At 39.9% G+C, this 115,343-nt stretch carries 117 protein-coding genes and 1 tRNA gene (2 of these 118 cut by a window edge); 35 read left to right on the forward strand and 83 right to left on the reverse strand.

Translation table 11 applies throughout. From position 1 onward, the window contains the following. The 18 genes from flhA to ABZP26_RS11960 all read right to left on the reverse strand — a co-directional run. On the reverse strand, positions 1–1,224 hold the 5' portion of the coding sequence (gene flhA / locus ABZP26_RS11875) for a flagellar biosynthesis protein FlhA (protein ID WP_008112204.1). Its footprint begins 885 nt before the window's first position; 1,224 of the gene's 2,109 nt are visible here — the first part of the coding sequence; the start codon lies at positions 1,222–1,224; its stop codon lies off the left edge, out of view. A gap of 71 nt (positions 1,225–1,295) precedes the next feature. Beyond that, positions 1,296–2,426, reverse strand: coding sequence for a flagellar biosynthesis protein FlhB (gene flhB, locus ABZP26_RS11880; protein WP_013465550.1), 1,131 nt, complete (start codon positions 2,424–2,426; stop codon positions 1,296–1,298). Between the two features lie 9 nt (positions 2,427–2,435). Next, complete coding sequence (gene fliR, locus ABZP26_RS11885) at positions 2,436–3,215, reverse strand: flagellar biosynthetic protein FliR (protein ID WP_013465551.1); 780 nt, start codon at positions 3,213–3,215, stop codon at positions 2,436–2,438. A gap of 2 nt (positions 3,216–3,217) precedes the next feature. After that, complete coding sequence (locus tag ABZP26_RS11890) at positions 3,218–3,487, reverse strand: flagellar biosynthetic protein FliQ (protein ID WP_010387922.1); 270 nt, start codon at positions 3,485–3,487, stop codon at positions 3,218–3,220. 41 nt (positions 3,488–3,528) lie between these two features. After that, the gene (fliP, locus tag ABZP26_RS11895) at positions 3,529–4,269 is read right to left on the reverse strand and encodes a flagellar type III secretion system pore protein FliP (protein WP_013465552.1); all 741 of its coding nucleotides are present in this window, start codon (positions 4,267–4,269) and stop codon (positions 3,529–3,531) included. 4 nt (positions 4,270–4,273) lie between these two features. Continuing rightward, a complete protein-coding gene (gene fliO, locus ABZP26_RS11900) occupies positions 4,274–4,657 on the reverse strand; it encodes a flagellar biosynthetic protein FliO (protein WP_024602027.1) in 384 nt (127 codons plus the stop codon). After that, on the reverse strand, positions 4,654–5,052 hold the full coding sequence (gene fliN, locus ABZP26_RS11905) for a flagellar motor switch protein FliN (protein ID WP_013465554.1): 399 nt from the start codon (positions 5,050–5,052) through the stop codon (positions 4,654–4,656). The genes fliO and fliN overlap by 4 nt, the downstream gene beginning before the upstream one ends. Positions 5,053–5,072: 20 nt before the next feature. Beyond that, positions 5,073–6,164 carry a flagellar motor switch protein FliM gene (gene fliM / locus ABZP26_RS11910; protein ID WP_010387912.1) on the reverse strand — a complete coding sequence of 364 codons (1,092 nt, stop codon included), beginning with the start codon at positions 6,162–6,164 and terminating at the stop codon, positions 5,073–5,075. Between the two features lie 9 nt (positions 6,165–6,173). Beyond that, entirely contained in the window at positions 6,174–6,701 is a 528-nt protein-coding gene (gene fliL, locus ABZP26_RS11915; RefSeq protein WP_013465555.1) for a flagellar basal body-associated protein FliL, read from the reverse strand. Between the two features lie 57 nt (positions 6,702–6,758). Continuing rightward, positions 6,759–8,567 (reverse strand): flagellar hook-length control protein FliK, encoded by a 1,809-nt coding sequence (locus ABZP26_RS11920; protein WP_368484977.1) that lies wholly within the window; start codon positions 8,565–8,567, stop codon positions 6,759–6,761. Between the two features lie 87 nt (positions 8,568–8,654). Continuing rightward, positions 8,655–9,101: a flagellar export protein FliJ gene (gene fliJ / locus ABZP26_RS11925; protein ID WP_368484978.1), complete on the reverse strand. Its 447-nt coding sequence runs from the start codon at positions 9,099–9,101 to the stop codon at positions 8,655–8,657. Further along, on the reverse strand, positions 9,101–10,435 hold the full coding sequence (gene fliI, locus ABZP26_RS11930) for a flagellar protein export ATPase FliI (RefSeq protein ID WP_008112184.1): 1,335 nt from the start codon (positions 10,433–10,435) through the stop codon (positions 9,101–9,103). The genes fliJ and fliI overlap by 1 nt, the downstream gene beginning before the upstream one ends. An 18-nt stretch (positions 10,436–10,453) precedes the next feature. Then, positions 10,454–11,257, reverse strand: a complete 804-nt coding sequence (fliH, locus tag ABZP26_RS11935; RefSeq protein WP_013465558.1) for a flagellar assembly protein FliH — start codon at positions 11,255–11,257, stop codon at positions 10,454–10,456. Positions 11,258–11,260: 3 nt separating this feature from the next. Continuing rightward, the gene (gene fliG / locus ABZP26_RS11940; protein WP_013465559.1) at positions 11,261–12,301 is read right to left on the reverse strand and encodes a flagellar motor switch protein FliG; all 1,041 of its coding nucleotides are present in this window, start codon (positions 12,299–12,301) and stop codon (positions 11,261–11,263) included. Further along, positions 12,294–14,009 carry a flagellar basal-body MS-ring/collar protein FliF gene (gene fliF, locus ABZP26_RS11945; RefSeq protein WP_008112179.1) on the reverse strand — a complete coding sequence of 572 codons (1,716 nt, stop codon included), beginning with the start codon at positions 14,007–14,009 and terminating at the stop codon, positions 12,294–12,296. Before fliF ends, fliG begins: the two co-directional genes overlap by 8 nt. Positions 14,010–14,029: 20 nt before the next feature. Beyond that, on the reverse strand, positions 14,030–14,362 hold the full coding sequence (fliE, locus tag ABZP26_RS11950; RefSeq protein WP_016899229.1) for a flagellar hook-basal body complex protein FliE: 333 nt from the start codon (positions 14,360–14,362) through the stop codon (positions 14,030–14,032). Positions 14,363–14,519: 157 nt separating this feature from the next. Next, the gene (locus ABZP26_RS11955) at positions 14,520–15,944 is read right to left on the reverse strand and encodes a sigma-54 dependent transcriptional regulator (protein ID WP_008112175.1); all 1,425 of its coding nucleotides are present in this window, start codon (positions 15,942–15,944) and stop codon (positions 14,520–14,522) included. Further along, complete coding sequence (locus ABZP26_RS11960) at positions 15,941–17,053, reverse strand: PAS domain-containing sensor histidine kinase (protein ID WP_128583041.1); 1,113 nt, start codon at positions 17,051–17,053, stop codon at positions 15,941–15,943. Before ABZP26_RS11960 ends, ABZP26_RS11955 begins: the two co-directional genes overlap by 4 nt. Before the next feature lie 129 nt (positions 17,054–17,182). On the opposite strand from ABZP26_RS11960, the gene ABZP26_RS11965 reads away from it, so the two are divergent. After that, positions 17,183–17,770 (forward strand): DNA-3-methyladenine glycosylase I, encoded by a 588-nt coding sequence (locus ABZP26_RS11965; RefSeq protein WP_290172479.1) that lies wholly within the window; start codon positions 17,183–17,185, stop codon positions 17,768–17,770. 116 nt (positions 17,771–17,886) lie between these two features. Here ABZP26_RS11965 and ABZP26_RS11970 read toward each other — a convergent pair whose 3' ends face one another. Then, on the reverse strand, positions 17,887–19,323 hold the full coding sequence (locus tag ABZP26_RS11970) for a sigma-54-dependent Fis family transcriptional regulator (protein WP_008112169.1): 1,437 nt from the start codon (positions 19,321–19,323) through the stop codon (positions 17,887–17,889). Positions 19,324–19,691: 368 nt separating this feature from the next. Between ABZP26_RS11970 and fliS the strand changes: the two genes are divergently transcribed. From fliS to ABZP26_RS12045, 15 genes are read left to right on the forward strand one after another with little or no spacing between them, the layout of a single operon-like run. Then, positions 19,692–20,087 carry a flagellar export chaperone FliS gene (gene fliS / locus ABZP26_RS11975; RefSeq protein ID WP_013465564.1) on the forward strand — a complete coding sequence of 132 codons (396 nt, stop codon included), beginning with the start codon at positions 19,692–19,694 and terminating at the stop codon, positions 20,085–20,087. Continuing rightward, entirely contained in the window at positions 20,087–20,410 is a 324-nt protein-coding gene (locus tag ABZP26_RS11980) for a hypothetical protein (RefSeq protein ID WP_013465565.1), read from the forward strand. The genes fliS and ABZP26_RS11980 overlap by 1 nt, the downstream gene beginning before the upstream one ends. A gap of 45 nt (positions 20,411–20,455) precedes the next feature. Then, positions 20,456–21,457, forward strand: coding sequence for a UDP-N-acetylglucosamine 4,6-dehydratase (inverting) (pseB, locus tag ABZP26_RS11985; RefSeq protein WP_013465566.1), 1,002 nt, complete (start codon positions 20,456–20,458; stop codon positions 21,455–21,457). A gap of 13 nt (positions 21,458–21,470) precedes the next feature. Beyond that, positions 21,471–22,622, forward strand: coding sequence for a UDP-4-amino-4,6-dideoxy-N-acetyl-beta-L-altrosamine transaminase (gene pseC / locus ABZP26_RS11990; RefSeq protein WP_368484979.1), 1,152 nt, complete (start codon positions 21,471–21,473; stop codon positions 22,620–22,622). Next, positions 22,619–23,479, forward strand: coding sequence for an aldo/keto reductase (locus ABZP26_RS11995; RefSeq protein WP_013465568.1), 861 nt, complete (start codon positions 22,619–22,621; stop codon positions 23,477–23,479). Before pseC ends, ABZP26_RS11995 begins: the two co-directional genes overlap by 4 nt. Before the next feature lie 21 nt (positions 23,480–23,500). Next, on the forward strand, positions 23,501–24,265 hold the full coding sequence (locus ABZP26_RS12000) for a glycosyltransferase family protein (RefSeq protein WP_058155101.1): 765 nt from the start codon (positions 23,501–23,503) through the stop codon (positions 24,263–24,265). Then, positions 24,258–25,544 carry an aminotransferase class III-fold pyridoxal phosphate-dependent enzyme gene (locus ABZP26_RS12005; protein WP_215521759.1) on the forward strand — a complete coding sequence of 429 codons (1,287 nt, stop codon included), beginning with the start codon at positions 24,258–24,260 and terminating at the stop codon, positions 25,542–25,544. The genes ABZP26_RS12000 and ABZP26_RS12005 overlap by 8 nt, the downstream gene beginning before the upstream one ends. Further along, positions 25,544–26,527, forward strand: a complete 984-nt coding sequence (gene pseG, locus ABZP26_RS12010) for a UDP-2,4-diacetamido-2,4,6-trideoxy-beta-L-altropyranose hydrolase (RefSeq protein WP_058155104.1) — start codon at positions 25,544–25,546, stop codon at positions 26,525–26,527. Before ABZP26_RS12005 ends, pseG begins: the two co-directional genes overlap by 1 nt. A 43-nt stretch (positions 26,528–26,570) precedes the next feature. Then, positions 26,571–27,029 carry a GNAT family N-acetyltransferase gene (locus tag ABZP26_RS12015; protein ID WP_058155105.1) on the forward strand — a complete coding sequence of 153 codons (459 nt, stop codon included), beginning with the start codon at positions 26,571–26,573 and terminating at the stop codon, positions 27,027–27,029. A 36-nt stretch (positions 27,030–27,065) separates the two neighbouring features. Continuing rightward, positions 27,066–27,971 carry an ATP-grasp domain-containing protein gene (locus ABZP26_RS12020; RefSeq protein ID WP_368484980.1) on the forward strand — a complete coding sequence of 302 codons (906 nt, stop codon included), beginning with the start codon at positions 27,066–27,068 and terminating at the stop codon, positions 27,969–27,971. After that, the gene (locus tag ABZP26_RS12025; protein WP_058155107.1) at positions 27,965–28,603 is read left to right on the forward strand and encodes an HAD family hydrolase; all 639 of its coding nucleotides are present in this window, start codon (positions 27,965–27,967) and stop codon (positions 28,601–28,603) included. The genes ABZP26_RS12020 and ABZP26_RS12025 overlap by 7 nt, the downstream gene beginning before the upstream one ends. Further along, positions 28,587–29,633: a pseudaminic acid synthase gene (pseI, locus tag ABZP26_RS12030; RefSeq protein WP_058155108.1), complete on the forward strand. Its 1,047-nt coding sequence runs from the start codon at positions 28,587–28,589 to the stop codon at positions 29,631–29,633. The genes ABZP26_RS12025 and pseI overlap by 17 nt, the downstream gene beginning before the upstream one ends. Continuing rightward, positions 29,630–30,301 carry a PIG-L deacetylase family protein gene (locus tag ABZP26_RS12035; RefSeq protein ID WP_013465577.1) on the forward strand — a complete coding sequence of 224 codons (672 nt, stop codon included), beginning with the start codon at positions 29,630–29,632 and terminating at the stop codon, positions 30,299–30,301. The genes pseI and ABZP26_RS12035 overlap by 4 nt, the downstream gene beginning before the upstream one ends. Positions 30,302–30,313: 12 nt before the next feature. Continuing rightward, positions 30,314–31,471 carry a class I SAM-dependent methyltransferase gene (locus ABZP26_RS12040; protein ID WP_013465578.1) on the forward strand — a complete coding sequence of 386 codons (1,158 nt, stop codon included), beginning with the start codon at positions 30,314–30,316 and terminating at the stop codon, positions 31,469–31,471. 44 nt (positions 31,472–31,515) lie between these two features. Continuing rightward, a complete protein-coding gene (locus ABZP26_RS12045; RefSeq protein WP_013465579.1) occupies positions 31,516–32,091 on the forward strand; it encodes a GNAT family N-acetyltransferase in 576 nt (191 codons plus the stop codon). A 13-nt stretch (positions 32,092–32,104) separates the two neighbouring features. Here the strand turns inward: ABZP26_RS12045 and ABZP26_RS12050 are convergent, their stop codons facing one another. From ABZP26_RS12050 to ABZP26_RS12135, 18 genes are all read right to left on the reverse strand, one after another. Next, positions 32,105–34,120: a motility associated factor glycosyltransferase family protein gene (locus ABZP26_RS12050; RefSeq protein WP_058155110.1), complete on the reverse strand. Its 2,016-nt coding sequence runs from the start codon at positions 34,118–34,120 to the stop codon at positions 32,105–32,107. A gap of 12 nt (positions 34,121–34,132) precedes the next feature. Further along, complete coding sequence (gene fliD / locus ABZP26_RS12055; protein WP_013465581.1) at positions 34,133–35,557, reverse strand: flagellar filament capping protein FliD; 1,425 nt, start codon at positions 35,555–35,557, stop codon at positions 34,133–34,135. A gap of 29 nt (positions 35,558–35,586) precedes the next feature. Continuing rightward, a complete protein-coding gene (locus ABZP26_RS12060) occupies positions 35,587–35,973 on the reverse strand; it encodes a flagellar protein FlaG (protein ID WP_368484981.1) in 387 nt (128 codons plus the stop codon). Between the two features lie 100 nt (positions 35,974–36,073). Continuing rightward, positions 36,074–37,516 carry a flagellin gene (locus ABZP26_RS12065; protein ID WP_016899221.1) on the reverse strand — a complete coding sequence of 481 codons (1,443 nt, stop codon included), beginning with the start codon at positions 37,514–37,516 and terminating at the stop codon, positions 36,074–36,076. A 216-nt stretch (positions 37,517–37,732) separates the two neighbouring features. After that, on the reverse strand, positions 37,733–39,181 hold the full coding sequence (locus ABZP26_RS12070) for a flagellin (protein ID WP_016899220.1): 1,449 nt from the start codon (positions 39,179–39,181) through the stop codon (positions 37,733–37,735). A 275-nt stretch (positions 39,182–39,456) separates the two neighbouring features. Further along, positions 39,457–40,716 (reverse strand): flagellar hook-associated protein FlgL, encoded by a 1,260-nt coding sequence (gene flgL / locus ABZP26_RS12075; protein WP_013465585.1) that lies wholly within the window; start codon positions 40,714–40,716, stop codon positions 39,457–39,459. Between the two features lie 2 nt (positions 40,717–40,718). Next, on the reverse strand, positions 40,719–42,725 hold the full coding sequence (gene flgK, locus ABZP26_RS12080) for a flagellar hook-associated protein FlgK (protein WP_058155111.1): 2,007 nt from the start codon (positions 42,723–42,725) through the stop codon (positions 40,719–40,721). Between the two features lies 1 nt (position 42,726). After that, positions 42,727–43,722, reverse strand: coding sequence for a flagellar assembly peptidoglycan hydrolase FlgJ (gene flgJ, locus ABZP26_RS12085; protein ID WP_008113076.1), 996 nt, complete (start codon positions 43,720–43,722; stop codon positions 42,727–42,729). 150 nt (positions 43,723–43,872) lie between these two features. Next, on the reverse strand, positions 43,873–44,967 hold the full coding sequence (locus ABZP26_RS12090) for a flagellar basal body P-ring protein FlgI (protein ID WP_036953616.1): 1,095 nt from the start codon (positions 44,965–44,967) through the stop codon (positions 43,873–43,875). 12 nt (positions 44,968–44,979) lie between these two features. After that, entirely contained in the window at positions 44,980–45,663 is a 684-nt protein-coding gene (gene flgH / locus ABZP26_RS12095) for a flagellar basal body L-ring protein FlgH (protein ID WP_013465588.1), read from the reverse strand. 14 nt (positions 45,664–45,677) lie between these two features. After that, a complete protein-coding gene (flgG, locus tag ABZP26_RS12100; protein WP_013465589.1) occupies positions 45,678–46,466 on the reverse strand; it encodes a flagellar basal-body rod protein FlgG in 789 nt (262 codons plus the stop codon). Between the two features lie 21 nt (positions 46,467–46,487). Further along, positions 46,488–47,231, reverse strand: coding sequence for a flagellar basal body rod protein FlgF (locus ABZP26_RS12105; protein WP_013465590.1), 744 nt, complete (start codon positions 47,229–47,231; stop codon positions 46,488–46,490). Between the two features lie 133 nt (positions 47,232–47,364). Continuing rightward, positions 47,365–48,687 carry a flagellar hook protein FlgE gene (gene flgE, locus ABZP26_RS12110; protein ID WP_013465591.1) on the reverse strand — a complete coding sequence of 441 codons (1,323 nt, stop codon included), beginning with the start codon at positions 48,685–48,687 and terminating at the stop codon, positions 47,365–47,367. A gap of 58 nt (positions 48,688–48,745) precedes the next feature. After that, the gene (locus tag ABZP26_RS12115) at positions 48,746–49,423 is read right to left on the reverse strand and encodes a flagellar hook assembly protein FlgD (RefSeq protein ID WP_013465592.1); all 678 of its coding nucleotides are present in this window, start codon (positions 49,421–49,423) and stop codon (positions 48,746–48,748) included. Positions 49,424–49,436: 13 nt separating this feature from the next. Continuing rightward, a complete protein-coding gene (gene flgC, locus ABZP26_RS12120; protein ID WP_013465593.1) occupies positions 49,437–49,868 on the reverse strand; it encodes a flagellar basal body rod protein FlgC in 432 nt (143 codons plus the stop codon). A gap of 2 nt (positions 49,869–49,870) precedes the next feature. Further along, positions 49,871–50,281 (reverse strand): flagellar basal body rod protein FlgB, encoded by a 411-nt coding sequence (gene flgB / locus ABZP26_RS12125; RefSeq protein ID WP_013465594.1) that lies wholly within the window; start codon positions 50,279–50,281, stop codon positions 49,871–49,873. A gap of 129 nt (positions 50,282–50,410) precedes the next feature. After that, positions 50,411–51,241 (reverse strand): protein-glutamate O-methyltransferase CheR, encoded by an 831-nt coding sequence (locus ABZP26_RS12130; protein WP_013465595.1) that lies wholly within the window; start codon positions 51,239–51,241, stop codon positions 50,411–50,413. A 20-nt stretch (positions 51,242–51,261) separates the two neighbouring features. Beyond that, entirely contained in the window at positions 51,262–52,194 is a 933-nt protein-coding gene (locus ABZP26_RS12135) for a chemotaxis protein (RefSeq protein ID WP_013465596.1), read from the reverse strand. 138 nt (positions 52,195–52,332) lie between these two features. Between ABZP26_RS12135 and flgA the strand changes: the two genes are divergently transcribed. From flgA to flgN, 3 genes are all read left to right on the forward strand, one after another. Further along, positions 52,333–53,040 carry a flagellar basal body P-ring formation chaperone FlgA gene (gene flgA / locus ABZP26_RS12140; protein WP_016899218.1) on the forward strand — a complete coding sequence of 236 codons (708 nt, stop codon included), beginning with the start codon at positions 52,333–52,335 and terminating at the stop codon, positions 53,038–53,040. A gap of 75 nt (positions 53,041–53,115) precedes the next feature. Beyond that, the gene (gene flgM / locus ABZP26_RS12145) at positions 53,116–53,436 is read left to right on the forward strand and encodes a flagellar biosynthesis anti-sigma factor FlgM (RefSeq protein WP_013465598.1); all 321 of its coding nucleotides are present in this window, start codon (positions 53,116–53,118) and stop codon (positions 53,434–53,436) included. Next, positions 53,429–53,860 (forward strand): flagellar export chaperone FlgN, encoded by a 432-nt coding sequence (gene flgN / locus ABZP26_RS12150; protein ID WP_128583555.1) that lies wholly within the window; start codon positions 53,429–53,431, stop codon positions 53,858–53,860. Before flgM ends, flgN begins: the two co-directional genes overlap by 8 nt. A gap of 68 nt (positions 53,861–53,928) precedes the next feature. Here the strand turns inward: flgN and ABZP26_RS12155 are convergent, their stop codons facing one another. Beyond that, complete coding sequence (locus tag ABZP26_RS12155; RefSeq protein ID WP_010387855.1) at positions 53,929–54,387, reverse strand: LPP20 family lipoprotein; 459 nt, start codon at positions 54,385–54,387, stop codon at positions 53,929–53,931. Between the two features lie 139 nt (positions 54,388–54,526). On the opposite strand from ABZP26_RS12155, the gene ABZP26_RS12160 reads away from it, so the two are divergent. Next, entirely contained in the window at positions 54,527–55,714 is a 1,188-nt protein-coding gene (locus tag ABZP26_RS12160; RefSeq protein WP_013465600.1) for a flagellar assembly protein T N-terminal domain-containing protein, read from the forward strand. Positions 55,715–55,728: 14 nt separating this feature from the next. Here the strand turns inward: ABZP26_RS12160 and ABZP26_RS12165 are convergent, their stop codons facing one another. Further along, entirely contained in the window at positions 55,729–56,628 is a 900-nt protein-coding gene (locus ABZP26_RS12165; RefSeq protein WP_368484982.1) for a LysR substrate-binding domain-containing protein, read from the reverse strand. A 114-nt stretch (positions 56,629–56,742) separates the two neighbouring features. On the opposite strand from ABZP26_RS12165, the gene ABZP26_RS12170 reads away from it, so the two are divergent. From ABZP26_RS12170 to ABZP26_RS12190, 5 genes are all read left to right on the forward strand, one after another. Further along, on the forward strand, positions 56,743–57,471 hold the full coding sequence (locus ABZP26_RS12170; RefSeq protein ID WP_008466566.1) for a glutathione peroxidase: 729 nt from the start codon (positions 56,743–56,745) through the stop codon (positions 57,469–57,471). 54 nt (positions 57,472–57,525) lie between these two features. Continuing rightward, on the forward strand, positions 57,526–58,974 hold the full coding sequence (locus tag ABZP26_RS12175) for a dihydrolipoyl dehydrogenase (protein WP_013465602.1): 1,449 nt from the start codon (positions 57,526–57,528) through the stop codon (positions 58,972–58,974). A 133-nt stretch (positions 58,975–59,107) separates the two neighbouring features. Then, entirely contained in the window at positions 59,108–60,040 is a 933-nt protein-coding gene (locus ABZP26_RS12180) for an exopolyphosphatase (RefSeq protein WP_013465603.1), read from the forward strand. Positions 60,041–60,336: 296 nt separating this feature from the next. Continuing rightward, positions 60,337–60,741, forward strand: a complete 405-nt coding sequence (locus ABZP26_RS12185; protein WP_016899216.1) for a DUF1801 domain-containing protein — start codon at positions 60,337–60,339, stop codon at positions 60,739–60,741. A 559-nt stretch (positions 60,742–61,300) separates the two neighbouring features. Then, a complete protein-coding gene (locus tag ABZP26_RS12190) occupies positions 61,301–61,564 on the forward strand; it encodes a hypothetical protein (RefSeq protein ID WP_368484983.1) in 264 nt (87 codons plus the stop codon). 77 nt (positions 61,565–61,641) lie between these two features. Here the strand turns inward: ABZP26_RS12190 and ABZP26_RS12195 are convergent, their stop codons facing one another. The 23 genes from ABZP26_RS12195 to rppH all read right to left on the reverse strand — a co-directional run bounded on the left by ABZP26_RS12195 (position 61,642) and on the right by rppH (position 82,056). Continuing rightward, positions 61,642–62,226 (reverse strand): inovirus-type Gp2 protein, encoded by a 585-nt coding sequence (locus ABZP26_RS12195; protein ID WP_368484984.1) that lies wholly within the window; start codon positions 62,224–62,226, stop codon positions 61,642–61,644. A gap of 312 nt (positions 62,227–62,538) precedes the next feature. Next, positions 62,539–62,961: a hypothetical protein gene (locus ABZP26_RS12200; RefSeq protein WP_368484985.1), complete on the reverse strand. Its 423-nt coding sequence runs from the start codon at positions 62,959–62,961 to the stop codon at positions 62,539–62,541. A gap of 63 nt (positions 62,962–63,024) precedes the next feature. Further along, the gene (locus tag ABZP26_RS12205; protein WP_368484986.1) at positions 63,025–63,429 is read right to left on the reverse strand and encodes a hypothetical protein; all 405 of its coding nucleotides are present in this window, start codon (positions 63,427–63,429) and stop codon (positions 63,025–63,027) included. Further along, the gene (locus tag ABZP26_RS12210) at positions 63,429–63,629 is read right to left on the reverse strand and encodes a helix-turn-helix transcriptional regulator (protein WP_368484987.1); all 201 of its coding nucleotides are present in this window, start codon (positions 63,627–63,629) and stop codon (positions 63,429–63,431) included. Before ABZP26_RS12210 ends, ABZP26_RS12205 begins: the two co-directional genes overlap by 1 nt. Before the next feature lie 153 nt (positions 63,630–63,782). Continuing rightward, positions 63,783–64,556 carry a hypothetical protein gene (locus ABZP26_RS12215; protein WP_368484988.1) on the reverse strand — a complete coding sequence of 258 codons (774 nt, stop codon included), beginning with the start codon at positions 64,554–64,556 and terminating at the stop codon, positions 63,783–63,785. Positions 64,557–64,566: 10 nt separating this feature from the next. After that, entirely contained in the window at positions 64,567–65,805 is a 1,239-nt protein-coding gene (locus tag ABZP26_RS12220; RefSeq protein WP_368484989.1) for an integrase domain-containing protein, read from the reverse strand. 280 nt (positions 65,806–66,085) lie between these two features. After that, positions 66,086–66,160, reverse strand: a tRNA-Arg gene (locus tag ABZP26_RS12225). A 67-nt stretch (positions 66,161–66,227) separates the two neighbouring features. Further along, positions 66,228–66,905 (reverse strand): FlgO family outer membrane protein, encoded by a 678-nt coding sequence (locus tag ABZP26_RS12230; protein WP_368484990.1) that lies wholly within the window; start codon positions 66,903–66,905, stop codon positions 66,228–66,230. An 8-nt stretch (positions 66,906–66,913) separates the two neighbouring features. Beyond that, positions 66,914–67,591: a FlgO family outer membrane protein gene (locus ABZP26_RS12235; protein WP_368484991.1), complete on the reverse strand. Its 678-nt coding sequence runs from the start codon at positions 67,589–67,591 to the stop codon at positions 66,914–66,916. A 12-nt stretch (positions 67,592–67,603) separates the two neighbouring features. Further along, positions 67,604–68,197, reverse strand: coding sequence for a FlgO family outer membrane protein (locus ABZP26_RS12240; RefSeq protein ID WP_368484992.1), 594 nt, complete (start codon positions 68,195–68,197; stop codon positions 67,604–67,606). Between the two features lie 67 nt (positions 68,198–68,264). Continuing rightward, positions 68,265–68,927 carry an SPOR domain-containing protein gene (locus ABZP26_RS12245; protein ID WP_368484993.1) on the reverse strand — a complete coding sequence of 221 codons (663 nt, stop codon included), beginning with the start codon at positions 68,925–68,927 and terminating at the stop codon, positions 68,265–68,267. An 18-nt stretch (positions 68,928–68,945) separates the two neighbouring features. After that, on the reverse strand, positions 68,946–71,906 hold the full coding sequence (locus ABZP26_RS12250; RefSeq protein WP_368484994.1) for a hypothetical protein: 2,961 nt from the start codon (positions 71,904–71,906) through the stop codon (positions 68,946–68,948). 33 nt (positions 71,907–71,939) lie between these two features. Beyond that, positions 71,940–72,764, reverse strand: a complete 825-nt coding sequence (locus tag ABZP26_RS12255) for a molecular chaperone (protein ID WP_215521762.1) — start codon at positions 72,762–72,764, stop codon at positions 71,940–71,942. Positions 72,765–72,785: 21 nt separating this feature from the next. Then, positions 72,786–73,235, reverse strand: coding sequence for a DUF4402 domain-containing protein (locus tag ABZP26_RS12260; RefSeq protein WP_128583137.1), 450 nt, complete (start codon positions 73,233–73,235; stop codon positions 72,786–72,788). Positions 73,236–73,274: 39 nt separating this feature from the next. After that, entirely contained in the window at positions 73,275–73,865 is a 591-nt protein-coding gene (locus tag ABZP26_RS12265; RefSeq protein WP_215521763.1) for a DUF4402 domain-containing protein, read from the reverse strand. 137 nt (positions 73,866–74,002) lie between these two features. Beyond that, entirely contained in the window at positions 74,003–74,599 is a 597-nt protein-coding gene (locus ABZP26_RS12270; protein WP_128583136.1) for an SPOR domain-containing protein, read from the reverse strand. 70 nt (positions 74,600–74,669) lie between these two features. Then, positions 74,670–75,572 carry an SPOR domain-containing protein gene (locus ABZP26_RS12275; protein ID WP_368484995.1) on the reverse strand — a complete coding sequence of 301 codons (903 nt, stop codon included), beginning with the start codon at positions 75,570–75,572 and terminating at the stop codon, positions 74,670–74,672. A gap of 225 nt (positions 75,573–75,797) precedes the next feature. Further along, positions 75,798–76,676, reverse strand: coding sequence for a UTP--glucose-1-phosphate uridylyltransferase GalU (galU, locus tag ABZP26_RS12280; protein WP_013465615.1), 879 nt, complete (start codon positions 76,674–76,676; stop codon positions 75,798–75,800). A 17-nt stretch (positions 76,677–76,693) separates the two neighbouring features. Further along, on the reverse strand, positions 76,694–77,545 hold the full coding sequence (locus ABZP26_RS12285) for a thymidylate synthase (RefSeq protein WP_010387816.1): 852 nt from the start codon (positions 77,543–77,545) through the stop codon (positions 76,694–76,696). 13 nt (positions 77,546–77,558) lie between these two features. Then, positions 77,559–78,362: a prolipoprotein diacylglyceryl transferase gene (gene lgt / locus ABZP26_RS12290; protein WP_033102792.1), complete on the reverse strand. Its 804-nt coding sequence runs from the start codon at positions 78,360–78,362 to the stop codon at positions 77,559–77,561. 12 nt (positions 78,363–78,374) lie between these two features. Beyond that, positions 78,375–79,184 (reverse strand): sulfite exporter TauE/SafE family protein, encoded by an 810-nt coding sequence (locus ABZP26_RS12295; RefSeq protein WP_013465618.1) that lies wholly within the window; start codon positions 79,182–79,184, stop codon positions 78,375–78,377. 65 nt (positions 79,185–79,249) lie between these two features. Beyond that, positions 79,250–81,514, reverse strand: coding sequence for a phosphoenolpyruvate--protein phosphotransferase (ptsP, locus tag ABZP26_RS12300; protein ID WP_368484996.1), 2,265 nt, complete (start codon positions 81,512–81,514; stop codon positions 79,250–79,252). A gap of 23 nt (positions 81,515–81,537) precedes the next feature. Next, positions 81,538–82,056, reverse strand: coding sequence for an RNA pyrophosphohydrolase (gene rppH / locus ABZP26_RS12305; protein WP_013465620.1), 519 nt, complete (start codon positions 82,054–82,056; stop codon positions 81,538–81,540). Between the two features lie 529 nt (positions 82,057–82,585). Between rppH and mutH the strand changes: the two genes are divergently transcribed. Continuing rightward, positions 82,586–83,257, forward strand: a complete 672-nt coding sequence (gene mutH, locus ABZP26_RS12310) for a DNA mismatch repair endonuclease MutH (RefSeq protein WP_013465622.1) — start codon at positions 82,586–82,588, stop codon at positions 83,255–83,257. Between the two features lie 13 nt (positions 83,258–83,270). Here mutH and ABZP26_RS12315 read toward each other — a convergent pair whose 3' ends face one another. The 6 genes from ABZP26_RS12315 to rlmD form a co-directional block, all read right to left on the reverse strand. After that, the gene (locus ABZP26_RS12315) at positions 83,271–84,245 is read right to left on the reverse strand and encodes a prolyl hydroxylase family protein (RefSeq protein WP_368484997.1); all 975 of its coding nucleotides are present in this window, start codon (positions 84,243–84,245) and stop codon (positions 83,271–83,273) included. A 144-nt stretch (positions 84,246–84,389) separates the two neighbouring features. Then, positions 84,390–85,688, reverse strand: a complete 1,299-nt coding sequence (gene eno, locus ABZP26_RS12320) for a phosphopyruvate hydratase (RefSeq protein ID WP_013465624.1) — start codon at positions 85,686–85,688, stop codon at positions 84,390–84,392. Positions 85,689–85,784: 96 nt separating this feature from the next. Continuing rightward, entirely contained in the window at positions 85,785–87,419 is a 1,635-nt protein-coding gene (locus ABZP26_RS12325; protein WP_013465625.1) for a CTP synthase, read from the reverse strand. A 157-nt stretch (positions 87,420–87,576) separates the two neighbouring features. After that, complete coding sequence (gene mazG, locus ABZP26_RS12330) at positions 87,577–88,401, reverse strand: nucleoside triphosphate pyrophosphohydrolase (protein ID WP_024602670.1); 825 nt, start codon at positions 88,399–88,401, stop codon at positions 87,577–87,579. After that, positions 88,382–90,538 carry a GTP diphosphokinase gene (gene relA / locus ABZP26_RS12335; RefSeq protein ID WP_013465627.1) on the reverse strand — a complete coding sequence of 719 codons (2,157 nt, stop codon included), beginning with the start codon at positions 90,536–90,538 and terminating at the stop codon, positions 88,382–88,384. The genes mazG and relA overlap by 20 nt, the downstream gene beginning before the upstream one ends. A gap of 8 nt (positions 90,539–90,546) precedes the next feature. Beyond that, a complete protein-coding gene (gene rlmD / locus ABZP26_RS12340) occupies positions 90,547–91,872 on the reverse strand; it encodes a 23S rRNA (uracil(1939)-C(5))-methyltransferase RlmD (RefSeq protein ID WP_368484998.1) in 1,326 nt (441 codons plus the stop codon). A 111-nt stretch (positions 91,873–91,983) separates the two neighbouring features. Between rlmD and barA the strand changes: the two genes are divergently transcribed. Further along, on the forward strand, positions 91,984–94,758 hold the full coding sequence (barA, locus tag ABZP26_RS12345) for a two-component sensor histidine kinase BarA (protein ID WP_013465629.1): 2,775 nt from the start codon (positions 91,984–91,986) through the stop codon (positions 94,756–94,758). A gap of 29 nt (positions 94,759–94,787) precedes the next feature. Here the strand turns inward: barA and pdxJ are convergent, their stop codons facing one another. The 10 genes from pdxJ to rpoE all read right to left on the reverse strand — a co-directional run bounded on the left by pdxJ (position 94,788) and on the right by rpoE (position 103,336). After that, complete coding sequence (gene pdxJ, locus ABZP26_RS12350) at positions 94,788–95,519, reverse strand: pyridoxine 5'-phosphate synthase (RefSeq protein WP_013465630.1); 732 nt, start codon at positions 95,517–95,519, stop codon at positions 94,788–94,790. Between the two features lie 21 nt (positions 95,520–95,540). After that, positions 95,541–96,233, reverse strand: a complete 693-nt coding sequence (recO, locus tag ABZP26_RS12355; RefSeq protein ID WP_128583130.1) for a DNA repair protein RecO — start codon at positions 96,231–96,233, stop codon at positions 95,541–95,543. Positions 96,234–96,255: 22 nt separating this feature from the next. Continuing rightward, positions 96,256–97,188, reverse strand: a complete 933-nt coding sequence (gene era / locus ABZP26_RS12360; RefSeq protein ID WP_013465632.1) for a GTPase Era — start codon at positions 97,186–97,188, stop codon at positions 96,256–96,258. Further along, on the reverse strand, positions 97,178–97,855 hold the full coding sequence (rnc, locus tag ABZP26_RS12365; RefSeq protein WP_008466504.1) for a ribonuclease III: 678 nt from the start codon (positions 97,853–97,855) through the stop codon (positions 97,178–97,180). The genes era and rnc overlap by 11 nt, the downstream gene beginning before the upstream one ends. A gap of 2 nt (positions 97,856–97,857) precedes the next feature. Next, positions 97,858–98,793, reverse strand: coding sequence for a signal peptidase I (gene lepB / locus ABZP26_RS12370; RefSeq protein ID WP_138686845.1), 936 nt, complete (start codon positions 98,791–98,793; stop codon positions 97,858–97,860). Positions 98,794–98,809: 16 nt separating this feature from the next. Then, positions 98,810–100,597: a translation elongation factor 4 gene (gene lepA, locus ABZP26_RS12375; protein ID WP_013465634.1), complete on the reverse strand. Its 1,788-nt coding sequence runs from the start codon at positions 100,595–100,597 to the stop codon at positions 98,810–98,812. A 122-nt stretch (positions 100,598–100,719) separates the two neighbouring features. Further along, complete coding sequence (locus tag ABZP26_RS12380; RefSeq protein WP_013465635.1) at positions 100,720–101,169, reverse strand: SoxR reducing system RseC family protein; 450 nt, start codon at positions 101,167–101,169, stop codon at positions 100,720–100,722. An 11-nt stretch (positions 101,170–101,180) separates the two neighbouring features. Then, positions 101,181–102,134 (reverse strand): MucB/RseB C-terminal domain-containing protein, encoded by a 954-nt coding sequence (locus ABZP26_RS12385; protein ID WP_016899682.1) that lies wholly within the window; start codon positions 102,132–102,134, stop codon positions 101,181–101,183. Between the two features lie 4 nt (positions 102,135–102,138). Next, entirely contained in the window at positions 102,139–102,753 is a 615-nt protein-coding gene (locus ABZP26_RS12390; protein WP_024602341.1) for a sigma-E factor negative regulatory protein, read from the reverse strand. Between the two features lies 1 nt (position 102,754). Beyond that, positions 102,755–103,336 (reverse strand): RNA polymerase sigma factor RpoE, encoded by a 582-nt coding sequence (rpoE, locus tag ABZP26_RS12395; RefSeq protein WP_010387792.1) that lies wholly within the window; start codon positions 103,334–103,336, stop codon positions 102,755–102,757. 245 nt (positions 103,337–103,581) lie between these two features. Between rpoE and nadB the strand changes: the two genes are divergently transcribed. Then, positions 103,582–105,192 carry an L-aspartate oxidase gene (gene nadB / locus ABZP26_RS12400; RefSeq protein ID WP_013465638.1) on the forward strand — a complete coding sequence of 537 codons (1,611 nt, stop codon included), beginning with the start codon at positions 103,582–103,584 and terminating at the stop codon, positions 105,190–105,192. Here the strand turns inward: nadB and ABZP26_RS12405 are convergent. Both ABZP26_RS12405 and ABZP26_RS12410 read right to left on the reverse strand, forming a co-directional pair. Continuing rightward, a complete protein-coding gene (locus ABZP26_RS12405) occupies positions 105,167–105,523 on the reverse strand; it encodes a hypothetical protein (protein ID WP_016899679.1) in 357 nt (118 codons plus the stop codon). The two genes, nadB and ABZP26_RS12405, sit on opposite strands and share 26 nt — an antisense overlap. Positions 105,524–105,578: 55 nt before the next feature. After that, positions 105,579–105,830 carry a succinate dehydrogenase assembly factor 2 gene (locus ABZP26_RS12410; RefSeq protein WP_013465640.1) on the reverse strand — a complete coding sequence of 84 codons (252 nt, stop codon included), beginning with the start codon at positions 105,828–105,830 and terminating at the stop codon, positions 105,579–105,581. Positions 105,831–105,982: 152 nt separating this feature from the next. Between ABZP26_RS12410 and ABZP26_RS12415 the strand changes: the two genes are divergently transcribed. Both ABZP26_RS12415 and ABZP26_RS12420 read left to right on the forward strand, forming a co-directional pair. Further along, positions 105,983–106,894: a folate-binding protein YgfZ gene (locus ABZP26_RS12415; protein ID WP_016899678.1), complete on the forward strand. Its 912-nt coding sequence runs from the start codon at positions 105,983–105,985 to the stop codon at positions 106,892–106,894. A gap of 11 nt (positions 106,895–106,905) precedes the next feature. After that, complete coding sequence (locus ABZP26_RS12420; RefSeq protein WP_013465643.1) at positions 106,906–107,391, forward strand: peptidylprolyl isomerase; 486 nt, start codon at positions 106,906–106,908, stop codon at positions 107,389–107,391. A gap of 41 nt (positions 107,392–107,432) precedes the next feature. Here the strand turns inward: ABZP26_RS12420 and ABZP26_RS12425 are convergent, their stop codons facing one another. Genes ABZP26_RS12425 through ABZP26_RS12435 form a run of 3 tightly spaced genes read right to left on the reverse strand, consistent with a single transcriptional unit; the run spans position 107,433 to position 109,125 of the window. Next, entirely contained in the window at positions 107,433–107,918 is a 486-nt protein-coding gene (locus tag ABZP26_RS12425; protein WP_368484999.1) for a hypothetical protein, read from the reverse strand. Between the two features lie 27 nt (positions 107,919–107,945). Further along, the gene (locus ABZP26_RS12430; RefSeq protein WP_013465645.1) at positions 107,946–108,758 is read right to left on the reverse strand and encodes a DUF481 domain-containing protein; all 813 of its coding nucleotides are present in this window, start codon (positions 108,756–108,758) and stop codon (positions 107,946–107,948) included. Positions 108,759–108,804: 46 nt separating this feature from the next. Continuing rightward, on the reverse strand, positions 108,805–109,125 hold the full coding sequence (locus ABZP26_RS12435; RefSeq protein ID WP_016899676.1) for an HI1450 family dsDNA-mimic protein: 321 nt from the start codon (positions 109,123–109,125) through the stop codon (positions 108,805–108,807). A gap of 290 nt (positions 109,126–109,415) precedes the next feature. Here ABZP26_RS12435 and ABZP26_RS12440 point away from each other — a divergent pair, with 290 nt between their 5' ends. The 5 genes from ABZP26_RS12440 to ABZP26_RS12460 all read left to right on the forward strand — a co-directional run. Next, the gene (locus ABZP26_RS12440; protein ID WP_368485000.1) at positions 109,416–110,207 is read left to right on the forward strand and encodes a crotonase/enoyl-CoA hydratase family protein; all 792 of its coding nucleotides are present in this window, start codon (positions 109,416–109,418) and stop codon (positions 110,205–110,207) included. Positions 110,208–110,290: 83 nt separating this feature from the next. Next, on the forward strand, positions 110,291–110,644 hold the full coding sequence (locus ABZP26_RS12445; RefSeq protein ID WP_368485001.1) for a CidA/LrgA family protein: 354 nt from the start codon (positions 110,291–110,293) through the stop codon (positions 110,642–110,644). Beyond that, the gene (locus ABZP26_RS12450) at positions 110,637–111,368 is read left to right on the forward strand and encodes an LrgB family protein (protein WP_016899674.1); all 732 of its coding nucleotides are present in this window, start codon (positions 110,637–110,639) and stop codon (positions 111,366–111,368) included. The genes ABZP26_RS12445 and ABZP26_RS12450 overlap by 8 nt, the downstream gene beginning before the upstream one ends. 37 nt (positions 111,369–111,405) lie before the next feature. Then, a complete protein-coding gene (locus ABZP26_RS12455; RefSeq protein WP_368485002.1) occupies positions 111,406–112,239 on the forward strand; it encodes a mechanosensitive ion channel family protein in 834 nt (277 codons plus the stop codon). A 76-nt stretch (positions 112,240–112,315) separates the two neighbouring features. Further along, positions 112,316–115,343, forward strand: the 5' portion of a protein-coding gene (locus tag ABZP26_RS12460) for a winged helix-turn-helix domain-containing protein (RefSeq protein ID WP_016899672.1). 227 nt of this gene lie beyond the right edge of the window; only the first 3,028 of its 3,255 coding nucleotides appear in the window; the start codon lies at positions 112,316–112,318; the stop codon falls past the right edge of the window.

The raw sequence follows: 115,343 nt of genomic DNA on the forward strand, positions 1-115,343 counted from the left end.
CACTAAAAAGCCTAGCTCTTGAGATAGTTTTTTACGCACTCCTTTAATACGGTTTAACAGCTCGCCACCTTGTGATTGGTCAACGAGAGGAATGAGTCGGTAACCGACTTCTAAACCAATAACATCAACTTGTTGAACATCATCCCAACCCAGTTCTTTTTGCTCTTGTTTAGCCGCAATTCCGGTACCTGAGGCCGCATTTTCGGCTTCTTCTGCTTCTGCAGCGGCTAATTTCAGTTTATTTTGTTGAGTATAGTATGCAAGGTAACCTAAAAGCGCCCCTAAGCTTAAAAATGCAAGGTGTGGCATACCTGGGACTAAGCCCATAGTAATAAGGATACCTGAGGCAATAAATAACGACTTTTCGTTACCTAATTGCTTCTTAAACTGATCGCCCATGTTGTGCGATTCATTTTGACGGGTTACAACAATTGCAGTACCAATTGAAAGTAGTAATGAAGGTAATTGCGCGACTAAGCCATCACCAATGGTCAATAGTGTGTACACTTCCATAGCGCGTGAAAAACTTAAATCATGTTGGATCATGCCAACAAATAAGCCACCCACAATATTGATCACTAAAATGACTATGCCAGCAATAGCATCACCTTTTACAAATTTACTAGCTCCATCCATAGAACCATAAAAGTCAGCTTCACGGGTTACTTCCTCACGACGTTCTCTGGCTTGCTCGGCACTGATAAAACCGGCATTCATATCTGCATCTATGGCCATTTGCTTACCTGGCATAGCATCTAGAGTAAAACGCGCTGATACCTCTGAAATACGACCAGCACCTTTGGTGATTACCACAAAGTTAATGATGATCAGAATTAAAAACACCACCAAGCCCACGGCGTAGTTACCACCGATTACCACTGAACCAAATGCTTCAATGACTTTACCAGCAGCATCCCCACCGTTATGACCCTCAAGCAGTACCACCCGGGTACTGGCCACATTGAGTGCTAAGCGCATTATGGTTGCAATTAACAGCACCGCTGGGAACATACCAAACTCAAGCGGCTTCATGGTGTATACAGTGACCAGTAATACAACTAACGCAAGCGCGATATTAAACGAAAATAATATATCAAGCAGGAATGGAGGCAGCGGTAAAATAACCATGCCCAGCGCAGCCAACACCAAAAGCGGTGTACCAACGCCCTTCGCATATTCTTTTTTATCTTTATTAAGTTGTTGTAATACCGCTTTAAATTCCATAACTCTACAATTTCAAAAAATTGACACTACGCTGAAATTGCAATAACTATTCCAAGTTAGTTGGTTAGCAGTTAATACTTAAATTCATCGGGGATAGGCAGCTTTTTATTAAGGGCAACAGGGCGTTTTCCACGGCCTTTTTTAAACCGTTTAAGCTGAAACACATAAGCAAGCACTTGAGCAACCGCAGTAAAGAGCTGATCGGGGATTTGCTCACCCACTTCTGCAGTATGATAAAGCGCTCGGGTTAAAGTTGGAGACTCAACAATAGGCACTTCATTACCCAATGCAATTTTACGAATTTGCATGGCGAGCTCATCCACACCTTTGGCTAATACAATAGGCGCGCCTGCTCGCTCTGTATCGTATTTTAAAGCTACAGAATAGTGAGTAGGGTTGGTAACAATAACATCGGCGTCTGGCACATCCTGCATCATTCTCTTTTGCGACATTTGACGTTGGGTTTGCCTTATGCGCGCTTTAATCTGCGGATCACCTTCTGAGTTTTTATATTCGTCTTTTACCTCTTGCATAGTCATTTTAAGCTGTTTGTTATGACTATAGCTTTGAAATGGGGCGTCAATAGCAGCAATAATAATTAAGGTGCAAGACATGCCTAAAAACATCCACGCTAAAATTTCCAAAGCATGAACAATATTGCCAGGCGCACTTTCTATACTTAAATGTAAGATTTCATCAAAAAACGTATTAATTAAAAAAATAGCAAATGCGGCTACTAAGCCAAACTTTAATAATGACTTAAGCAATTCTATAGCCGCTTGTGGACCAAACATGCGGGTAAAGCCTTTCATTGGCGACATTTTACTGGCCTTGGGCGCAGCTGCTTGCCAACTAAAATTAAAGCCGCCAAGCATGGTATTACCGATAAATGCAGCCAATACAATAATGAGTACAAACATCGACATAGGAAATAACAGTACGTCGGCCACCTCTCCCCATACGGCAAACATTTTGGTGGTGTCGTAGGTTTCATTGCGGTTAAGACTCAGCATTCTTCCCATAATGCGGTACAAGCCTTTGCCAATTTCAGGCCCATACATTAATAAGGAAATAGCAGAAAAAATAAGCACAAACATGGTACCTAACTCTTTAGAACGCGCTATTTGGCCTTTCTTTTTAGCATCATCAACTTTTTTGGGGGTGGGTTCTTCGGTTTTTTCTTGTCCGGAATCTTCAGCCATTACGCTCTCCTAAGGGGAACAACCAACTAGAGTACACATCAGCTCAACCATTTTTAGCCATTGGAACTCAAACTGAGTGACAAAGTTACCGAGCGTTGCCCAAATAATAACGAGCCCTGCCACTAAGGTAAACGGGAAGCCTATCGAGAAAATATTTAACTGCGGTGCAGCACGGGTCATAATACCAAATGCCATATTAATAACCAGCATGGCGGTTAATGGTGCTAATGACAGTACTAATGCAGTGGTAAACATCCAACCACCCCATGTCACTATGTCCCAGTAATGATCAACCGCCCACCAATTGCCATCAATCGGGAGTACTTCAAAACTGTGCACTACCATTTGAATCATCATTAAATGACCATTAAACACAAAAAATAATAAGGTAGCTAATATTAGATAAAATTGCCCCACTGCAGGCACACTCATCCCATTAGAGGGGTCAACAACAGATGCAAAACCTAAACCGGTTTGCATAGCAAGAATTTGACCGGCTAACACAAACGTATTGAGTAATAGTGTGGACGCAAAACCAATTGCGACACCAATCAACATTTGTTGGAGTACCACTAAAATCATTTCAAAAGAAAATAGATTAGTAAATGTAGCAGCAGGAAGAACAGGAACAACTAAGAAGGTGACCACAACAGCCAAGCCCATTTTTATTCGAGCAGGTACGTTTTTTGCGCCAATACCCGCCATGATCATGATCATAGAGCTGATGCGCACTAAGGGCAGTAAAAAATCACTTAACCATTGAATGACAACGGAAAATGGAAATTCCATTGTTAACCTGCAATTTCGGGGATAAGCAGCACTAAGCGATTAAAAAAGTCCATTAGCTCTTGAGTAAACCAATGTCCTCCCACAATCAGGGCACTGATGGTGATTAATAAACGCGGTAAAAAACTCAGTGTTTGTTCGTTAATTGAGGTTGCTGCCTGAAACACAGCCACAACCAACCCAATAATTAAGCCAGGTACCACAATGGCAGACACCAGCTTAATCACTAAAAATAGGGCTCCACTTAAAATATCAACAAATACTTCAGGTTCCATGGACGACTCCTAGTGTGGTTGGTTCAATGAAGAGTGCACAACTACGTGCCCAAGCCAAAGCTTTTAGCGAGTGTACCCATCACCAAGCTCCACCCATCAACCAATACAAACAACATAATTTTAAACGGTAGCGACACAATCATGGGCGATAACATCATCATACCCATGGCCATCAATACCGATGCAACCACCAAATCGACAATCAAAAAGGGAATAAAAAACATAAAACCAATAATAAAAGCGGTTTGTAACTCACTGGTCACAAACGCAGGAATAAGCACAACCATTGGCGTTGCTTCAGGCGAGTCAAGCTGATCGTAACCTGCTATTTTAGCAAAGGTTTCTAAATCTTTTATACGTACCTGTGAGAGCATAAACGCTTTCATTGGCTCTTTGGCTAAATCAAGTGCTTCAAGTGACGTTACTTGTTCACTTAAATACGGTTCGATAGCGCGCTCATTTATTTGCTCATAAATTGGCGCCATAATAAAAATACTTAAAAACAGCGACATACCTAGTAATACTTGGTTCGAAGGCGTTTGCTGCAAACCAATGGCTTGGCGCAAAATAGCTAAAACAACAATAATTCGAGTGAAAGAGGTCATCATGATAATGGCGGCTGGAATAAAGCTCATAGCCGTCATGATCGCCAACACTTGTAGCGTCACTGAGTAGTCTTGGGTGCCATCGGCATTAGTGGTGATCGTCAGCGCGTCAATCCCCTCGGCATTGACCCCTGGGACGAACACCATGGCAAATAGGAAAAGCAGCCATTTAGTCATAATATTAGTTCTTTTTATTTTGATTAAGTTGCGGATTCAACATTTTGCCAAACCGCTTCGCTAATTCTGGTAACTCTTTTTCTGTTAGGGGGGTTTCTAACTTGTGTAGATAATTAATACTGTGTGGAGTAACCCCTAATAGGTGCTGTGCATTATCTATTTCAACAACCATTAAGCGCTCACGTGATCCCAACGGAAGACTGCGGATCACTTTAAACTCATCGTTATTGGTTAAATTTGGATTGAGCTTTTTTACAAAAAAAGCCAACACTAAAATTAACACCACAACCATACCCAAAGATAACACCATGGATACGATATCTGTGGTCGGTGTTGCAGCATCGGTTGCTGCAAACACCGAATTGCTTAAACTGGCTAGTGCTATCATCGTAACTTTTTGATCCGTTCAACCTGGCTAATTACATCCGTTAAACGAATACCGAACTTATCGTTCACCACAACCACTTCGCCATGCGCAATCAAAGTACCATTAACTAATACATCAAGCGGTTCGCCGGCAACCCTGTCAAGCTCAACGACCGAACCTTGGTTAAGTTGTAATAAATTACGAATATTAATTTTAGAACGCCCTACTTCCATAGAAATAGTAACGGGAATGTCTAAAATAGTATCGAGTTTACGTTTTTCTTCACCGCTGAGTTCATGCTTTGAATCATCAAGCTCATCAAGCTCGGTTACTTTGACCTCAGGACTATCGTCAGTGCCTTCAGCTTCAGCAAGTGCTGCTGCCCATTCGTCCATTGTATCTTGATCATCGCTCATACTTTTAACCTTTTAATCAATTACCAGTCTAAGTCTACACCGTTTGAAAGGTGTAAATCATCTTCTAGTTCTGCTAATTCTGCATCTGAATCAATTTTTTTGCCGCCTTTGGTAAAGACATGCAGCTCAGATTTAACTGAATCAGGGCGTTTAATTTTTTCACTAATTTGTAGCGCAACGTTATCGCGTGAACGACCCATTTTAGCTCTAAATGTAGGGAGCTCTTCCACAAATACGGTAATATGCTCAGGCATTTCAACTGGAATTATATCCCCAGCTTTGAGCTCCATTATTTGTTTTAAGCTTAAATCAACTTCAAGTAGCTGGGTCGATAAATCGACTTCTACGTCCATTATTTCGTCACGAAGCGCCTTACTCCAACGTAAATCGGTATCCTCAGTATCAGACTGAACACCCGCATCCAATAGCTCTCTGATAGGTTCGAGCATTGAATAAGGTAGCGCAATATGGAAGTCTCCCCCGCCACCATCCAGCTCAATATGAAAAGAGCTGATAACCACTACTTCGGTTGGGCTAACAATATTAGCCATCGCAGGGTTTACCTCAGAATCGAGGTACTCGAACGACACATCCATCACCGGTGCCCATGCTTCTTTGTAATCTTCAAAGATTATTTTCAGCAGCATTTGCACGATTCGGCGTTCTGTTGGGGTAAATTCACGTCCTTCAATTTTGGCATGATAACGGCCATCGCCACCAAAGAAGTTGTCTACCAGTATAAATACTAAGCGTGCTTCCATGGTAATAAGGCCGGTGCCTTTTAGTGGACGAAAACGCACCATATTCAAACTCGTTGGTACAAACAAGGTATGTATGTACTCACCAAACTTGATCATTTGCACGCCGTTAATTGACACCTCAGCAGTGCGGCGCATCATGTTAAATAAGCTAATTCGCATGTGACGGGCAAATCGCTCGTTAACAATTTCAAGTGTCGGCATGCGACCACGCACGATGCGATCTTGCGAAGAAAAGTCGTACTGTAGTGTACTTCCCTCACCATCTTCACCGTCGTGTATATCTTCCTCTTCGACTTCATCGACACCATGTAATAGTGCATCAATTTCGTCTTGGGATAATAAATCGCTCACACTGGCCCCTTATTGCATCACAAAGCCGGTAAATAGTACCCGCTCAATTACTTTATTCCCTTCAACATCCATCATAGCGGCCTGTACTTTATCAAGTGCAGTAAAACGCAGTGTTTCTTTGCCTACACTGGTGCTAAGTTCATCAGCCGTTGTCATGGAAAATACACTCAGGAGTGTGCCTTCAATCAGTGGAATGTGTTTTTTAGCCGTTTCTTCATTACCATCGCCGCGCACTAATAATTGCACTTTAATCTGTACAATTCTATCGCGACTAGCCCCTGGCACATTAAAAATAAACGGTCTAGGCATCGCAACATATAAAGCACTGCCAACCGTTGCCGAAGAACTTGTTGGCGCAGCAGCTACCTCACCATTGGCAGCATCATCTGCAAGGGTTTCTACTGGCTCATCACCACCTGATAATAAAAAGTACCCTGCCACAGCGCCAACAATAAGTAATACAGCGGCAATAATTATTATGAGTTTGCTTTTACTTTTACTTACTTCTTCTATTTCTAAATTAGTATCTTCAGCCATTGTATTTCCTTTATTTGCAAAGGTATTTGCTTGTTTTAACTATTATAATAGCAGGACTTAGGCATAGTAATCTATTGATGATGACGTTTGTTGTCCAGAACCCTGTATTTGCTTATCTGGTTGCTCACTATTTGTCTCATCTGTAGAGCGATTATTGGCCATTTGCCCTTGTGCATCACCTTCTTGTTGCTGTGCTTGCTCACCTGAGGAATCACCATAAGAAATACTGCTTTCACCTAGTTCTAAACCTTGCTGCATCAGCATCTCTCTAAGCCTAGGTAACGACTGCTCCAGCGCTTCTTTGGCTTGCTGGTTTTGCACTACAAAGTTGATTTGTGCTTGCTCAGCATCACTTCTAATACGAATTTGCATGCTGCCCATTTCTGGCGGATCTAGGCGAATTTCAGCTTCTTTATTATTAATACTTAACATTGAGCTAACCCGCTCTTGTAGCATTTTTGCCGCATCACTTTTAATAATGTTTAAAGCCTGTAACGTGGCAGGATCAATGCTTACTTGTTTCGCTTGTGCTGTACTTTGTAACTGTCCTGCTTGCAAGCTTTGCGCTTCAATAATAGCTTGTTCGTACCCTAAAGTATCGTATTTAGCGAGACTATTAAGCGACTGTTTGTCAAATATATTAATGATCTGAGAGAAAATTTGTGCTGCACGCGGTGGCATTTGCTCAGCATTAGTGCTGCGCATGCTCTCTTTTTGTAATGCGTCTAACTGTTTGGCAAGCTCTTCAGGGTTATCAGCTACCGATTTTGAACTCTCTAATTTTAGCTCAGGTTTTACATTGGCTGATTCAGTACCAGCCTGTGCTTTTGGCGCTATTGCTCCCGCCAAAGCATTATTTGAAAATAGTGGCTTATCTTTGACGCTAAACAAGCTGTCCGCGTTAATCGCGGTCTCTAAATCACTGATTACTCCTTTTAGCGAGGTAAGTTCTTTCGTTGATAAAGATTCATTTTTAACGTAACCCTGCAACTGATTGAGTAAGGCCTGTTTTTCTGAGGTAGTTAACGTACTTATTTGTGCATTAATGGTCTGCTGAGGTGTTTGCGGCTTCTCACTTTCACTCACATACTTACTGAGTAATTGCTTTAAATCCGCTAGGTTATCTTTATTAATTGGCTTGCTCATCGCATTAAGCTCAGTGGCTAATTCACCTTGCTGAGCAGGTGTTAAATTTGCCAATAATTTATCTGCTTTAATGGCATTATCATCTTTTGATAACAGCGCCAAAACGGAAGCATCTAGCGATGCTTTAATGTTCATAGTCTCGGTCGGCTTATCCGATGGTTTAGCAGCCGCGAGTTCATTTGTAACAGCCTCATACTGTCCGGTTGGGGCAGCTGTAGCTAAAGGTTTCGTGTCAAGCTGTGAAGACTCAGCTGCAGTTTTGCTTGCTGATTCAGAACCTACAGTCTTTTGTGACTGTACAATGGCCGTATCATCAACAATTTCATCACTTGGCATAGTAATAATAGGTGCCAGCTTATCTTCAGGCTTAGCGTTTATTTTAACAGCGTCTTTGTCTATTAACTGCGCACCACCATGGGGGTTATTTTTTACTGAGGTATCGATGACTTGTGCCGCATTAATTTGCGCCAGCATATCTTCACCGCTCAAAGGCTTTTCTTCGCTACTTTGCTCTTTTAGATCGGATTGTTCATCTGCTGATTGTTTGTTTGGCGCTTTAGCTTGCGTACTGTGTGTTTCAGAAGCTTGGTTAGCAAGGGCTAATTGATCAAAAAAGCCCGCATCATTACTGCTGTCTAGCTTTGTTTTATCACTGTCTTTTTTAACTAAGTATGAGTCTTGCTCAGATACCGCTAACATTGAAATATCATTTATCGCCATAAATCACCTAATAAAAGCGGCAACAGCCCACCGCACAATCCTAAAAATCATTGCTCTTGTAGAATCTAAGCAATTAGCATGCCTACCTTATAGTGCTTTATGCCTTTGATAAAACTGATTAGAGGAAAATTCATCGAGCATTTTTCGCTCACTTTTAGCGGCCAACATATCCGCTTTTATCTGTTGTTTTTCAATTAACTTAGCAACCGCTTTCGCTTTTACTTGTTGCTTTAACCACAAGGTTTTACGCTGGCTAACCACCTGCTTTGCAGTGTTAACAGTGCTTGCTTGTTGACGTATCGCTTCTTCAATCTTAGCAATAAATGCATGATACTGACTAAATCCGGCACTTGATAAACCCGACTGCCCCTTAATATGAAGTTGCTGCGTGTATTCAAGTCGAAAGTCATTTAAGCCCTGCAGCTTTTGCTGATTTACTTGCAAATTTTGATTAGCTTGCAAGTAGCTCATGCGTAACGTTTCTTCTTTTTCGTTTTCAAGCCTGAGCAACAAATGCAGTTTATTTTTTGCCATTATGCTTGTCCTAATAATTGCGCTAGCCCTTGAAGGCCATCATCATAGCTAATCACATCACGCATCCCTTGTTGTAAAAATGCGTTCACTCTTGGCATCATGTTTATCGCCTGATCGAGCATTTGATCACTGCCTTTTTGATAAGCGCCCAAGGTGATCATATCTTTGTTCTGTTGATACATTGAATACACTTGCTTAAGCACCCGAGCTTGTTGCATGTGCGACTCAGACACCACTTGAGGCATAACTCGAGAAATCGATTTTTCTATGTCAATGGCAGGATAATGGCCGCTGTCGGCTAAATCACGCGATAAAACAATATGTCCGTCAAGTATGGCACGTGCAGCATCAGCAATCGGGTCTTGCATGTCATCGCCTTCACTCAGTACGGTAAAAAAGGCAGTAATAGAGCCTTGCCCTTCCCCGCCGTTACCCGCTCTTTCCACCAGCGCAGGTAATTTAGCAAATACTGAAGGTGGGTAGCCTTTTGTTGCAGGGGGCTCACCCACAGCCAGCGCGATTTCACGCTGTGCCATAGCATAACGCGTCACCGAGTCGAGTAATAACAATACGTTTAAGCCTTGATCTCGAAAATACTCTGCAATGGTTACCGCACTTTCGCAGCCTTTTAATCGCATTAATGGTGAGGCATCAGCGGGGGCTGCAACAACAACTGAACGTTTACGCCCTTCAACACCCAGTATTTCTTCAATAAATTCTTTTACTTCTCGACCACGCTCACCGACTAAACCCACTACAATCACATCGGCTTCACTGCCTCGGGTCATCATGCCTAATAATACTGATTTACCCACACCAGAGCCTGCAAATAAGCCCATGCGCTGGCCTTGGCCGACAGTAATCACCGAGTTAATAGCACGTACCCCCACATCCATAGGCTTACTAATGGGGCGTCTTGCAAGAGGGTTTATTGCATTTTGAGCAAATTTGAGTGTATGTTCTGCATTAATTTTACCTAAGCCATCTAAAGGTCTGCCTAAGCCGTCTACCACTCGACCAAGTAAGCTCATGCCAACAGGCAAACCTGTGTCATTAACTTGGGGGATAACTCGCGCACCAGGCAGTACGCCTGAAATGTGGTCGTTAGGCATTAAATACAAAGTTTGATCGTTAAATCCAACAATTTCAGCGTCAACAAAGCCGTTCATTGTTTCAATTTTACATTGGCTGCCTACCGGAGCGCGCAAACCTTTGGCTTCCAGTGTTAAACCAACCACACGCGTTAAAACTCCCGCGACTGCAGGCGCTGGAATTTTAATATGCCGTTGGTATTGAGATAAGCGTTCGCTTAATGAAGTATCGCTCACAGACATAACACGCCAATAAAAAAGTTAGATACCACTGTTATGCAAAAAGCTATCCAACGTTTCTTTGACACGGGTTTTCAAGGTCATATCTAAAGATGATAACGTTGTTTTAACTTCACAACCGCCCCGCTCTAGAGTGGGTTCTGCAATTAATTGCCAATGATTATCTTCAATAGCTTGTTCGCCATAACTGGTTTTTATCAGCGATAAGTCATCTGGATGAAGATGAATTCGAACTTTTTCTTGTTCTGCATTAAGTGCATCAATGCTTTTTTTCAAAGTATGTAAAATAATATCAGGTGATGTTTTTACTTCTTGATAAATAATCGCTTCACTGAGCATAGTGGCTAGCTGTACCAGCTGTTTTTCTGCTTGCTCGTCCACTTTTTTAAGCGGGTCGCTTAAACTATCTAGTAAGCCACGCAGGCTGGTCAACTGCTCATCAATTAAGGGTTTAACGTCTTCTTGGCCTTGTGTTTTACCCAGCTCTACACCTTCTTTGTAACCCGCCTCTTTACCCTCGGTTACGCCTTTGTCAAAGCCATCTATATAGCCTTGTTCGTGCCCTTGTTTAAGGCCTTCTTCGTAGGCATCTTGGCGAATACGCTCCAGCTCTACCATAGTTAATGAAGGCAGCTCTGGTTCTTCCGGTTCTTCTACTTGCTCTTTTGCTATTTCTTTACGGTATAGCTCGGCTAAGGGTGTGCCATAAGCCGTAGAGCGATTGCGAAAGCTTCGCTCATCGGGAGCAACATCAGGAATTGGCCAATTTTTTAATAACTCATCAGCTTCATCTGCATGTAACGGGCGACCTTTAGAGTGACTCATAGGTTATAAGAACTCCTCACCACCGCCACCACCAAGCATAATTTCACCTGAATCAGAAAGGCGACGTGCTGTTGATAAAATTTCTTTTTGCGCCGCTTCTACTTCACTAATGCGCACAGGAGCCATAGCCTCTAAATCATCAGCGAGCATTTCAGCAGCACGTTTTGACATGTTACCCAAAATTTTCTCTTTAAGGGCATCGTCGGTCCCTTTAATGGCTTTCATTAATACATCTTGCGGCACTTCACGCAGGATTGCTTGAATGCCTCTGTCGTCTACATCCATTAAGTTTTCGAAGACAAACATTAAGTCTTGAATTTGTTGCGACATTTCTTCGTCATGCTCACGGATTGAATCCATTAACTGCCCTTCAACATTGGTATCGAGGTAGTTCATGATATCTGCCGCAGCTTTTAAGCCACCCATTTTCGCAGCTTGTGCACCCGCTTGACCGGCAAATTGTTTTTCCATAATTTCATTCAATTCTTGCAATGCTGCCGGTTGTACTTCTTCTAAATTAGCAATACGCATGGTTAAATCGAGGCGCACTTTTTCAGGAAATTGCGCTAAAATTTCAGCCGACTGTTCAGGCTCTAGGTAAGAGAGAACAATTGTTTGAATTTGCGGATGCTCATTACGAATAATGTTAGCCACCTGTTTAGAATCCATCCATTTTAATGAATCAAGGCCTTTAGCGCCTGAGCCCATCACTATTTGGTCTATCAAGCTGGCGGCTTTATCTTCACCTAATGCGGCTGTAAGTGCTTTTTTGATGAAGTCTTCAGATTGAAAACCAATCGTACTAAAGCTTTGAATTTGTTCAATAAACAAATTATGAACCGCGCTAATTTTAGCTTGCGACAAATCATCGATTGCCGCCATAGCCATACCGACCTTTTGCACTTGTTTTGGCTCTAAGTGCTTGAGGATTTGCGCTGCATCTTCTTCAGTTAAGCTCAGCAATAATATTGCGGCTTTATCTACACCATCAAGTTTATCAACATCAAACGCTTGAGGTAGTTGTTTTTGTTCTTGATCAGTCATCTTCTGTTAACCACGCTTTCACTACTTGTGATGATAGTTCTGGTTCATTGGCTACAAGGGCACGAACCGCTTTGAGTAAGTCTTCGTCGCCGTGTAGGTCTGGTAAGCGTAGTGTACCATCGCTTGAGAAGCCAACAGAAGCAGAATCAAAGTCATTATTTAGCATATCTAATGTGCTGTCACCAAGATCAACACCTGAACTAAGAGAATCTTCATCGTATTCTTCAAGTGTATTATCTGGGTAAATTAAGCGCTTAAGCATAGGTTTAACGACAGCTAAAATCAGTACAATAATAACCAGTGCACCTAATACTAAGCGCATCATTTTCATAAACCAATCTTGTTCCCATAAAGGCAACTCAAAATCAAGCGCTGAGTCTTCACGAACAAATGGTACGGTCACTACTTCAAGTGCATCGCCACGTTGCATATCAAAGCCTACGCCACCTTGTAACAAGCGACGAATATTTGACAGGGCTTCAACCGAGCGTGGCGTCATAGTTGTTTCACCATTTTCACCCACCGTAGGCAGGTAATCAACCGCAACAGAGACGCTTATTCTGCGGATCACTCCAGTTTGCTGACGCTTATGTGAAATAGTGGTATCGAGTTCATAGTTACGAGTGGCTTCTTTGTGAGTTCTACTCGGTGAGGTTGCAGTGCCTGCACCGCCCGCCATCGCATCTTCAGGAATAGTTGAGTTAACTGGTGGCTGATTAGTAAGCGCGCCTGGAATACCAACCGCTAGGCCACCAATATTATTTTCTTCAAAGGTCGTTTCACTTCTTACCGCAGGTAAATCTGGGTTGTAACGTTTTTGTGTTTCTTCTACCGCACTAAAGTCCATACTTAAATCTACTTGTGCGGTGTAATTACCTAATCCAACCACGGGAATCAAAATACTGTCGATTTTTTCTAGGTATTCTTGCTCACGTTTACGTTCTATATCGTATTCTTTACGCGAGCGTGCAGCTAAAGAGGTTTGCGAGCCTGAATTTAATAAACGACCATTTTGATCGGTCACAGTAACGCGCGAAGGCTCAAGCCCTTGTACCGCTGAAGCTATCATATCAACAACCGAGTCAACTTCTTCGCCATCTAGAGAGCGACCGCGTTTAAGAGTAAGTACAACAGTTGCAGAGGGTTTTTTCTCTCTACGGGCAAACACATTTTCTTTGGGAATCGCTAACAATACTTTGGCGCGAGTAACATTATTTAGCTCTTCTATAGTACGGGCAAGTTGTTGCTCACGACCATGTTTAAGGCGCTCACGCTCTAAACGTTGGCTTACCCCAAACCCCATGTCTTGCATAATAATGTCGCTACCTGATGTAGGCCCTTGATCTAAACCTTCACGGGTCATCAATAACTTGATATTTTGATATTCAGTTTCATCCACCGAGACCACATTGCCATCAAGTTGGTAGTCAATTTTTTGTGCATCTAAAAAGTCGAGTGTTTCTATTAACTCTTCAGTTTGCATTTTACCTAAAGGGCGCATATCTGGCTGACGAGCCCAAATAATAACGAAAATAGCAATGGCTAAACAAATAGCTAATGCAACAATCAGGGTAATTTGACGTAAAACATCAACACCGCCAAGGGCACTGAAATAGCCTGATTTTTGCTCTTGTTGATCTTCGTTTTCACTTTGCTCCATCATGCCATCAGCAAGTGCCAGATCTGTAGATTGATTAGATTGCGCCACAATAATTCTCCACTACCTAGTTAAACAGGCATGTTCATAATTTCTTTATAAGACTCAACAAGCTTATTACGAACCTGTACCGTAGCTTCAAATGCCACAGAAGACTTTTGCGAAGCAATCATAGCCTCGGCAAGTGATACGCTTCTGTCGCCATTCTCTACCGCTTTTACTTTTTGCCCTGTGTCTTGCTGAAGTTCATGCACTGTATTAAGGGCATTACTCAACATGTCACCAAACTGTGCTGTAGAGGTTGATTGCACTTGCGTTGGCAAGTTATTAACTTGATTACTACGTGTGGCCTCCGCAGCCATTGATTGCATTTCTTGAAATAAAGCACTGTTTTGAATTTTCATAATTGTCTCTGATAATGCAGTAAACTCTTAAAGAGAATAAAGCACAAAACATGCCAAAAATTAAAACCAATTAAAACAACGCTTTAAGTAAAATAATTAAGCAGTCAGAGTTTTGACAGCCCTAAATTCAAGTGATTGAACTTAGGGCTTATGGGGGTTATGCTGGGAGGGAAATACCTAAATCACGCATTTGTGCTAATTTGTAGCGTAAAGTACGCGGGCTAATACCTAAGGTTTCGGCGACCTCTTTACGTTTTCCTTGGCAGCGTGCCAAGGTTTCTAAAATAATACGATGTTCTTTATCTTTAAGCTCATCTTTGTAACTACCAGTATCGACGGCTAACAAATCATTTTTTTGCTCATCTGCAGGCGCTGCTTTTTCATCATAATAAGCGTTACTGAGACTACTTTTTACAGGCTCAATGTCAGCTTTAGTTTCTGCCACAAAATGCGTTGGGGCTAGATTTTCGATAAAAATAGCATGCTCATCAATACTATTTCCACTGCGTAAAATTAATGCTCGCTGGATAACGTTATCTAGTTCGCGTACGTTACCGGGCCAGCTATGGCTAAGCAGTTTTTGCTCTGCACTGCTATCTAAATACGCCATTGGCTCTTTGCTTTTACTTAAGTGACGTTCAATCAAATGTTTAGCCAACACAATAATGTCCCCTGGGCGCTCACACAGTGGTCGCCATAGCAGTGGGAAAACATTGAGTCGATAGTATAAATCTTCGCGGAACTGGTTTTCAGCAACCGCTTCTTTTAACTCTCGGTTACTTGTGGCAAGCACACGTACATCCAGTGCAATGGTTTTACGACCACCTAAACGCTCAACTTCACGCTCTTGTAGTACACGTAACAGCTTGGCTTGCAGGCCTAAATCCATTTCGGTGATTTCATCAAGTAAAATAGTACCCCCCTGCGCTTGTTCAAACTTACCAGGACAAGCCTGTATCGCACCGGTAAACGCACCTTTTTCATAACCAAATAAAGTGGCTTCGAGCATATTTTCTGGAATAGCAGCGCAATTAATCGCTACAAACGGTTCATTACAGCGTTTTGATTTGTCATGAATATAACGCGCCAGTACTTCTTTACCAGAGCCACTTGGCCCAAGCACCATCACACTGGCATCTGAACGAGCAACTTTATTAGCAAGTTCGAGTAATTGAATACTACTAGGGTCGGCGACAATGGGCCCGTCTGTTTCTTTTTCTTTTTCTGGTAAGTAACGACTCACCATATTCAATAGCACTTCTGGTGCAAATGGCTTGGCCATATAATCAATCGCGCCTAAACGCATAGCCTCTACAGCATCATCAATAGTGGCGTAGGCCGTCATCATTAGTACGGGTAAATCAGGGTAATTTAATTTAATACTACGTAATAAATCCAAGCCGCTCATTGCGCCCATTTGTACATCACTGACCACCAATGAAAATGCTTCTTTTTTTAGTAGCACCATGGCTTGCTCGGCACTATTGGCGGCCATACAGGCTATACCTGACATTTCAAGCGTATCAATTAATGCTTCACGAAGTCCGGCGTCATCTTCTACAACTAAAATAGTGTTACTCATTGTGACTCCCCTAATTTAGATGTGACACTAATAGGTAGCAACATACTAAAAATTGCTCCCCCTTGTGGGTTGTTGTTTGCTTCAACACGTCCCTGATGTGCACTGGCCACTGAACTTACAACGGCAAGTCCTAAACCAGTACCTTGGCTTTTAGTGGTATAAAAGGGTTCAAATATTTTTTCAGTTTGTGCTAAATCAAGCCCAGGGCCATTATCACTAACACTAATGCGAACATAATCAGAGTCTTGTATATCACGCAAAGCACTAAGATGTACTTGTGCACCACTGCCAATGACTTGAATACTATTATGAATTAGGTTTTGAATTGCGCTTGCCAATGCTGTTTTGTTACCCATAATTTCAATATCGGGTTCAGGTAAGCTCACATTTAATTCGCTATCATTGAGCGCTACCATAGCATCGGCACCGGCTTTAACTTCACTTAGTAGCTGTTGCATCGACACTTGCTCAACAACTTGCTGATCACCACTTTTAGCAAATAACAGCATGTCGTTTACTTGGGTTTCTAAATCTTTTAAACGTGACATTAATTTAGTATGAAAACTGCCGCGAGACGCTTCGGGTAAGCGTTTTGAGCCTAAATTTGCGGCATACAACATAGCCGCTGATAACGGTGTGCGTACTTGATGAGCTAAAGACGCAACCATTTTACCTAAGGCACTTAAACGCTGCATATGCGCGACTCGCTTTTGTAAGCGTCGGGTTTCGGTTAAATCGGTCATTAGTATAAGTTGCCCAGGCTCAGGCGCGAGTGCAGTAATATCGAGCTTTATTAAGCGTCCATCTTTTAACGACACTTCATGACCATCATCTTGATGAGGACGAAATGAGCGCTGAATAACGCTAAACCACTTCTCTCCTTCTAATGGCTCGCCGAGCATATCGATAGCTATTTGGTTTGCCTTAGCGATCATTCCTTTACCATCAAGTACAATAACGCCCGCAGGCATGGTATCAACCAGATGAGAGAGCCAACTTGCTTGTTGACGCAAATCACTCAACTCACCAACATACTCCTCTTGCAGTAAACATGGGTTATACTGATTAGCAGAAATAAACTGGGGTTTTAGCACACTTGCAAGGGCCATAATCAACTCTCTAAAATAATGTAGATACTGTAGCTAATGCACAATATGTACCAAAATTATTTCATAATAATATCAACAATTTAAATAGTTAAAATACGTGCCGTAAAAATGACGCGCTAAGGAATAAGCATGAAAGAAGAAGCTCAGTGTCGCTGTCCATGGTTAGATACTTCAAAACCCGACTACGTGGATTACCATGACCATGAATGGGGCGTACCTGTGTATGACGATCACCTACTTTTTGAGTTTTTAACGTTAGAATCGGCACAAGCAGGGTTAAGTTGGTACACCATATTAAAAAAGCGCGCTAATTATAAAAACGCCTTTGCAAACTTTGATGTAAATAAAGTAGCGGCCTTTACTGAGCAGGACCTAGAAACATTAATGCAAAATGAGGGAATTGTTCGCAACCGCTTAAAAATAGCCGCAACAATTAATAATGCAAAGTGCTTCATTGCTATTCAAAAAGAGTTTGGCAGCTTTAGTGATTACCAGTGGCGGTTTGTTGGCAATAAACCTCAGGTAAACGATTTAGAGACGCTTGCGGATTACCCTGCAGTTACTGAAGCATCAACGTTATTTGCAAAAGATTTAAAAAAGCGCGGTTTTAAGTTTTTAGGCCCAACCACAGTGTATGCCTACATGCAGGCGTGTGGAATGGTTAACGATCATAGTAATAATTGCTTTAGAAAAGAAGAAGTTAAAAAGCTAGGCTAGGTGGGGTTACGGGTTACGAGACGCGGGGTTAACCCGCTGACAAGTATAGCGCCGAGTTTGCATTAAACGCGGTGTTTAGTTTTTCTAACCTAATACCTGAAACCTGCCCTTAGCTCTCAATCTCTCGATAGGTTATATTTTTTCATTTTTTCGACCAGAGTGGTTCGCCTTACGCCAAGCACCTCGGCAGCACGGGCGACAACGTAATCAAAGCGCTCTAATGCCTGTGTGATTAAGTTAATTTCAAGCTCAGCTAAGTACTCTTTAAGCTCAATACCTTCATCGGGCAATAAACCAGGTGCGGCCTGAGCAAAGTCATCTTCTAGATCTATTTCATCTTCACTAAATCCGCCGCTAAAAATATCATTAAATGCATCACGCTCCATCAGTTCTTCTGGGTACTGTGGCTCATAGGCTTCAACTTCAATGTAGCGGTATTTATTAGGTAAGTCAGGAACATCCACCACCTTGTCTGGGAACATAATAACCATACGCTCAACTAAGTTAGCGAGCTCACGAATATTACCCGGCCAAGAATGTTCTTTTAAACTATCAATAGCACGCTCTGTAAACTTAGCCGTAGTACCGCTTTGTTCATTTACACGGCGCATAAGCTCTTTAAGTAGTAATGGTATGTCTTCTGCGCGTTGAGCAAGAGATGGGCTCTCAATAGGAAAAACATTTAAGCGATAGTATAAATCTTCTCTAAATGAGCCTTTTTCTATCATGTTTTCAAGGTCACGGTGGGTTGCAGCAATCACACGCACATCAGCTTGGATCGCTTTGGTACCACCAACGCGCTCATAGCTACGCTCTTGGAGCACTCGCAGTAACTTAACCTGCATTTGCAGTGGCATATCCCCTATTTCATCTAAAAATAGCGTGCCACCTTGCGCTAACTCAAAACGGCCTTTTCGTGCTGAAATAGCCCCAGTAAACGCGCCTTTTTCATGACCAAATAGTTCACTTTCTAGTAGCTCTGCAGGAATTGCCCCACAGTTTACTGGTACAAAAGGGCCTTTATTACGCTTAGAAAGCAAATGTACGTTACGGGCAACTACTTCTTTACCTGTGCCCGACTCACCTAAAATAAGTACGTTAGCATCGGTTTTAGCAACCTGCGTAATTAAAAAGCGTAAATCTTTTACCGCTTTGGTTTCACCAACAAGACCATCAAAGGTGCTTTTCTCTTTATTATTTTTATGTTCATGCGGCAACATGCGCTGATATTGCTGACAGTCGTGTAACAGCTGTGTGGTTATTTCATGAGTAAATGGCTCACATATCAACCCCACAACATTAGCCAAACTCAACAAAGGTTTAAGCGTTTCACCAATGAGTAAAAAAGGAAATGTTGGGTATCGTTTAATTAAACTTTCGTGATCTAAAGACTGCAAAGCACCTAACACCACAATACATTCTTTGTTTTGATAGTGGCTACATGCCTGTTCAAAGTCAGCTTCTGTTTGCAACTGTACCGCCTCACCAATAAAAGTAAGCGATGCGTATAATCCAATAGAGCGATTGTTATTATTATCTAAAATTAAGATCATCTTTAGCGAGCCATTTATTTCACTAATTTGTTTTATTAATCAAATTGTAAGCCAGTTGGGTTTGGATGCAAGCAATAGCGGCGATTTTTTGACATTAACGCCAAAAAACAGACACTGGCCGCACAAAGTCAATACTTTATAACTATTAATTGCCTGGGTAGTTTTAGTGATATACATACTTAGGATGAATTAAACGACATTATAATGCGATTTTCAATGATACGATTCCACACAGAAGAAACACATAAAAACTGCTATTATTACTTAAAGGTGTGACTGTTTTTGCCGATAAAGTAATAGTCAAACTTATGTTGGAACTAAACTTGCTTAGAGTTCTGAACATGTTATTAAAATTTGAGGAATTACCTATGGCTCATGCATCAATCAATAAATACCGTCAAATAACAGTTAGCAGTGTTAAAGAAATGACGCCTTACGACCAAGTTAAACTCGTGTTTGTGAATATTGTTGGCAAGCTCTCTGCTGCAAAAGGATTTATTGAACGTAAAGAGTTAGAAAAAAAAGGCAACGCAATCTCTGATTGTATTGTGCTACTTGGTGCGTTGCAGCAGGTATTAAATTTTGAACACAATAATGAAGTATCAACTAACTTAGACTCTTTGTATGACTACTGCCAGCGCTGCTTATTAACAGCAAACCTTGAAAACAATATAGATAAAATCGATGAAGTAATTACCTTGATTAAAGAGATTAAATCAGGTTGGGAAGCAATTCCATTCGAGCAAAGAGAACCACAACTATAATGGCTTTAAAGCAAATAACGAGTTCACAAGTTACAGATAGTGAAACTCGCAAATATTGTAATGAGCTAGTGAGTTTGATTAATGACTCAGAGGATTGGGATATTGAGCAAGCGCTGAGTATTCATAATAAGCTTGATACATATATAAGTGAATCACTTACAAGAGAAAAAGCTTTTTACTCTGCGACTGAACTTGAGTTTTTAATTAACCTAATAGAACAGCTATCTGCTAAAATGGATGCTCAAAAACAACTATTAGCGGTTAAAATAGTTGGTAATCAAAAAAATAAAAAAGCTGTAAATAAGTATAAATCTAACTTTTAAAATAGATTTGGCAATATTAGGCTGGTTAGCTGTGGAGAGAATCTCATGTTTGATGGAAAGGTAGTTTTAATAACAGGTGGAACAGGGTCGTTCGGTAAAAAGTATGTAAAAACACTATTAGAGCGGTACAGTCCAAAAAAAATTATTATCTTTTCTCGTGACGAGTTAAAACAGTTTGAGATGCAGCAAGATTTTGATCAGCCTTGCATGCGCTACTTTATTGGTGATGTTCGAGATAAAGAACGACTAAATCGCGCAATGCGTGGCGTTGATTATGTCATCCATGCTGCAGCCCTTAAGCAGGTACCTGCCGCAGAGTACAACCCAATGGAATGCATCAAAACTAATATTAATGGCGCAGAAAACGTCATTAATGCAGCACTTGATAACAATGTTGAAAAAGTCATTGCCCTCTCTACAGATAAAGCAGCTAACCCTATTAATTTGTATGGTGCCACTAAATTAGCCTCGGATAAATTATTTGTAGCGGCAAACAATATTGCAGGCGGCCATAAAACGACTTTTTCAGTAGTGCGTTATGGGAATGTAGTATGTTCGCGAGGGTCAGTTGTGCCTATTTTCCAAAAATTCATTAATGAAGGCCGTGATCACATCCCTATCACTCATGACGAAATGACTCGTTTTTGGATAAGCCTTCAACAAGGTGTTGATTTTGTTTTAACAAATTTCGCGCGCATGTTGGGCGGTGAAATTTTCGTACCTAAAATCCCATCAATTCGAATTGCTGATTTAGCAAAAGCAATGGCTCCTGAATTACCTATTAAAATTATTGGTATTCGCCCAGGAGAGAAACTTCATGAAGTTATGTGCCCTGCCGATCTGTGTTTTGAAACCTATGAATATAACGATCATTTTGTAATTGCACCAGGCATCAAATTTAGCAGTCGTAGTAATGACTTTACAGTTAATGCACTTAATGAAAAGGGAAAAAAAGTTCAGCAAGGCTTTGAATATAACTCTTTGAACAACCCACATTACATGACGATTGAAGAAATTGAAGCCTTCAATATTGAAGCCTTAATTTAAAAGTAATGACTCCATGATCCCATACGGCAAACAAGCTATCTCTCAACAAGACATCGACGCAGTAGTTGATGTCTTAAAATCTGATTGGTTAACGCAAGGCCCAAAAGTACCCGCTTTTGAGCAAGCCATCGCAAATTATTGTGGCAGCACCTATGCATGTGCAACAAACAGTGCCACATCAGCATTGCACGTTGCATGTTTAACGTTAAATGTGGGGAAAGATGACATCGTGTGGACCTCCCCTATTTCGTTCGTTGCTTCCGCAAATTGTGCACTGTACTGTGGTGCTCAAATAGACTTTGTGGATATTGATGTAGCAACAGGGAATATGTGCACTGATGAGTTAGAAAAAAAACTTATTATTGCTAAAGAAAATAATCGTTTACCAAAGGTAGTCATCCCAGTTCACCTGGCAGGTCAATCATGTGATATGCAGGCTATATATCAACTTGCAGTTGAATATGGCTTTAAGATTATTGAAGATGCTTCACATTCTATTGGTGCAAAATATTTAGGTAAGCCTGTGGGCAGCTGTGAGTTTTCAGATATTTGCGTATTTAGCTTTCATCCAGTCAAAATAATCACCTCAGCTGAAGGTGGAATGGCGGTAACAAACAACAAACGACTTGCTAATAAAATGGTGCGTTTACGTAGTCACGGGATTACATCCGATCAGAGTGAAATGACAGAGCCAAGTCATGGCCCTTGGTACTATCAGCAAGTTGAACTCGGCTTTAATTATAGAATGACTGAGTTACAAGCTGCACTAGGCCTTAGCCAGCTCTCAAAGCTTGATGAATTTGTTGCAAAACGCAACCAGCTAGCTAAAGTATATACTAGCAAGCTAAAAGATATGTCTATCAATCATTTAACTCAATCACACCAAAGCTATTCTAGTTACCATCTATATATTTTAACCTTGTCTGGTGATGCAATTGTAAAACATGATTCTCTTATCTGTAGTTTAAGAGAGCAAGGCATAACGAGTCATTTGCATTACATTCCAATTCATATACAACCTTATTACAAAGAGCTTGGCTTTAAGGCAAATGACTTTCCAAATGCAATGAGATACTACAGCTGCGCTCTCACCATACCTTTGCATCCTGGATTAACTAATTCAGAACAAAACTTCATAATAGAAACATTAGCTAAACAACTATGAAAATCGCTTTAGGAACCGCCCAATTTGGTTTGAATTATGGTATTAGTAACACCCTTGGGCAGGTAAAAAAAAATGAGATCAAACGAATACTTAGTGCTGCGCTAGACGCTGGCATTACAGTGGTTGATACGGCATCAGCTTATGGAATTAGCGAGAGTAATATTGGCCAATCGGGTTTAAGCCAAGCTTTATCTATCGTTACTAAAGTATCAAGTGAAAATATTCACGCGCAGGTAGAAAAAAGCTTAAAAAATCTGAACTGTGACTCAATTGATGCAGTGTTATTTCATAATTGTGAGTTGCTTTTAAGCAGCTCAGGGGAAGACTATTTTTCGCAGCTAGAGCAGTTAAAAACCAAAGGCATAGTTAAGCGAATAGGTGTTTCTGTTTATAATCCTAAAGAACTTGAATTACTTAGTGAAAGGTTTAATTTAGATCTGATTCAAGCTCCTGTTAATTGGTTAGATCAACGTTTTATACAACCTGAAATTATCGATAAGCTAATAGAAAAAAATATAAAGCTTCACGCTCGCTCGATATTTTTACAAGGGCTTTTATTAGAGCCAATGATTCAAAATAACGCTTATTTTTCACAGTTTAATAATGAGTTTTCTCAGTATAATCGTGTTATTAATGAATTAGGCTGCAATCGGCTAACTTTCGCATTAGCAATTATTGCGCAAAAAGCCCCTCATATCGAAAATGCAATTATAGGATGTTGCTCACAAGAACAGTTAACACAATTAATAGACAGCTACTGCGCCGCAAAAAAGCTTACACTCCCCTCGGATGACGTTTTAGCCTCTTTAGCTTCAAGTAATTTAGCATTAATCAATCCATCGCAATGGCTTGGTTAATTAAGCGCTAGGATTAAAAATATGATAAATGCTTTCATGCAAGCTAGGACAGGATCAACACGCTTACCTAATAAAGTTTTAAAGAACCTCCAAGGTTTACCTATGTTTATTCAACAAGCTAAGCGTGTACAACGAGCAAAATTAGTAGACAACCTAGTTATTGTCACAAGTACTGATGAAAGTGACGACATTATTGAACAGTTATGCAATGAGAATAATTTATTATGCTTTAGAGGAAGTTTAAGCAATGTTCTCAGCCGGTACTTTCATGCTGAACTCAATTACCCTTGTGATGCTATCGTTAGAATAACAGCTGACTGCCCAGTGATTGACCCTGAGCTCATGGACTATGTCATTAATAGTCATTTAAAAAACAAAAATGATTATACTTCAAACTGCTTAGTAGCCACATACCCTGATGGTCTCGATATTGAAGTGATCAGTAAAAAGGCCTTACATAACGCTTATAAATATGCAGAAAAGCCTTCTGAGCTAGAACACGTAACACCTTATATAACAAGTCACCCTGATAAGTATAAGTTACAGAATATCCAAAGTGAGCAAGACCTCTCTGCCTATAGATGGACTGTTGACGAACCCAATGACTTTGAGTTGATTTCATCAATATATGAAAATTTATATGTAAAAAAGCCTAATTTTAATTATCAAGATATACTGGAATTGTTATCGCATAAACCAGAGCTGAACTTATTAAACTCCCAAATTGCTCGAAATGAGGGAATGGTTAAATCATTAAAACAAGATAAAGAAGAAGGCTATGAATAATTACACTAATTCAGCGGAGTGGCTACATAGAGCTGAAAAAACCATTCCTCTAGGTTCCCAAACTTTTAGTAAGAGTAGAATTGCGTTCCCACAAAATGCAGCACCTTTATTTATTGAACGAGGTTTAGGTTCTAAAGTGTGGGATGCAGATAATAATGAGTATATTGACTTTGTGAATGGCTTACTTTCTGTTTCTTTAGGCTACTGTGATGCTGATGTAAATCAAGCTGTGATAGACCAGCTTAGCTCAGGGATCACTTTCTCCCTTCCTCATAGATTAGAAATGGAAGTCGCCGAAGAACTCACAAAGCTAATACCTTGCGCTGAAATGGTGCGTTTTGGTAAAAATGGCAGTGACGCAACATCTGCTGCTATTCGACTAGCAAGAGCTTATACAAAAAGAGAGCATGTTGCAGTCTGTGGTTATCATGGTTGGCAAGATTGGTATATTGGCTCAACAACCAGAAATTTAGGTGTTCCCGAGTGTGTTAGAGCGCTTACCCATACGTTTACATACAATGACCTTAGCTCATTAGAAAGGCTCTTTACTGAATACCCTGAACAGCTTGCTGCTGTAATTATGGAGCCAATGAATATAGCCTTTCCAGAAGCTGGATTTCTTGAAGGAGTACAAGCACTTTGTAAAAAACATGGCTCTGTACTAATTTTTGACGAAACAATTACCGGTTTTCGGTTTGATCTACATGGTGCTCAAGGCTTATTTAATATTACACCTGACCTAGCAACCTTTGGCAAAGGCATGGCAAACGGATTCCCTATTTCAGCTATTGTTGGAAAGAAAGAAATAATGTCATTGATGGAAGATATTTTCTTCTCCGGCACCTTTGCGGGCGAAACCATGTCTTTAGTTGCTACAAAAACAACATTAAAAAAAATGCAGCAAGAAAGAGTACTGACACATATTCACACTTTAGGTGAAAAATTAATTTGTGAGCTTAATAAATTAATAGAAAAACACGATGTAAAAGATTGGCTGAGCACTGCAGGTCATCCGTCATGGTCTTTTATTATTATTAAAGACACTCAAAAATATTCCTCATTAGAGCTAAAATCTTTATTTATTCAAGAGATGTGCACTAGAGGTATTTTAATTGGTGGTAGTCATAACCTTAGCTTTGCCCATACACATGATGATATAGAGAAATTACTTAATGCATACGATGAAGTTATTTTTATTTTAAAAAATACAATAAAAACGCAAAATTTGTATGATATTTTTAAAGGTAAACTATTAGAGCCCGTTTTTAAGGTGAGATAATGCAATTAGCCATAAGAACAGATGCCAACGAATTAATCGGTGCCGGCCATTTGATGCGCTGTTTAGAGTTAGCAAACACTTTAGCCGAAAAAAATATAAAAATTAGATTCATTGTAAAAGAGTCTGCTTTAGCGAAATCTTTACTAAAGAGCCAGTTAGTTAGTTATTTAAAATTATCTACAGCAAATAATGGACTTGAAGAAACCAACCAAATACTTGAAAAATACAATATCAAAAGTATTTTAATTGACCATTATGAAATAGATATTCAATGGGAGCAACAATTAATAGCTGATTATATAGTTATAATCGATGATCTAGCTGATAGAGCACATCTTTGTAATTTACTAATTGATACGGCATCAGAGTCTAGGCTAAGCGCTTATAAAAAGCTTGTGCCTAAGCAATGCAAACTTCTACTGGGTCCTAAATATGGAATTATCAGAGATGAATTCATTCGAAAATTAAACGATGAGCACTTAGCCTATGACATATTTATATGTTTTGGCGCCTCAGATCCTCAAAACAATAGCTTTGCTTCGTTATATGAACTTGATGTAAGGCAATACAAGGGTAAAATTTGTTTAACTACAGGTTTGGGTTATGCACACGGAAAAACGCTAAAAAGCCTCATTGAAAATACAAATTTAAACATAACTTGGCATCAAGCACCTCCAAACTTAGCTGACTTAATGTATCAATCAAAAGTAATCATTACAGCTCCTGGTTCAATGCTCTTCGAAGCTGCATCAATGGGAAAATCCATTATAATGATAAAAACAGCAGAAAATCAAAATGGTAACATTGAGTTATTTGAATTAAGTGAAGCAGCTATTTTATCAACCGTCTCCAACATATATAGCTGTATTCAAATAATTGAAGATAAAAGTAAAATATTAGCATTAAAAGCAAAAGCTATTAGTGATGGCAAAGGAAAATATAGAATTGCTCATTGTATCCATCAAAATTCATCGTTGATATAAGTGAAAATTGACTCTCTTACATATTTAAATGAGAACTATATAAATGCAACAAAACCCTAATCTCATATCTAAAGTACAACTAAAAAAAGCCACTTATTCCGATAAAAAAAATGTCTTTGAGTGGCAAACAAGTAGTGGTGTTCGTAAATACTTTAAGCAAACTGCAATTCCAACATGGCCAGAGCATTGCAAATGGTTCGAAGATACACTAAAAAGAGCCGATAGGACCCTATATATAATTAATCATGATGGAAATGATATTGGCACTCTTCGTTTAGATGAAATTGAATTAAATAAATATGAAGTTTCGATTCTGATCTCGCCCCAAGCTCAGGGAAAAGGTATTGGAGTTGCAGCTTTGAATAATATAACCGAACTAAAGAAACATGGAACGATTATTGCTGAGATTAGACCTGATAATTTAGCATCTATCACTGCTTTTACAAAAGCAGGTTTTACAGCTTTAACACCATCTTTATATAGTTTAAGAATAGAGAGCTGAAGAGCTCTCGAATTAAAAATAGCTATAGGCTTTATTATGAGAATTTTAATGAGTGCTGCGGCATCTGCTGCAGCTATATCTATTATTAAGCACTTGCAAACCTTAGGTCACAAAGTGATAGGTATTGACGCAAATGAGAATAGCAAAAGTATTGCAATGCACTTCTGTGATGACTTCTACTTATCGCCTTTATGCAGTAGCTCTGAGTTTATTCCATTTATCAACCAACTTGATGATAAGTTTGACTTATATATTCCATTTATTGATGAAGAACTTATTATTCTTTCTCAAAGTTCAGACTTATCAAAAAGTATCTCAAAGAAGATATTAATTAATAGCAAGTCAACAATAAGCATCTGTACAAGTAAGGTTAATTTTCAACTATTCTGCGAAGAAAATAACTTGCCCGTAGCCCCAACATCAACATCTGCCCCCGCGATATTTAAGCCAGAGTATGGTAGAGGTGGGAAGGGAATTTATATTATTGAAGACGATGAATTATTTCCTTTTTTTAAAAATAAAAAAGGCGTAATACAAACCTTATTAAAGGGCACAGAATATACCGTCGACGTGCTTGTAGATTCCGAGGGTGATTGGATTTTTGGGTTAGCGAGAAAGCGCCTTGAAGCAGTTGGGGTGTCGAGAGTCGGTGAAATAAATCAACACCCTTTAGTGCTTACATTAGCTAAAAAATGTGTTGAAAAGATTCGCTTTAATGGCCCCATAAATATACAAATAATGTTAGATGAAGATAGAGAGAACGCACATATCATTGAAATCAATCCTAGACTTTCAGGTAGTTTAATTTTTTCAATAAACTCAGGGTTCGACATTATCGATTTGAGCATAAAAAGCTGGTTGTCGCTGCCATATCAAATACCACTAGAAGAAAATATTTCTGATAACCGTTTAATAAGATATTGGCAAGAACATATATGCTGATAAAAAAATTGGCGCATCAGTTAAGCAAATATGATGATATTATTTTCGATCTAGACAATACACTATTTGATCAAAGTGATTATGACATTGGAGCGTTTAAAGAGATTGAAAAAATACTTTCCGAAATAACCCAACTTCCCCTCAAAGGCCTAGCTATATTCCTCCATACTCATAAGCTAAAAATGGGAGTACTTTATCCGTACCTATTTAATGATGCGATAGCAGCCTATGAATTACCAAACCATTACCTAAGCATAATGCTAAATACCTACTATAAACATGATGGAAAGTACATAAGCAAAAAAGCAAGCTTAATCCCAACTTTGTTTGAGATACTTGATGAAAAAAGGTTATTTGTCGTTACCAATGGCCAAAAAAATGTTCAGCAAACTAAAATAGATAGGCTGCAGTTAAATAATTATGTTTGCGATATAGTGTTATGCGATCCTAAATCACCTGAGCGTTTAAAACCAAACAGATATGCTTTTGATTTATTAAATAAACGCCATAAACTTAATTCTGTTGTAATGGTTGGAGATACAACAGAAACAGACGGACTTTTCGCAAAAAATGCTAAAATTCCTTTTATTCATTTTAGTTACAAAGATTATCTACATGAAAATACTAAATAAAGAAATTTCAGCAAACAGTAAGCCATTCATTATTGCCGAAATGTCTAACAACCACTTAAGAAATAAAGAGCTTGCTTTAAAAATGATTGAAGTCGCATCTGAGTGCGGCGTTGATGCAATAAAAATACAGACATATACAGCTGACTCTCTAACTATTGACTGCGATAGGGATGACTTCATTATCAAAAGTCCGCCTTGGAAAGGTCAAAGCTATTATAAATTATATGAAGAAATCTCAATGCCTTTAGATTGGACAGAGTCACTTTTTCAAAAAGCAAAAGAGCATAATATTATTTTATTTAGCTCTCCATTTGATGAAGTTTCAGTCTCGATATTAGAAAAATTTGACTGCCCTCTTTACAAAGTTGCCTCCTTTGAGGTGCAAGATTTTAAATTATTAAAAGCGATAGCAAAGACTGGAAAACCTGTAATTTTATCAAGCGGTATATCTAGCTTTGAAGAAATAAAAGAAAGTGTTGAGTATTTGAAAAAATATGGCAGTAGCCAAATAGCCGTTTTGCACTGTACAAGTTCATACCCAGCATCGTTTGAGCAGATGAATTTAAATGCTCTTAACGAATTAAAAAGGCTAAACATAATTACTGGCTTATCTGATCACAGTCTTTCAAATATCCCAGCGATTACATCTATTGCTATGGGTGGAAGGATAATAGAAAAGCATTTTATTCTAGATCGTAAACTAGGCGGACCTGATGCAACATTTTCAATAGAGCCAGATGAATTAAAGTCTTTAGTAATTTCATGCCACAACACATGGAAGGCATTGGGTAGCGCCGAAATACTGGCTAAAGGTTCTAGATTAGGTAAAGAACATGGGCGTTCAATCTACGTTGTAAAGGATGTTAAGGAAGGGGATACTGTAAACTCAGAAAACATTAGAGTAATACGCCCAGGTTTTGGCTTACCCCCTAATAATTATGATTTAGTTATCGGACAAAAATTTACATCTGACATCATCCGAGGAACAGCGCTATCAAATAAACATTTAACAATGGAAACTAATAAGTGAAAAAAAATATTTTTGCTATTGTCGCTCATGCTGATGATGAAGCGATTGGATGTGGTGGTACTTTATTAAAACATCAAAAACAAGGTGATCATATATCCATTGTATATATGACAAATGGCGTTTCAGCACGAAAAAACAGCTCTGATACGGATTATGAACAGCGCCTTAGGATGACAAAAAAAGCGGGAGAGTATTTGTCTGCTAAGCAATACTTTTTTAATTTTCCTGATAATAAAATGGACACAGTTGCGATCCTTGATGTAGTCCAAGCAATAGAGTCTGTCACTAAAAAAGAACTACCAGATATTATTTATACACACCATTATGGCGACTTAAATATAGATCATCGTATTGTACATCAAGCAGTCATGACTGCATTTAGACCTATTCCCTTAGTAAAAACCCCAACAATATATTCATTTGAAGTTAACTCAAGTACAGAGTGGAATACGCCAATCAATGCATTTGCATTTTCACCAACGTTTTTTGTCGATATCTCAGAACATATAGCAGAAAAGAAAAAGCTACTCTTAATATATGAAGATGAAATGCGCAAGCCTCCCCACTCTCGTTCTATTGATGCAATTGAGGCATTGGCAAAAGTAAGAGGTAATACCGTCGGTGTTGATTATGCAGAAGCTTTTATGCTCAAAAGAAAAGTTAGTTAAGAAGGAGTAGCTATGAATTGCCCTGTTTGTAATTATAAAAAAAACACTTTATTACTTAAGTTAAATAACTTTCCAATTTACCAACATCCAATGGATGATACGTCAAATATACCTTTGCCACATGTTATTGATATTGAATACTCAATCTGTAGGCAGTGCGCACATGCTTTTCAATTAAACTACAATAAAGATATTCTAGAAGCTATATATAAGCATCATTACTATACACCGTCACCTGAAAATATAGGTGCCTCATTTAGGTATGATTTCATAAAGTTTATTAGTGAAAACAATATCATTGATAAAAAAACGCTAAATGTTCTAGAAATAGGCTGTTCAAGTGGAGAAGTACTAGCAGAACTAAAGACAATTTATTCTAATGTGGACTACCATGGCATTGAGCCAAATGAAGAAACTGCGATAGCAGCTGAAAAAAAAGAGTTGATAGTAGAAAAGGTTTTTTTCACTGAAAAAATTGCCTCTAGCCTATGTTTTAAATCTGACCTTATTTATTCTCGCCATGTAATTGAACACATTTTTGATTTTAAAGATTTTTTCAAAGCCATATCAAAGGTAAGTCATTCAACTTCTACACTCATTTTAGAAACACCTAGTTTAGACTGGTCTATCACACAGCCTTCAACACAAGCTTTTCATGTTGAACATATACATGTTTTCTCAGAGCGTTCATTAGTAACCCTTGCAAATCAATTTGGTTGGTTTAAAGATAAAAGTATTGTAACTGCATCCGGTAATTTAATTATTTCATTCACAAATAAAGAGAAAAAATCTTTACTGCCTTTAGCACCATCGGATAATGGCAAACTAAAACAAAAGATAGATAAAGATATTCAAGCATTACAAAGCTACTGTAAAGATGAAGAGTTTATCTTCTGGGGTGCAGGTTCTGGAGCTGTAACTTTATTGGCTTTAACAGGGTTAAAGCCTCTGTATATTATCGATGGAAATCCAAATAAAACTGGGAAACGCTTTTGTGGTCTCAATTATACGATTAAGTATTCAATCGATACTATTAATGCTCTCATTAATAAAGATTTAGACAAAAAGCTAACAGTCATTATCTCATCTTCATTTCATGATGAAATAAAGCATGAGCTGACCTCATTAGGTTGGCGAGGAAATATCTACGCTCCTTATGCCTTAAAATAAATGCATTAATTAGGCGATCGATAAATTCACATTTTAGGAAACCCATGAACCAATTAACGATAAAAAGTCACAATATCCAAGGTATCTTTATTAGAAGTATTCAGTTGGAGGACGTTACAACTAAATACGTAAGTTGGTTAAATGACTCAAAAGTGAACCAGTATTTAGAAACACGCTTTCATAAGCAGGATATAGATTCTGTTAAAAATTATATATCCTTACAGCTAAATAACCCTCTCGAGCAACTTTTTACAATAAGAACAAGTGAAAATGAACATATTGGCAATATAAAAATAGGAAGTATCAATACAATTCATAATGTTGCCCAGGTTAGCCTCTTTATAGGGGATAAAAAGTTCTGGGGAAAAGGCTACGCTAGCCAAGCAATAAGACTAGTAAGCCAGTACTCTTTTCAAAAATTGAGATTAAGAAAGCTCACTGCAAGTGCTTATACCTCTAATATTGGTAGTATCAAAGCATTTTTAAAGGCTGGGTATGAAAATGAGTGTATTTTAAAGGAGCATTATATTTTAGATGGTAAGCCATCTGATGTCGTGTTCATGTCTTTATTCAAAAAACCACAAGATGACTTTATTGAGTTAGTCGTTACTAATAAATAACGACTAACTTTGATTAGACTTTGGCCGGTTTATTATAGTTTTCAATAAACTCTAAATAGATACCTTTTACATGTTCATGAAACGCGTCAACACATGCATTTATAAATCCAGTACGCATTTCTAAGTCATTGTAATAATAGCTACTTGTCATAATATAAGCTTGAAAATATCTAAAAGTTCCCTGAATCAGCCAATAAACTACAACATCGTCTGCGGTGCTATTACGTAATGTAAGTAATATTTTATTTTGTAAATTAAACGCATCAGCAAGCTGCTCACGTGTTTCAAAATATTGAGAAGTTATAGACAACAGCTGCTCAAGAACATCTTTTGTTCTCGTTTTGATAGCTTCCATTTTATGATTAACATTACCAGCAGACAATTGCTCTAAAGAAGTAGCTTTGTAAAGTAGTGCTGTGATCTTATCTTCCTTATTAACAATCGGTTTTATATTACCAATATCTTTAATAAGTTTAGGTTCAGTATACCTAATGAAAGCACCATTGGCGGTATTAAATACTTTAACATTTAGGTTTTCTTGAAGTAGTAATTCTAAGTTACCTTTTGATGAGTCAAATATCGGGGTTGTGAATACTTCTTCAGTAAAATTACCTTTAACAACAAATGCACCTTCAATACCTTTTTCAACTACTTTTTTATGCTTAAAGTCATTATCGAAATATATACTATGTTTTGAATGATGGTGCTCTTTAGAGACAAATCCTAAGTCAGTACCAACTAAATATACTTTCTTAAACCCTAATTCAATTGCTGTAGCAAGCGCTGTATTTGATACTGTAGGATTACTGTAATCAGGGTAAGTAAACTGCTTCTTTGTATCCAAAGCACGAATAAGACGACCGCCTGCATCATTTATTTTTGATAACAAATGCGCATTTTTAAAACGCTTTAAAATATTATCGTAAACAGTATTTAACGCAATTATATTTATTTGATTTAACTTTGTATTTAAATCAGATGTGCGATCAATTGACTCAATCCAGTCTAATAGTGCCGCAGTACGTTCCATTTCAATATGGATATCAGGTTTAATATTATTGCTAAGCAAAGCTCTCAATGCAGTACCACAAGAAATTATGATGATGTTGTCTTGGTTATTTTTTAAAAACTCAATTGCATCATCAAGAGAAGGACCATTAGCGACTATAAATACGGGGTAATCATTTAATGAATTTTTAACTAGTTCAGGCTTTTTTAACACTGGAAACTTAGCATTTAAATTGGCTAATGTGTGCGACACGCCAATTATTTCATCTTCAAAAAACCCCCAGCCTGCAGCCCAACGATGGCCAATACCTTTTATACGCTCAATTGTTTTTTCAATCAATGAGCTATCATAATGCTTAAAAAATAGTATTTGACTGATATTAAAGTGACCCTGATTAAACAAAAATTTGGAAATTTCGTTAATCACGCCATCTTCATTGCCGCCTACACGTATTGAAAACTGTCCGCCATTAGCTGTGCATTTATCAAAAAGTGGTTTTAATTCTATACAATGTAGTAACGCATAAAAAGCGTCTTTACTTGGCTCAAATAAAAACACATTTAGTACATCTTTTTTACTGAGTAGCTCTTCTATCTGATACCCTAAGCCACCGCCTAAAAAGCAGATAAAGTCGAGACGATTCTCTGCAGCAGGGTTGTGAATTTTATTATCTGTCTCTGACGAACGAACGTTATAAATTGATTTCAAAAGCGCGGCATGTTCAAAAACAATATTTTCGTCATCTTGATGACCTAGTTGATATTTGAAGTAAAGCGGATTCTCTAAAAACTGAACAACTTGTTGTTTTGCAAACTCCCTAGGATTAACTTGATAGACAAACTCATTATTATTAAATAAGTTTGCATTATTTGCTTCATCTATAGCTACGCCCGTATCACTTGGTGTGTAGTCTTTAAATGACTCATATATAACTGGCATTTGCTCTTGCAATAGAGCTAGGTTTGCAAGCAAGGTTGCTTGCAACATCATTTTTGTTAATTCTTGTTGATTAGCGTCCAAATTTCACTCCGCTTAACTTGATTTTTTAACCACCCCAGGTAGGTTAGCTAATTGTTGTTGTAAATAGCTGCCTGTTGAATTTAAATTGGCGACTAATAAATCCATTGCATTATATTGACTGTATAACCGTTCTTCGTATTTCGCCATACGAATATTAAATTTCTCTACATCAGTTTCTAGTTTAGAAAGCTGTGATTCACGACCTTCTATACGTGAACTAATAATACCATCAGAAGCCGTATAACCTTTAATGACTGTGTCTAACTGGCCAACAAAACCATCACCGTCATTTTCTCCGATAAAAAAGGTTTGTAAGGCTTGAGGATCCTTTTCTATCGCAGCTTTTAATGCATCGGAATCAATACTTAATTTACCTGAACGCTCCGTTCTAATACCAAAATTAGCTAAAAAATCGGTATTACCATTTCCCGTGCTAAATTCTGAGGTTAACAATGAGCGCACCTGGTTTACAGACCCTCTTAATAATGAGTCACCAGCAAGCGCCCCTACGCCCTCTTCAGCACTTGAGCGTCCTAATTGCTTAGATAAATCAATAAAAGCATTAAATTTGTCTACAAATGAGTTCAAACCAGCTGTAATATTTTTATTATTTTCTGTTATTACGGCTTTACTTAAATCATCGTCAGTTCCATGCATTTTTTTGGCATTAATGGTGACGCCCTCAATGACATCTTTAAATTCATTTGTACTGCTCGTCGCAACAAGCGTACCATCTATCGTAATTGAGGCATCCGTCGCTGCAGTTACTTCGTTTAGGTTTTCAGCGTAAGTTGCTGATGCTGTATCACTGTCATACGCAAGACGAGATAAACCCAAGGCGTCTGTATTGTTGCCATCAGAGACATCATCAACTACAATTTTTATTGCGTTTTCGGCGCCGGTTTCTTTACTTGATAATACTAACCGCTGCCCCGTGTCATCGGTAATAATAGTGGCATTCACGGAGTCATTGTCAGTTGAGTCATTAATCGCGTCACGTATATCAGCAAGTGTTGCGGTGTCTGACACATTAATACCAAAACTGTTAGCGCCAGAACTTATAGATAGCTTACCTTCACCCACCGCTTCATCGCCAGCTATAGCATTTGATGTTAGCTTATGGTTTTCGGCCAAACTATTAACTTTAATTGAGTAATTATTGGTTTGTGCATCTTTTTCAGAGCTAAAAGAAACAAATTCATCACTACCACTTATTGTTCTTTTTTGATATTCATCAACTGATGATAGTGACTCCAAAGAACCATTCAGCTCTTCTAAAGACGCTTTTAGTGTGCCTACAGCAGATATATCAGTCGTGAAATTAGCTTGCTGTTTTGTTACTCGCGCTTGATAAGGGGATTTTTCAGCATTGACTAAAGCACTTACAATTTCGTTTACTTGAAGTCCGGAGCCTATGCCCGTAAATGAAATAGCCATAATAATTACCCTCTTAAATTACTGAAAAATTAAACTTTAAAATCAACCAATACACCGGTGGCTTCAGCCAATTTAGCAACTATACCTAATACTTCCTCTGACGGATATTGCTTTACCAAATCACCACTTTCTTTGTCGATAACCTTGATTACATTGCGGCCAGAATCTTCATCTACTTTAAACTGAAGACTGCGGTTCATTTCACCCATAAAGTCCTGCAATTGCTGTACCACCTTCTCTAGCTTTTCAGGTGACAACTCAGTTTCAGAGACTTCGATTCTACTTGCAGCAGTAGGGGTGGTTGTATTCTTCTGTTCATCAATATTTTGCTTAACTTGAGATGGGGCTTGATAACTTGAGGTAACCTCACCTTTTTGCGCTGAGCTGATATTTAAATTTAAATTTTGCGTTTCCATAATTCGCTCCTACTATAAAGCGATATAAAGCTTTATACCTATACAAGAAAGGAAGGGTTGCCCCTTCCTTAGTAGTTAAAGTATAGAGCTTATTGTTAAATTAACCTAATAAGCTAAGTGCTGCCTGTGGTAACTGGTTAGACTGAGCTAAGATTGTTGTACCAGCCTGTTGCATAATCTGGTTTTTAGTCAGTTTAGCCGTTTCTGCAGCGTAATCGGTATCTTCGATACGGCTTTTAGAAGCCGATACGTTTTCTGATACGTTTGCAAGGTTTGCTATGGTAAAGCCAAAACGATTTTGTACCGCACCTAAATCAGCTCGTTGCGCATCGATTTGAGCAAGTGCCGCATCAATTGTATTAATTGCATTTTGTGCACCTGCAGAAGTAGCACCTGAGATGTCAATAGTCTCAACTGAAGTTAACGCACTTGAACCACCTGTTGAATCTATTGTAGATGCATCTGAACCAAATATCTCATCTACTTTTGTTCCTGATATACCTATTTTATCAGCTGAGCTTAGGTTTAGTTCTGCTGAAACACTAAGCGAACCTGCTGTACTAGCCACAGCTTGAGCGCCAATAGTAAAACCACTTGTATCGCCAGCACCAGTTACATCAATACCATCTATATCTGTAGCTGTGAATGATATAGAGCCGGCTGCCTCATCATAAACAGCATCATAGCCATCTTCTTGCATATCTTTAGCTAGGCGAGCCATGTCTCCGCCAAATGTACCCAAGTCATATTTATCAACCGCAGTGCCACCCTTTTTAATCTCAATTGTAGACGAGCTACTTGCATCAATACCAGCGATTGTAGTTGTTAATTTAGCTTGAGCATTTACACCTGCCCCTGAAGAATTAATAGTATCAGCAATTGCTGCAGCACCAGAGCTTGCTGCAACTTCAATATCAACACCGTTGATATTAACTGTTTGTGCTGAAGTAGCTACATTGGCACTTAAAGCAACCGTTTGAACATCACCAAGAGCAGAAACAGTCGATGTTGCACCACCTTTAATTTCATTTGCACCGATAGCATCAGCTGATACATCACGAAGACTTACGTTAATTGTTTCATTTGCATTAGAACCTACTTGGAATTGCTTAGTACCAAATGAGCCATCTAGTAAGCTAGTACCACCAAATTTAGTTGTTTCTGCGATACGCGTTAATTCTTGTTGCAATGCGCCTACTTCTTTTTGAAGGGCCGCACGTGCATCAGCATCGTTTGAACCATTCGCTGATTGCAGCGCTAGGTCACGCATACGTTGTAGAATGTTTGATGACTCTGTCATCGCACCCTCAGCGGTTTGCGACATTGAGATACCGTCATTAGCATTACGCTGAGCAACACCTAGACCGTTAATTTGTGAAGATAGACGGTTAGCAATTTGTAGACCAGCCGCATCATCTTTCGCGCTGTTAATTTTCATACCAGATGAAAGACGTTGCATTGATGTGCCTAATGCATCGCTAGATTTTGATAAGTTTCTTTGTGCATTTATTGATGCAACGTTAGTATTTACTGATAAAGCCATGTTATAACTCCTGATTACTTTCGTAATGTAACTAATTGATTTTAACCAAGAGCCATCACAATAAAAATCTGTTCAAGCTCCGTTCTAATTAAGTTAACGGCCGTTATAAAATTACCTTTAGCTTTTTTTTAAAAAAAACAGTAAAAAACTTTAGTTAATTGAAATACAAACAAAAAAGCCAAGTATAAATACTTGGCTTTTTAATTTTAATTATTATTAACCACCTAACAAGCTTAATGCAGCCTGCGGTAACTGGTTTGCTTGTGACAAAATAGTAGTACCTGCTTGTTGCATGATTTGGTTTTTAGTCAGGGTTGCTGTTTCAAGCGCGTAATCTGTGTCTTGAATACGGCTACGAGAAGCTGACACGTTTTCAGATACGTTTGCAAGGTTGGCAATAGTAAAGCCAAAACGGTTTTGTACCGCACCTAAGTCAGCTCGCTGTGCATCAATTTGCGCCAGTGCAGCGTCAATCGCTTTTATAGCATTTTGAGCACCTTCCGAAGTCGAACCAGAAATATCCACACTTTCAATACTTGTTAGCGAACTAGTACCACCTGTTGACTGTATTGCTGCCGTACCTGTACCAAATAACTGATTTGCAGTTGTACCTGAAATACCAATTTTATTTGCTGATGATAAGTTTAACTCTGCAGAAACACTAAAAGAGTTAGCTACTGTTGTTACTGCAGTACCACCTATTGTAAAGCCACTTACATCAGTTCCAGTGATATCGATACCATCAACATCTGTTGCTTTGAATGCAATTTCTTTTGTTGCAGGGTCGTAAATAGCATCATAACCAGCTTGCTGCATATCGCTAGTTAAACGCTCCATATCACCACCGTAGGTACCTAAATCAAATGACTTTTCTACAGCGCCATTCTTTTTAATTTCAATAACACCCGTACTTGATGAGGTAATACCTGCAAAACTCGTATCAATTTTGGCCTCTGCAACCACGCCTGCACCCGACTTATTAATTGTATCTGCAATTACAGCCGCACCGGACCCACCGGCAATAACAATATCTGTACCATTAATGTTAACTGTATCAGCACTGGTGCCATGGTTGGTCGCTAAGTTAACCGTTTGTACATCGCCAAGCCTAGTATTTGCATCTGCGGCGTTGCCTGGCCCTTTAATTTCATGCGCACCAATTGAATCTGCTGCTACATTACGTAAGCTTACATTAATGGTTTCATTCGCGTTTGCGCCCACTTGGAATTGTTTTGTACCAAAGGTACCATCAAGTAAGCTGGTGCCACCAAATTTGGTGGTGTCTGCAATTCGAGTAAGCTCTTGTTGCAGTGCACTGACTTCTTTTTGCAGGGATGCACGGTCAACCGCACTGTTTGAACCATTCGCTGATTGCAGTGATAAGTCACGCATACGTTGTAAGATGTTTGCAGACTCTTGCATCGCACCCTCAGCGGTTTGCGCCATTGAAATACCGTCATTGGCATTACGCTGAGCAACTGTTAGGCCATTAACCTGAGAAGTTAGTCGGTTGGCAATTTGTAAACCTGCAGCATCGTCTTTTGCGCTATTAATACGCAAACCAGATGATAGTCTCTGCATTGAGGTTTCAAGTGCCATGCTAGATTTAGATAGATTGCGTTGCCCATTAAGTGATGCAACATTTGTATTTACGCTTAAAGCCATTTTACCATCTCCTAGTTTCAATCAGAATGTGGTTCAAAATATTTAAGCAAAAACCACACTTTCTATAACTAGCTAAATGCATTAGTTGTGCCAACTAGTAAAAAAAGATTAACCTTATGTTTTAAAACAACTAAATAACACTTATTGCGGCTTTAAATTAGAAGTTAGCGATTTTTTGACAGAAGATAAAAAGGGGGTGACAGTTTTTTGCCGCTTCGTTAAGGCAAGTTATTACCTACTTTTCTCGTAAAGTAATAACCTGCCTTGGATAGTATTTATAAATAATCGAATAATGAAAGTTTAGCCAAGCGACCAAAAGTCGCTTGTGAAGCCTGTAAACCAGACTCATGTTTAGTAAGATCGCTGATGGCTTCAGCGGCATCAATCTCAATCAGGCTGGATCTATTTTCTTGATTATTAATATCCAGTGCACTGTTTGAATCGGTCACACGCTCAACCACATTCATCCGTCCACCTAAACCAGCTTGTGTAAATACAATCTGTTCACTAGCATTTTTAAGCTGAATTAAACCATCCGATAATGCTTGGTTAATTTGCGCTTCATCAAGTTGTTCGTCATTTAGGCTAATGATCAAATCTTCTAGTGTATTCAATACATTTTCTTTGCTTGGTTTCTCAAGGGTAAAATCAAGCTGCCCCGGTGCTACACCTTCAAGTTGAATTTCCATACCGGCAAATTCAATCGGCTCATCAGTTACTTCACCAGTCACAGGTGGTACAAGAGGATTACCATCACGTAATATCTCATACTGATCAGGCGATGAAGGGGTCGCACCAGGGATCACATTAACGTTATAGGTATTGATCGTTGGAGAAATAAGCGGATCTGGGTCTGAGTTATAATTATCTTTATGAAAACGATCAAACTCACCTTGATTTTGAACATAAACAGTTCCAGCGGTAATACCGCCTGATGGCGCTCCACCATTCGATACCACATCAAGACGTGCATCAACTCGTTCAAATACATTAAAGCCATTATCGCTTGATTTGATCTCAACGCCTTTTGCAATGGTTACTTCGTGCTGGCCTTGATCGCCTTGGTATTCGTATTTGCCATTAGTGCTATTAAATGTATAAGTTTGAATATCGTCTTGATAGCCAGAGAAAAGGTATTTCCCCCCTTCAGATTGACTATTCATTAAGTTAAGCAGCGATTTTTGCAATTCTTTTAGTTCACTGGCAACCGAAGCCAAATCACCTTTATCTAACGAACCATTGCCCGCTCGTATAGTTAACATTTGCGCTTCTAAAATAGTGTCGTTCATACCTTGTAATAAACTTTCTTCGGTTTCTAAACGCCCTTTTAGCTGGTTAATATTCTTCGTCAGCTGCTCATTAGTTTCTATTTTATTGGTGTACAACATACCCTGCGAAATAGCAGCAGGGTTTTCTGAGGTACTCAAATATTTTTGACCTGTCGTAACGCGCTCCTGCGCACCAGCTACATTTTGTTGATTCTCAAGTATTTTATTAATGTTATTTTGATACATTAAATTATTTGATAAACGCATAATTACCTCGCCGCACTCAGTAAAGTGTCAAAAATAGAACGTGCTGCAGACAGTACTTGAGCCGATGCAGCATAAGATTGCTGAAAACGCAGCAAATTAGCTGCCTCTTCATCTAAATTTACGCCGGATAACGATTCATACCAGGCTTCTGATTGCTGTGCTAAAGCATCAAATGCCGCCCCGTTGGTTTTTGCTTGACTGGTTACTACACCAACATCGGTTACTAATCCAGCATAGGCCTGGTTCAAGGTTTTATGATTATCGGCTGAGGCACTTGCTACCACATTTTGACGTACTAAATCGCTATTTTGTAAGTCAGCGAGTTTTTGACCATTACGGTTATCATCAAAACCGCCTTCATTAAATTCTAAATTAAAGGTATCACCTGTAGCCGGTACCCCTTCAATATTAAAGTCAAAACCATAGCCATCATAAGGAGGCCCCGCTTGCGCCAAAATATTGTTAGCAGGCGGTGTAACCGTAAACGTGGTTGTACCATTACCATCAGTAAGTTGATATTCGTTAGCATTAGCAGTTTTAACAATGTTAATAGGACCATTTGCTAAGCCTAAAGGGTTTGTAAAACTGCCGGTAGTTACATCGCTCACATCACCCGGTGAAATAGTCCCAGTGCCTGTATTATCAAGCCCGTCTGCTGTTCTAATTGGAGAGGCCAATGCAATGTCTTCTCCTCGACCTGTTGTCAGCGATATATTGCCAGCCGCGCCACTATTAAGTTTTATCTGAAATTGATCACCGGCATTACCGGCTCCGGTTACGTTTAGCTCTAAACCAAACGACTCCCCGCTGGTGATTGCCGCAGAGTCAATAATGCCACTCGGTGGAATAACAGCTAACGATGCACTGCCTAAAGGCTCGCCTTTATTATCTATTGGCTGAATACTTACTTCGTTAGGGTTCCCCGTATAGGTGATCACAAAATCACTCGCTGGTAGTTCACTGCCTTTACCAGCTTCAACGGTTGCTGACATATTAGCTGTTCCGGTATTTGCTTGATAAACAAAAGCACTGACCGTTGGGATATCAAAAATATCGCCTCCAAGCTCACCGTTTGCATCCATTCCTAAACGGTTTTGCTGATTAAACGAATCAGCAAGCGCAATGCCCATCTGACCTATTTGATTTTGTGCAGGCACCAAAATATCGTCTCTAAATGCCAATAAGCCACCAATTTTACCTTTGAGTTTAGTGGGATCTATTTCTAGTGGAACTGCTTGGCCACCATTTACATCTAAGCGTAACTCTTTAAAATTGGCATCGGGATCGCCACTAATCGAAAACAAGTTAAATGAACCATTTTGCATAACAACCGCTTCACCTGTGCCCATAAATACTTGTTTTTCACCATTAGGGCCATCGAGTGTTTCTATATCAATTAGTTTTGATAAATCACGTATTGCTTTATCACGCTCGTTGTAAGCTGAGCTAGCATCTGCTTCGTTTTTAGTGCCATGAACACCCGCAATTTCTTGATTTAACGAACTAATACTTTCGATTAACGTATTCGCCTCTTCAGAAAATATTTCTAATTGCTCATTAACCACTGCTTTTTGCTCTGAAACAATACCTGCAAGCCGGTCCATTTGATCAATCAGATTTTGCGCATCACTCATCACCAATGAACGAGCAACCGTAGATGAAGGTTGGTTAAGTGCTTCTTGCACGTTGTTAAACATCGAGTTGATACTAGTTGATAAGCTGTTTGATTTTTCTGAAAAAATTTGATCAACCCGACTCGCCTCGCTAACAAATTGATCAAAAAAGCTTTTATTTGAGGTATCTCGGTTTAATTGCTTTTGTGCAAACTCATTTAATAACCGGTACGTTTGACCGCGGCCCACCTGATTATCAATCATGGTAGTAAATTCAGTGCGCTCTCGTACATACCCTTCAGTATTAACGTTTGCGATGTTTTTACTTGTCGTTTGCAATAACTCAGAGTTTGCTCTTATTCCTGAATTAGCAATATTTAATAAATTAAACGACATGTTACTCTACTCCTTGGCGGATAACGCTTGTGGCGATATTCTTTAACTCGTTACTGTTAAGCACTCTTTTTATTTTGTCTGCATAGTTAGGGTCGGTTGCATAACCGGCTTGCTGTAAAGAGTCTAAAAATTTGTGCGGCTTTGCTGTATTGTTTAATGCATCTTGATAGCGAGGGTTCTGTGTTAAAAAATCCACAAAATCATTCACGCTATCTTTTATTGAGTCATACGCTCTAAAGCTTGCTTGCTTTTTAACTGCAGCGCCTTGCTCAAACTCTAAAGTGACCTTACTGGCTTTTTCGCCCTGCCAACTTTTATCTGACTTTATATTGAATAAATTATTTGAGCTATTGCCATCACCTTTACTGATAATATGTTTACCCCAACCAGTCTCTAATGCTGCTTGCGCAACCATAACCGCCGGATTTAAACCAATTTTCTTAGCCGCTGTTTTTGCGTGTTCCCATACGGTGCTTACAAATTCCTCAGCATTTTCAAATGTGCCAGACGCTATGTTTTGTTCGCTTTTTTCAGTTGAATCAACGAGCGGCACTTTTTCAGTGACCTTTTGGTTTTCTTGATGAGGTAAGGTGCTACCCGCACGTTGGTCACTAAAGAAATCTGACGTTGTACGAAGAACAGAGCCTGGCATAAAGTTTTTTCCATCTGGCGATAGTTGCTGCACAATTAAATCTGCAAGACCTAAAGAGCCATTTGATGAAAGCTCTGTAGCCATCTGTTGGTCGTGCATTTCTTCAAAAAACTTCACGCCACTTGCATTAAATGGGCTTTCTTTGTCTTCAAAAGCCTCATTGGCTTTACGCATACTTTTCAGTAGCATTTGGGTGAAGATAGCTTCAAATTGTGCCGCCGCTTTTTTTAACGCCGCTTTAGATGCATCGGTTGATGCATCACCGCTGTTTAAAGCATCTCGACGCAAAGAGTCTAAGTTGCCTAAATCAAAAAAGTTTTGCTTATCTAGATGATTTGTTTCCATCAGCTTTTTGACACAATAATTAATAATACCTAGTTAAATGCAATAATTGAGCCAAAAGAAGAGTAGCGATGAAAGGTTAAGGATGAAAGGTTAAGGATGAAAGGTTAAGGGTTAAAGACCCTAGGGCTTAGGGTCTAGAATCTTATAAAACTAAATTACAACAAGCTGACCGTTAATTGCACCGGCTTCTTTAAGTGCTTCAAGAATCGCCATTAAATCGCCAGGGGCAGCGCCAACTTCATTAATAGCACGAACTAAATCATCAAGGCTTACACCTGGGTCAAATACAAAAGCACGTGAATCATCTTGATTAACGTCAATAATACTTTGTTGGGTAACCACTGTTTCCCCCTCAGCTAGAGGATTTGGCTGCGCCACATTTTGTTGCTCAGCAATGGTCACAGTAAGGCCACCATGTGTAATTGCCGCAGGTTGTAATTTTACATTTTTTCCAATAACTATAGTGCCGGTACGTGAGTTAACAATTATTTTTGCCGAAGTATCCGCAGGCTTAAACTCTAAGTTTTCAAGAGTTGATAAATACGATACACGTTGCGAGGCATCACGAGGTGCAATAACGCGAATAGAAGCTGCATCGAGTGCTTGAGCGCTATTTGGGCCGATTAAATCATTTATGGTTTTCTCTAAACGTTTAGCAGTAGTAAAATCAGGGCGGTTTAAATTAAAGGTAATATAGTCGTTTTGCATAAATGGGCTTTTAACAGCACGTTCAACCGTGGCACCATTTGGTACGCGTCCTACCGTTGGCGTATTAATCACAACGCGACTACCATCAAGGCCTTCAGCGCCTAAGCCACCTACAATTAAACTGCCTTGAGCGATGGCGTAAACATTACCATCAACCCCTTTTAGGAATGTTTGTAATAATGTACCACCGCGCAGGCTGCCTGCACTGCCAATCGATGACACAGTAATATCTATGGTTTGCCCTGGCTTTCTAAATGGAGGGAGTTCAGCATGAACAGCAACCGCTGCAACATTTTTAATTTTTGGCTTTAAACTAGAAGGTAACGTAATACCAAAACTATTGAGCATGCCTTTAAAACTTTGTTCGGTAAAACGGCTTTGCTCACCGGTACCCGGTAAACCAACAACCAATCCATAGCCCACTAATTGGTTTGAGCGCACCCCTTCGACCATAGACACATCTTTAATTCGCTCAGCACTGGCAGTAAATTGCCAGCCTAGTAGCACCATAAAACAAAAAACTTTAAAACCATTCATGTTGAATGTCCTCTAAAAGGGAAACAATGAGCTACTAAAGAAACGCGTTAACCAACCCGGGCTTTGTGCCTCTTGAGTTTGACCCTTACCTGAATACTGAATACGCGCATTCGCAATACGATTAGACTCAACAGTATTATCAGCATTAACATCTTGTGGACGCACTAACCCCTCTAAGCGAATAAATTCTTCACCGGTATTTAGCGTTAGCCATTTTTCACCGCGAATCACTAAATTACCATTTGGTAATACTCGCATCACGTTAACCGAAATATCGCCAACTAGGCTGTTTGATTGATTTGATTTTGAGTCACCTTTAAACGACGCATCACTACCAACCCCAAATTGAATACTATCGCCACCAATATTAACCGGTAAACCACCTAAACCAATAACAGGATCGAGGCTAGCATCTGTTTGTTTATCTGTTTCTGTTTTAGCCGCTTTTGTGGCTTGGGTTGACTCTTGCAATTTAACAGTAATGATATCGCCTGTTCTAAGTGCTTTCTTATCGGCATATAAGTCATTCGATAACTGAGTACTGAATAAAGAGCCAGTTGCTACCACTGGCTCCATATTAGGCTCAGGATACATAGGTGCATAGTAGGGATCGTCCTGCACTACTTCATTATTTTGTGTAGATACACAACCGCTTAACAGTAAAGTCCCTACTGCAAATAACATGATATTACGCATACAATCCCCCAAGACTATAATTGTTGATTGATGTAGCTCATCATTTCATCAACCGCTGAAATTACCTTTGAGTTCATTTCGTAAACTCGCTGAGTTTCAATCAAATTAACCAACTCTTCGGTCACATTTACATTTGATGTTTCAAGTGAACCTTGAATAATTGTACCTAAGCCCTCAACCCCCGGGTTACCTTGAACAGGTGCACCACTTACTGCAGTTTCGGTATAAAGGTTTTGCCCTATAGGCTCAAGGCCCGACGGATTGATAAAATCACTAATAGTAATTTGACCAATAACCACGTTTTCGGCTTGACCTTTAATGCGAACTGACACTTCACCATCTTGAGATACGGTGATTGACTGTGCATCATCAGGCACATTCATTTCAGGCTGAACAACGTAACCGGCACCCGAAGTTACAACTCGCCCCTCACCGTCGGTGGTAAACTGACCGTTACGCGAATAGGCAATATTGCCATCAGGCTGTAAAACCTCAAAAAATCCAGGACCAGAAATCATCCAATCTAATGAATTTTCAGTGGTGAGCATGTTACCTTGGGAAAAGTTTTTCTGATTAGCGACCACTTTCGTACCCGCGCCCAACATTAAGCCTGACGGCATTTCGGTGTCTTGCGATGAGCGACCGCCTGGTTGATTAATATTTTGGTAGAGTAAGTCTTCAAAAATAGCGCGGCTTTTTTTGTAACCCACTGTACTGGCATTCGCTAAGTTATTTGATATAACCGATATATCTGTTTGTTGAGCGTCAAGCCCTGTTTTACTTATCCATAATGCTGGATTCATAATAATATCCTCACGTTATAGTTAAACGATGCGCATCAGCTGTTCTTGACGTTCGTCAATCTCTTCAGCTGTTTTCATCAGTTTTACTTGTAATTCAAATTGGCGTTGATGACTGATCATATCGACCATTTCATGCACAGGATTTACATTCGATTTTTCTAATGTGCCGCCTAATACTTGTACATTGGCTGATGTTTCAACTATTTGGCCTGGTTTAGCTCTAAATAAGCCATCGTTACCCTTCTCGAGTGTAGCGTTGTTTGCATCAACTACTTTTAGCCGATCAACTTCTTCTAAAAAGTTAGCCGGTGCACCTTGAGGGCGAACTTGAATAGTGCCATCTTTGCTAAATTCAATTTTTTCAATCGGTACAGGTAATATGACTGGCCCACCTTCGCCAATAACTTGACGACCGTCGCTGGTAGTCAACATTCCTTCAGCCGTTATATTTAACGAACCCACTTTTGTATAGGCTTCATTACCAGAGGCATCCTGAACACTCAGCCATGCGTTATCACTCATAGCAATATCAAGGCTGCGACCTGTTTCGACAACACCGCCCGATGTCATGTTTGATCCTGGGCGCTCCTGCATAGCAAAAACACGAGTCGGCAAACCTTCACCGAAAGCCTGCATTGACCGTGCTTGCGCAAAATCAGATTTAAATCCAGTGGTATTCGCATTTGCCAAATTATTGGCTTTAAGAGCAAGCCCTTGCATGCTTTGTTTAGCGCCAGATGCCGCTATGTAGACCATTTTATCCATAACATCGACTCATTAAGAAATCTATGTATGAGTAAATGCAATATAAGTGCCAAATTAAATTTAAGTGTGAATAAGATTTTAGGAGAGGAATAAAAAAGGCTGCACTAAGCAGCCTTAGTAAATCAAAATATGATTATCTGATCTGAAGGATGTTCTGTTGAATAGTTGAGTTAACCTCAAGCGCACGAGAGTTTGCTTGGAAGTTACGCTGCGCACTAATCAAATCAACCAGCTCATTGGTTAAGTTTACGTTAGACTGCTCAAGAGCTGACGAATTAATGTTGCCTAGTGTGCCTGAACCTGGCTCACCCGCAATTGGTTCCCCCGAGGTCAAACTTTTTTTCCATGAAGTGTCACCTACTTGCTGCAAACCTTGTGAGTTTGAAAAGCGCACCATGGCAACTTGACCTAAGTAAGTTGAATCACCATTACTGTAAGATGCAACAACTTTTCCATCTGTACCAATATCAATACCCGCTAAGCGACCTACTGTCGCACCATCTTGCTCTAGTGCTTTCACCTCAAAGCGACTCGCATATTGAGTAGGCGTTCTATTTGCAGTACCGGCCTCATCGCGCCAATTAATCGCAATATCATCAAATTGGGCGCCATTAGATAAAATACCCGATAAATTAGTTCCGGTTAAATTAACATCAGTAAAGGTTGGACCAACATTTGGAGCACCATTAGTCGTTGCAGGCAAACCGCTAGCATCAAACCCAAAGGTACTTAGCGGGCTTGGTGTTGCTGTCGCGGCACCAGTTGCATCAAAGGGAGTTTTATCAAGCGTACCATGTACTTGCCATTCATTAGGCGCTGTTTTTACAAAAAAGAATTGTAGAACATGTGGCTCACCAAGTGAGTCATACATTGTGGTCGATGTCGAAGAGTTATAAGTAGTACTGTCTGTTGCATCAAAAGGGACAGCTATTACATCTTCTCGAGAATCGACGTTAAATGATGTATAAACGTTTGAAGTAGAGCGCGGAGAGCCCGAAGAATCTGGTATTTGTAAAGCAGATGAAGTACTAAGACTTACAGAGGTCGTATCACCACTAACTTCATCAACTGGGAAGCTTTGTAAAAAATTACCTTTAGCATCTACAACAAAGTTATCTTTATTAAGCTTAAATGCACCCGCACGCGTGTAGGTAAAGTCTTGTGCGCCTAAGTCTTGACTGGTAGCAAAATACCCCTCACCTGTGATCGCTAAATCCAGTGAATTATTAGTAAACTGCAGCGAGCCCTGATGAAACTGCTGGGCAACCATAGTGGTTTGTACACCATCACCATTTTTCGTTTTACCGGCGCTAAATACTGATGATGCGTATACATCAGCAAATTCAGCGCGAGACTCTTTAAAGCCCGTGGTATTTACGTTGGCAATATTATTGGCGGTAACATCTAAATCTTTTTGTGCGGCAGCAAGGCCTGTTAATGCAATATTGAAGCTCATAATTAACCTCTAACCTAAAAAATATTTAGCCTATTGGCTAAAAAATACATAAAATCTATTACGCGATTTCTGCGACATCAGTCAGCCTAACCGCACCTTCTTTGGTATTAATAATAATGCCGCTTGAGCCATTAATATTAACACTCTCAATATTTTTGAATGAGGCAATTGGTAAGCTAGAGAATTCGCCATCCGTACTGCCTTCAGCTTTAACATTGTATTCACCAGGAGGAAGTCGTTCACCCGCTTCGTTTTTACCATCCCATGCAAAGCGAACCGCACCTGCAGGCTGCGTGCCTAAATCAATAGTTTTAACTAATTGCCCTGATGCATCTTCAATACGAAGCGTTAAATTGTCTACCGGCTTTTCAGCAACAATCGCTCCCTTTACCTCACCCGACTCATTAAGCTCAAGTGTGTCAGACTCCAGCAGCGCTTGCTTACCAACCAGTGTTGATGCTTGCAATGCTGAATTTGATGTCATCGACGCAGCTAAAGACTCAAAGTTAGAGTTTAAATTTGAGATCCCTTCAGCCATAGTAAAGTTTGTCATTTGTGCAATCATCTGATCGTTATCAGCTGGTTTGCTGGGATCTTGATATGACAACTGCTGTGTTAACAACGAAAAGAAATCTTCTTGGGTTAACGCATCACTCTCTTCTTTTTTTGGCACTTGCTTATCTTGCCAACGTAAAGAGTCCATGTAGGATGAAGAAGTACTAATATCGTTACTCATGAGCTACCCTCAGTTACCGCTGACCTAACAGCAGTGTTTTACTTAACATTTGCTTAGCTGCATCAGCAACTTGAACATTTGTCTGATAAGAGCGAGAAGCAGAAATCATATTTGCCATCTCCTCAACAACATTCACGTTGGGTTTGTAAATATATCCATTTTCATCCGCACTCGGGTGATTTGGGTTATATTCGATTTGTAGTGGTTTATTACTTTCAACCACTCCTAACACTTTTACACCAACGGCAGAGCCCTGTGGGTTGCTTGCTGACGCTGACGCTTTTGTTAGCTCCGCAGCAAATACAGGTTGTCGCGCTCGGTACGTCTCATTTTGTGAAGAGCTAATTGTATTGGCATTAGAGATATTACTTGCCGTGGTATTTAATCGCACGTTTTGCGCGCTCATACCAGAACCAGCAATATCAAACACATTATATAAACTCATAATTAGGCTCCTTGACTACCGAGGGCTTTTTTCAGGCCTTTAAATTTACCATTAAGAAACTGGACACTGGCCTGATACTCCATAGCATTCTGTGTATACAAGTTCCGTTCCACTTGTATATCAACAGAGTTGCCATCACCTGTATCTGTTTGATTTGGCGTACGAAATAGTTCATTACTACCTACACTACGGGTACCACCGGCAATGTGTTTTTCATTGGTTCTTACCATGGTATTGCCGCTTAGTTGGTTGGACTTTGCCGTTTTTAATGCTGAGGCAAAGTCGATATCTTTTGCTTTATAGCCGGGCGTATCAGCATTTGCGATATTAGTAGCGAGCATTTCTGCTCTTTGCGAACGGATCAACATCGCATGCGGATGCACGCCTAATGCTTTATCAAAACTGATAGCCATAACTACCTCCAAAAAATTGACTCAGTACCGATAAAGCAATAAATGAGCCAGCAGTGAAAATAGTGATGATAAAAACAAAAAACGACGCAATAGGCGTCGTTTAGAGGAGGGATAATATATTAATGAAGGTCATTTCTTTTGATAAATGATACCAGGGTTACAACGCACCATATCAAAGTCAGTACTTAAACCAGACATAGACTCCGACGCACCTAAAAATAAATACCCCTTAGGGTTAAGTGCTTGAGAGAATTGTGCAATTATTTTGGCTTTCACCTCAGGTGAAAAGTAAATTAAAACATTACGGCAAAATATAATATCGAACTTACCCATTAAAGCGTACGAATCGAGCAAATTTAAATGCCTAAAGCTCACTTGCTTTTTCAATGAATCAACCACTTGTGCCATACCATTGCCGCTGTCTTTAAAAAACTTTTTACGACGTTCAGCAGAGAGTCCGCGAGCCAATGCCAATGCATCATATTCAGCATGTTTACACATATCAAGCATGGTATTTGATATATCTGTACCAATTATTTGTGCACCCATTTTTAAAACACCAGGGCTGCTGGATTGAAACTCAGCAACCGACATCGCTATTGAGTAGGGTTCTTGTCCTGATGAGCTCGCCGCAGACCATATTTTTAATGGCCTATTTAACGTTTTAAACTCAGGGAATAATCTGGTTTTAAGTAACTCAAACGGATACTGATCTCTAAACCACAATGTCTCATTGGTTGTCATGGCATCAACAACGGCTGCGCGCAACTGGCGCTCATGCACACCGAGAGTTTTACTTACCAATTCAGACAACGATTCAACATTAAATCGAGACATTAATGGTGCCAAACGGCTCTTTACCAAATACTGCTTATTTTCACCTAAAACAATACCGCACTGTTGTTCTAAAAATAAGCGAAATTGATCGTATTCGTTTTGCTGCAAATCTTTATTAGTCAAATCAATAACACCTATGTTTATTAATCACGATGAACCCATTTATTAACGGCTGTTGCAAGCTCGTCTGGGTTAAATTTTGCAATAAAATCATCTGCTCCTACTTTTTCAATCATCGCTTGATTGAAAACACCACTCAATGATGTGTGTAAAATCACATGTAGTGGCGCAAGTTTAGGATTAGCTTTGATTTCTGCAGTCAGCGTGTAACCATCCATTTCTGGCATTTCTACATCAGAAATGAGTAGCCCTACTCGCTCTGTAATATCATTTACGCAATCGAGCTCTGCAATTTCTTTTAATCTTATTAAAGCTTCTTTACCATTTTTAGCCAACTCAGTTGTTACACCTAATGGTTCCAATGCTCGTTTTACTTGATTTCGCGCAACAGCCGAATCATCAGCAATAAATACTATTCTCTCGCCTAAATCTTTTTGTATATTACCTTGCGAGGCAACATCATCGCTCACGGTAGTATTAACTGGGCAGATTTCGTTTAAGATTTTTTCTACGTCGAGTATCTCAACGAGCTCATTTTCAATTTCAGTGACAGCTGTTAAATAAGAATAACGACCCGCTCCTGACGGCGGTGGCATTATTTTTTCCCAGTTCATGTTAACTATACGTTCAACACCACCTACTAAGAATCCTTGCACTGTACGGTTATACTCAGCAATTATTATAAAGCCATCTTCTATGCTTTTTATTGGGCGCCCACCTACAGCCATAGATAAGTCAATTACCGAAATAGTTTGCCCACGAATATGTGCTACGCCACGGATATAAGTGTTAGATTTCGGCATGCTAGTCAATGGAGGGCATTGAAGAACTTCTCTTACCTTGAACACATTAATACCAAAGCGCTGACGCCCATTAAGCTTAAATAACAATAATTCCAAGCGGTTTTGCCCAACCAACTGTGTACGTTGGTTTACTGAGTCTAAAATACCTGCCATTTAAATCTCCTAAGAAAACAAATATAAGGAACGATAATTGCTTTCAATTAATAAAGCGTCATAACACAACGGGGGCGTCTAAATTCTGACGCAAAATATTTATACCCTGTTTGCAACCATAAGCATAGTCGAAACATTATGAGTTTGTTAAAAAAAACCAGAAGATACAGTGTTTTTTATTTTCTTGCTAGCCTCTGCTTCGCTTTGCCACTAAAGGCACAAGTATTTAGTAAAGAGTTATTGCAAGAAATGGCTGTATCTTATGTTGCTCAAAAAGCAGTGACTACAAATGATAACAAAATACAGTTTAGCGCATTACCGCTAGATAGCCGCATTCCCGATCGCCAATGTAATTCTGAGCCTGAGCTAATAACGCCAAGTGAGCCTCCCTTTAATCGCCAAGTCACTATTCAAATAAAATGTAACGATAGTGACAACTGGGCACAGTACGTTCATGTCAGAATCACTGAATCAGCACCTGTTGTAGTTGCAACTACCAATTTAGCACGAGGTGAAGTGATTACTCCATCCCATTTAAGTATTGATATGCGCCCTGCACACTTTATCAGAGCGCAGTACCTTGAAGATCCAACGGCTCTTATTGGTAGTCGTAGCAAACGCAACATCCGTGAAGGAATGCCCGTTTTACTAAATCAAATATGTATGGTGTGCAAAGGTGATTCTGTTACAATTTATGCTAATATCAAAGGGTTAAGAGTAAAAACGACGGGTATTGCATTAGAGGATGGCACCTTGGGCGAGCAAGTAAGAGTAGAAAACAAAAAGACAGGTAAAGTTTTAAATGCGCGTGTAGATGGTGTAGAGTCTGTGCAAGTAAATATTTAATATAAATTTATGCTAAAGTATCTTTAATAAATGCCGATATAAAGGCATCAGTTGGGCAATATACGGATTTTTATTATGGTCGGTCAAGTAAATAAATCAAATCAACAACCGAGTGTTTTAACAAACACTCAACAGCAAAAAGTTGATTTAAAAAGAGATAATGCAAATACACAGGCGGCACAAACGCCTTCACCTAAAGCTGCCAGCGATTCGGTGAGCTTAACACCGCAAGCTAAGCAATTAAAATCGTTACAAGAGAAAGCGCAGCAGTCTTCTGGTTTTGATAGCAACAAAGTTGCTGAGCTTAAAAAAGCGATTACTGAAGGTAATTATCAAATCGACAGTGAGAAGCTTGCCAAAAATCTAGCAGACTTTGAGTTTAACGTTTATGGCTGATCACAATAGTTTAATTACAATTAAACTAAATGAGCAAATTACTTGCTTAACAAAACTGAGCGAGTTACTCACTCAGGAGCTTACTGCGATTGCATCTCGAAGAGGTGAAGGTTTAAAAGAAATTGCCCAACAAAAAATGTCTTTTTTAACCAGTGTAAGCACCCTTGATAAAGAACTTAGCAAACTTATTGCCAGTAATGATCAGCAAACAGATGAAAACGCTGACTTAATAAAGCTAACTCGAGAAAAGCTTGAGCAGTGTCAAAAACAAAATGAAGTTAACGCTCACGCAGCGCATCAAGCGCAGTTAAGTGTAAAGCAATTAAAGGGTATTTTAATTGGCGCACCTTCGTCTATGACCTACGATCAAGCCGGTAGCGTAGTTAATACTGACAACAGTATTGTGCGTAACCTAAAAGCCTAAAGAATACTCATAAAAAACGCCTAAACGATTATTCGTTTAGGCGTTTTTTATGAGTAATAACTTGTCGCTTAGTAATAAGTGACTTTTTTCACTTCCCGTGGTTTTATCTCACCGATGTACAAGTCGTGTACGCGCTTCATATTAAGCTCAAGCTCAGTAATATACATATCATTAACGGCATAAGTTTTTATAATTTGCGCGCCTTTTATAATACCTTGCACTTTACTCTGTAAATAATCATCTTGGGCAACAGAGCCTGCGACGGTTGTGCCTGCGGTAATTTTTTGCCCGTACACTTGTTCCGTTAGTTCGCGGTATGCTTCTAGCTTAGAGGCTTTAATTGCCATAAGCTGTTTTTGAGTGTCATTACTTCCCGACTGCAAACTAATGGGCGCGTACCCTATTGCTTTTAATACAGGGTAATTATTTGGCTCAACATATTTATATTCAACGTGCTTATCAAATATATTGCTACAACCGCTTAACGTTAAGCAGCCTAATGTGATCATTAATGGCATTACTCGCATCATACAGGCCCTTTAAAAACTAATTAAACTCAGTTATGCACGTTTAATGCCAGTGATACATATATTCTGTAACAACAAATAATAGTGGTACATTACTTGCTGAGACTCATTAACGCTAACGTTTAATTGGAGTAAGAGTATGAAGTCGTTTTTAAAAGCAGTATTGGCAGGATTAAGCACCACTGCTGTATTAACGTTTTCACCTTTTACCCACGCTCAGTGGTATGAGTCTACAGGCCATGCGGTTATTCAAAATAGCGACATTCCCGGTGCAAAGGCCGCTGCAATAAAAGATGCGATTACCCAAGCCCTTGTATTCTCTGGTGCGCGGGTGAGCTCGGTGCAAACGCTTGTTGATGGTGTTTTAACCCAAGATCAGCTAAAAATAAGTAGCCAAGGCGAAATTCAAAAAATAGAGCTTGTCAGTGAAAACCGCAGTAGTGATGAGTTTGCAATTACCTTACGCTTAGATATCTTTGCGCAAACAGAGCAATGTCCACAAAGTAACTTTAATAAGTTTATAGCCGTCACGCAAAGCCAATTAACAAATCGTGAACAAGCGAGAATGGGTCAAATATTTGACATTAACAAAGCAGTCAGTAAAAACATTTATACCTCGTTGCAAAAATCAAAAATGAGTGCAATACCCGTTGCCTATTTCAACAAAGCTATAAAGGTTGATACCTACTTTAATCAACAGCATGACTATTCAAACAGTCAGTTAGAGGAAATTTCATCACGCAGCAACGCGCAATATGTGCTGTTAAGTCAAATAACCAGTTTATCTACCAGCGATAAACTCAATAGCGACTATGCGTTTTGGCAAGATGAAAGCTATCAGCGCCACTACCAAATAGAGTTTAGCTTATTTAATGGCACCACTTATGAGCCTTTATGGCAAAATAGCTATCAAAGCCAAGCAATTTGGCCATTTGAAAAAACAGCCATTATTGATGTAAATAGTAATCGGTTTTGGCAATCACCTTTTGGCCAAAGCATTAGTGATATAAACCAAACCTTAAGTTACGACCTACAAGCTGCCATGGCCTGTCTACCTACTCAAGGTAAAATAATGCATATGGAAAACAATAAATTAGTGATTAATTTAGGTAAGGCTCATGGCTTAGAAAAAGGCCAACAACTGAGTATTGCCCATCATAATTATTTAACCGACGCACAAGGCAACACTATGCCGCATACCATCACTACACTTAACCGTATACGAATTGAACAGCTTTATCAGCACAGCGCTATTGCCGTTAGTATTAATGATCAGCCTTTGCCGGGCGTACAAATTAATGACATTGTAGAAATTGCCGAGCAATAGCCGCATGTAAAATGCTAAAGCGCCTCGCTTAGTTTAGCCCTTAAATTAGAGTGGGCGCTTAACCACTGAGCCAATTGCTCAACCCCAGATAAGTGCGGGTAATGCTTTCTACATGCAAATACAATATTACGTTGTTGATTAGGAAAAATAGGCAAATAATGAATACCCACTCGTGGTATTGCTGCAAGTTTTGGCACAAATGTAATTCCATCATCCATCGCCACCAGCGCTAATAAAGTCTCAAGGCTATTTCCTTGATACTGGCTGGAAACATCGACCCCTGCCGAAAAACAAAACTGCTGGGCTTGATCTTTAAAGCAATGGCCATCACTTAACATTAGTAGGTTGCAACCTTGCAGGTCTAGCAGTGCCACTTTTTTATGCTTACACAATGCGTTATCGCTTGATACGGCAACTAAAAAGTCTTCTTTATATAAATCAATGGTATGGTAACTTTTAAGTTCAGGTACATCCGCTAAAATTGCAAAGTCGACTTCACCACTTTCTAGCGCAGCTAAAATAGTGGTTGTTTGCATTTCAATAAACGAAAACTGGCTATTTATAAACGCTGCTTTCATTGATGTTAGTAGCGTGGGTAATAAATAAGGCGCAATCGTTGGAATAATACCAATGGTAAGCTTACCCTGTAGTGGTTCATTAGATGTTGCTGCCAGCTCTTTTAATATTTGTGTTTGCTCTAAAACGACAGCTATTTGTGTCAATAAACGTTCACCTTTGGCAGTTAAGGTAACGTGCTTGGTAGAGCGATCAAAAATAATAACACCCAATTCTTGCTCAAGCTTTTTAATTTGCCCGCTTAAAGTAGGCTGGCTTACAAAACAGGCATCGGCCGCTTTACGAAAATGCTTATAGTGGGCAACCGCTTTGACATACTCTAAATCTTTTAAGTTCATATTCACACTCAACCTGATAGTTTACATCTATCAGTTTAATACAAACAAACGATTGGAACTATATTTAAATACTCGCCATAATGGCTATCAACAAATCAAGAGGAACTAAAAAACATGTTAAACAATATTGAAGGTCAAACAATCCCAAACGTAACATTCGCAACGCGTCAAAACGACGAATGGAAATCAGTGACTACAGACGACATTTTTAAAGGTAAAACGGTTGTTGTATTTTCACTACCAGGTGCATTTACACCTACGTGTTCATCAACGCACTTACCACGCTATAACGAACTAGCTGGCGTACTTAAGCAAAATGGCGTTGATGACATTGTTTGTGTATCAGTAAACGATACGTTTGTAATGAACGCATGGGCTGAACATCAAGAGGCGCAAAACATTACCTTACTACCAGATGGTAACGGTGAATTTACCGACGGCATGGGCATGTTAGTTGATAAAAATGATTTAGGTTTTGGCAAGCGCAGCTGGAGATACTCTATGCTGGTTAAAGATGGCGTAGTAGAGAAAATGTTTATTGAGCCAGATTTACCAGGCGACCCATTTGAAGTATCAGACGCTGACACTATGCTTGATTACATCAACCCAACTCAAGTAAAACCAGAAGCAGTTACTCTATTTACTAAGCCTGGCTGTCCTTTCTGTAAAAAAGCAAAAGAGCTACTTACAGCTAAAGGCTTTGCATTTGAAGAAATCGTAATGGGCGCTGGCGCATCACTTACCAGCCTTAAAGCTGTATCGGGCCGTGAAACCGTACCACAAGTATTTATTGGCGGTAAGCACATTGGTGGCTCAGACGACCTAGAAAAATACTTTGCTTAATTAAGTAAATAAAACAGGGGCTGCAACGCCCCTGTTTACTAAAGGAAAAACACTATGAAAGAATTGCAAACCGACGTTGTTGTTATAGGTGCAGGTACCGCTGGTTTAAGTGCCTATCGTAATGCTAAACAATTTACTCAAAACGTACTTATGATTGAATCTGGCCCATACGGTACAACCTGCGCACGTGTTGGTTGCATGCCAAGCAAATTATTGATTGCCGCAGCAGAAGCCGCCCATTCAATAGAAATGGCCCCTGCCTTTGGTGTTCACAGCTCAAAACCGGTTATTGACGGTAAAGCCGTTATGGCACGAGTAAAAAGTGAGCGCGATCGCTTTGCAGGATTCGTAGTAGAAGCGGTAGATGAAATACCTAGCGAAGATAAAATTCGCGGCTATGCACAGTTTTTAGATGCCAACCGCGTACAAATAGACGACCACACCATTATTACTGCCAAGCGCTTTGTAATAGCAACGGGTTCACGCCCTTCTTACCCAGGTGTATTTAATAACTTTGGTGACCGACTGATTATAAATGACGATGTATTCGACTGGGATGATTTACCAGAATCAGTAGCCGTATTTGGCCCAGGCGTTATAGGCCTTGAAATTGGCCAAGCGTTACACAGATTGGGTGTAAAGGTAAAACTATTTGGTGTAGGTGGTGCCATAGGTCCATTAACCGACCCAGTAGTTAAAGATTACGCTAATACCGTATTTGCAGAAGAATTTTATGTTGATACCGACTCAAACGTATCCGACATGAAAAAAGTTGGTAATAAAGCAGAGCTCACCTACACCGACAAACAAGGCATTAAACACACTGAACAATTTGACTACGTGCTGGCTGCAACAGGGCGAGTACCAAACACAGATAAACTAGGGTTAGAAAACACCGGCATAGACCTCGATGAACGTGGCGTACCAACGGCCGATGCCCATACTATGCAATGTGGCGACTCACACATATTTATAGCCGGTGATGCCAGTAACATGATCCCACTGCTTCACGAAGCATCTGATCAAGGAACAATCGCAGGGCAAAACGCAGGCCGTTATCCTCAAGTGCGTGCTGGTTTACGTAGAGCTAAAATTGCCGCTGTGTTTAGCGACCCACAAATAGCCATGGTTGGTGAAAGCTTTAAAGAAATTAGCGAACGATTAGGAAGCTGTGACTGCTTTGAAATAGGCGAAGTCAGCTTTGAAAACCAAGGCCGTAGCCGCGTTATGCTAAAAAACAAAGGGCACATGCGTGTGTATGCCGAGCACGGTACCGGTTTATTTTTAGGTGCTGAATTTATTGGCCCACAAGCAGAGCACATAGCACACTTACTTGCATGGGCTGTACAAAACAAAATGACTGTACCGCAAATGCTAGATATGCCTTTTTATCACCCTGTTATTGAAGAAGGTCTACGCACTGCACTGCGTGATTTAAACGCTAAATTAAAATTTGGCCCAGACATTATTAACCATTGTATGGAATGTGGCCCAGGCGCATAACACATCACTAATACACACTTGCTACTCAAAGCCAAAACCATTGTTTTGGCTTTTTTTATGTTAAAAACTGGTATATAAAATGGAGTTTAAACTGCTACACTCAGATTAATAAACAAACAAAAATGGACCGAAAATGAGCAATAATAAATATAGACTTGTCACTCGAAGCGATTTTGACGGCCTAGTGTGTGCCGTATTACTTAAAGATTTAGACTTAATCGACGATATTTTATTTGTGCATCCAAAAGACATGCAAGACGGTAAAATAGCCATTACCAGCAACGACATTACCACTAACCTCCCCTATGTTGCCGGTTGTCATATTGCATTTGATCATCACTTGAGTGAAACCGTTCGTAACGCAAGCGATATAAAAAACCACATTATTGACCCAGATGCGCCCTCTGCAGCACGCGTTGTTTATGATTATTATGGCGGTGCAGAGAAATTCCCTAATATTTCAACTGACATGATGGAAGCGGTCGATAAAGGGGATTCTGCACAATTTTCAAAAGACGAAATTTTAAACCCAACAGACTGGGTACTGATGAACTTTATTATGGATGCGCGCACAGGACTTGGCCGTTTTCGTGAATTCAAAATTTCTAATTACCAGTTAATGATGAAGTTAATTGACGCCTGTAAAGATCACAGCATAGAACAAATACTAGCTATGGAAGATGTTGCCGAGCGTGTTGCGTTATACCACGAGCACAACGCACAAGCTAAAGAGCAAATAGACCGCTGTTCATCAATACACGACAACTTAGTGGTACTCAATTTAACCGAAGAAGAAACCATATTCGCCACTAATCGCTTTGTTATTTATGCCATGTTCCCCGAGTGTAATATTTCAATTCATAAAATGTGGGGGCTTAAAAAGCAAAATGTGGTGTACGCCATTGGTAAATCAATCACCAATCGCAGCTCAAATACTAATGTTGGCGAGTTATGCCTTAAATACGGCGGCGGCGGCCATTTAAATGCCGGTACTTGCCAAGTAGACACTGACAAAGCCGAAGAAGTATTGAGTGAGCTGATTACTACGATTACCAGTGATGGCTGATTTATAGCCTCGGGGTTCGGGGTTCGGGGTTCGGGGTTCGGCAAAGTATTTTATAAAGCGGGCTAATTGATAGCTCGCTTTTTTATTATGAAAAATTTAATGGAGGGCTTCTTTGAGCGACAACCGAACATTGAGGTGAGTCGTCATTTACTTAGTAAGAAAGAAGAAAACTTTCCTCTTTTTTATACGCTCAGATAAGCCACAATAATAATATAAGCTCATGAAATATTGACGTTTTCGCGCTAGAATAGGGAAAGTGTCCTCTGATAAAGTTGTTATTTGAATAGGAGCTTTCAATGGACGAGGTAGTCAAAAATCGCTTCGAAGAATATCCCGAAAAAGTTCGGCTACGACTTGAGGAGTTACGAACTTTAATCTTCAAGCTTGCATCCGATTTGGAGCTAGGTGAAGTCGAAGAGTCACTGAAATGGGGTGAGCATAGTTATAGTGTAAAAACAGGCAGCCCAATTAGAACTTATTGGAAGTTGAAATCACCAAACCAATACTACTTGTTCTTCAACTGCCAAACTAAGTTAATCGATACATTTAGAGAGCTGCACAATGACACACTCGAATTTCAATGTAATAGAGCAATCGTATTAAGTTTATCTAGTTCGTTGCCTGAGGCGGAAATCAAGAACTGCTTAGAGCTAGCTTTAACCTATCAGCAGCGAAAGCATTTGCCACTTTTAGGCGCGTAATAGGTCGTCACATATAAGACACTAAACTCGCTCCTTTTGGTCACTACCCGTTAGCTTAGCGTTACTAATGTTCAACCGATAGTCGGTATAGAGTGGTTTAACTTACAGTGTAAAGCAGTTGTTTCTGGTAGATTCATCATTTTTGTCGGATGGCGTGGCTCCGCCACTTATCCGACCTACGCCAAAATGTAGGTTGGTTAAGCCGAAGGCGCCACCCAACAGGCTTTCAAATTCACTTTTTATCCGCAAATGGCAAATGAGCTGACATTGCTACATATATACTACATAGAGTTAGGATAGGAATAGAGAGAAATAATAACTCATTGATTTTATTGGTAGCCCCTGCAAATATCGAATCAAAACCATAAAATATTGATTTTAAATAATTTACAAAATATAGAATTAGCAAAGTGTAACTACCAGTGTAACTAAAACCTTTTTTCTATCTCAAAACGCCACCTTTAAAACAAAGTTAAAAACTAGCCACAAAAAAAACTGAGTTGAACATCGGCAAAAATAGACCTATTGTTACAAATGATAACTTTAAGGGATCATAATCATGGACGATAAAAAAGAGATAATCAGAATAATTGATAGCCTATCATCATCGATAAAAAAAATAGAAAGTGATAAAAATCAGCTTTTCATAATTTTATGGGTTGGGTTAGGTTTCTTGTTTTCAATACTGAGTGAAGAACTACTTAGCTCTTGGGTTGCTGCCATTGTTATAGCTGGCACTTATGCCTATGGGTTTTACAAAAGGAATGATTTAAAGAATCTACACGATGCAAAAAGCGGATATTTAAAAAAGCTCAATAGCTAATAAGTTCCCCCCAAAAGTACACATTAATTAACATTGGCTTACTGCTTATTAATAACTCTATCACCCGCACAGGGGATTTATTGTTTTATCCTACTAGCACCATAATTTTTAGCTTGCGCGTCCTTGTAGCCTTTCCCACGCGCTTTAGCTAAATATGATATACGGTAAATAGCCTCTTGCTGTGACTCCAAGCAATCACGCCTCATAATGTAATAACAGTTTTTTGGCACATAAGCTGAACCGCTAAGCTCGTCCCATATCTGTAAAACCTTCTTGGTTATGCTGTTTGGGTAGTTAACCTTTGACGCATCAAGCATAAGTGCATAGTGGTAATGTTGCCGTTTTGCCCTCTCAAGCTCTCTACACCACACAAAACCAATACGACTAACCCCATACTGAGCCTTAACCCATTTAAACAGCCTACGGTTAAATACAGTGATGATTTTGTTATCTGGCGTGTACGACTCCATACGCAAATCAAAACGAATTAACATTACACGACTATGGTTGCTCAACATGGCCTCAATTTGGCCTAGCATAGCCCTCATAGGCTTAACCATTAGGCTACTTTTTCCAGCATTCACCCACCAGCCTTTATCACCGTGGACAAAAATGTGTTCATACCCTTTATCATTGTTATTTATGGTTAGCTGGTTAGTCATTCATGAGCCGTAGATATTATTAAATACCCAGTTAATTGTTAGTAGCTACTATCCATAGCTATAACGCCTCTACTGGGGCGTACCTTAAAAAATCGCCTTTTTTCGAGGGTAAAAAACCGACTTTGAGTGTTCATATTGCTTCACCAACAAAAAGCCATAAATGATAGAGCACACAGCGATAGCGCTCACTTACATAAAAATACTGGTACATAAGTTTTTTAGGCTGTTTTCTTAGGTGGGTTTCCCTTGGCCATGATCACTACCAAGGGATAATTCAAAGTGGATTTACTATGCTGGTGGCGCATATTTTCATCAAGCGGCTTGGTCATCATAATAACGGGTGGACATTTTGCCTAGTTCTTTTATAGCATCCTCAAGCAAACCATCCGCCAACCAAATTACATTACTTAAATGATCCCCAAGCAACCCACCAAAGCCCTCACTATTTCGCAAAGCATCCAGCACCGTTTTAGCTTGAATTAATAGCTGCTCAAGCTTCAATTGTTCTCTTGGGATTTCACCATTATACATATCAACGCCATTCGCCAGCACTTCCCCTATGCGATCACTAGCCGCCCAAAGCAAGTTTCTTAATGTGTCCTCTGTCATAGACTTGTGGTTATCATTAGCAACAATAAACGTTGTCAAGCTATATACCTGACTTACTACCCCATCAATATAGTCAAAGTTATCCGCCGAAATGCTAGCATCATCTTTCATATTATTTGTAGTCATTATCCTGTTCCTTATTAATTAAATTTTACTAATAGCCAATAATGGCAATGCTTTAGTAGTTACTTATTGCAAACGATTAAAAGGCGCCAATAATTCAGCCCCTTGTTCCTTACTTAACATTCCTGCTTTTCGCCTTGCTCGGCTCGCGTTAATTTCTTTCAAAATTGCTGCGGCTATTTCAGGCGATGAAAAGCCATATCTTAGGTGAGTGCCTATACCGTCTGGGTTCTCGTCACTCACTCGCGTGAATTTAAAGTCATACAGGCGCTCAAGCTCTGTAAAGTAGTTTCTACCACTGGACAGGCCGATGTTACGTAAAATATCATTTTCAGTAGCGCCTGCTGGATGCTGCAAAATATAAATAAATGCGCGTTCCTTCTTAGGCTGCTTATTAGGCTTTTTTGGGCTATCATCATTAGCTGCTAAATTGGCTTGGGTGGCGGCTTTTTTGCCGCTGCCCCCTTTCATTAGGCCGCCTCCTCGTCATGCTCTACACAAGGTAAGCTCTCCATCCAAGCCTTAACCTCGCTTTCAAGCCAGCCCACTGAGCGAGCGCCCAAGTCGCGCCTAGCAGGGAACAGCCCCAGCTTTTCTTTACGCCAAATTGTAGGACGGCTCATGCCAGTAATTTTTACTACTTCGCGTTGCTTTAAAATTCTATCAATCATAACGTTTCACCTTGTAATAATTTGAAATAAACAAACAGTTCAAGGTGAATGCTAAAGCTGAAAATAATTAAAACCCGCGAGCTAAGTCTTAGTTTCGGATTTCAAAACTAAACTTTCTTAAATTAAATATAACCAATTGCTTTTAATAAAGTTTTATCTACTTTTATTCAGCCACTCATTTATTGTTTTTCTAAGCACCTCTGGCTCTTGTGGTGCTTGATTTGTTTCAGGCCAAAACAAGCCAGCTTTATCTTCAATTACCTTTGCTACTTTTGCCCCTTGCACAACCCCCTCACCCGATACACATTGAGGCCGAAACTGCGCTAAAACAGATAATGCTGCGCCCAACACTTCCATTTTAGTTTTGTTGCTTTTCTCTGTAATATCAGTTCGTCTGTGAGGCTTTTTTTGCGGGGTAATTGATCGTGTTAACTCTGTTATTTGCTCAGCCTTAATTAATAAATCATCTAACTTAGGGGAAAAGTGGACACATGAAATATCAGCAAAGTTAGTCACTCTCCAAACTCGGAAATCTTCATCCATTAAATCAACAACCGAGCAATCATAGTGAAAGCTTGTGATTGGTCGCTCATGGTTATCCAGTAGCGCTTTTAGATAGTCACCACAAAAATTCCTATCTAATTTAAAGTAGCCTTCCAATAGCCTTATTTCTGGCACTTTAGAGCCTTTCGACTCAGCAATAGCATCAACAATAATCTCTGAAAAAACAGCATCCATTAAATTTTTTGGTTTATATTTTATTATTGGTTTAGCGTAAATATCATTACCACCTAAAAGCTCTACATAAAAATCAATTTTCCCTCTGCTGTAATATTGAAATAAGCGCTTTAACTTTTTTATATCGTCCATATCAGCTTTGTCAAAAAGCATCTCTAATGCTTCATCAATACTTATAAATTCATCCATTAGCCAATCCTTAAACTACTTTCAAATGTTGGCTGCCAGTGACTGAGTAATCACCCTTACTAGCCGCTTCAATATGATCAGACCACCAGCACATCATTTTGCGTCTGCGCTCTAAGTAATCGGTTCGGTTATAGGCTGCGCGTACTTGGTTTTTATCAACGTGCGCTAGTGCGGCCTCAATTAAGTCGGAGTCAAAACCTTGCGCGTTTAACGTGGTACTGGCTAGTGCGCGTAAGCCGTGGGCTGTTTGCTTGCCTTGTAAGCCCATACGCCTTAGCGCTGCGCCTAACGTTTCTCGGCTCAGGTGGGTACGAGGATTATTATCAGAAGGAAATATAAAATCACGGTGTCCGCTAATAGGCTTTAAATATTCTAGTAGCGCTAATGCTTGCGGGGTTAAGGGGATCGCTTGCGGCTTTCGCTTTTTCATACGTTCAGCGGGTATATTCCACACCCGATTATCAAAATCAATTTCACTCCATGCCGCCCCCGCAGCCTCTGCTGGCCTAGCCATTGTATGAAGTTGCCATTCAAACAAGCATTTAGTGATCAGCTTTAAACGCGCACTGTTAACGGTTGCTAATAACATAGGTAGTTGCTCAGGGGCTACGGTAGGCATATTGGTATGTTTAACAGTACTAAACGCTTTGCCGATACTGTGAAGGTGGTTAGCTGGCATACGTCCAGTATTAACCGCATAGTCCATCACTTCATTAATACGCTGGCATAAGCGGCCTAACATATCGAGCTTATTAGCGGCCTCCAATGGCCTCAACGTTTCAATAGTTAACTGTGCAGATAGCTTACTTATAGGTACTTTTCCTAGTGCGGAGTAAACATGTAGCTCAAACCCTCTACGGATATTAAAAGAGTGCCGCTGGCTTACCTTGGCCGTTTTAAGGTTGAGCCATTCAGTAGCCACCGCCTCAAACGTGTTCTTTGCCTCAGTTGCTTTAGTGCTTTGAATTTCTTCCCTGTACTCTTTAGGGTCAATATCTTTCGCAAGTAGCGCCCTTGCCTCGTCACGTTTTTTTCTAGCGGCTGCTAACGTTATAGCAGGGTAAACGCCAAAGCTTATTTGTGCTCGCTTTTTAATATGCGGACGGTAGTAATTAAATAGCCACGTTTTAGAGCCGTTCTTTTTTATGCGTAAGCCAAGCCCACCACCATCAGACAACAGGTATTCGCTTACTTTTGGTTTCGCATTTTTTATCTGCGTATCGTTTAAAGGTTTTGTTGCTCTTGGCATGTTTCACTCCATTATCGAATAGGTAGCCAAACCTAAAAATGGGATACTAAAATCACGATCCGCATTCTTCCTTTAATTTTCATCCGCTTAACTGAATTACAGCGGTTTTAGTTACATCAAAATCAACAAATCGATTCGGTGTAACTAGCAGTGTAACTAAAAATATGAAATGTGGCGATACCAAATTTTACAACTTGAAACATGAGGGGCTTATTTACAGTGGGATATATGGCGGTTTTAAATTTATTGCTGCGTTATTTTTATGTATGAAACGTGGAATTGGTAGCCCCTGCAGGAATCGAACCTGCAACTGCCCCTTAGGAGGGGGCCGTTATATCCATTTAACTAAGAGGCCACGCTGGGTGCTAAGTGTTTGGAAATTATAACGGCATCTGGTTTTTTATATCAAGCATCAAATTAAGTTAATTGCTTGATAAATATATATCTTCTTTATTTAATACGTAAAGCGGTATAAATGTTCGGCTGCTGGCTGCTAAGCGTTTGCTTTGAATATCAATAACGCGTGCGTTTATTTCTACACCGTCCTCTCTATAAATAAGGGTGCCTGACAATACATGGCTGGCTATACTGGTACCTGCAAGTTTGCGAGTGTTACGTGTAAAGGCAAAATCGCCTTGCTTATTTACGGTAATTAAATTGGCTGTTTTAAAATCAACGGCGCTATAACCAAACTTTTGTAGCTGATGTATAAAGGTTTCTGATAACTGATTACCTAACTGGCTTGTTGTAGTTAAACTTGCGTCTAAATCAACGAACGAAGTCACCGCAATCGCTGCATCTTGCGGGGCTACTTGCATGGTGTCGGTTAAATCAAGTGCCATTTGCTCTACGTAGTTAACTAGACTTTTATGATGCTTGTTTGGGTTAAATTGCGTTGTATCAGCATATTGTTCTTGCTCGTCATTGCGCTGCATTTGCGCCATGATTTGGTTAAAATCAAGATTACTTACCACCGTTTGTTCAGGCTCAGCCTTAGCGGGTTCGGCCATGCTAGATTCACCAAGTAAATTACAGCCTGAAAGTAATAATGATAATGTACTTATGCTAATTAAAGCTGAGCGCTTAGCTAAGTTAGCCATGATAAACCTCACTTACTCGCTTGTTTTAGCATGATGCCATCAGCACTGTTACTGCTATTTAACGCGTCGATCACTGATTGCGGAATAAAGCCCTGTGCAGAGCCTACAACCGCTTTACTCTCTAAACCAACAATACGTGCGTTTACTAATATGCCGCCTTGGTGGTTTACTAGCGTGCCGGCTAATACGTAACTAAAGTTTTGTTCTTGGTTAAGCTCTAAGTAGTCGCGACTAAAAACAAAATCGCCGCCAGGCGTTACGCGCATATAATCGGTGGTTTTAAAATCGATTACCGGTACACCAAAATTATGCAACTCATGCATAAAGCTCTCGGCAATTTGGTTACCCACTAAGTCAGCATTGTTGTAGTCACGGTCTAAAAAAACAAAGCTCGATACCGCCAATGGCGTTTTAGTATTTACGTACTGTAAATTTTCAGCCATGTCTTGCATGATCCCACGCACATAGTGATTAATATTTTTGCGTGTTGGCGTGTTAACTTGTTTGTTTTTATTCATCACTGCTGTTTTATTTTGATACAGCGAGTCGCTTTGTGTAGGTGCGGCTACAGGGCGTTGCTCAAAAAACATAGGCGCATCGTCGGTGATTTGTGTGTCACTATGGTTTGTCATTTGTGAACAACCAAAGCCTAGTGGCAAACATAAAGTTAATAGTAGGCGTTTCATGTGTGCTCCTAATTAATATTCACTGCGGTAAATGAAATCACCGCGCTGCTGTATTTTTTCATTGCTCCACATCACATTGATGGGAATTTCAGTACTGCCGGCAGATACAACTTGGTTGGTTTGCATATTTACCATTCGTGCATTAACAATATAAGCATGCTCTTGGCGGGTTAAAGTACCGGTGATGACAAAGTCAATAATCTGACGCTGCTTTAAGTTGCCAGTATTGCGACTTAGTACTGAGTCTGCATTCGCTGATAAGTTAAGTTGGTTTTCAAGCCGATATTCAACCGTGTTATAACCTAATTGGGTGAACTGGGTTATTAAGCTTTCCTGAATCTGCTGGCTAAGCCCTGCCCCCTGCCCTTGAGCAACGTGAGAATCTAGGGCATCTGCTAAATAAAAGCTACTGACCGCAATTGAAGCAGTGCTTTTAAAAGGCTCTTTAATATGGCTAAGCTGGGCACTTAAGCTACTTACGTACTGGTTCACCGTATAAGGTGCCATAACCGCTTTAGGCGCATCAGTGCTTATACTCGGCTTTGGCTGAGGTGTTAAACTACAGCCCGCTAAATTTAATAATAGTAAGGGTAACAAAAGGCGCATAGTTGCCATCCTCTAAAAACATAATAACAACAAAGCAATTATTATGCCGAATACCCTTGTCACATATTTATTTTAAAGGCTGCTGGGTGTAATGACTGACAATGCAGTTGATTTGGCGCTGTTTAAGTTTATCGCAATCAGCAGCCGCATTCGCTTGTTCCTGATAAGCCCCAAGCTTTAAACGGTAGTAAGTAACCCCACTTACATTAATAGTTTCTACATTCGCCACAAATTCACCCTGAAATAATGAAGATGCGCTGGCTTTTATTTCATTTAAACTTTGGCTAAGTCGGTCTTTGTCGGTAACGGCTGCAACTTGGAGGGCAAACAGCGCTTTAACGGCTTGTTTTTCATCAGCTGCTGCATTCGTTGCCACTTGAGCTTTTTGTGCTACTTTTGATGATACCGTTTCAGCTGAAGCTTTAGCTGTTGGTACTACAGGCGTAATTGTTGATGCGGTGTCTTGATTTGCCACCGCATTTAATTGGCTTATTAATAGCTTTAAGTCTTGTTCAATCACTAATAGACGCTCAACCCCCGCTTTGGCTGCTTGCCACTGCTGAGACGAGGCTTTTAACTGCGCTAACTCCTCGTCAGAAAGGCTTGCACTGGCTTGTTTAGGTTGAGGCGACTCTACTGCTGTTTTGGGACTACTGCATCCAGATATAAAAAGAACAGCAATACAGGCATTTAGTATTGAGTAGCGTTTACATAAATTAGCATGTTGCATGGTTAAACCTTATTGTTATTAGTGGCTAATAAGTTGCGCTTGGACTTGGCAGTTCAAGCCCTTCACTTTTAATTCTGCGCATACTTGTTCAAGCTCTCCTTGGGCAGACTCAGCATAAGCGACGGCTAAAATATACCGTTTTTGTTTATCGTCTTTAATATAAAAAGCATCACGCTTTGATTGCTCATTTAGATGGCGCTTAATTAATTGATAATACGCTTTCATAATCGGCAATGATGAAAACCCACCCGCATTAGCAATATACGCTGGCGTTTGTGTTTTTTCTTTCAGCTCAAAGTCAACGCCCATTACCACTTCACCTTGTGCTGGTAATTTAACCACCACCTGTTGCGTATCTTTTAAGGATTTACGTTGCTTAAACTCATCATCTATAACCGCTTTATATTCGCCAGGGCGTAAATCGGTAAACAAATAATAGCCATCATAGGCAGCTTGCGTTTGCGCCACTTGCTTACCTTGTTTGTCGAGTAATTTTACGGTAGCAAAAGGCTGTACTTCACTGCTGCCTTGCTCATCTTGTTTATAAACAGTTCCCTCTAATTCACTACTGTTGTTAAGCGGTATTTCCATATATTCAACAAAACCGGCACGCGGTGTAATTGAAAAGCCATCGTTGGCGGCAACTAAAAAAGGCTCGCTAATACTACCAGGCTCAATCACTATGTCGGTTGTTCTATTCGCCGGCATACCTTTAAGTATCGCTAAGCCATTTTCGTTAGTTACAGCTCGGCGATAATTTTGAACTCCTTTTACCTTAACGCCTTCAATTCCCTTTTCCCCATCATCTTGAATATTGTTATTATTTGAATCAAGAAAAACTCGAACCATTAAAGTCCCTGAATTTACGAGGCTTCTTTTACTTAAAAAGTACTCGTCAGTGTTCGTATCAAAACCGATACTAAAGCGACTAAATAAACCTAGTCGCCAATTATCATCGTCATCGTAGCTCATTGTGCTATTTAAGCTAAAACTATCGCTTTGCCAATTTAGACCCAACTCCATAGAAACTAAATCGTTTATACGGGAGTTTCTTAGTGTGAATTCAGATTGCAAATTCTGAGATAAATTACGGCTTAATTCTGCTTGGTAACCCAGTATAGTCGAACCAGAGTCTGCGCTGTAGTCAACACTAAAACGAGTGTATGTTTTACCAAATCGATGTTGAAGACGCATACTACCAAGTGTTGTTGCATCATCTAAAGAATCAAATTTTCGCCAAATTAAATTGTTACTAACAACGGTACCACCTAAATTATACGATAAGGTATTATCAACACTTAAATATGAGTCACTAAATTCTCTGTTGTTATAGGCGAGCGTATTTTGATAGCTCAAGCTTCCAAATGATTCATCAAATAACTTTCCTGCCGTGTATAGTTGATAACTTTCAGTTTTCGCTGTATCTGTATCACCAACTATTTTTTCATTGTTTTGAGACAGGCTTAAACGTACCGATTGACCAACTAATTCACCTCTAGCTGCGACCTCTAGCTTATCTTCATCGTTATTATTTTTTTCATAATCTAGATTAAGTAATACCTTATCAAATATACTCAGGTTTGAACCAAAGGCATAATTGTTAACATTATCACCCGAATTGCTATTTAATATTGATGTACCAGCATAAACCGATAAATAATCAGTTAATCCCGTTTCATAACGACCCGCTAGCTGCCAACCTTTGCCTTGTGTCGAATAAAGTGACTGATTAAATAACTGCTCACCTTGCTCAGTAATTGACAACTCATAAAACGATTCATCTGCTGACAAACTATTACCATCTATAAAATATTGCTCTGTTTTTCGCTCTACTTGTCCTTGTGGACCATAAAAAATCAGCTCAAAATTATTAGCGCCAAATAATAAATCAATGTCTTCAAATAAATAGCGCCCATCAGCTAAGCTAAACTGCTGCGCTAGCAGTACATCATTTCTATATAACTCAACATCCCACCCTGGTTGAATGGCACCCGTTAAGTTAATTTGATTACTATTAACCTGTTTAAAAAGTGGTTTGTTATCAACTTTTACTCCTCTGGCGTAACTACCATTAAATCGTTTACCGACTTGAGTTGCTAATACATCTCCAAATTGAACCGTTGTCGCATTTAAAGGACCTAATAGGCGTGCATCTTTACTTTGACGGCTAAATGATAATCTTGAATCAGATAGTAAATCTTGTTTTCGCCCTGCAAAAAAATACTGAGTATTAAAATAGGCCAAGTCATTTGATCCTAATACAGAGTACCCTATCGCTGAATCCGTATTACTCTTAGTTGCACTAAGCTGCACATCAGCAAGAGGCGATGAAATTGCGCTGTATGGACTGGCCTTCCAAGGTAATATTGCTTGACGTGACTCTCTATTCGTTACAGTTTCTCGCTGCTCTCTTTCGCGTTTTAATTCTATAGGCAATTTGGTGGGGGAGCTTACATTTAGCTCAAGTGCTGAATATTCAATATCAATATCTAACGAAAACCACTGCGCTAACAAGTTACTATCAACAAACATATCGCCGTTCTCAGCATAAGCTTGTTGGCTGTTAAATGAATATCTAGCGCCGTTAATTTGTACTGTTTTTGTATTTAGGTCTAGATAAAACTGATTATCTTCACGAATAAACCAGCCTTGAGCAATAAGGTCATCGCTATTTATATCGATAGCAAAATCCAGGCTTTCTGAAAAACTTAATAAATCTATTAATACACCGGTTTTACTTTTCACCCCGAGCATTTCACCCAGGTAATTTTTTTTCACGAACGATGAAAAAAATAATAACTCGCCTTCGGGGATGCCCTCACCTTGCTGCACATTAAGCTCAGGCTCTGTTCTTTCATTTGCAGCTTGACCAGTGTTGTATTGCTGCCATTTTTTATCTATTTTTTTTATGCTAGCAAAAATGGCCTGAGTGTCAGGCTCTGCTGCTAATAATGGATCAATTGATAAAAAAATGATCAACAACCACTTTAAGCGCTTAAAGTAATACATCGCCTATTTCAAGTTACCGATAATTGCATTATTAATTGGCGCAACCTTTTCACTAAAAATAGTATCGCGATATTCTTTAAGCCCTGTATAAATTACGCGAATTTGACCATTTTTCGGGATATTTTGATCTGCAAAAATTGGTATCGTCGCCGTTGTTGTTTTTAGCTCAGGGTAAATACTAAAATCGTTTAACATAGCGATCTTTTTCTCTGTATCCGTTCCTTTTTGCTTAAAGAAAACTTCTAACTTGCCAAAAGAGCTAAAGCCCCCCTCTCGCTTAATTTCAATCTCAAGCGCTTTTTTTTCTGGGCTATGTATAAGCTGTAAATTGCTAATATTAACATTAGGTTTTTCAGCGCCTTTTCGCAAAATAACAGGGATAGTGTAACTTAATAGTAATTTCAAATTAATACCAAGTCTTTGTTGCTGGATTTGAGTTTCATTAGGGAGTGCTTTAAATGCTAAGTGAGAACGGTATTCCTGTTCTATTAAACCTTTTGGCTTTCGAATAGCAAGCTTAACAATCTGCCTTTCTCCTGGTGCTAATCTAACTTGCGATGGGCTGATCCTAACCATATTTTTAAGTGAAGATGAACTTTCTTGATCAGCCGCTAAATTAGCATACCCACCGCCAGCTAGTGCAACTTTGTCTTGCCACTCCAACCTATAAGTTTTTGCTTCATTAGAGTTATTAACAACAATAACTTTAGCAACACGTTGACGCTCATCAAAATTGATTCTTGTTGGCGAGATAAGTAAGTTTGCATAAGAATGGAAGCTAGTTAAGATAAAGCTTACTAAGATAAAAAAAGTTTTTATTATTGTCATTTAATCAACATCTCTAGTTGTCTAATAATTTAGCGTCACTTCAATTGTAGTATCAAAGATACCATCTTTATAAGTATTTCCGTCACCCGAGGTACTTAATTGCCCCCCTACTCTCAATAAAGCAGTTCCTGTGGTATCGGTTGTAATGGTCGTATTATAAATGAGTTGATTTAAAATCAGTGGCGCGCCACCAAAAATGTTATTTAGGGGCTGATCACTTACAAAGTCACTCACGTTTACCTGGATACGTGCAGGGTATCCTTCAAGCAACAATTCGGCTGCATGGCCTTTTTCAAGTAAATATATCTTATTGGTTAAGGTATTTGTGTTACTGGGCAACAAGGTCATAGAGCTAACACTTTGGTTATCACTGATAACAATTTTACCAAAATTCAATTGCTCAAGCGGTGTAACTTGTGCGTATAAATCCGTAGTTAAGAAAGCTGCTAGTATGAGTAAAAATAATTTCATAAAGTAGCCTGCTTTATACAATAAAGCAGGCTTTGCCCATTAGTAATTTAATTCTAATGTAAACGTGCCACTGTATGATCCATCGATATAATCACTAGTTGCAGCAACCCCTGTTGTGGTTAATGTTGCACCAAAATTAAAAGTTGCTTCACCATTTGAATCAACCTGAATGGTCGTTGTAGCTGCGCTATTAGGCGTCGCACCGGTTAACACATAATACGTTGGAGTGCCCAAAGTAAATGCAGCAGTGCCCGCAGGTGCTGTATCAGGCGCAATCGCAGTTTCAGTCGGATTTGTAATGGTCAATGTACCAAAAGGAGAAACACCAGAAACAGAAAAAGAAGCTGGTGTACCTGCTACTAAAATTGCAATTTCAGCTGCGGTTGCATCTGTAGAAGCCGTTGTAGGAGCAGTAGCAGGGTTTGCGGCTAATACTAATGTTGCAGTCTCCGTCCCCGTTAAATCACCTGAAGCCCTGATTGTACCAAAATCTAGTGGTGCATCATTCGTAAAGGTGAATGCGTTTTGAACTGTAACACCCGCTTGAAAAGAAGCAGTTTCTGCAGCCGCACCGAAAGAAAGAACAGTCATTGATGCAGCTAACGCTGCTTTAGTAAATATTTTGTTCATAGTTTTCCCTTAGACATAAAGTATAAACCTGTTAGTCAGGTTATGTTAAGTATCGGCCAAAATCACTAAAAAGTTAGAAAATATTTACTTTATTTTGATTTATAATAACAGGATGAAAAAATAAGCGTAAAAAAACCTTAAACATCCTCTGAAAATGTCGCTAAGGTACACTTATTACCTATTTTGTAAAAAAACAAACACAACTGCGCCGCTTGCTGTTGATTTTTCAGCGGGCCTGCTACAACACTATAAAACGTTGTTGATTCCTTTTGTTGCTCATTAATGCGGTATTGTAAAATACTGTTTAACTGAGGGTATTGCTCTTTTAGTCGCTGTACTTGCCTTTTGGCTCCGTTAGAAACTAAATAACGTCCAATTTGTACACCGTAAATTGCTTTGTTTATACTAATAGTGTTATCGGCTAAGACAGTTTCTGAGGAGAGTTGTAAAGATTGCTTAGAGCCATATTCAACACGTTTTACCTTCTCTTTCAATGGCTCAGGTACGGTATCAATATCTGTTTGTGCAGAAAGAGCTTGAATCAGTAATGATAAGTCCTCTTCCATGGTGCTTAAACGCGCTATCTGCTCTTTGTTGTTATCCCATTGCTCTAAGTAAGGTTTTATATCTTTTTCACGCACAAGCTTGTCGCTTTGTGAGTCGACGGGCATTAGCTGGTTGCTGCAACCAGCTAATGCAAATGGTATTAATAATGTTATTAAATGAAGTTTCACTTTAGGCACCTATTACAAAAGACTAGCTATCTAAAGCTATTATGCAATAAAAGCGCCAAGTAATACTGTTTTATAACCTAATTGGTCCGTCAGTGTAGTTACTCACAAAACAGTCAACTTTATAAAATTTAAATACTTCGCAATCATCCTCTGCACTTTTAAAGTTAAAATACTCACCTAATTTTAGTCGATAATAGGTTTTGTTATTAACCTTTGCTTTTTCAATATTTGTCGTGATTTTGTCCTTAAACAAAGGCGCTGCTTTTTTGTTAATTTGCTTCCATTCTTTAGCAACACTCTCTTGTGAATCGAGTGACGCAACCTGCAATGCAAATACTTTTTTGTTGGTATCAACCATTGCCACTTTTGTTAGCTTCGATGTTTGAGGGAATACTTTTTTCTTCACGATTGAGTTCGTTGCTTTCGCAGGCAAACTAACAGCGTGCTTACTGTAGCTTTTTGAAGGGGCTGTAATCATTTTTGTAGGAACGCTAGCATAGCGACTACTGTGTCGCTGATTGTATAGAACGTCCCCTTTAGAGGATTTTGCGTAGCGATTACTATACCTTTGCCTTGGTCGTTCAACTTTATCTGAGGTGCTTGCGTAATTATTACCATACCTAAGATTTGGCGGCGCCTTTGTGTTTATTACTGAGCGAGCATAACGATTGCTAACAGCCTGATTAGATTGCGCTATTGCTTTACTGTTAATAATATCCAGGTTATCAACTAAATATGTGAGCTCACGTTCTAACTTTAATAGCCGCTCTATGCCAGAGCGTGCTTGCTGCCATTGCAAGGCGGCATCTTTTAGTTGAGCAAGCTCAAGTGCAGTGATAGTTACATATTCAGGTGAATCTTTAACTTGTTCATTTAATGATGTTTTATCAGGCGATATCGTACAACCAGTACTTAATAACAACAGTAATACGACTAATAGATATCGGTGATACTTTTTGCTGTATTCACACATTGATTGTTTCTCTTTCAATAGTTTAGACCGCTCAATTAAGTCAATTTTCAATTGAATCAATAAAGCACGTTAACAACAAAACAACTTGGGTTAACATAAAGATTACAACACAATGTTAAATATGTCTGTATAACTGCAAAAATAGTGATAATTTAGAATACTAAAAAAGCTATTTTACAATCAAAAAAAGCGCCATATAGGCGCTTCTAATAATGATAAGTTTATTTAAATTAATGTTTTAATAAACGTTTTAAGCTCACCGGCGAATTCATCACGACGAAGAGCAAATTCAATGGTTGCTTTTAAATAACCAATTTTACTGCCACAATCATGGCTTCGGCCTTTCATTGCGTAGGCATCTACTTTTTCATCTTGCATAAGCATGGCTATTGCATCTGTTAGCTGAATTTCATCACCAGCACCTTGAGGGGTTTTAGCCAGTAATGGCCAAATATTTTTACTCAACACGTAACGACCAACCACAGCAAGGTTTGAAGGTGCCTCGTCAACGGGTGGTTTTTCTACCATGCTTTGAATGGGTGAGCTTTCACCTTGGTTTAACTCAACATCACCTAAATCCACAACACCAAATTTATCTACGTCATCTTTAGGGACTGGCTCAACCATAATTTGACTGTGTTTAGTTTGCTCAAAGCGAGTAATCATTTCAGCTAAGTTGTCTTTTGTTAGGTCACTTTCTACATCATCAATAATAACGTCGGGTAAAATAACCACAAAAGGTTCATTGCCAATAATAGGGGCGGCACAGTTAATAGCATGGCCTAGGCCTTTTGCTTCACCTTGACGTACATGAATAATGGTCACATCTTTAGGGCAAATAGACTGTATTTCGGCAAGTAATTGCCGCTTTACACGTTTCTCTAACGTTGCCTCTAGTTCAAAGCTGGTATCAAAATGATTTTCAATCGAGTTTTTACTCGAATGCGTTACTAGCACTATCTCTTTAATACCAGCGGCAACCGCTTCGCTAACAACGTATTGAATGAGTGGACGGTCTACAACGGGCAGCATTTCTTTTGGAATTGCTTTAGTTGCCGGTAACATACGTGTTCCAAGGCCGGCTACGGGGATCACTGCTTTCATTATGCTCTCCTTATTTTTTAAACTGAAAATGGGTATTGAATAGCCTCGTGGCATTGATAACCAACCACCTCAAAATCATCACGTGTTACCCATGTTTCTATATCTTCGAGTGACTTAATCTCTGGATTAATTTTTAATTGAGGAGAAGCAAATGGCTCGCGCTTTAATTGCACATCTCGCATTAAATCTAGCTGATTTTCGTAAATGTGGGCATTGGTGATTTTATGATATGCCTTACCTGCTTTGTGGCCAGTAATTTGTGCAACCAGTGCCAATAAAACAAAACATTGAATTTGATTAAAGTTTAGCCCTAGCGGTACATCACAACTTCGTTGGTACGAGGTTAAATACAGGGTATCGCCTAGTAATGAAAAGGTATGCGTATGCATACATGGGCGCAAGCAGCCAAGCTCAAACTCACCTGGATTATAAAAGGTAATAATTTCACCGCGATCATCAATGCCATTTTTTAAATTATTGATGACCTTTGCAAGTTGATCCAGTGTTGAACCATCAGGGCGTTGCCAGCCTCGTCCTTGCACGCCATAAACGCGCCCCATATCATCCTCACCTTTACGATTAGGATTATTGAGCCAGGCACTATTTTCATTGGCGTTGGCATCCCAAGTTTTACAGCCTATGCTACGAAACTGCTCAGCACTGTCATAGCCTCTTAAATAACCTAATAATTCAGCAATAGCCGCTTTGTAATAGCTTTTTCGCGTGGTGATCATTGGGAACTGATTATTAGCCACATCGTATTCTAAATCAGCGTTTATAACCGTTAAACAACGTGTACCGGTACGCTTGTTTTCAACCCATTGTCCTTGGTCAACAATGCGCTGACATAATTCTAAATATTGTTTCATCTAACTTCTTCTTTTAAGCTTTTGCCGCTGTTTTTGATTGTGGTTGTTTATAGGCCCAAATAAGTAAGCCTAACCCGCCAATTATCATTGGTAACGATAGAATTTGCCCCATAGAGATAAAGTCGGCAAATAGCCCCAATTGCGCATCTGGTTGGCGAAAATATTCAATACAAAATCTAAATACGCCGTAACCCAGTAAAAACAAACCCGACACACTTCCCGCAGGACGTGGACGCTTAATAAACCACAATAATATGACAAACAATACAAGCCCTTCAAAAAAAGCTTCGTAAAGTTGTGAAGGGTGGCGTGCAAGCGGGCCTCCAGTTGGAAACACCATTGCCCACGGAACATCAGTGGTACGCCCCCATAATTCGCCGTTAATAAAGTTACCTATACGCCCAGCCAGTAAACCAACAGGCACTAAAGGTGCTACAAAATCACCGACTTGTAATAACGATTTTTTACGCTTGTAAGCAAAAATAGCAATTGCAGTGATCACCCCCAGTGTTCCACCATGAAACGACATGCCACCTTGGTCTATTCTAAACAAATATAAGGGGTTTTCGATAAAATAGCTAAACTGATAAAACAGAACATAACCAATACGCCCACCTAATATAACGCCCAGCATGCCGTAAAAGAGTAAATCGCTGACTTCGTCTTTAGTCCAACCTGAACCGGACTTATTAGCTTGACGATTAGCAAACCACATCGCAAACGCAAAACCAATTAAGTACATTAATCCATACCAACGAACGCTAAGTGGCCCAATAGAAAAAATTATTGGATCAATTTGAGGAAACTCCAGTGCCATAAAAATAAACCTTTAGCTAAAAACCATTTTAATAGCGATGATAACAAGTAACATCGCGAAAACTTTCTTAATTGTATTCACAGGTAAGTAATGCGTTGCTTTGGCGCCTATTGGCGCTATAAACCATGAGGTAACAACAATCCCTAACAATGCAGGTAAATAAACAAATCCCATAAAACCATGCGCTAAGTCAGTTACTTGCCAACCGGCGCTGACATAACCAATAGAGCCAAAAAAGGCAATTACAATACCACATGCAGCAGCGCAACCAATTGCCTTTTTAATATCAACCGAAAAATAGTGCAACATAGGCACAAGTAGTGCGCCACCGCCAATCCCAATCAACCCAGATAGTGCCCCCATTATCGCACTAATACTTCCTAGCACGGGGCCTGCAGGCATCGGGTGACCTACGCTCACTTTATTACGGGCAGAAAGCACCATTCTCATAGCAATAAAAACCACACTCACCGCAAACACGGTTCGTAACATTTTCTCAGGTATAAAGCTGGCAGCAAAGCCGCTAATCAAGGCGCCAATGGCCACACCCGACATTACCCAAGGGGCAATTTTCCAAGGCACATTATCATTTTTATGATGAGCTAACGCTGAAGAAGTCGAGGTAAATAAAATAGAGGCTAAAGATGTCGCAATAGCGATAACTAATACATGATCGGCAGCGGCCACATTAAAACCCAGTAACAAGCTCGTTAGCACCGGCACAATGATTAAACCACCGCCTATGCCTAGAAGTCCTGCTAAAAAACCAACAATGCAACCTAATAACGCACAACTTGCAACTAGAAGTCCTAGTTCATACATAGTTATCTCTAATACATTTAAGAATATGTATATTTTAATTGATTATATAAACAATAACAGCTCTATCATTTAGGTGTATAAAATAAATTACCTAGCTGATGCTCTATCATAAAATTACGGGTTAAACGCAACACTTGTTTAGCATTGGGCTGTGCTAAACACTCGCTCAGTAATTGTTCCATGTCACTAACATTTAAGCGCCTAAGCACCCATTTCACTTTATTTAACGACGATAAGTTCATACTTAAACGTCTATAGCCCATGGCAATAAGTAATATTGCTCCCTCGGGATCGCCGCCAAGCTCACCACATAAACTAAAGGGCAATTCATAGTGCTCACATTCGCTGGCAATATTATTTAATACACGTAACACAGCTGGATGATAAGGATTGAATAAATCGGCCACACGGGCATTTGCTCTATCTACCGCTAATAAATACTGAGTTAAATCGTTACTACCCACTGAGCAAAAATCGACTTTTCTAGACCACTCTGGCAGCATAAATACACTTGAAGGTACCTCAAGCATAATGCCAATATCTGGCTTTTCTATTAATTGCTCAGGAAATGTTTCGCTTAACTCATAATAGGCTTGGTTATACAATGCCAGCGACTCTTCAACTTCATCAGTGCCACTGATCATAGGCAGCATTATTTTTAAATTACCTAAACCAATATTCGCTTTGAGCATGGCTTTGAGCTGATCTAAAAAAAGCTCAGGATGATCTAGGCTAATTCTAATACCACGCCATCCTAAAAACGGGTTTTCTTCAGTGATATTAAAATAATCTAAAACTTTGTCGCCACCAATGTCTAACGTTCGCATAACAACGGGGTTAGGGTAATAGCTACTAAGTACTTCTCGATACCAGTTTTCTTGTTCTTGCTGCGAAGGAAACTGTCCCTTTTGCATAAACCATGCTTCGGTTCTGTAAAGACCAACACCATCACAAATATGGGCGCTATTTTGTTGCGTATTAAGCTCAAGCCCTGCATTAAGTAACAAACTAATATGCTCCCCATCCAAGGTAATTGCAGGCAGTGATTGCTCTTCTAAAAAACGATTGTTGAGTAAGTTATCTTGGTGTTGTAATTCTGTATACTCATCAATAAGCATTTGCGAAGGCGAAATATATAAACGCCCAGCAAAAGCATCTAAAATCATTTCTTTGTTATCAAACTGCAATAGCGGTAAATCTTCAATACCCCAAATTGCAGGCACCCCCATTGCTCGCGTTAAAATAGAGGCATGGCTATTGGCTGAACCATTAATGCTCACAACCCCCGCTAAACGCTCATTGGGTACCTCAGCTAACATAGCTGGCGTTAATGTGTGAGCGATGAGGATTGTGTTTTCAGGGTAGTCTTTTATTGCATGCTCGGTATTCACTAAATGATGAAGCACCCGTAAGCCAATGTCTTTAACATCAACCGCACGCTCTTTAATGTAAGGGTCTTGCATTTCATTAAACTGTGCAACTAAACGTTCAATCACAATTTTTAATGCACTTTTTGCACACCAACCTTCTTGTAATTGAGCCTCTACATTATGACCTAAACTTTTAGCATCCAATAATTGCTGATACACATCAAACACCGCCAACGCCTCTTGCGGTATGGTATCGCTTAATGTCATCGATAAAGTGCTAAATTCTTTGCGCGTTGCAGCAACCGCTTGCGTGAATAAACGGCGTTGTTCATTCACATCACTATTTTTAGTAAGCTCTATGGACTTAAAATTAAGTTTAGGAATAACAACAAAGGCTTTACCAATACTAATGCCTGGCGCACTAGACACCCCTTTTAAAACCGATGTTTGATGAGACGACTCATCTTGGCGCAATACTTCTTTTATTTCGGCATGCGCAAGCTGTGAAGCTAACTGCGCTGAGAGCGTAATTAAAAACGACTCTTCATCTTGAGAAAATACTCGAGCCATTTTCTGTTGCACAACAATAACGCCTAATACCTTTTTTTGATGAACAACAGGCACAGACAAAAAAGCGTTGTAGCCTTCTTCGTTGACTTCTGGAGAGAGTTTAAAGCGAGGATGCGATTTAGCAAACGCAATGTTAATCGCCTCTTCGCGCTGAGCAACTAGCCCAACAAGTCCTTCAGTAAAGCCAATTCTAAATTTACCCACCGCATCGGGGTTTAACCCTTCGCTGGCCATCAGTACAAAGTTATCTTGACTGTAATCGGCAAAATAAATGGAGCAGCACTGGGTATTCATGGCATCTTTTACCATTTTCACAAAGCACACTAACGCATCGTCTAAATTCGCTTGTTGCGAAACAGACTCAGCTATCGATCTAAGTGTTGCCAGCATACACTGCTCCTTTTTATGTAAAACTACCTTTTGCTTCGCCAATTGTCTTTTTGTTGCTCTCGCTTATTGAAGGGCATAGCAAAAGGAGCAAACTCTTTCATAACACGTCGATAAACATCCCGTTTAAACGATACTACCTGCCTTACTGGATACCAATAACTCACCCACCGCCAATCATCAAATTCAGGATGGTGCGTTTTTAGTAAATTTACATCTTCATCTTTACAGCGTAACTTCAGTAAAAACCATTTTTGTTTTTGCCCAATACACACCGGACTTGAGTCGCGGCGGATTAATCGTTTGGGTAATTTATAGCGTAACCAATGTTTTGAGCTTGCAACTATTTCTACATCTTCTGGTCGCAAACCTACTTCTTCGTGTAATTCACGGTACATAGTTTGTTCTGGTGTTTCACCATCATCAACACCGCCTTGGGGAAATTGCCAAGAATGTTGACCATAGCGTCTGGCCCAAAACACTTGCCCCTGATTATTGCAAATTACAATTCCGACATTGGCACGAAAACCTTCGGCATCAATCACCTTAGTGCCTCATTTGTAAGTCGATTTTTTATGATTGTTCCACATTAGCTGCAATACGGCAAATACTATTACGTACAAGCCCCGTTAACGTCCTCGGTTAAGGCAAATTAATAGCGAAATCCATTGCATGTGAATAACAAACAACACTGCCATGTATAAATACATAAAAACCACACTGTTTGTGCTGGTTACTCACAGCTTGTGCATAACTTTTGTAAAACACGCTCATTTAGCAAACAAATCCACAATACAAGATCTAAAAGGTGATGTTCTCCACAGAATCTGTGGATAAACATGTTTATACATCTGTATTTATCCTTACAACATTTATAGACCTTAATTAAAACTGAACACTAAAAACAAAAAAAACAATGCAGTTCAGTTACTTAGTTAAGCTTGGCGTTTTAAAACAGTGCATAAAATTGCACCACACACGGCACGAACAAAATTCAACCAACCGCTAAAGATATCCACTAACACACTAATTTGCTATCATGGCGTTGGTATTTATTCAACTATAATAAACAGTATGCAACCTTTAAAACCTCATTCAATCAATCAATTAATGCAACGTGTCGATGCTATTGCAGGACTCACACTAGGACAACTCGCACAGCAGTACCACTTTAAAACGCCAGATGATTTATTGCGTGAAAAAGGCTGGACAGGTCAACTGATTGAGTATGTATTAGGCGCAAGTGCTGGGTCAAAACCGCTACCCGACTTTGAGGATTTAGGCATAGAGCTCAAAACATTGCCCATTTCATATAAAGGCAAACCGCTAGAAACTACCTTTGTGTCGGTCACCCCGTTAATGAATGTAACTGGCATGACCTGGCACACAAGTAGCGTACGTAAAAAGTTGAATCATGTTTTATGGTTACCTATTTTAAGTGAGCGCGATATCGCCCCGTTTGATAGAACCATAGGCAGTGGCTTTTTGTGGCAACCCTCCCCTGCGCAAGATGCGCAATTACAGCGAGACTGGGAAGAGCAAATGGAGCTTATAGCGCTTGGTCGGGTAGATGAAATATCAGGTCATTTAGGCGACGCCATGCAAATACGGCCAAAAGCCGCTAATAGCAAAGTAGTTACCGATGCCATAGGCCCCAACGGGCAAATTATACAAACCCTGCCCCGTGGCTTTTATTTGAAAACCAGTTTTACAAAAGAGATATTAAAACAGCAGTTTCAGTTGTAATTATTTGTCGGTATTAATTTTTGCACCAAATAGATTCGCGTAACCAAAAAGGTTTTTCTCGCATCCAAAGCGTACAAATCCACTTTTCACCTAATAATACGGGTTTTCCACTATGTACTGAGTTTTTATCTACCTGATTACCAATCATATTATTAAATTTAATTACTTGTCCTTGCTTGGCTTTAACACTTACATTCCAGTCTTTAAAAGCGGTTTCGCCACCTTCAAATCCGTCATTTAAATTTATAATACGTGTTCGCTGTCTTTGACCAAAAAAATTAAGTTCTTTTTTAGCATTTTCATTTGAAGGTGTAATAAAATCATAGTGCCATTTGTATTGCTGACCTTGAGTATAACGATAAATAATCATAGGCTCAGCATATACTAAGTCAGCATAGTAGTCTGAACATATGATGCGCTGTAATATAGCTATTAAAATATTATCGACTGGTAATTGTGTTATAAGCTGCTCATTGTCTCTGATGTCTATAACTTTTTGTCTTGTAGAGTTTTCAGCATACACCCCAGCTAAATTTAAATTATTATTAGCAAGCTTTATAATCTCCTGCGCTAATTCATTCGTTAGTTGCGTTTCTAATGTTGTCACAGGTAATGATTGTTCAGAGGATTGAATATTCAATGGCATAATTAAGCTACTCCACAACCCTATTAAATCGGTTTCAATACCCTGCTGTATAGTCTTAGGAAGGCCCGATATATGTTTTTCAAAGTTAATTGTTACTTGCGGAGCAGCAGTTCGGATTGGCCAAAAGTGAGATAAAACCTTAAGAGCTTCAATTTTATGATACTTAGCTAAGCATAAAACAATGGCTAGCTCCTGAGAAGAAGTTGATGATGAAACCGCATGACATAACCAATAGTGAACAAATTCAGGAGCTGTTAGCGCAAAAGACACTATTTCTTGTTTTGGAGGAAGCGTGCCATGATATTTGGCATTTATGAGGTGAGTAACATAGTTATTTTTCATAATCATTTTATTGTTATTTTTAATACGCCCCTAAAGTAACAATAAATTTACAAACAATAAACCACCCACCTGTTATATTTGCATTTATGATTAAAAATCCCCGCATAAGCGAGGATTTTTTATAATTTTAAACAAATTAAAGAATTACTGGCCTTTAACTTCTTTTAAACCATTGTACGGTGCTTTAGCGCCTAATTGCTCTTCAATACGAAGCAATTGGTTGTACTTAGCAACACGGTCTGAACGGCTTAATGAACCTGTTTTGATCTGGCCTGCAGCTGTACCTACCGCTAAATCAGCAATGGTTGCATCTTCAGTTTCACCAGAGCGATGAGAAATAACCACTGTAAAACCAGCATCTTTCGCCATTTTGATTGCCGCTAACGTTTCTGTTAGTGAACCAATTTGGTTAAATTTAATTAAGATTGAGTTAGCAATACCATTGTCGATACCACGTTTTAAAATCTTAGTATTGGTTACGAATAAGTCATCACCCACTAATTGAACTTTATCGCCCATTAGTTTAGTTTGATGAGCAAAGCCATCCCAATCAGACTCATCTAAGCCATCTTCAATTGATACAATTGGGTATTGCTCAGTTAAGTCTTTTAAGAAGTAGTTAAACTCTTCAGAGGTAAACTTTTTACCTTCACCTTTAAGGTCGTAGATATTTGCTTCTTTGTCATAAAACTCAGAGGCAGCACAATCAAGTGCAAGGGTAATATCTTTACCAAGCTCATAACCGGCATTTGCAACAGCCACTTTAATTGCTGCAAGTGCTGCTTCGTTAGAGGCAAGGTTTGGTGCAAAACCGCCTTCGTCACCAACAGCTGTTGAATGACCATCCGCTTTAAGCACTTTTGCAAGGCTGTGAAATACTTCAGCACCCATACGCAATGCTTCACGGAAATTAGCAGCACCAACTGGCTGAACCATAAATTCTTGAATATCTACTGAGTTATCAGCGTGCTCACCGCCGTTGATGATGTTCATCATTGGTAGTGGCATAGAGTAAACACCTGGCGTGCCATTTAAGTCAGCAATGTGCTCGTATAGCTCTACTTTTTTAGATTGTGCAGCCGCTTTTGCGTTAGCAAGTGAAACCGCTAAAATAGCATTAGCACCTAGTTTTTCTTTATTTTCAGTACCATCTAAATCAAGCATTACTTGGTCTACATCACTTTGAGCAAGTGCATTTTGACCTTTTAAAGCCGCTGCAATTTCATTATTAATGAAACCTACCGCTTTTAATACGCCTTTACCTAAATAACGAGTTTTATCACCATCACGTAATTCTAATGCTTCGCGAGTTCCTGTAGATGCACCTGATGGTGCAGCAGCACGGCCCCATGAACCATCAGCTAAATATACCTCAGCTTCTACAGTTGGGTTACCACGCGAGTCCATAATTTCACGACCGATTACTTTTACGATTTCTGACATCTTGATTCCTCTATATTCCCAAAATGGTGAGTACGGCTAACCTAGGCCAGCCTTAGAAACAAAAAAGGCCGCGCAATATGCACAGCCTTTTTTAAATTACGAAGACGCTTTTTGGTAGGTATGAGCCGCAGCTACAAACCCTTCAAATAGCGGATGACCATCGCGTGGCGTTGAAGTGAATTCCGGGTGGAATTGCGCTGCAATAAACCAAGGGTGATCTTTATTTTCAATAATCTCTACTAGCTTTTTATCTTCAGATAAACCAGTAAAGCTTAAACCTGCTTGTTCAAGCTGTGCAACGAAGTTGTTATTAACTTCGTAACGGTGACGGTGACGTTCAACAATTTCGTCGCTGCCATACACTTCGTGTACTTTAGAACCAGGCGTTAAATGGCATTTTTGTGCGCCTAAACGCATTGTGCCACCTAAATCAGACTTTTCATCACGTACTTCTACGTTACCCTCAGCGTCTAGCCACTCAGTGATTAAACCAACCACTGGAGCCTCTGAGTTTGCATTAAATTCCGTTGAGTTTGCATCAACTAAACCGGCAACATTTCGTGCGTATTCAATAAGCGCAACCTGCATACCTAAACAAATACCTAAGTAAGGCACTTTGTTTTCACGAGCATATTTAGCCGCTAAAATCTTACCTTCAACACCACGACCACCAAAACCACCTGGCACTAAAATAGCATCTAAGCGAGAAAGAATATCCGTTCCTTTAGTTTCTAAGTCTTGTGAATCAACGTATTGAATATTAATAGTTAAACGATTTTTTAGTCCCGCATGTTTTAATGCTTCGTTTACTGATTTGTATGCATCCGGTAATTCAATGTATTTACCAACCATACCAATTGTCACTTCACCCGTTGGGTTAGACTCTTGATACAATACTTGTTCCCACTCAGCTAAATCAGCCTCAGGCGCGTCTAAATGGAAACGACGACATACAAAGTTGTCTAACTCTTGCGACTTTAATAACGCAGGGATTTTATAAATACTGTCTACATCAGGCAGTGAAATAACGGCTTTTTCTTCAACGTTTGTGAACAATGCAATTTTTGCACGCTCGTTATTTGGCAGCTTACGATCTGAGCGACAAATAAGAATATCTGGTTGAATACCGACTGAGCGTAACTCTTTAACTGAGTGCTGAGTTGGTTTTGTTTTCACTTCACCGGCAGGGCCTAAGAATGGCACTAGCGTTAAGTGAATAAATAGCGCACGTTCACGACCAATCTCTGTGCCCATTTGACGAATAGCTTCGATAAATGGTTGTGACTCAATATCACCTACCGTACCACCAATTTCAACGATTGCTATATCATGGCCTTCTGCGCCATCATAAACACGTTGCTTAATATCATTAGTGATATGAGGAATAACCTGAATTGTTGCGCCAAGATATTCGCCACGTCTTTCACGACGTAGTACATCTTCATATACGCGCCCTTGCGTAAAGTTATTACGGCTGGTCATTTTGGTGCGAATAAAACGTTCGTAGTGACCTAAATCAAGGTCCGTTTCTGCGCCGTCTTCGGTAACGTATACTTCACCGTGTTGAATTGGGCTCATTGTGCCTGGGTCAACGTTGATGTAAGGATCCAGCTTTAAAATGGTAACATCTAAGCCACGGGCCTCTAAAATAGCGGCCAACGATGCTGCTGCAATACCTTTACCCAACGAAGAAACAACTCCGCCAGTAACGAAGATAAATTTTGTACTCATGCGAACCCTAGAATATCAGGAATTAAAAGGAATATAATACCCAAACAAGTGATTTTGGAATATAAACAAGACGGGGCGAAATTGTACCAAAACATAGCTAAGCAATCCAGCTAAAATTGGTAAATCTGTGCACAAAAAACAAACATTTTTTATGTCCCTATTTATTTAGTTTTTTTATCGCATCCCATGCTGCATCCATTTCCTCTAAAGACGCAGAATCAATACATTTACCCTGTGCAATTAAGTAGTTTTGTACCTTTTCAAACCGTGCAGAAAACTTATCGTTGGCACTGCGAAGCAGTTGTTCGGGGTCGCGTTTAACATGGCGCGCTACATTAACAGTAGCAAACAGCAAATCACCTAGCTCTTCTGCTGTATGATCTGAGTATGGGTCATGAGCTAAGGCTTCTTTCACTTCTTCAACCTCTTCACTCACTTTATCAATAGCACCGTGATAAGTCGGCCAATCAAACCCTAACGCAGCGACCCGTTGCTGAATTTTTTTAGCTTTTGTTAAGCTAGGTAAACTGTTTGGTATATCTTGCCAAAGTACTGAGCTTTGGCCTTGGGGTTTAGCCGCACGCTCTTGTGCTTTTATTGCTTGCCACTGCGCAGCTAATTCGGCATCGGTTTTAGGTGTGTCTTGCGCTGAAAATACATGCGGATGACGACGCACCAACTTTTCATTTAACTGTGCCACTACATCGTTAAAATTAAATAATTGCTGCTCTTGTGCTAGTTGCGCATAAAACACGATTTGAAAAAGTAAGTCGCCTAACTCATTTTTTAAATCGCTTAAATTATTCGTTTCAATACAATCAGCCACTTCATAGGCTTCTTCAAGAGTATGCGGCACGATTGACGCAAACGTTTGCTTGAGATCCCAAGGGCATCCGCCCTCAGGGTTTCTCAGTGTTTGCATTATTTCCAGCAGTTGGCTTATAGCCTCATTATTAGCCTGATTACTGCCCTCGTTTTGCACTGTGCACCCCTTCTATCTGGTGTAACTTAGAAAGCACTTTATTTGTGCCTTGTAAGTCATGCACTTCTATTTGCATCACAAAAATAGCCGTTTGAGTGCTATCAACCGTGTTGACATTCATATTGAGCACATTGACTTTTTCATTCGCCAAAGCAGAACTAATATCACGAATTAAACCAGACCGATCGCTGGCTTCAATACGAATAGTTAACGCGTAGGAGCTGCTAATATCATCTGACCAACTTACTGAAATAACGCGCTCTGGGTGCTTGTTTTTTAAATTACTAAACGAGTCACAATCCTCACGATGCACGGCAATGCCACGGCCTTGGGTAATATACCCAATAATTTCATCCCCAGGTACAGGGCGGCAACAGCGAGCAACATGGCTCATTAAACTGCCTACTCCATCAACCACAATACCGTTTTTATCGCCAGTCACTTTACTGGGCGATTTAAAGCGAATAACCGGCTCGTGCTCCGTTCTATCGGTAATAAAGTTGAGCATTTGGTTAAGGCGAATATCGCCTGCACCAATGGCGACCATTAAGTCATCAAGCTCTCTAAAGTTAAAGCGCTTTATCGCTGGGTCTAAATCTTTGTAAGTTAACTCTAACTTTTGTAATTCGTTATCAAGGATTTCTTTACCCGCGCTTAAATTTTTATCGCGGTCGAGCTGTTTAAACCAATGGTGGATTTTGGCTCTAGCGCGAGAAGACTTAATGTAACCTAACGACGGATTTAGCCAATCACGACTTGGATTTGGCTGCTTTTGGGTCAGTATTTCAACCTGATCGCCGGTACTTAATTGATGAGTAAACGGCACTATTTTGCCAAATATTTTTGCACCAATACACCGATGCCCTACATTGGAGTGAATGTAGTAAGCAAAATCAAGAGGCGTTGCCCCTAGCGGTAAGTCAAAAATATCTCCACGTGGAGTAAACACATAGACGCGGTCTTCAACCACTTGGTTTTTAAGCTCTTGCGCTAAATCGCTGCCATCAACCACTTCTTCTTGCCATTGCAGTAACTTACGCAACCAGCTAATTTTTTGCTCATAGCCTGAACCACGCCCTGGTAACGCACCTTCTTTGTACATCCAATGTGCGGCAACGCCCAGCTCTGCATCTTGATGCATGTCGTGCGTTCGGATCTGAATCTCAACAGTTTTACCTTCGGGGCCAAATACTACGGTATGAATAGATTGATAGCCATTTTGTTTTGGGGTCGCAACGTAATCGTCAAATTCTTTATTTAAATGGCGCCAATTAGTGTGCACTATGCCTAGGGCACCGTAGCAATCTTGCAGGCGCTCAACCACAATTCGCATCGCGCGTATGTCAAACAGCTGATCAAACTCGTAGTTCTTTTTCGCCATTTTTTTATAAATGCTGTAGATATGTTTTGGCCTGCCGTATACCTCGGCTTTAATACCCGCTTCATGTAGGCGCTGTTTTACTTGCTCAACCATATCAGCCATATACGCTTCACGGGCAAGGCGCTTATCATCAAGTTGTTTAGCTATATTTTTATAAATATCTGGGTGTAAATAGCGAAAAGCTAAATCCTCTAGCTCCCACTTTAATTGGCCAATACCAAGGCGATTAGCAAGCGGTGCAAATATATCCGCAGTCTCTTTGGCTGCAATCACTCGTTCTTCTTCAGCGGCGTCTTTTACGTTGCGTAAATGGCACACCTGTTCGGCTAATTTAATCACCACGGCACGCACATCTTCCACCATAGCAAGCAACATACGGCGAATATTATCGACCTGCACGGTACCATTGCCTTGATGAGCTAACGTACTTATGGTGGCCATTTGCGACACACCCGTTAATAACACCGCAACATGATTTCCTAAATGCTCTTCGACAGCGTCAATGCTCACTACATCATTTAAATAATAAGGGGTTAAATAGGCGGTGGCTAACGAGTCAGCATCTAAATTTAGCTCAACCAAAATCTCCACCATCTCTATGGCGGTATTTTGGCGTTCGCTGTTATCACAAGTTTGGCAAAGTTGCTGCGCTTTATTGAGTAAGCTAATTTTTTCCTGAGACAAATCAAGAGATTCTACGCGTGAAAAAAAATCACCCGCTTTGTCATGTTGATGAGATTGACGTGTCGCTACCATAATGCGCTTTACCTCCGTTGAAATAACGCCATAGTTTCGATATGCCCCGTATGAGGGAACATATTCATTAGCCCTATTTTATTAAGTTCAAAGCCGGCTTGCGAAATAATAGCGCTGTCACGGGCTAAGGTAACAGGGTCGCAAGAGACATATAAAATCGCTTTAAACTGCGTTAATGGAAGCTGCTCTAAAACTGCCATAGCACCAGTGCGAGAGGGGTCGAGTACTAAAATATCTAACTCTTTATTAAACCACGGCGCTTTTTTAATACTCGTGGTTAAATCAAAACAATGAAATTGGGTATTTGTAATAGAGTTAGTGTGCGCATTTTGCGTCGCTAATGCAACCGCCGAAGTAACGCCTTCAATTCCTGTTACTGTTTTAGCCTGCTTTGCTAACACTAAAGAGAAGTTACCAATACCACAAAATAAATCCAGTACATTTTCATCACCTTGTAATGCTAACCAACTCGCCGCTTGAATTAACATTGCCTGATTTACACTCGCATTGACCTGAATAAAGTTATTTAGTCCAAATTCAAATTTTATATCTAACTGATCAAGCTTATAAAATGGCATCGCTAAATGGGCATGATCAATGGTATCGCTATCACTTTGCCACACTAATTGCCAATGATATGCCGAGACACTTTGCTCAACAAACGCTTTATCTGTGGGCGAAATGGCTTTTGTATGACGAATAACAATAAAGTGTTGCTCATCTGCAGCGCATAACTGCAAATGACTTATACTGTGCAGCGCCTTATTATGATTAATTATGTTATCAAATACGTTAAATACCTCTGCAAATACGTCACTTAATACTGGGCAATGATTAATGCTAACAATACTTTTAGAGCCACGTGCTCTATAGCCTACCCGCATTTTTTTTGCTGCTTTGTCGAACATTACGGCAATGCGGGCACTACGTCGGTAATGCGTTGCTTGGCTTAGCAGCGGAGCTTGCCAGTTTAAATCGGTTAATTTTGCAAATTTGGCAAATAATTGATTTACTGCTGCTTGCTTTTCAACGACTTGTTGTGTGGCATCTAAATGCTGTAACTGACAACCACCGCATTGGCTGTAGTGTTCACAAATGGGTGTAGTGCGATATTCACTGGCTTTGAGTATTTTAAGCGTGTCAGCTTGGCTGTAACGTGCTTTATCATCAACTAACTTGGCTTTTACTCGCTCACCAGGTAATGCCCCACTGACAAAACACACTTTATTATTATGCTTAGCAATACCACGTCCGTGGTGATCCATTGCCGTTATATCAAGTTCAAGTGATTGCTGTTGAAGTGGTTTTTTATTTGCTTTAAATATTTGTGCCATTAGGCATTACCTTAAAAGGTTGATGAATCACGTCTCTACCTAGATACTTTGAGAATAACTATGAGTATGTATATACTCACATTCAATAAAAATGATAATAATGCTCAGATTATGACCAAACTAGGCTTGCGCGATTCTGTTTTAACACTCACCCTGATCCCCACAGTGATCATCGGGCTATTACTAGGTGGTTATTTTACAATAAATCGTTACATTGAGCTTGATGAAATTTTATATCAACAAGGCACAACGATTGCTGAACCTCTGGCTATTGCACTTGAACAACCTTTACTGGAAAAAAATAAAAAACTGCTTAATCGCATCATTCGCTATACACACAACAAACACTCCCCTTCGATTAAATCGATTGCCATCTTTAATGATAACAACCAACTTATTATAACCAGTAATTATCATCGCTCATTCGACACTTTAATTGAGCAAACGCAATTAAATGGCTTTAAAGCCACCTATGTTCAGCAAAGTGAAGACTTAGTAACCTTTTTCACCCCTATCATTAACCATACAACCCCCAATAGCGACTGGAATACTTCTGAGTTCCAAACCTCGTTGGGCACCGTTGTGATTCAGCTTAACCGCGATAAAGCTGTTATTGGCCAACAACGTGCATTATTGGTCAGCGGTATTATTATTATTCTCGCCTTAGTATTAGCCGCTATTTTAGCGCTAAGACTTAGTCGGATGTTTATGACCCCGCTTAATAAGTTAGTACTTGCTACCGACAGGTTGATTGAAGGTAAAAGACAAACCGGATTAACTGAACCCATGAATGGCGAGTTTGAGTTATTACGTGAGGGGCTCAATACCATCTCGCATTCTATGGTGATGCAAAAAGATGAAATGCAAAAAAATATTGATCAGGCAACCAGCGATTACCGCGAAACGCTTGAACAATACGAAACACAAAATATCCAGCTCACCATGGCTAAAAAAGAAGCGCAGGATGCTAACCGTGTTAAATCTGACTTTTTAGCTAAAATGAGTCATGAGTTACGCACCCCACTTAACGGGGTTATTGGATTTACCCGCCAGCTTTATAAAACGCCTCTGAATAAAAACCAAAAAGATTACCTTGATACCATAGAGCTTTCGGCTAACAGCTTAATGACTATTATTAGCGACATATTAGATTTCTCCAAGTTAGAAGCCGGAGCCATGGAGCTTGAGTCTATTCAGTTTCAACTGCGCGATAGCGTAAACGAAGTTATGACATTACTAGCACCTAGCGCACACGACAAACAACTTGAGCTTTCTATTTATATTAATCCTCAGGTGCCCGACCACTTAACCGGCGACCCCACACGGTTTAAACAAGTGCTGATTAACTTGTTAAGTAACGCGATTAAATTTACTGAAAAAGGCGCGATAAAAGTTGATATTAGCCATCGTTTGCTTGATGAAGAGCGCACCTCTGTCTTGGTGTCAGTCGCAGATACTGGGGTAGGTATTCCAGCAGATAAACAAGACGCACTATTCACCGCCTTTGGTCAAGCCGACTCCAGTATTACCCGCAAATTTGGCGGTACCGGCTTAGGGCTTATTATTACTAAACATATCGTTGAAGCAATGAGCGGCCGTATTACCTTAAATTCAGCCCCTGGTAGCGGAACTTGTTTTACCTTTAATGGTGTATTTAGATTACCAAATCATGTATTTATCAACGATTTGCCTACCCAGTCATTAATTGGTAAACGTGTTCTTTATTTAGAGCCGCATAAGCATACCCATCATGCTGTTGCCTCATTATTACAAGAGTGGAAAGTCAGTGTCACTCCTTGCTATAACGAAACCGAATTTTTAGAGTGCATAAAAAATTCAGAGATCAATTTTGATATTTGTCTTATTGGTCACATGGCATCAGTTGACGATATGCAGCGTTTAAAAAGCTATGTAAAAGCGGTTAGAGAATCAACCGATTATTTATATTTAATGCTTAATACCGTATCGCACAACATGCGCGAAGCCTTCATCGGCAGCGGCGCTGACGCCTGTTTGAGTAAACCTCTTAATCACCGAAAGCTATGTGAGCTATTAGCTGCGCCTTATCGACTCGACCACCCGGCACATAATATAGAACAGCATGAACAAACCCTGCTGCCACTAAAAGTGTTAGTGGTGGATGATAATGACGCTAATTTAAAATTAATTTACACCCTACTCAACGAGCAAGTTGAATTAATTGATACCGCACATAATGGGTCACAAGCGTATAGTTTAAGCAAAAGCCATAAATATGATGTGATTTTTATGGATATTCAAATGCCTATAATGGATGGTATTACAGCCTGTAAACTCATTAAAGAGTCATCTTTGAATGAAGATACGCCTATTATTGCCGTGACGGCGCATGCACTTAATAGTGAAAAAGAACAGTTATTAAAAGATGGTTTTGAAGGTTATTTAACTAAGCCTATCGATGAAGATATGCTAAACCAAATTATTTGCGATCATAGCCCGCAATTACCAGTGAGTCGTGATAAGTCAAAAAGCACATTTGAACATAGCCCTGCTCCTTTTGATAGCACTCGCCTTGACTGGACGCTGGCATTGCAACGTGCAGGCGGTAAAGCAGAATTAGCCAATGAAATGCTTAATATGTTACTGCTAAGCGTGCCCGAAACCCTGAACTTACTAAATCAAGCAATAACCAGCGAAGATTGCCCTCAAGTACTTAGCGTTATCCATAAATTTCATGGCGCATGCTGCTATACAGGTGTACCAAAATTAAAAACATTGGCTGAAACGATCGAAACATCACTTAAAAATGAATGTACGCTTGAGAATATTGAGCCCGAGTTATTTGAGTTGCAAGACGAGCTTGAAAACTTACTTGTTGATGCCAACATTGATATCACTAATAAATAAGCTCGTCTTTAATATCGTTAATTATAACTCTACGCGCGAGCTTCAAGCATTAAGCGTTTCATATCACGAACCGCTTTATCTAAACCGTCAATGGCTGCGCGGGCAATAATAGCGTGGCCAATGTTTAGCTCATAAATCTCTGGCATCGCTGCAATTGGTTTTACATTGTGATAATGCAGACCATGGCCAGCATTGACAATTAAACCAATACTGGCTGCATATTTCACGCCTTGGCGAATGTGCTCGAGCTCTTTGGCGGTGTCTTCATCGTTGGTGGCATCTGCGTAAGCCCCAGTGTGAATTTCAACATAAGGTGCACCACACGCTTTTGCTGCATCTAACTGCGCTTTATCAGCATCAATAAACAGTGATACTTTAATTCCAGCTTGTGTTAATGTTTTAGTCGCAGCGGCTATTTTATCGATATTGCCTGCCACATCTAAGCCCCCTTCGGTAGTAAGCTCTTCACGTTTTTCAGGCACTAAGCATACATATTCAGGCTTAACCTCAAGTGCAATAGCAATCATTTCATCGGTTACTGCGGTTTCAAGGTTCATACGTGTTTGAATGGTTTTAGCCATTACATACACATCGCGGTCTTGAATGTGTCTGCGGTCTTCGCGTAAATGAATAGTAATGCCATCAGCACCGGCATGCTCTGCAACACTGGCTGCATGGACAGGATCAGGGTAAGAAGTACCTCGTGCTTGGCGAAGCGTTGCAATATGATCTACGTTCACGCCTAGAAGAATATCTTTCATTTTTGTACCTGTGAAATTTGTTTATTGAGAGGCCGTAAATAATTCACGACTTTTTAATGGCTTGTTGCCCAACAATGGTTTTAATAAATAACGACTTAATTGCTTTGCCATATATAACACATCCGCTTGGCTAAAGTCATGATTTGCTATGGCATTGAGTTGTGAACCAGTAAACCCAGAACGCGAGTCGTGTTGCACAGCAAAGCCCACTTCTGCAAAGTAGCTATACGTTTGCGTGTCATCAATTGGCTCACCATCCGCATCAAAACTAAAATCAACCCCATAGCCTAGTAGCTCTAGCAATTGAAACTCATAAGAGCGAAGCACTGCTTGCATGTCAGTCCTGCTATTAAGGTTTTCTAGGTGAGTTTTATAAAGTTGAAAAACCTGATCAATGGGTTCATTAATCGGCACAATTCGGTTGGTTAATTCATTTAAATAAAAGCCACAGTAAAGCTTATCACCGGTTAAAAATAACGGATTACCATGAAGCTCAAATTTATTGATGTACTTTAAATCGTATTTGCCATTGTAATGGACGAGTAAGGCTTGAAATGGTTGGAGTTGGGCTTTGTATTTAGTGGCCTGGCGGCCACTAACTCGTGCGAGCATTCTAAGCTGGCCAACGCCTTCTACTAGCATATCGAGCATTACTTGCGAGTCGCTATATGGACGCCGATGTAATAAATAAGCTTTATAGAAATCGCTGTCCATAAATTATGCTGCGTATAAAATGTTAATCTTCACCGTAACCTAAGCTTCTTAAGGCACGCTCATCGTCAGCCCAGCCCGATTTAACTTTAACCCACAGTTCTAAAAACACTTTATTTTCAAGCATTTCCTCTAAGTCTTTACGCGCTTCACGGCCGATTACTTTTAGCTTTTCGCCTTTGTTACCAATTACCATGCGCTTTTGCGTTTCACGCTCAACTAGTATCAGGCCATTAATATGCCAAATACCGTTTTCTTGCCATTTAAACTGCTCTATTTCCACAGTCACTGAATACGGTAACTCTTCACCCATAAAGCGCATTAGCTTTTCACGGATAACTTCAGCCGCCATAAAGCGCATTGAGCGGTCAGTTACGTAGTCATCAGGAAAATAAAATTCGCACGGTGGTAAGCGCTTAGTCACTTCTTCTTTGATCAGGTTAATGTTTTTACCCTGAGTCGCAGATACGGGCATAATACCAACAAAATCAAACTTATCGCCTAAAAACTTCATATGTGGAAGTACAAGGTCGCGATCTTTCACTTGGTCAATTTTGTTAATAACTAACAATACCGGCTTGCCACTTTGGCTTACTTTGTTAAGTACCATGTCGTCATCGGCATTCCAATGAGTGCCTTCAACCACAAAAATGATCAGCTCAACATCACCAATTGAGCTAGACGCTGCACGGTTCATTAAACGGTTAATAGCACGCTTTTCTTCAACGTGCAGGCCTGGGGTATCGACGTACACAGCTTGGTGCTTACCCTCAGTATGAATACCCATAATACGGTGGCGCGTGGTTTGTGGCTTACGTGAGGTAATACTGACTTTTTGCTCAATAATTTCATTAAGCAGTGTTGATTTACCCACATTAGGACGACCAACAATCGCAACCATGCCACAAAATGTGTCTATTTCGCCTTCATGAGGCTGTATTAAGGTATCAAGATTCATTTTTAAGTATCTTCAATGCTTTTTCGGCCGCTTTTTGTTCGGCTTTACGCCGTGAGCTGCCAACAGAAATAATGCTATCCATTCCATCAACGATACATTCAACCGTGAATGTTTGATTGTGTGCCTGACCTTTAGTATCAACTACGGTGTAGCCTGGTAATGATAGCTTACGAGCTTGCAAATACTCTTGCAGCAGGGTCTTAGGATCTTTTTGGTTAAGCCCTGGTGAAATAGCATCTAAACGTGATTCATACCACGCTAAAATAAGCTCGCCGCAGCGATCTATGTCTGAATCTAAAAATACAGCGCCAATAATAGCTTCAACTGCATCCGCTAGGGTTGACTCGCGTCTAAAACCACCACTTTTTAGTTCGCCAGGACCTAAGCGTAGGTAATCACCAAGCTCAAATTCAAGGCCAAATTCAGCTAACGTCTGGCCGCGAACTAAAGTCGAACGCATGCGGCTTAAATCGCCTTCGCGTGCTTTAGGAAATTTAGCGTACAGTGCATTGGCAATGACAAAGCTCAAAATTGAGTCACCCAAAAATTCGAGTCGCTCGTTATGTTGACCTTTGTGGCTGCGATGCGTCATTGCTTGCTCAAGTAACCCTTGATCAGCAAATGTGTAGCCAATTCTTTTGTATAACTCTGTTACATTTTTTTTCATTGTTACTGAATATTACCTAGGCGTTCAAAACGAACACCAGTTGGAACCCATCCTGGTAAAATGTCATCTGGGCCATTATCAAATTCAAAACTCATCCATATAAAGACAGCTTTACCCACCAAGTTTTCTTTTGGTACAAAGCCCCAAAAGCGACTATCTTGGCTGTTATCGCGATTATCACCCATCATAAAGTAATGATCAGCTGGAACCACCCATTCATCCGCAGGTGTGCCCAATTGCTGGTAGTAACGCCCCTTACGTTCAGGCGATTTTGGGTTGATTAAAATGTCATGGTTAGTCGTGGTTAAATCTTCATTTAAACGCGCTAAATCCATTGGGCCTTGCTTAAATTCATTATCATTAATTAATTTAAAATCAATTTTATTGAATTCATTACAAAGAAGTGCGCCCTTTTGAACTTCGCCTTCTTCGCATTTTGGTTGAATATATAAACGCTTATCACGATAAACAATTTTATCGCCAGGTAAACCTATAGCACGTTTAATATAGTCCACTCTCTCATCTAACGGGTATTTAAAAACAACAATATCGCCACGCTCTGGTTCGCTTACATCCACTAATTGGCTGCGCCATACTGGGTCTTTAATCCCATAAGAATACTTTTGCACTAAAATAAAATCACCCACTAATAAGGTGGGCATCATTGAACCCGATGGGATCTGAAACGGCTCAAAAATAAATGATCTAAAAATAGTGATAGCAGCAATCATCGGAAAAATCGACTTTGCTGTTTCAGTAATCATTGGCTCAGGCGCAATCAATGCTGCGGTTTCTTCATCAAGTTGACCACCGGCAGAAGTTTGAGCAATTGCTAAACGTTCCTGCCTTTTAGGGGCAAACATTAAGTGATCTACTAACCATATTAGACCTGAGCCTAAAGTTAACAACACCAATAAAACTGAAAAGTAGCCAGCCATTTATTATCCTTTATTTTTATTTACCAACTTTCAAAATGGCTAAGAACGCTTCTTGAGGCACTTCAACGTTACCAAGTTGCTTCATTCGCTTTTTACCATCTTTTTGTTTTTGAAGTAATTTCTTCTTACGGCTCACGTCACCACCGTAACATTTAGCGATTACGTTTTTACGTAGTTGCTTAACAGTTGTTCGGGCGATTACATGTTGACCAATTGCTGCCTGAATCGCAATATCAAACATTTGACGTGGTATAAGTTCTTTTAACGCATCAGCAAGCTGTCGACCACGTGATTGTGCGCTGTCGCGGTGAACAATGATAGCCAATGCATCCACACGCTCGCCATTGATAAGTATATCTACACGTACCATGTCTGAAGTTTGGAAATGCTTAAAGTTATAATCAAGCGAGGCAAAACCACGGCTTGTTGATTTTAGCTTATCAAAGAAGTCCATTACCACTTCAGCCATTGGCAGTTCATACGTTACTGCAACTTGCTTACCGTGATAACTCATTTTAGTTTGCATACCGCGCTTATCAACACATAAGGTGATTACGCTGCCTAAGTACTCTTGTGGAACTAAAATATTAGCTTCTACAACCGGCTCACGTATCTCTAAAATATCGTTAACTGGTGGAAGATCAGACGGGTTATCAATTTGCGTCGTGCCCTCTTTAGTTACCACCTCGTAAATAACCGTTGGTGCCGTGGTGATTAAATCAATGTCGTATTCACGCTCTAAACGCTCTTGGATAATTTCCATGTGTAACATGCCCAAGAATCCACAACGGAAACCAAACCCTAACGCAGTTGAATTTTCTGGTTCAAAGAATAACGAGGCATCGTTTAAGCTAAGTTTGTTAAGGGCATCGCGGAATGACTCGTAATCATCAGAGGCTATTGGGAACATACCCGCATAAACTTGCGGCTTAATTTTTTGAAAACCAGGTAAGCGCAGTGGTGCCGCATTTTTTTGATGAGTAATGGTATCACCCACCGGTGCACCATGTATTTCTTTGATACCAGCAATAACAAAGCCTACTTCACCAGTGCGTAAAACACCGGTGTTAGTTTGTTTAGGCGTAAAAATCCCCACATGATCTGCGGTATGTACGTTTTCGTTTGACATGATTTTAATTTTGTCGCCCGCGCGAAGTTCGCCATGTTTGATACGCACTAGCGATACAACGCCTTGGTACGGGTCAAACCAAGAATCGATAATTAGCGCTTGTAATGGCGCGTCTTTATCACCAACTGGTGGCGGTACATCTTTAACGATCATTTCAAGTACTTCAGCAATACCTACACCTGTTTTGGCGCTACATTGCACCGCATCAAGGGCATCAATACCAATAATGTCTTCAATTTCTTCGGCTACACGTAATGGATCAGCTTGCGGTAAATCAATTTTATTAAGTACCGGTATAACTTCTAAGTCCATTTCAATGGCGGTGTAACAGTTTGCTAATGTTTGCGCTTCTACGCCTTGACCAGCATCAACAACGAGCAGTGCCCCTTCACAAGCCGCTAACGAACGCGATACTTCATAGGTAAAGTCAACGTGCCCAGGGGTGTCGATAAAGTTAAGTTGGTAAGTTTCACCATCATTCGCTTTATAATTTAAGGTTACACTTTGTGCCTTGATGGTAATGCCACGTTCACGTTCAATATCCATTGAATCCAGAACTTGCTTCTGCATTTCACGGTCGGTTAAACCACCACAAACTTGGATCAAACGGTCAGAAAGGGTCGATTTACCATGGTCAATGTGGGCGATGATCGAAAAATTACGGATATGCTTCATAAACTGGATTCTAAACTTCTATTTTAAAGGACTAAGGTCATATGCCTAAATAACTTGAAAATACTTGCTGTGTATTTTCAAGTTACTGTGGCATAAAAACGCAATTTTACATTTAATTGGCGTCAATCACCATCTATTTGAGTTAAAGGGAGGCTAATTGGATGAATTTTTATCACTTTTATCTCATGTCTTAATGATTTCACCCATGTTTTAGCAATTAAAAAGCCGGTGATCCCACCCAATATCGCGGCTAAAATTTGCCAGCCTTCGGCTAACAATATCAATTCACTGGCTATTAAAGCGAATATTAAACTCAAAAACAAAGGCAGCATGTAAACTGCAAAGGCATGCTTTACAACATGGCTATCATCCAATGACAAAGTTACTTTTTGGCCTATTTCTAACTGTGTTTCAAATTTATAAGGTAATGTTTTTTTGGCGGTACCAAATAACTTACTAAACACTTGTGAGCCACAACGTCCATTACAGCCTTCACAGGCCTGTTTTTGTTGGGCTTCTAAATGCGCAACGTGGCCACTAAGGGCCACGACGGTTAACGTTTGTTCAATCATAGTTTAGTTACTTATAATGCCCGCGATACAGACTCAGCAATGGCTTTGGCACTCATGGTTGGAATGTTTCCCACCACAGAGACATCAAAATTTCCGCCGTTGTGTACATAAATCGTAGTTGCCCCTGAGGTGAGGGCACCGCTTAAACGCTTACCCGGTAGTGGTCGTTGCACAAACACAGATACTTCAACAAACCCATCAGAAAATAAATAATAGTCTGTTAATTCATTATTTAAGTCGAGCTTATGCCTGTCTGACTTAAGTAATTCAAACCCCTCAGGTAACCAGCCAATAGTCCAATTCATGGCATTCGCTTTAGTTTGTTCATCAATTGAATTGGCAGGTAATGGGGTTGGAAAGTTACGATTAAGCACTTCTAATAATAAGTTTGCCGGTTGCTCAGTCACGCTAATATGAGTGAGCTGTAATTGCTCAAGCGCTTCACCTTGATGATTAACATACGCCGCTTTTAATAATAACGACGACTCAGTATCAATCCATATCCAATAGTTGTATTTGTCTTCGTTTTTAGATTCAATTCGAACTAATTGCGCGGGACGCCCAGCAATACGGCCTTTACCACCAAGCACAAAATCATAATGCGCACTTAAGCGGTTAATATCTTTAAAAAGCACTTCAGGAATAGGGCCGGCAATTGAGTCGGTTGTTAATGAATACGGCTCTGATTGTGGCTCAAAATAGGTAACTTGGTTGTCAATGCGGATCATTTCAAGGCCAGCACCGTTGAGTAAACTCAAATGCTCAAGCTCAACGTCCCCCTGTTTAGCATGCACCCAACGGTAGGGCTCCATACTTTTGCCTTTAACAACAACAAAAGAGGCATCAAAATTACGTGTATGAACTGCACTGGCCATTTCAAGCAGTAAATCTTTAGCGGGGTTTGTGTCATTGGCGAAAGCATTAAAACTTAACACCAACGACATAACAAAAGTTATTACTTTCATCTAATTAGTTTTTTTCCTCTTGTGACGTTTCATCTGTTTTCGCAGTTTTCAACGAATGAGCCACACGTGCTTGACGCTGGTGTTCAAGTACTAGAGCGCCAATACGTTGCTGTTGAAGCTCTCGTAAGCCTTTCTCTGCGTTCTCTAGCGCCGGTGCTGATGAATAACTCACTGGCGATGCCATGCCGGTTAACGGCGTGGTTTGTAATAAAGGAATTTCGTTTTGCACAGCATCTTCACCTTGCGGCAAGGTGTTCACGCCAACAATAGTAAACATTGCCACGCTAGCTGCAATTGCTAACTGCGCAACCGGCTTGCGCCAATTAAACGCCACGATTTTATTATCGGCTTCAGTATTTACCGGCTTTGCCACACTTTCAGACTGGCTAAAGTCTGCATAAACCGGCTCACTATCAAGTGCTAACGAAATGCGATCGCTAATATCAAAATCCATATTTTTGTTGTTTTCTTTAGCTCGCATTGCATCACCGATTAACGCGTAACGGCCAAATGTAGCTACATCAGCAGATGCAATCTCGGCATCATTTAATGCTTGCTCACCGTCAAGTAATGCTGATAACGATTCGTTATCTAAGCGGTTAACGTGTGCTTTTGTCATACTAAGACTCGCCTATTAATGGGTTTAATTTGTTATCAATTGCTTCACGGGCACGAAAAATACGCGAACGCACCGTCCCGACTGGGCAATCCATCACCACGGCTATTTCTTCATAGCTCATCCCCTCAATTTCTCTAAGGGTAATCGCGGTTTTTAGATCTTCAGGCAAACTATCAATCGTATTAAAAATAACAGCGCGTACTTCTTCGCTTAATAGTAAATTTTCAGGTGATGCGTTTGAACGCATTGAATCAGCACCCTCATAAAACTCGGCATCGTCAGCATCTATATCATTTGCTGGCGGTTTACGCCCTTGAGCCACTAAGTAATTTTTAGCACAATTAACGGCGATACGGTAAAGCCAAGTATAAAAAGCACTGTCACCACGAAAATTAGGAAGGGCACGATACGCTTTAATAAACGCCTCTTGTGCTACATCAGCAATGTCACCCTGATTTGATACATAACGTGAGATCAAACCGGCAATCTTGTTCTGATACTTCTTAACTAATAGGTTAAAGGCGTTTTTATCTCCCTGCTGAACCCTTTTCACTAACGCTAAATCTAATTCCTGCTCGCTCATTCGAGCCGGTACTCCTCTGATTGATTCTTGCTTATTATTCATAGTGTCGCCATTGTTCACACCTACTCTGACCCTTAGATGAATAAAAAGTTCTGCTGCATATTGTTTTTTTATAAAATAGCTAAAAAATTACGTATTTATACGCTAAAACCACTTAGTAGTAGTTCAACAAATATGGTACAACTATAAGTATTAAAAATAAATATTGCTCTATCTGAGCATTGTAACCGCAAAGTACCTCACAGATGAACCAAAATAAACATCACATTACCGATGTCGCTATTATTGGTAGCGGCGCAGCAGGCTTATCACTTGCTTTATCTTTGGCTAATTACTGTAACGTTACCGTAATTAGTAAAGGTGAATTAACCGAAGGTTCTACTCTTTATGCCCAAGGCGGAATTGCCGCTGTTTTTGATAAAAAAAATGACAGTATAGAGTCTCACGTTGAAGATACCTTAGACGCCGGTGGCGGTTTATGCGACAGAGAGGCGGTTCATTACACTGCCAGCAATGCTCATGACTGCCTGCAATGGCTGATTGACCAAGGCGTGCCTTTTGATATGGAGTTTGATAGCAAAGGTAAAGAGCGCTTTCATTTAACTCGTGAAGGTGGGCATAGCCACCGACGCATTTTGCATGCAGCCGATGCTACAGGTAAAGCTGTGCAAACAACCTTGATTAGCCAAGTTCAAGCGCACAGCAATATCACCTTGTTAGAGCATTACAACGCGATTGATTTAATTACCGATAAAAGTATTGGCAAAACGGGTTCACATGTTCATGGCATGTATGTGTGGAATAAAAAAGCCAAAAAAGTAGAAACAATTGGCGCAAAATTTGTTGCCCTAGCAACGGGTGGCGCAAGTAAAGTATACCTTTATACCTCTAACCCTGATGTTTCTAGCGGTGATGGTATTGCCATGGCATGGCGTGCAGGGTGTCGCGTTGCTAATATGGAATTTAATCAATTTCATCCAACCAGTCTTTATCACCCTGAGTTGCAAAACTTTTTAATTACCGAAGCAATGCGTGGTGAGGGAGCCTATTTAAAACGCCCAGATGGCACGCGATTCATGAAAGAGTTTGATGAGCGAGAAGAACTCGCCCCGCGCGACATAGTCGCGCGCGCTATCGATTTTGAAATGAAGCGCCTTGGTGCAAATTGCTTATATTTAGATATTAGCCACAAAGACAAAGATTTTATTATTGAACACTTCCCAACGATTTACGCCAAATGTTTAAGCGTAGGGCTTGATATCACCAAGGAGGCAATTCCTGTTGTCCCTGCTGCGCATTATACCTGTGGCGGCGTTATGACCGACTTTAATGGCAAAACCGACTTAGCTAATTTATACGCTGTAGGTGAAGTGGCTTACACTGGGCTGCACGGTGCTAACCGTATGGCAAGTAACTCATTATTAGAGTGCATTGTATTTGCCCATGCAGCAGCAAAAGACATTTTGAGTAAAATAGAGACCGCTCCTGCACTGGTTGAGTTACCTAGTTGGGATGAAAGCCGCGTATCTAACTCAGATGAAGAAATCGTGATCACCCATAACTGGCATGAGCTGCGATTATTTATGTGGGACTATGTTGGGATTGTGCGCTCAACCAAACGACTTGAACGCGCGCTTCATCGTGTTGAACTATTACAGCAAGAAATCCACGATTACTACGCGAACTTTAGAGTGAGTAATAACTTACTTGAGTTACGTAACTTAGTTCAAGTAGCCGAGCTTATAATTAGAAGTGCTATGGAACGTAAAGAAAGTCGCGGACTGCACTTTACCATTGACTACCCAGAGCAAAACGAAAATCCAACGCCAACTATTTTGACTCCAAAGCGCAATTAATTGCCGCAAGTGTTGCGCGTTTTAAACGCGTGTAGCTTTGCTCATCAACACTATTGGCTGAGATAATCAGCCAATAGTTTTCACTAAAGCCATTAATATACAACCACACACTGCGACCAAGCAATCGGCTTTGCTTACCAATAACCCCTTGAATTAGCAGCTTTTCATTCTCAAAACGAAATTGATTTGGCTCTAATAATATAACGCCCTGCTCTGGCTGAGCAGCCACGATTTTTCGCCAAACGATAATGCCAGCAACGATATTAAGCGCAATGCAAAAAAGAGTTGCCAAAATAGAAGTGGTAAATAAGCATAATATTAAAGTTAGCACACAAAAAAAGACCACAATCTGTTTGTGGTCTGTCTGGTTATCTGTGACGGTAAACCTATACACGAACTCGGTCTAAAATTAGCTCAACCATACTGTTTAGCTCAACGTCTTTACATTTTTCATGGCCCATAAACCAAGCAAATAAATCTGGGTCTTCTTGTGTTAATAAGCGCTGAAAAGTCGCCTGCTGTTTAGCATCTAACGAATCATAAGCTTCTTCAACAAACGGCATAAACAAAACATCTAGTTCTAACATGCCACGGCGGCAAGCCCAACGGATACGTGCTTTACTATGTATTTCAACCATTTTAAACCTCATATTTAATTAATTCGAGTTTAACAAATGCGCGTTAATTTAACAGCACTAAATTATAAAAAAACAACGCTTGTTGGTGGCTGTACCATCGGCTTTAACTACGTTATTATGTGGTTTCATTTGTTATTGCAAAGAAGGTGTTTATGTCTCTGGTTTATGCATGTCCTTTATCACATCAGGTTATTAGCCTCTCAGGCACAGATAAATTATCTTACCTACACGGACAAATCACTCAAGATCTCAATAAAATCAACAACAACAACTTTTTGTGGACAGGTCACTGTAGCGCAAAAGGTAAGCTGTGGGGTGTATTTAAGCTATTTTCTTACCAGCAAAACTATTATTTAACCGGATCAAGTGCTGAAGTAGAACGCTCACTGGCTGAGTTAAAAAAATACGCTGTATTTGCAAAAGTTGAAATTAATAAAGCCCCAGAGCGATTAATTGGTTTATTAGGTGATGACCTAACTGATTTGCTTACGCAACTTGATATTCACTTTAGTGACGATGCCACAGCATGCGACTTTGCTAACGGCAAAGCCCTTAAACTTGCGCCAAACCGCGTTTTACTTATGGTTGATAGCCAATTTTGCTTACCTGATGAAGTATCTACCCTCGACAACGACGCTATGTGGCAACAGGCCTCACTGCTAGCTGGTGAGCCTCAGTTAAGCGTTGATGCAATTGATGAGTATGTGCCGCAAATGGTTAACCTTCAAGCCATCAATGGCATCAGTTTTAAAAAGGGTTGCTACACCGGCCAAGAAACCGTCGCACGTATGAAATACTTAGGTAAAAATAAACGTGCCATGTATATCGTTACAGGGCAAAGTGAAGGATTGCTCGATGCACCCGATATCGAAACCCAGTTAGGTGAAAACTGGCGCCGCGCGGGCAAACTTATTGCGCAAAGCTTTAATGAAAAAACACACACTTTAACTGGCTTAGTTGTGTTGCCAAACGATACTGACACCGCTCAGGTTCTTCGTGCAAAACATACCCCTTCGGTAGAGCTAAACATTCTGCCTCTACCTTACTCTCTTGAAGATGAATAATAGGAATGACTATGATCGTTGCAGCAAATAAAGTGGTAAAAATGCATTACTCTGTACTAGATAATGACGGCAATACCATTGATAACTCATTTGGCGGTGAGCCATTAATTTTTATCGTTGGTACGGGTTACCTTATCTCAGGACTTGAAAACGCGCTGCAAGGCAAACAAGCTGGCGATACACTAAGTGTAAAAGTTGAACCTGAAGAAGGTTACGGTGAACGTCATGATCACCTAATGCAAGCCGTGCCAAAATCAATGTTTGAAGGCATGGACATTGAAGTGGGCATGCAATTTCGTGCAACCACCGATGACGGCGACCAGTCAGTCATGATCATCGATATTCAAGACGAAGAAGTGATTGTTGATGGTAACAACCCACTCGCTGGTATTACGCTCAATTTTGATGTAGAGATTTTAGAAGTACGCGATGCAACGGCTGAAGAGCTCGAGCATGGCCATGTACATGGTGAAGGCGGTTGTGGTCACGACCACTAAACCCTAATCCAGTAATAAAAAAAGCGCCTCAGGCGCTTTTTTTATAGCATATTATTATGCGTACGTAATTTAACTTGAGGCTCTGCTGCTGGTGCTTCGCCAGGGGTTATTTTATCTTCAAGCGCAGCAACTAATCCGGCTTGGTCATTAGTGCCTATACGGTATTGGCTGCCATCTTTAAGCGTTAATTGCACGGCACTAAAGCCTGATACTGAATAAATCCAACCATCATGCGTAATGCGAATACCAATACCGTGACGGTATGAGTTTTGTACTGCTTTTACGTCAACTATGTCCTCTAGTGCTAATTTTTGACCCGCAACGCCTGGACCAAATGCCCAGCTAATATGGGCTTCATCAACTTTAATGGTTAAACCATGAAATAAAAAACCCACCAGCAATAAAATACCTGCAAATACCATTAACGGCACATCGGCACCCATTAAATTCCATGCAAGTGCAACAAACCCACCTATCCATGCCAATACTACAAATATAAATACCGCATACTGCTTATGCTGATACATAACACTCTCAATTAAAAAGTTAAAAAATTAAAAACTGTATACTAACGTTGCGCTGAGCTCTGAATCATATTTAAGCTTATCTTCTTCAGGCTTAGAGTTATAACGGTACATATAAGCAAACTTGAGCGATACAGCCCCAACCACTTGGCTAATTAAGGCGGTTTCTGACTTTAACCGTGAGTTAAGCCCAGATAAAGACTGCTCTATACTAATGTCTTGATTAAATCGGGTGCGCTTAGATACTAATCGCTCCCATTGCATGGCAATACGTAACAAGTAACCCATTTTGTCTTTATCGTCTTCGCTTATTGTTGACTCATCATCAGCAACGGAGCGATATAAACCAGGGCCAATATCTATATCTACTTTGTTTTTAACCCCTTGATAAATACGTGCACCATAGCCGGTTGCCACCGTACTTTTAAAATCCAGACCGCTAAATTCATCCTCTTCATAATCACCATAAATAAAGAACGACGAATTTTTAACACCAACTTTATAGTTACCCTGCGCAGAAACAAACACGCGATTAGCCGTAACATCCGACTGGCCCGTTTCTTCATTTTCGTCACGTTTGTATAAGGAATCTATTTTGAATTGATTACGCCAGTTTTCAAAATCTTGGTAAAGATTACCTTTGAGTTTAAAACTGGTTGAGTTGGTATTACCTTTACTTAAAATAAAACCAAACTCGGTATCACCATAAAGTACTTCGCCTTTGTGTAGCTCATGAATTTCTTCATCGGAGAGCTCCCCATATTGATGAAAATCTTCAAAGGGATCCACTGCCCAGCTGTAGGAGCTAAATAATAAAAGCAGTAATACAACGTACTTTCGCAAAATACATTCTCTTGCAAATGGTAATAATGAAAAGGGGCCGAAAAAGTTATTCACTTTCTTTCCATAAAATATGGCAAAAAGGCGCGTCTTTATCACGGCTAATTAATATTTTCGCAAATAAAACGTCTTCACTTTCAAATTCAAGCCCAACTAATACTTGAATAAAATGCTCAGGCTCTATTTCTAGTGCAACAAAATCTTGCCACTGTTCATCGGGCTCATCTTCTTCAATAAAGCCAAGTTCTTCACGATGCAGGTTAAATTCTTCAACATCTTTATCACTCAGGTTGTTGGGAGCCAGCTCCAAAAAAATATCATAAGCTTGATGGGTTGCTTCTTCTACCGTAAATAAACGTGGACCTGACATGAGTGGTTAACCTCTGAGCTTTTAAGTTGGCGCCATAATATCAAAAGTTGTTAGTGTTTTGATAAAAAAAACACGTTAAATACTGACTTTTTTGCTTTTACCTAATACTTATAGATATTAATGGATTGGTTAGCATTAGGGTCTGTTGGCCTTTCAAGATTAAATTTGCCTTGAAAGATAACAGACCGCAATTGCATTAAAAAATTCACTTTGTTTTTTATTCATCTTCACCCACTTTACTTAGCACAAATAAAAACATAAGCTCAAGTAACAGGTCAGAGGAGTGCAAGATGATAAAACTAGAAAAAAAACAGGGCATTGCCACCGTCACATTAAATCGAGTAGAAAAACAAAATGCCTTAAGCTTTACTATGTTTATTGAGCTTAACAAGGTGATTAAAAATATTAAAAAAGATGCCAATATTCGTGCGGTTGTATTAACCGGTGAAGGCGAACACTTTTGTGCAGGGCTTGATATTAACGCGGTTATGGCCTCGCCAATGAATATTATAAAACTCCTATTTAAATGGCTTCCTGGTAATCAAAATTTAGCGCAAAAAGTAGTACTTGGTTGGCAATCATTGAGTGTGCCTGTTATTGCCAAAATAAACGGAAATTGCCTTGGGGGTGGATTGCAAATAGCACTGGGTGCCGATTACCGGATTGTTCACCACGATGCCAAACTCGCCATTATGGAAGCGCGCTGGGGGTTATGCCCAGATATGGGCGCTAATGTTATGCTTTCAGGCTTAGTAAAACGCGACCAAGCGCTCTGGTTAGCAAGTCACGCAAATCCAATAAACGCACAACATGCTTTTGAACTAGGTTTAGTAACCAAAACAACCGACGATACAGATAAAGCAACTAAAGAGATGCTTGATACACTGCTAGCGCGCTCACCTGACACATTAGCCGCAGTAAAGCGTGTAATTCAACAAAGCTATAAAGTCCCTGCTCGAAAAATACTCGCTAAAGAAACATGGAGCCAAATTCGCTTACTGATCAACCCTAATACTAAAAAAGCCATTGCTAAAGCTAAAGGGAAAGCTGATATTGAGTTTACAAACGCCAAGCGCTGGTAACATTGATGGTAATACTAAGGCACAATGCATAAAACAGCGTTATTTGTTAAAGTTAGGCTCTTCTATTCTAGTGAGCCAAATTAATGAAATACCTACTAAGTAGCGCAATTATTTTATTGTGCTTGGCAACAAGCAAATTCATTATGCATCTTCTTGATGCAAGTTTTCCTGCTCCTCTACCCGCCATGGTTTTGCTGCTAACGTTACTGTTATTGGGCATAGTTAAAGAACATCAACTCGCTCCCTGCGCATCACCTATTTTGAATGTAATGCCTATTTTCTTTATTCCTGCAGGCGTCGGTTTTATAGAACATTTAGGGCTAATTAAATCACATTGGCCTTTCTTAACTGCGGTCATCTTATTAGTCCCACTCAGTAGTTTAATTTTAGTGGCAAGCCTAGTGGGCTATTTTAAAGGCAGAGCTAATAATGACTAACTTAACCACCAGCATAACCCCCAGCCTATGGTGGTTAACCGTGCCATTTATTATTATTCTCTTTATTGCACTAAGAGCGGTTAATCTTAAAATAAACCAGAGTATTTTAAAGTCATTAACCAACCCTGTTTTTTTAAGCATTGGCATTATTGCCCTACTGTTAGTCAACCTTAAATTACCCTATTCACAATTTGCCTCACATAGTCAGTTACTAAGTTGGCTATTAGAGCCGGCCATAGTTGCTTTAGCCTTGCCGCTTTATCAGCAATTTATGCACGTACGTAAAAACTTACTATTAATTGTCGCTACTTGCAGTATAGGTATTGTTAACGCCACACTAGTGGCTTTTGTATTAAGTATTTTATTTGCTGTGCCCTCACAATTGAGCGCCTCTGTTGCGGCACTCAGTGTAACAACCCCTATCACACTGCTGGTTACTGACTCATTAGGAGGAATTAGCTCACTTGCCGCTGCCATGGTTATTTTTATTGGTTTATTGGGGGCTTTGTTTGGCTTTATGTTACTCAAATTAGTTAAGATTTATAACTTTGAGGCACAAGGAATTGCAATCGGTACCGCGTGCCATGCAATTGGTACGGCGGCAGCTATTGCCGAACACCCAAAAATAGGCGCATTTTCATCAGTGGCTATGGCACTCAGTGCATTATTAACCGCAGTGATAGTACCACTATTATATCCAATTTTAGTTAACACTTTGTTATAGTAAGCAGATAACAGTATCGCTAAAAATAGAGCCCAGCATGATCAGTTCCGAAATTCAGCAATTTGAAAAGTACTACGCCCTGCTTACCGAGTATTTAGTTACCTACAGTATGCAAATAGTGGGCGCTATTTTTATTCTACTCGTTGGCCTGTGGGTCGCTAAAAAGCTCGCCGAAGTTGTCGCAAACTTAATGACCCGCCACAACATTGATATCACCCTGACTAATTTTGTCAGTAATGTTGTAAAAGTACTGCTGATCATTATGGTGATCATTATTGCGCTTGGTAAAATTGGCATTAGTGTGACCCCATTTGTAGCTGCAATAGGTGCCGCCTCATTAGGCGCAGGCTTAGCGTTACAAGGTATGCTTTCTAATTATGGCGCGGGGCTTGCCATTATTGCTACGCGGCCATTTGTGGTTGGCGATACCATAGAAGTAAAAGGCGTTAGTGGCCAAGTAAAAGTAATTGAGCTGGGGCACACCATATTAATTAATGAAGAAAAAGTAGAAATAACCATTCCTAACAAACATATTGTTGGCGAAATTCTGCATAACTCATTTAATTATTCACTGGTAAAAGGTGAAATAGACATAGCCTACAGTGCCTGTAGTGATACTGCGATAAGCCTTATTGAAAACGTATTAGTCAATCATGAACTCGTAGCTAAACACCCTAATGCACAAATTGGTATAGAACGTTTTGCTGATAGCGGCGTCACCATTAGTTATCGTTATTGGGTGCCCACCACTAAAATTATTGAAACTAAACTCGCTATAAATGGCGGTGTGTATAAAGCGATTAACGATGCCAATATTGAAATTCCGTTTCCACAACGCATTGTTACGCTTAATAAAAGCGACATAAAATAAATAAAAACCTTAATATGATTTTAAATCATATTAAATTAATTAAGCGTGCTTACAAATAAAATAATAACGAGTCCTTATGCATCAATCACCTTTTTATTTAGGCGACTGGCAGGTAACGCCTGCCAGCAATTGTATACAATGTGCTGAAAAAGTAACGCAATTAGAACCTAAAGCAATGGATGTATTATTATATCTGTGCTTACAAAAAGGCGATATGGTCACCAGTGACGAGTTACTCAATCAGTGCTGGCAAAACATTGAAGTAGGCGATAACCCACTGCATAAAACCATCACACAACTGCGAAAAGCATTGGGTGATAAGGCAAGCTCCCCGCTATACATAGAAACCATTCGTAAACGCGGCTACCGTATTATTGCAAAACTTGAGTTTCCATTTGCAGAAGATACATCAAGCCCTGTAAACACGTGGCAAGGCGGTTCTCCTTTTTTAGGCTTAAGTGCGTATAACCCAACCGATACTCATTTATTTTTTGGTCGTAACCAAGCCATCACCACCTTACTCGAAAACGTATCAAACCAAGTAAAATCTGGCCGTGCTTTTTGCTTAATACTTGGCCCAAGTGGTACGGGTAAATCGTCGTTAGTCAATGCGGGTATTTTACCAAAGCTACTTGATGAGCGTGGTTATGATGGTATTGGCGTTGTTTCATACACTCAGCTCGACTTTGCAGATGTGCATCAAACTAGGCTCTATTTAGATTTAGCCTCTGCCATGCTTGATTGGGATATAAACCAACACCCCGTATTTGAAGGATTAAGCTCGCAAATACTGGCGCAGCAATTAGAGCACACAATTGACGAAGCGATAAACACGTTACAAACTGCAATCAGTAAGGCAAATACAAAGCTAAACACACCGCAGTTTTTTTTGTTTATAGACCGCTTAGAGGTGCTGCTTTCATCGCCACTATTTAGTCCCAACACCCGAAGTCATTTTTTATCGATTATTGAACGTTTAGCCACCTCTAAAGCGGTGATCGTATTTAGTGCGTGTCGTAACGACTTTTACCCTTTAGTGGTAGAGCAACCCAGCCTTATGGCCGCAAAAGCGAACGGCGCCCATTATGATTTAACCCCGCCCAACCGCCAGGAACTACAACAAATTATTCGCTTGCCGGCATTAACCGCTAATTTAACGTTCTCACACGACCCGCAAACCAAAACTCCGCTGGATGAAATACTCTTTGCAGATACCGCCAACAACCCTGATGCCCTGCCCATGTTGCAATACACACTGCAAGAGCTGTATTTACAGCGCAGTGAAAATAATGAGTTATTGCACAGCGTGTATGAAAAACTCGGCGGTATTGAAGGCGCTATTGGTAAAAAGGCAGAAGATGTTTTTATTGGGCTGAGCGCAAAACAACAACAGCAACTAAAAAGCGTATTATCGCAGTTAGTGACGCTAAACCCAGATGGTAAAACCATTACTAGCCGTGCGGCCCGCTTACAAGCATTAACCAACACCAGCCAAAAAGAGCTTGTACAAGCCATGGTCGACAGTCGCTTATTTGTATCGCACTTACAAAACCAAGAAGCCTGCTTTAGCCTTGCCCACGAGGCATTATTACGCCAATGGCCACGTGCCAAACAGTGGATAAACGATCATAAAGACGCCCTTGCTATTAAAAGCCGTTTGCACCACCACACGCAACAGTGGCTTAATGAACATAAAAGTAGCGCTTACCTATTAGCACCGGGTAAACCATTGCAAGAAGCGCTCACGTTATTAAACGACAATATATTCAAACTAGACAATGACGAACGCGCGCTTATAACCAGCTCTCTTAAACACAGTAAAACAAAAACAATCATAAAACGCGGCACGGTCGCTCTGCTTTGCTTACTTACCTGTGTTGCCCTATTTATGAGTGTTACCAGTTTTCAAGCGCAGCAACTTGCACAGCAAAAGCGCCAAGAGGCCGAAAGCCTACTTGGCTTTATGGTCGGTGACTTTGCCGATAAACTGCGCAGCGTTAAGCGTATGGATTTGCTCGATGGCATTAGTAATAAAGCACTTGAGTATTTTACCAATCAAGCAGATGAGCCCAGCTCTCTTTTTAGTTTTAACGACCAAAAAGCCGAATTTAACAACCGCTTTCAATATGCACAAACTCTTGAGGCTATGGGCGAAGTGGCCTATTCTCGCGGTAAAACCATTGAGGCCTTCACTGCCTTTGAAAACGCCCGCATTCGCCTTGAAGCACTATTAAAAATACAACCAGATAATTTAGAGCTATTAACGCTTGCCGGTGCCAATGCCTTTTGGCTCGGTCAGCTTCATTATGATAAAAGTGATTACGCTGCTACTGAGCCATTATTTAAAAAATATCATGCCTACAGCGAGAAAATGTATTCATTAGCACCGAATGGTTTTAACTCGATTATGGAGCTATCGTATTCGCATAATTCGCTGGGCTCTTTGTATTTAAAGCAATTTAACTACACTGCCGCGAAACAACGCTTTACAAAGTCGCTCGCCCTTAAAAATGAAGCCCTTGAGCTTAAACCCAGCAACAAAAACTTACTGCGCGATAAAGCCGATACCATCAGTTGGCTGGCAAAGACAGAAGAAAGGCTAGGTAACTTTAATGCCGCATTAACCATGTATGAAAATGCATCTAATGAGTTAAAAAGTTTATTAATTGAATATCCAGATGATGCCAGTTTATCAAGCAGTTTAGCTTATACTTATATTCAACAAAGCTACCTTTTGAGCTACCTGCCAAATAAACAACCAGCCTACAAAAAAGCACAGCAAGCCACAAAAACAGTTAATACCGCACGATTGCAAGATCCAAAAAGTAAAGACATTCAACATTCTTATTATCGTTTTTTAGCCCACCAGCTAATGCTTTCACCTAATAAAAACATTGATAACCGAGTTAAGGATATTATTAACTTTTTGAAAGTGCAGGACTTTAAAAATAACTTTGCAATTAATACTCAATTGATCCTTATACAGTACTTTATTGATAGACAGTCACCACTTAAAGCATATGAGTTTTTAACAGCCCTTGAAAGTGATACAAGCTACCAACAGTACATAGCTAATAAAGCAAAGAGTGGTGATAATGTAGACT

The sequence above is a fragment of the Pseudoalteromonas sp. SD03 genome (genome assembly GCF_040937955.1).
GTDB classification, from domain to species: Bacteria; Pseudomonadota; Gammaproteobacteria; order Enterobacterales; family Alteromonadaceae; genus Pseudoalteromonas; species Pseudoalteromonas tetraodonis.

What these genes read in the sequence shown, in the direction of transcription:
- flhB (WP_013465550.1), bottom strand. Translation starts at nt 2,426, where the DNA reads ATGGCTGAAGATTCCGGACAAGAAAAAACCGAAGAACCCACCCCCAAA.
- fliR (WP_013465551.1), bottom strand. Translation starts at nt 3,215, where the DNA reads ATGGAATTTCCATTTTCCGTTGTCATTCAATGGTTAAGTGATTTTTTA.
- ABZP26_RS11890 (WP_010387922.1), bottom strand. Translation starts at nt 3,487, where the DNA reads ATGGAACCTGAAGTATTTGTTGATATTTTAAGTGGAGCCCTATTTTTA.
- fliP (WP_013465552.1), bottom strand. Translation starts at nt 4,269, where the DNA reads ATGACTAAATGGCTGCTTTTCCTATTTGCCATGGTGTTCGTCCCAGGG.
- fliO (WP_024602027.1), bottom strand. Translation starts at nt 4,657, where the DNA reads ATGATAGCACTAGCCAGTTTAAGCAATTCGGTGTTTGCAGCAACCGAT.
- fliN (WP_013465554.1), bottom strand. Translation starts at nt 5,052, where the DNA reads ATGAGCGATGATCAAGATACAATGGACGAATGGGCAGCAGCACTTGCT.
- fliL (WP_013465555.1), bottom strand. Translation starts at nt 6,701, where the DNA reads ATGGCTGAAGATACTAATTTAGAAATAGAAGAAGTAAGTAAAAGTAAA.
- ABZP26_RS11920 (WP_368484977.1), bottom strand. Translation starts at nt 8,567, where the DNA reads ATGGCGATAAATGATATTTCAATGTTAGCGGTATCTGAGCAAGACTCA.
- fliJ (WP_368484978.1), bottom strand. Translation starts at nt 9,101, where the DNA reads ATGGCAAAAAATAAACTGCATTTGTTGCTCAGGCTTGAAAACGAAAAA.
- fliI (WP_008112184.1), bottom strand. Translation starts at nt 10,435, where the DNA reads ATGTCTGTGAGCGATACTTCATTAAGCGAACGCTTATCTCAATACCAA.
- fliH (WP_013465558.1), bottom strand. Translation starts at nt 11,257, where the DNA reads ATGAGTCACTCTAAAGGTCGCCCGTTACATGCAGATGAAGCTGATGAG.
- fliG (WP_013465559.1), bottom strand. Translation starts at nt 12,301, where the DNA reads ATGACTGATCAAGAACAAAAACAACTACCTCAAGCGTTTGATGTTGAT.
- fliE (WP_016899229.1), bottom strand. Translation starts at nt 14,362, where the DNA reads ATGAAAATTCAAAACAGTGCTTTATTTCAAGAAATGCAATCAATGGCT.
- ABZP26_RS11955 (WP_008112175.1), bottom strand. Translation starts at nt 15,944, where the DNA reads ATGAGTAACACTATTTTAGTTGTAGAAGATGACGCCGGACTTCGTGAA.
- ABZP26_RS11960 (WP_128583041.1), bottom strand. Translation starts at nt 17,053, where the DNA reads ATGGCCCTTGCAAGTGTGCTAAAACCCCAGTTTATTTCTGCTAATCAG.
- ABZP26_RS11965 (WP_290172479.1), top strand. Translation starts at nt 17,183, where the DNA reads ATGAAAGAAGAAGCTCAGTGTCGCTGTCCATGGTTAGATACTTCAAAA.
- ABZP26_RS11970 (WP_008112169.1), bottom strand. Translation starts at nt 19,323, where the DNA reads ATGATCTTAATTTTAGATAATAATAACAATCGCTCTATTGGATTATAC.
- fliS (WP_013465564.1), top strand. Translation starts at nt 19,692, where the DNA reads ATGGCTCATGCATCAATCAATAAATACCGTCAAATAACAGTTAGCAGT.
- ABZP26_RS11980 (WP_013465565.1), top strand. Translation starts at nt 20,087, where the DNA reads ATGGCTTTAAAGCAAATAACGAGTTCACAAGTTACAGATAGTGAAACT.
- pseB (WP_013465566.1), top strand. Translation starts at nt 20,456, where the DNA reads ATGTTTGATGGAAAGGTAGTTTTAATAACAGGTGGAACAGGGTCGTTC.
- pseC (WP_368484979.1), top strand. Translation starts at nt 21,471, where the DNA reads ATGATCCCATACGGCAAACAAGCTATCTCTCAACAAGACATCGACGCA.
- ABZP26_RS11995 (WP_013465568.1), top strand. Translation starts at nt 22,619, where the DNA reads ATGAAAATCGCTTTAGGAACCGCCCAATTTGGTTTGAATTATGGTATT.
- ABZP26_RS12000 (WP_058155101.1), top strand. Translation starts at nt 23,501, where the DNA reads ATGATAAATGCTTTCATGCAAGCTAGGACAGGATCAACACGCTTACCT.
- ABZP26_RS12005 (WP_215521759.1), top strand. Translation starts at nt 24,258, where the DNA reads ATGAATAATTACACTAATTCAGCGGAGTGGCTACATAGAGCTGAAAAA.
- pseG (WP_058155104.1), top strand. Translation starts at nt 25,544, where the DNA reads ATGCAATTAGCCATAAGAACAGATGCCAACGAATTAATCGGTGCCGGC.
- ABZP26_RS12015 (WP_058155105.1), top strand. Translation starts at nt 26,571, where the DNA reads ATGCAACAAAACCCTAATCTCATATCTAAAGTACAACTAAAAAAAGCC.
- ABZP26_RS12020 (WP_368484980.1), top strand. Translation starts at nt 27,066, where the DNA reads ATGAGAATTTTAATGAGTGCTGCGGCATCTGCTGCAGCTATATCTATT.
- ABZP26_RS12025 (WP_058155107.1), top strand. Translation starts at nt 27,965, where the DNA reads ATGCTGATAAAAAAATTGGCGCATCAGTTAAGCAAATATGATGATATT.
- pseI (WP_058155108.1), top strand. Translation starts at nt 28,587, where the DNA reads ATGAAAATACTAAATAAAGAAATTTCAGCAAACAGTAAGCCATTCATT.
- ABZP26_RS12040 (WP_013465578.1), top strand. Translation starts at nt 30,314, where the DNA reads ATGAATTGCCCTGTTTGTAATTATAAAAAAAACACTTTATTACTTAAG.
- ABZP26_RS12045 (WP_013465579.1), top strand. Translation starts at nt 31,516, where the DNA reads ATGAACCAATTAACGATAAAAAGTCACAATATCCAAGGTATCTTTATT.
- fliD (WP_013465581.1), bottom strand. Translation starts at nt 35,557, where the DNA reads ATGGCTATTTCATTTACGGGCATAGGCTCCGGACTTCAAGTAAACGAA.
- ABZP26_RS12060 (WP_368484981.1), bottom strand. Translation starts at nt 35,973, where the DNA reads ATGGAAACGCAAAATTTAAATTTAAATATCAGCTCAGCGCAAAAAGGT.
- ABZP26_RS12065 (WP_016899221.1), bottom strand. Translation starts at nt 37,516, where the DNA reads ATGGCTTTATCAGTAAATACTAACGTTGCATCAATAAATGCACAAAGA.
- ABZP26_RS12070 (WP_016899220.1), bottom strand. Translation starts at nt 39,181, where the DNA reads ATGGCTTTAAGCGTAAATACAAATGTTGCATCACTTAATGGGCAACGC.
- flgL (WP_013465585.1), bottom strand. Translation starts at nt 40,716, where the DNA reads ATGCGTTTATCAAATAATTTAATGTATCAAAATAACATTAATAAAATA.
- flgK (WP_058155111.1), bottom strand. Translation starts at nt 42,725, where the DNA reads ATGTCGTTTAATTTATTAAATATTGCTAATTCAGGAATAAGAGCAAAC.
- flgJ (WP_008113076.1), bottom strand. Translation starts at nt 43,722, where the DNA reads ATGGAAACAAATCATCTAGATAAGCAAAACTTTTTTGATTTAGGCAAC.
- ABZP26_RS12090 (WP_036953616.1), bottom strand. Translation starts at nt 44,967, where the DNA reads ATGAATGGTTTTAAAGTTTTTTGTTTTATGGTGCTACTAGGCTGGCAA.
- flgH (WP_013465588.1), bottom strand. Translation starts at nt 45,663, where the DNA reads ATGCGTAATATCATGTTATTTGCAGTAGGGACTTTACTGTTAAGCGGT.
- flgG (WP_013465589.1), bottom strand. Translation starts at nt 46,466, where the DNA reads ATGAATCCAGCATTATGGATAAGTAAAACAGGGCTTGACGCTCAACAA.
- ABZP26_RS12105 (WP_013465590.1), bottom strand. Translation starts at nt 47,231, where the DNA reads ATGGATAAAATGGTCTACATAGCGGCATCTGGCGCTAAACAAAGCATG.
- flgE (WP_013465591.1), bottom strand. Translation starts at nt 48,687, where the DNA reads ATGAGCTTCAATATTGCATTAACAGGCCTTGCTGCCGCACAAAAAGAT.
- ABZP26_RS12115 (WP_013465592.1), bottom strand. Translation starts at nt 49,423, where the DNA reads ATGAGTAACGATATTAGTACTTCTTCATCCTACATGGACTCTTTACGT.
- flgC (WP_013465593.1), bottom strand. Translation starts at nt 49,868, where the DNA reads ATGAGTTTATATAATGTGTTTGATATTGCTGGTTCTGGTATGAGCGCG.
- flgB (WP_013465594.1), bottom strand. Translation starts at nt 50,281, where the DNA reads ATGGCTATCAGTTTTGATAAAGCATTAGGCGTGCATCCGCATGCGATG.
- ABZP26_RS12135 (WP_013465596.1), bottom strand. Translation starts at nt 52,194, where the DNA reads ATGGCAGGTATTTTAGACTCAGTAAACCAACGTACACAGTTGGTTGGG.
- flgA (WP_016899218.1), top strand. Translation starts at nt 52,333, where the DNA reads ATGAGTTTGTTAAAAAAAACCAGAAGATACAGTGTTTTTTATTTTCTT.
- flgM (WP_013465598.1), top strand. Translation starts at nt 53,116, where the DNA reads ATGGTCGGTCAAGTAAATAAATCAAATCAACAACCGAGTGTTTTAACA.
- flgN (WP_128583555.1), top strand. Translation starts at nt 53,429, where the DNA reads ATGGCTGATCACAATAGTTTAATTACAATTAAACTAAATGAGCAAATT.
- ABZP26_RS12155 (WP_010387855.1), bottom strand. Translation starts at nt 54,387, where the DNA reads ATGCGAGTAATGCCATTAATGATCACATTAGGCTGCTTAACGTTAAGC.
- ABZP26_RS12160 (WP_013465600.1), top strand. Translation starts at nt 54,527, where the DNA reads ATGAAGTCGTTTTTAAAAGCAGTATTGGCAGGATTAAGCACCACTGCT.
- ABZP26_RS12165 (WP_368484982.1), bottom strand. Translation starts at nt 56,628, where the DNA reads ATGAACTTAAAAGATTTAGAGTATGTCAAAGCGGTTGCCCACTATAAG.
- ABZP26_RS12170 (WP_008466566.1), top strand. Translation starts at nt 56,743, where the DNA reads ATGTTAAACAATATTGAAGGTCAAACAATCCCAAACGTAACATTCGCA.
- ABZP26_RS12175 (WP_013465602.1), top strand. Translation starts at nt 57,526, where the DNA reads ATGAAAGAATTGCAAACCGACGTTGTTGTTATAGGTGCAGGTACCGCT.
- ABZP26_RS12180 (WP_013465603.1), top strand. Translation starts at nt 59,108, where the DNA reads ATGAGCAATAATAAATATAGACTTGTCACTCGAAGCGATTTTGACGGC.
- ABZP26_RS12185 (WP_016899216.1), top strand. Translation starts at nt 60,337, where the DNA reads ATGGACGAGGTAGTCAAAAATCGCTTCGAAGAATATCCCGAAAAAGTT.
- ABZP26_RS12190 (WP_368484983.1), top strand. Translation starts at nt 61,301, where the DNA reads ATGGACGATAAAAAAGAGATAATCAGAATAATTGATAGCCTATCATCA.
- ABZP26_RS12195 (WP_368484984.1), bottom strand. Translation starts at nt 62,226, where the DNA reads ATGACTAACCAGCTAACCATAAATAACAATGATAAAGGGTATGAACAC.
- ABZP26_RS12200 (WP_368484985.1), bottom strand. Translation starts at nt 62,961, where the DNA reads ATGACTACAAATAATATGAAAGATGATGCTAGCATTTCGGCGGATAAC.
- ABZP26_RS12205 (WP_368484986.1), bottom strand. Translation starts at nt 63,429, where the DNA reads ATGAAAGGGGGCAGCGGCAAAAAAGCCGCCACCCAAGCCAATTTAGCA.
- ABZP26_RS12210 (WP_368484987.1), bottom strand. Translation starts at nt 63,629, where the DNA reads ATGATTGATAGAATTTTAAAGCAACGCGAAGTAGTAAAAATTACTGGC.
- ABZP26_RS12215 (WP_368484988.1), bottom strand. Translation starts at nt 64,556, where the DNA reads ATGGATGAATTTATAAGTATTGATGAAGCATTAGAGATGCTTTTTGAC.
- ABZP26_RS12220 (WP_368484989.1), bottom strand. Translation starts at nt 65,805, where the DNA reads ATGCCAAGAGCAACAAAACCTTTAAACGATACGCAGATAAAAAATGCG.
- ABZP26_RS12230 (WP_368484990.1), bottom strand. Translation starts at nt 66,905, where the DNA reads ATGGCTAACTTAGCTAAGCGCTCAGCTTTAATTAGCATAAGTACATTA.
- ABZP26_RS12235 (WP_368484991.1), bottom strand. Translation starts at nt 67,591, where the DNA reads ATGAAACGCCTACTATTAACTTTATGTTTGCCACTAGGCTTTGGTTGT.
- ABZP26_RS12240 (WP_368484992.1), bottom strand. Translation starts at nt 68,197, where the DNA reads ATGCGCCTTTTGTTACCCTTACTATTATTAAATTTAGCGGGCTGTAGT.
- ABZP26_RS12245 (WP_368484993.1), bottom strand. Translation starts at nt 68,927, where the DNA reads ATGCAACATGCTAATTTATGTAAACGCTACTCAATACTAAATGCCTGT.
- ABZP26_RS12255 (WP_215521762.1), bottom strand. Translation starts at nt 72,764, where the DNA reads ATGACAATAATAAAAACTTTTTTTATCTTAGTAAGCTTTATCTTAACT.
- ABZP26_RS12260 (WP_128583137.1), bottom strand. Translation starts at nt 73,235, where the DNA reads ATGAAATTATTTTTACTCATACTAGCAGCTTTCTTAACTACGGATTTA.
- ABZP26_RS12265 (WP_215521763.1), bottom strand. Translation starts at nt 73,865, where the DNA reads ATGAACAAAATATTTACTAAAGCAGCGTTAGCTGCATCAATGACTGTT.
- ABZP26_RS12275 (WP_368484995.1), bottom strand. Translation starts at nt 75,572, where the DNA reads ATGTGTGAATACAGCAAAAAGTATCACCGATATCTATTAGTCGTATTA.
- galU (WP_013465615.1), bottom strand. Translation starts at nt 76,676, where the DNA reads ATGAAAGCAGTGATCCCCGTAGCCGGCCTTGGAACACGTATGTTACCG.
- ABZP26_RS12285 (WP_010387816.1), bottom strand. Translation starts at nt 77,545, where the DNA reads ATGAAACAATATTTAGAATTATGTCAGCGCATTGTTGACCAAGGACAA.
- lgt (WP_033102792.1), bottom strand. Translation starts at nt 78,362, where the DNA reads ATGGCACTGGAGTTTCCTCAAATTGATCCAATAATTTTTTCTATTGGG.
- ABZP26_RS12295 (WP_013465618.1), bottom strand. Translation starts at nt 79,184, where the DNA reads ATGTATGAACTAGGACTTCTAGTTGCAAGTTGTGCGTTATTAGGTTGC.
- ptsP (WP_368484996.1), bottom strand. Translation starts at nt 81,514, where the DNA reads ATGCTGGCAACACTTAGATCGATAGCTGAGTCTGTTTCGCAACAAGCG.
- mutH (WP_013465622.1), top strand. Translation starts at nt 82,586, where the DNA reads ATGCAACCTTTAAAACCTCATTCAATCAATCAATTAATGCAACGTGTC.
- ABZP26_RS12315 (WP_368484997.1), bottom strand. Translation starts at nt 84,245, where the DNA reads ATGAAAAATAACTATGTTACTCACCTCATAAATGCCAAATATCATGGC.
- eno (WP_013465624.1), bottom strand. Translation starts at nt 85,688, where the DNA reads ATGTCAGAAATCGTAAAAGTAATCGGTCGTGAAATTATGGACTCGCGT.
- ABZP26_RS12325 (WP_013465625.1), bottom strand. Translation starts at nt 87,419, where the DNA reads ATGAGTACAAAATTTATCTTCGTTACTGGCGGAGTTGTTTCTTCGTTG.
- relA (WP_013465627.1), bottom strand. Translation starts at nt 90,538, where the DNA reads ATGGTAGCGACACGTCAATCTCATCAACATGACAAAGCGGGTGATTTT.
- rlmD (WP_368484998.1), bottom strand. Translation starts at nt 91,872, where the DNA reads ATGGCACAAATATTTAAAGCAAATAAAAAACCACTTCAACAGCAATCA.
- barA (WP_013465629.1), top strand. Translation starts at nt 91,984, where the DNA reads ATGACCAAACTAGGCTTGCGCGATTCTGTTTTAACACTCACCCTGATC.
- pdxJ (WP_013465630.1), bottom strand. Translation starts at nt 95,519, where the DNA reads ATGAAAGATATTCTTCTAGGCGTGAACGTAGATCATATTGCAACGCTT.
- recO (WP_128583130.1), bottom strand. Translation starts at nt 96,233, where the DNA reads ATGGACAGCGATTTCTATAAAGCTTATTTATTACATCGGCGTCCATAT.
- era (WP_013465632.1), bottom strand. Translation starts at nt 97,188, where the DNA reads ATGAATCTTGATACCTTAATACAGCCTCATGAAGGCGAAATAGACACA.
- rnc (WP_008466504.1), bottom strand. Translation starts at nt 97,855, where the DNA reads ATGAAAAAAAATGTAACAGAGTTATACAAAAGAATTGGCTACACATTT.
- lepB (WP_138686845.1), bottom strand. Translation starts at nt 98,793, where the DNA reads ATGGCTGGCTACTTTTCAGTTTTATTGGTGTTGTTAACTTTAGGCTCA.
- lepA (WP_013465634.1), bottom strand. Translation starts at nt 100,597, where the DNA reads ATGAAGCATATCCGTAATTTTTCGATCATCGCCCACATTGACCATGGT.
- ABZP26_RS12380 (WP_013465635.1), bottom strand. Translation starts at nt 101,169, where the DNA reads ATGATTGAACAAACGTTAACCGTCGTGGCCCTTAGTGGCCACGTTGCG.
- ABZP26_RS12385 (WP_016899682.1), bottom strand. Translation starts at nt 102,134, where the DNA reads ATGAAAGTAATAACTTTTGTTATGTCGTTGGTGTTAAGTTTTAATGCT.
- ABZP26_RS12390 (WP_024602341.1), bottom strand. Translation starts at nt 102,753, where the DNA reads ATGACAAAAGCACACGTTAACCGCTTAGATAACGAATCGTTATCAGCA.
- rpoE (WP_010387792.1), bottom strand. Translation starts at nt 103,336, where the DNA reads ATGAGCGAGCAGGAATTAGATTTAGCGTTAGTGAAAAGGGTTCAGCAG.
- nadB (WP_013465638.1), top strand. Translation starts at nt 103,582, where the DNA reads ATGAACCAAAATAAACATCACATTACCGATGTCGCTATTATTGGTAGC.
- ABZP26_RS12410 (WP_013465640.1), bottom strand. Translation starts at nt 105,830, where the DNA reads ATGGTTGAAATACATAGTAAAGCACGTATCCGTTGGGCTTGCCGCCGT.
- ABZP26_RS12415 (WP_016899678.1), top strand. Translation starts at nt 105,983, where the DNA reads ATGTCTCTGGTTTATGCATGTCCTTTATCACATCAGGTTATTAGCCTC.
- ABZP26_RS12420 (WP_013465643.1), top strand. Translation starts at nt 106,906, where the DNA reads ATGATCGTTGCAGCAAATAAAGTGGTAAAAATGCATTACTCTGTACTA.
- ABZP26_RS12425 (WP_368484999.1), bottom strand. Translation starts at nt 107,918, where the DNA reads ATGTATCAGCATAAGCAGTATGCGGTATTTATATTTGTAGTATTGGCA.
- ABZP26_RS12435 (WP_016899676.1), bottom strand. Translation starts at nt 109,125, where the DNA reads ATGTCAGGTCCACGTTTATTTACGGTAGAAGAAGCAACCCATCAAGCT.
- ABZP26_RS12440 (WP_368485000.1), top strand. Translation starts at nt 109,416, where the DNA reads ATGATAAAACTAGAAAAAAAACAGGGCATTGCCACCGTCACATTAAAT.
- ABZP26_RS12445 (WP_368485001.1), top strand. Translation starts at nt 110,291, where the DNA reads ATGAAATACCTACTAAGTAGCGCAATTATTTTATTGTGCTTGGCAACA.
- ABZP26_RS12450 (WP_016899674.1), top strand. Translation starts at nt 110,637, where the DNA reads ATGACTAACTTAACCACCAGCATAACCCCCAGCCTATGGTGGTTAACC.
- ABZP26_RS12455 (WP_368485002.1), top strand. Translation starts at nt 111,406, where the DNA reads ATGATCAGTTCCGAAATTCAGCAATTTGAAAAGTACTACGCCCTGCTT.